Here is a 110,381-nt window from a genome sequence, read left to right on the forward strand (position 1 = left end):
CCTGAACGTGACCACGGAGACCGCCCGGCTGGCCAAGGTCGGGCCGATCAAGACCCAGAGCGAGGGGGTCTCCGTGCTGCTGCGCTCCCCGATGGCCGCGGTGCACGTGGTCACGCTGCTGGAGGAGATGCCGGTCCAGGAGACGGTCGACGCGATCGCCGAGCTGACCCAGTTGGGCTTCCCGGTCGGGCGGGTGATCGTCAACGGCGCCCGGCCGCCGGTGCCGGCCGGGCGTGAGGTGACCCAGGCCGAGCTGAAGCGGGGGCTGCTCGCCGCCGGGCTGCCGGCCGACCGGGCCACCGTGGCCGCCCTGACCGGTGAGGCGCGGGACCAGCAGATCCGGCGCGAGCTGGAGGACTCCCTCCGGACGGACCTGGCGGAGCTGGGGCTGCCCCTGACCGAGCTGCCGCTGCTCCCTGACGGGGTGGACCGGGCCGGGCTGGAGACGCTCGCGGAGCTCCTCGGCCGGGCGGATTGACTCACACCTGCCGTCGGCACGGGCGCACGGACACCACCGGCCCGATACGCTCGATTGGTGCCTTCCGAAGACGCGGCGCCACGGCTGGACGTCGACCAGATTCTCGCCGATCCCGGCGTGCGGATCGTCGTGTGCTGCGGCGCCGGCGGGGTGGGTAAGACGACCACGGCCGCCGCGCTCGCGCTGCGGGCGGCCGAGCGGCACGGCCGCCGCACGGTGGTGCTCACCATCGACCCGGCCCGCCGGCTGGCCCAGTCGCTCGGCCTGACCGAGCTGGACAACACCCCCCGCCAGGTCAAGGGGCTCGACGTCGAGGCCAGCGGCGGCGAGCTGCACGCCATGATGCTGGACATGAAGCGCACCTTCGACGACGTGGTGCTCCAGCACACCGATCCGGCGAATGCGGCGGAGATCTTCGCCAACCCCTTCTACCAGGCCATGAGCTCGACCTTCGCCGGCACGCAGGAGTACATGGCGATGGAGAAGCTGGGCCAGTTGCACGCCCGCGGCGAGTGGGACCTGATCGTGGTGGACACCCCGCCGTCCCGCTCGGCGCTGGACTTCCTGGACGCCCCGGCCCGGCTCTCCCGCTTCCTCGACGGGCGGATGCTGCGGCTGCTGCTGGTGCCGGCCCGCAGCGGGGGACGGAGCATGTTCAGTCTCGTCACCGCCAGCTTCGGGATGTTCTCGAAGGCGGTGCAGAAGGTGCTCGGCGCGCAACTGCTCACCGACCTGTCCGGCTTCGTCGCCGCGCTGGACTCGATGTTCGGCGGCTTCCGGCAGCGGGCGGAGCAGACGTACCGCGTCCTGCAGGCCCGGGAGACGGCGTTCCTGCTGGTCGCGGCGCCGGAGCCGGACGCGGTCCGGGAGGCGGCCTACTTCGCGGGCCGGCTGCGCGAGGAGCGGATGCCGCTGGCCGGCCTGGTGCTCAACCGGGTGCACCGCCCGGCGGTGCCCGACCTGGGCGCCGCGGAGAGCCTCGCCGCCGCGGGGCGGCTGGCGGAGCTGGGCGGCCACCCGGCCACCGTCGACGTGCTGCGGGCCCACGCCGCGCTGGCCCAGCAGGCGGTACGCGAGCAACAGGTGGCGGCCCGGTTCACCGAGGCGTTCCCGGCGGTGCCGGCGGTGTCGGTGACGGCGCAGCCCGCCGACGTGCACGACGTCGACGGGCTGCGGACGATCGGCGCGGCGATCAGCCGGCCGTGACCGGCGTCAGCCGGCGGCGGTCACCAGGACCTTGTCCTTACCGGACTTGTCCTTGGCGTTCTTCTTCATCGCGGCCTCGAACATCTTGCGCCAGCTCGTCACCTGCGGGTGCCGACGCAGCAGCGCCCGGCGTTCGCGTTCGGTCATGCCACCCCACACCCCGAACTCGATCCGGTTGTCGAGCGCGTCGGCCAGGCACTCGTACCGAACTGGGCAGCTCCGGCAGATCCTCTTCGCCACGTTCTGTTCGGCGCCCTGTACGAACAACGCGTCCGGGTCCCCGTTCTGACACGCCGCCAGTGACGGCCAGTCAGTGATCATGCCCATGTGTACACGTCCCCCCTTGCAGTACCTACCGACCTCGTGCGACCAGCCGTCGATCCCCCCGGTCGTCCGGCCCGTTCCTTCCCCAAGGAGGCACGGACGACGTGTGGCCCTGTCGCCGCCACCATCATGCTCTGTAGTCGCCTGATTACGCAACGTTGTCGGCAAAATCCATCATTCCGGACACTCCCGGCTTCCCGGGCCTTCGCCCGCCGCTTACCCGGCCCGAGTACGTGAAAACGCTGCGGGGGCTCCGCCGTTCGGTGGAGACTCGCGCCAGGTCACACGCAACCACGTACCGGGGGTCGTGCGTTTAGCACAACGAGGTCGGCGCGCGCAGGAAATGGGGAAAGAACGCCCCAGCGCCCCTCGTTCCCTACTCGCGTACCCTGTCGAGGTGACCTGGATGCGGAAACGTGACCACAATGTCTTCACCAACGCCGCATCGCTGCTTGTCTGTGGCCTGCTGGCCGGCGTGGTGGTCGCAGCGGCGGCCTTCCCCGCGGTGGCGATGTCCGGACTGGCCGCGAAGGCCGGGGCCGAGACCTTCGGCGCACTGCCGAAGGAGCTGACCGTGGCCCGCGCGCCACAGATCAGCTACCTGCTCGCAGCCGACGGCAAGACCCCGCTGGCGACCATGTACGACGAGAACCGGCGGGACGTGAAGCTGGCCGACATCGCGCCGGTCATGCAGAAGGCGATCGTCGCCGCCGAGGACCACGACTTCTACAAGCACAACGGCGTCGACCTCAACGGTGTCGCCCGCGCCTTCGTCAACAACCAGTCCGGCACCAACTCCCAGCAGGGCGCCTCGACGCTGACGATGCAGTACGTCCGGCTGGCCATCGCGTACTCGGCGACCCACCCGGCCGACGTGGTCGCCGCGACCGAGGACACCAGCGCCCGCAAGCTGCGCGAGATGCGCTACGCGATCCAGATGGACAAGGAGTACTCCAAGGACGAGATCCTGGAGCGCTACCTGAACATCGCCTCGTTCGGCAACGGCGCGTACGGCATCTACGCCGCCAGCCAGGTCTACTTCGGCAAGTCGCCGAGCAAGCTCAAGCTCGAGGAAGCCGCGATGCTGGCCGGCATGGTCAAGGCGCCGACCACCAACGACCCGACCACCCGCAGCGGCCGCCCGCTCGCCCTCGACCGGCGCAACTACGTCATCGACAACATGGTCAAGATCGGCGCCATCAACCAGCAGGAGGCGGACGCCGGCAAGGCGGCCCCGATGGTGGTCAAGGACAAGCGCACCCCGAACGGTTGCGTCTCCGCCAACGAGAAGGGCTGGGGCTTCTTCTGCGACTACTTCTACCGGTGGTGGATGCAGGAGGAGACGTTCGGCTCGACCACGTACGACCGGGAGCGGCGGCTGAAGAGCGGCGGCTACACCATCGTCACCACCCTCGACGCGCAGGCGCAGCGGGGTGCGGACAAGGCGGTGCGCAAGGCCAAGAAGGAGACCTCCAAGGAGGCCGCCATGGTCGCCGTGGTGGAGCCGGGCACCGGCCGGGTCCGGGCGCTCGCGGTGAACCGGGAATTCAAGCTCGACGACCCGAAGCACCCGAAGAACAAGATCTCCAGCGACCCGGCGAAGGCCAAGAAGAAGGTCCGGGGCAACTACCCGGCAACGGTCAACCCGCTGCTCACCGGCGGCCAGGGCATCACCGGCTACCAGGCGGGCTCGACCTTCAAGATCTTCACCATCGTGGCCGCCCTGGAGAAGGGCATCCCGCTCAGCTACACCATCAACGCCCAGCAGACGTTCAAGTCGGAATACATCATCAGCAGCAGCTCACCGGCCGCCTGCCCGGGCACGCACTTCTACTGCCCGAAGAACTCCGGCGGCAAGGCCGGCGGCGTGCAGAACATGTGGAGCGCGTTCGCCCAGTCGATCAACACCTACTTCGTCCCGCTGCAGCAGCAGGTCGGCGCGGAGAACGTGGTCGACGTGGCGAAGCGCCTCGGCATCCAGTTCCGGGCCACCAACGACGCCAAGTTCGCCGGCACCAAGGACTCGGCCCACCAGTGGGGCGCGTTCACCCTGGGCGTCTCGCAGACCACCCCGCTGGAGCTGGCCAACGCGTACGCGACCCTGGCCGCGGACGGCAAGTACTGCGAGCCGATCCCGGTGCAGTCGATCAAGGGGCCGGACGGCAAGGAGCTCGACATCGCCAAGCCGCGCTGCGAGAAGCGGGTCAGCACCGAGGTGGCCCGGGCCGCCGTGGACGCCGCCCGCTGCCCGGTCGGTGACAACTCCTCCACCAGCAAGTGCGGCGGCAGCCGTACCGCCCGCCAGGTGAAGACGATCGTCAACGCGCCGGTGGCCGGCAAGTCCGGCACCACCGACTCGGAGAAGACCGCCGCCCTGGTCGCGATGACCAAGCAGTACGCGGTCGCCGGCATCATGGCCGACCCGGACTGGCCGCAGACCAACGTCAAGATGAAGCACAACGAGCCCGACGGCATCAACCCGCCGGTCTGGGAGACGCTGCGGGACGCGATGAAGGGCAAGGAGCGGATCAACTTCGAGCCGCCCGGCAAGAAGATCTCCGAGGGTGACCAGCGCTCCATCCCGAGCGTCACCTGCCAGGACCTGAACACCGCCAAGTCCCGGATCAACGGCGCCGGCTTCGAGGCGGTCGTCTCGGACGTCAAGGTCCCGTCGAACTGCCCGGCGGGCACCGCCGCCGGCACCAGCCCGGACAACCGGACCATCAAGGGTGGTGTGGTCACCATCCAGGTGAGCAGCGGTGGCGGCACTCCGGGCACGCCCGGCACCGCGACCCCCGGCGGCCCGCTCCCGCCCGGTCCGGGACGCTCCCCCAAGCCGCGCGGCTGACGTAGGCACAAAGAACGGGCGGGCACCCTGCGAGGGTGCCCGCCCGTTTCGCGTACGTGGGTCAGAGGCCGAGCTGTCGGCGTACCTCGGCGGCCACCCGGCCCCCCTCGGCCTGGCCGGCCACCGCGGCCTGGGCCGCCTTCATGGCCGGGCCCATCTGCGCCTTGCCGGTGAAGCCGCCGGCGGCGAGTGCCCCCGCGACCAGCTCGGCCAGCTCGTCGTCGGAGAGCTGCTTGGGCAGGTAGCGGTCCAGCACCTCGCCCTCGGCGATCTCCTTGGCGGCCTGCTCGCCACGCCCGGCGTCGGCGAAGGCGGTGGCGGCCTCGCGCCGCTTCTTCGCCTCCTTGGTCAGCACCGCGAGCACCTCGTCGTCGGTGAGCTCGCGCTTGGCCTTGCCGGCGACCTCGGCGGTGCCGACGGCCGCGAGGGCCATCCGCAGGGTGGAGGTGGTCAGCTCGTCGCGCGCCTTGAGAGCGGCGCGCATGTCGGCGGTGAGGCGGTCCTTCAGCGTGCTCATGGACGGTCAAACTACCCTGAACGCCATGCGAAAGCGCACACTATTCCGCCTTGCCGCCGGAACCGTCGCCGTGGGCACGGCCACCCTGGCGTACGCGTCGCTCGTCGAGCGCAACATGTTCACCCTGCGGCGGTACGACGTGCCGGTGCTGCCAGCCGACGCGGAGCCGCTGCGCGTGCTGCACCTGTCGGACCTGCACATGATGCCCGACCAGGCACGCAAACAGCAGTGGGTGGCGTCGTTGGCCGCCCTCGACCCGGATCTGGTGGTGGTCACCGGCGACAACATGGCCCACCCCGACGCCGTCCCCGGGGTGCTGCGGGCCCTGCAGCCGCTGCTGGACTTCCCGGGCGCGTTCGTCTTCGGCTCGAACGACTACACCGGGCCGGTCTGGAAGAACCCGTTCACCTACTTCCTGCCGAACCGGGAGTACGCCGAGGGCGTCGAGCTGCCCCACGAGGAACTGCGTGACGTGCTCACCGGGGCCGGCTGGGCGGACCTCAACAACGCCCGGACGTCGGTGAAGGCCGGGGGCCGACTGGTGGAGCTGGTCGGCGTGGACGACCCGCACGTCGAGCGGGACGACTACGAGGCCGTCGCCGGGCCGGTCTCCGCCTCGGCCGACCTCGCGATCGCGCTCGCGCACTCCCCCGAGCCGGCGGTGCTGGACCGGATGGCCGCGGACGGCTTCGGCCTGCTGCTCGCCGGGCACACCCACGGCGGTCAGGTCTGCGTGCCGGGCTACGGGGCGCTGGTGACCAACTGCGGGCTGCCCCGGTCGATGGCGCGCGGGCTGCACCGCTGGCCCGGATCGGACTCCTGGCTGCACGTTTCCGCCGGCCTGGGCACCCACCCCACCGCCCCGGTGCGGTTCGCCTGCCCGCCGGAGGCGAGTGTGCTGACGCTCATCCCCCGCTGACGGATGCCCCCTTCCCGCCTGCTTCCTCCGGCGTGTCGCGCCGGGTGGGAGAAGGCTTCGGAGGCGCTTTGGAGCTGATGACGTAGACGACTCAGGGCGGCGCCCGGCTTCGGTCCTGTTCCCGGCGACGGGCCGTCGGGGGCGGGCCGGGTCGAGGGGGTACCGAGTTTGACCACCGGAGCGGGTGGGCTACTATTTGTCGGCACGCCTCGGGGTGTGGCGCAGCTTGGTAGCGCGCTTCGTTCGGGACGAAGAGGTCGTCGGTTCGAATCCGGCCACCCCGACCAGAGGTAACAGCAGGTCAAGGCCCCTCCACGGAGGGGTCTTGATTCATTTCTAGGAGTCATCGCTCCTTCGGAGGCAGCGAGAAGGCAGCAAACGACGCGAGCACCCTGCGATCCCGGTCACGCGTTGAGTGCGTGTAGCGGTCCAGAGTCGTGGACGTCTGCTCGTGACCCATAACCTTCGCCACGTCGTTGATCGGCACGCCGTCGGAGACGAGCCAGGTCGCGTACGAGTGCCGAAGATCGTGGAACCGGAGTCCGATGGGCAGGCCTGCTCGTTGCAGGGATGGCTTCCAGATGCGCGCCCGGAACGTGCCGCGCTTGAGCGGTTCGCCCGTCCGGGCGACGAAGATCAAGCCTTCTGCACCCGTCTCGAAGGACTGCCGGTGGTCGGTCAGCGCTTGGACGACGAACGGCGGAAGCGGCACGGTCCGCCTGCCAGCTCGTAACTTCGGGTACGGCTTGAGCGTCACATGCCCGGACACCTCCTCCACGACGCGCACCACCCGGAGGGCGCCCGCGGCCAGGTCTACGGCATCCCAGCGGAGCCCGACGCACTCGCCCCAGCGGAGACCGGTGCCGGCGGCAACGGCGACCAGAGCCCGGTACCGATCCGGGACTGCGGGCAGGAGCTTGCCGAACAGCTCCGAGCGGGCGATGACCAGCTCGTCAGTGTCCATGCGGCGGCGGGGTGGCAGCCGGACGCCCTCGCAGGGGTTGAACCCGATGAGCCGGTCCCGCACCGCCGATCGAAGGACTCCAGAGGTGAGGCGGTGGCACCCGCGAACGGTGGCAGGCGACAGCCGCTCCCCCAGCTTGGTCACCCACTCCTGAACGGCCGAGTGCTCAATCTTCGCCAGCGGCACCGTCCCCCACCGTGGCAGAACATGGTGCGCATGATCGACGCATCACGCGCAGCGGTCGCCTTCTCGTCGTTGCGGTTACTCAGCCAGCGCTCCCCGTAGTCCGCGAAGCGGAGCCGCCCGGCGTCAGGGGCGACGTACGTTCCCCGGTTCAGCGCCCGACTGACAGTGTGGGTTCGATTCCCCGTCACCCGCTTCACGCTCGAAGGACCAGTCCGGATAGATAGGTGGCGGTCTGGCATTCTATGCGGATGCGACAGGTCACCGTGCTCGGCAGTTCTGGTGCCTTTCCCGAGCCGGGCCGTGCCTGTAGCGGTTTCGCCGTGGACTGGGACGGCTACCGCTTGGTGCTTGACCTGGGCTACGCCACGCTGCCGCGGTTGCTCGGGCACTGGCCAGATGGTGCAGTGGACGCTGTCGTCATCACTCATGAGCATCCTGACCACTGCATTGATCTGCACGGGCTGTTCCGGATGCGGTTTTATGGTGAGCCTGGGAAACCACGGCTGCCGTTGTACTGCCCGGCAGGCGTGCTCGACCGGATCAGCGGCCTAGAGCCCGACGTCGACCTACATGCAGTCTTCGACATGCACCTGCTGCCCGGCAGCTACAGGGTCGGTCCGTTCGACCTCACCGGGCTGTCGCTCCCGCACTACGTGCCCAACGCAGGCATCCGTATACAGGCCGACGGGATAGCCTTGGCCTACTCTGGGGACACCGGCCCGACCCCCGCGCTGGCCGAACTGGGCCGTGACGCTGACCTGTTCATCGTCGAGGCCACCGACCGCGACGGCGAGACCAGCCGCCCCACACGCAATCTACTGACCTCCACCGAGGCCGGTCTCTGGGCGCGTCGGGCGGGTGCCCGCCGACTGATGCTCACCCACTTTTGGCCAGGCAATGACCGGGCAGCCGCAGTAGCCGCCGCGCAGGTGGAGTTCGACGGTGCTGTGCTGGCGGCCGAAGAAGACCTCACCCTCGCACTTGGGACACCAGATCGCTGACCGCCCCTCGTCACGGCGTGCCCGAGTGGCCATTGCGTGCCCGTGCAGCGGTGAGCGAAGGGGAACCGCGGGGAGGAGCCGGTCGACTAGGACTTGCCTACTAGCCGGAAAGCAGTGAGGAGGTAGCGAACCCGCTGACAGTTTTAGGGCAAGGACCGTCAGCGCCGATGCCGTAGCCGCACTGATCAGCACCAGACAGCATTGGACGGCAATGCGCGACGCGCCGCAGCCGCGTTCGGGACGAAGAGGTCGTCGGTTCGAATCCGGCCACCCCGACCAGAGGTAAGTGAAGGTCAAGGCCCCTCCACCGAGGGCCTTGATTCGTTTCCGGCGGTCACTGCTCCTCCGAAGGCAGCGAACGACGCGAGCACCCTGCGATCCCGGTCACGAGTCGAGTGCCTGCAGCGGCGCGGGTGGGGCCGAGGAGTGCGTCGACGCGGCTGATGAACTGTCGGACGGCGGGCCGCCGGCGGTGGGGCCAGTTGGGCTTGCAGGTTGCGTAGGTAGCGGGCGGCTCGGGCCGACCGCAGCCGCGAGGTCAGAGCCAACGCTTCCGCGCCGATGGCACAGGCCCGTTCCGGTTCCTTCTGCTTTGCTTGCACGGTGGCGAGCAGGGCGAGGTTGAAGGCCTTGCCGCGTACGTAGTGCTCGAGGGCCTGCGCGCGGAACGGCAGTGGCGGATCGAGGCTCAGTTGCCCGCGCCACATCCCCGCCATGTCACAGATGCGCCGTGCCGTGTGTCAGTGCAGTGAGGAACTCAAGACACCGGCATCCGCACAACGAGGAGCACACCTGATGTCCACCACCCACGTCGTCGTCACCCTCCTGGCCGCCGCCATGGTCGGCTTCTCGGCCGCCTCCGTCTTCCTCCGCGCCCAGTGGGTCGTGCAGCCGCTGGCGGACTACGGCGTACCCCGCTCGTGGTGGCCCTGGCTGGGCACGGCCAAGGCCACCGGGGCGGCGGGGCTGGTGGCCGGCCTGTTCGTGCCGGTCGTCGGCGTCCTGGCCGGGGTCGGCCTGGTGCTGTACTTCGCCGGGGCCGTCGTCACCGTGGTCCGGGCGCGCTCGTACTCGCACATCCCGTTCCCGCTGCTGTACGCGGCGCCGGTGGTCGGGTCCCTGGCGCTGGTGTTCGCCGCCTGAGCAGCGTGGACGGCCCCGGACGGTGCGGTCGCGTGTGCGACCCACCGTCCGGGGCGTCGACGGTTCAGTTGACCTTTACCGGTGCCGAGCGCAGCTCGTTGTCGTACGGGAGGGCGTCCCGCGCGTCGACCAACTCGGCAACCACCCGGAACGAGACCTTGCCGATCGCCAGGTCGTCGGCCGTGACGGTGTAGTCGATGTCGAAGCGGGTGGTCTTCCCCGTACCCGTACCCGTGGCCGGGACCGGGCGGGTGGACGACCCGACGGAGGCGTAGCCGGTGGGACCGCTCCGCTCGAGGTCGACCCGGACGGTCTCGTCGTACCGGGTGTTCTGGACCTGGACGGTGACTCCGATGGTCTGCCCCACCCGCGCCGTCGACGGCACGTTCAGCTTGACGACGGCGACGTCGTGGGTGCGGACCGGCACCACGTGGGTGACCGACGCGGTGCGCCCGTCGAGTGTCCGCACGGAGAGCCGGACGGTCCAGTCGCCGTCGCCGGGAAACCGGTGGACCGGGTACGCCTCGGTCGACGTCGTCCCGTCGCCGAAGTCCCACGCGAAGGAGGCGATGCCGGCGCCGGCCGGGTCGTAGGCGGAGCTGCTGAGGCTGACCTGGTCGTACGAGCTGAGGTCGCTCGGGTAGTGGTAGAACTCGACCGTCGGGTCGGGCGCCACGTCGAGCTGGAAGGTGTGCGAGGCGCTGCCGTCCGAGCCGACCTGGAACAGGTACGTCCTGCCGGCCTGGGCAACGAAGGTCAGCGGGCGGTAGTCGTAGAGGCGCGTGCACCCCACCCGGGAGAGCGCGGTCAGCGAGGAACCCGTGTAGGCGGCGATGCCGGCATAGCCCGGGTTCGTCCGGGCCGTGACCGAGCCGGTGGTCGTCGGCGTGTACGCGTACCAGGCCGTGTAGGTGGAGGTGACGCAGGACGTGGGCTCCCCGGCCTCGGCGGTCGCGCCGGCGTAGTTCTGGGTGTTCGCGTACGGCAGCCTGCCGACCGTGATCGCGTCGGCGAAGTCGTCGTTCGCGGGTGCCGCGACCTGGTCGAGTGAGAACCGGAGCGAGCCGCCCGTGGTGTCGCCGTAGCCGCCGGTGCCGACCATGAAGTGGTACGTCGTGCCGGCGGCGACCGCGAAGCGGATCCGGGACCGCTGGCTGCCGTTGTCGTCGTTGCAGGCCACCCGCGTGAGCGACCCCTGCTCACCGGTCCAGGCCGAGAGCACCGTGTAGTAGTCGCTGCCGAACGTGTGGGCCTCGACGCGGCCGTCCACGGTCGGGGTGAAACTGAACCAGACGGACCCCTTGTTGGCACAACCGGTCGGGTCGGTCGGGTCCGACGTGGCGTCGGTGGTGTCGATGGTGGTGGTGAAGGGAACGTTCTCCACCGTCACCGCGGCGGAGAAGTCGTCGTTCGTCGGTGCGGCGTAGGCGGCGGTCTGCCCCGCGACGAGCAGGGTGACCACCCCCGTGAACGCGACGGCGAGCCGGGCGACACTGCGTCTGACCACTGAGATCCTCCTGGGCCCCGTATCCCACATGGATGTTGACCGCCCGACCGTACGACGTCGGGCGCAGCGGCATAGTTAAATGAACCACTGGTTTTGGTTAAGGGACTGCGTGGGTGGTGCCGGAGTCCGCAGAGTCGGCCGTTCGGGCTGGTCGGCACGGGCTCGACCGGGCCGCCGCGAGCGGTGGTGGCGAGGGCGGATCGCCGGCCCGGCGCCCGCTGCCCCGACCGGACGGGCGAACGCCCCCGGGCCGGAGAGTCCGCTGACGGAGCCTTCGGCAGGGGCTTCCGAGCTGTTCAACGGCGGTCATGTCGGTGGTCGACCGTCCGCAGTTGATCGAATCGCCTGGCATTGTTGACGGCATGACCGCGCTGATCCGACCCCGTCTGACCGATTGGACCTTCGTCGTACCCGCGCTGGCGGTCGTGCTGCTCGCCCTCACCTGGGGGCGCGACGTCTCCGGGATCACGGTCGCGGTGGTGGCCGCCTTCCTGGCCGGCGCGGTGCTCGCGGCCGTCCACCACGCCGAGGTGGTCGCACACAAGGTCGGCGAACCGTACGGCTCGCTGGTGCTCGCCGTGGCGGTCACCGTCATCGAGGTCGCGCTGATCGTCACCCTGATGATCAGCGGCGGGGAAAAGACCCAGTCGCTGGCCCGGGACACCGTCTTCGCCGCCGTCATGATCACCTGTAACGGCATACTCGGGTTGTCCCTGCTGATCGGGGCGCTCCGCCGCCGGGTGGCGGTGTTCAACCCGGAGGGCACCGGCGGGGCGCTGGCCACCGTGGCCACCCTCGCCACCCTGAGCATGGTGGTGCCGAACTTCACCACCGCCCGGCCCGGGCCCCAGTTCTCCCCCGCCCAGCTGACCTTCGCCGCGGTGGCGTCGCTCGCCCTCTACCTGCTCTTCGTCATGGTGCAGACCGGCCGGCACCGCGACTACTTCCTCCCCGTCACCAGCGACGGCAGCGTCGTGGACGCCGACGGCGACGGGCACGCCGACCCGCCGTCGACGCGTACCGCGCTGGCCAGTCTCGGCCTGCTGATCATCTCACTGGTCGCCGTGGTCGGCCTGGCGAAGACCGTCTCCCCCGCCATCGAGGCGGGCGTCGCCGCCGCGAACCTCCCGCCGGCCTTCGTGGGCGTGGTCATCGCGCTGCTCGTGCTGCTTCCCGAGACCCTCGCCGCGGCCCGAGCCGCCCGGCGCGACCGGGTGCAGATCAGCCTGAACCTCGCCCTCGGCTCCGCGATGGCCAGCATCGGCCTCACCATCCCGGCGATAGCGGTCGCCACGATCTGGCTGGAGGGGCCGCTGCTGCTCGGCCTCGGCGGCACGCAGATGACCCTGCTGGCGCTGACCGCGGTGACCGGCGTGCTCACCGTCGTCCCCGGTCGGGCGACCGTGCTCCAGGGCGGGGTGCACCTGGTGCTGCTCGCGGCGTTCGTCTTCCTCGCCGCCAGCCCCTGACCGAGGGTCACCGCCCGGACGGTGACCCTCGGCGGGTCAGGGAGCCGCCGACACGGTGGTGGCGCCCCCGGCCGAGACGACGCGGATCTCGGTGACGGTGGCCGGCAGCAGGGCCGCGTCCCGACCGGCGTCGATCCACGGGCCGGAGCCGGCCCGCCAGCCGAGCGCCGCGCCCTCGGCGGCCACCAGCACGCCCTGTCCCCCGCCTAGACAACGTGGAGGGCCCCGAGGTTCACCGGGCTCCGGAGATCGGTGCCGGAACGGCGCAGCGGCCGCGCCCCGGACGGAAGACCGGGGGCGCGGCCGCTGCGGACCGGCGGTGACCGTCAGGCCGGGGCGATGAAGTATCCCGACTGGTCGACCACGGTCCCGGTCGAGCCCTTGCTGTTGTTGAGGACCTCGATCCGGCCGGTGTAGTCGGCCTTCACCAGGGCCGCGTTCGAGGCGGTCTCCCCCGCGACGAAGTTGACGTTCGACGCGGTCGGCGGCTGCTCACGAGCCGGGTACCCGGTCAGCACCCCGGCGGCCGTGGGGGCGGTCACCGTCAGGTTGAGCACGGCGGCCGTCGGCCTCGGGCAGATCGCGCACTGCCCCTGGAAGGCCGCCACGAACCTGGCCTTCTCGTACGCGCTCAGGGGCGCGACCTGCGGGCGGTTCTCCCAGCCGTAGCCGTTGCGGGTGTCGGCCACCCGGTACGGCCCGACCGGCACGAAGAGCTGGTCCGCCCCGGAGGTGGCGGAGCCGAAGTAGCCTGCCAGATCCGCCACCACGTGGGTCGTGCCCGAGCTGGCGTTGCGGATCAGCACCCGGCCGGCGGTGACCGGCACCATCACCAGGTTGGGGATGGTCTGGCCGGTCACGAAGTTCAGGCTCGACGCCACCGGTACGGGCGAGCCGTCCGGGTAGACGGTGAGCACGCCGTTCGCGGTCGGCCGGGTGACCGTCACGTTGAGCACCACCGCGGTGGCGTCGGCCGGCAGCCGGCCGGAGAGGTCCAGCCGGAGCTGGCTGTTGGCGGCGATCGGTGTGCCCGCCCCGGTGCGGGTGTCCAGCACCCGGGTCGGGGCGAGCGGCTTCAGCCCGGAGCCCTGCCGACCGTAGAAGCCCTGCAGGTCGGCGACGAGGTGCACCGTGCCGCTACCGGTGTTGCGGATCCGGATCTTCCCGTTGCTCATCGGCACGGTGACCAGGTTCGGCACCGTCTCCTTGGCGACGTAGTTGACGTTCGAGGACGTCGGCAGCTTCGTGCCGTCCGGGTAGACGGTGATGAAACCCGCGGCGGTCGGCCGGGTGACCGTCACGTTGAGCACCAGTGCGGTGATGTCCGTGGCCGGCACCCCGGCGACGCTCGGCACGGAGAGCACGATCTCCGAGTTCGCCGGCACCGGGGTGGTGGTGGCGACACCCGTGGCCGACCGGGTGTCCAGCACCCGGGTCGGCGCCACCGGCGTGTAGAGCGCGCCGAGGATCGTGCAGGCCTGGTACGCGCCGGTGTCGATCGTCGTACGGAAGCCGTCAAGGCTGCTGTACGTCTGCACGCAGCCGGCCCCGGCACGACGGAACGAGTGGTCCTGCGTGGTGGCGCTGGTCACCCGCCAGTACCGCTCGCCGTCGAAGCGGTACGCGATCGTCGACCCACCCTGCCGGGTGGGCCACATGTACAGCGGCCCCGCGTTGGCGGTGACCGTCAGCGGGCCGGCGCCGGCCCGGTGCCTGATGCCGGTCTCGAAGTTGCGCAGCCCGCCCTGGGCCTCGACCGCGCCACGGTCGACGTACCGGGAGCCGGTGCCGGTGTTGGCCACGTCCGGGTTGTCGGCCCGCGCGTTACCGAAGAAGTCCGTCGCGGCGACACCCGGCGCGGTGTCGTCGGCGGAGTCGACCGCCGGCGACTGCGGACTGACCGTCCAGTGCGGACGGACGCTGTGGGCCGCCCCGAGGACCAGCAGCGGGTCGGCGGTGACATCGTGCCCGGCCTGCCCGGTCGCCTGCCGGAACGCGGCCAGGTCGACGTAGCTCTCGCCGCCCCAGGAGTAGAGGGCGCCGCCCGTGACCGGGTCGATCAGGTTGTGGTCGACGACGGTGCCCTCCGTCGCGTCCCCGGCCACGGAGATCGCCGTGGCGTTCCCGGGGATGCTGCACGCCGCGCGGCTCTGGTTGGTGCGGACGATGTTGTTCCGGACGCTCACGCCGGTCGATGCCCCGATCACGTCGACGCCGGTGCGGCAGTTCGTCACGACGGTGTTGTTGGTGACCACGGCGCCCGGGGCGTCGCTGACCCGCACGCCGCCGTAAGAGAGCTCGTTGTTGACCACCACCGCGCCGGTGACCCCGGCCTCGACGGCGACGCTGGGCAGGTGGCCGGGCAGGTTGGCCAGGAAGTTCCTGCTGACCGTGACGTCGGCCGACGCGCCGGTCACGCGGACGGTGCCGGCGGCGCGGCTGGCGACCCCGTCGAGGCTGTCCACCGTGACCCGGGTGGCCCCGTCGACCAGCACCAGGGGCTGCTCGGAATACCCGACGAGACGGAAGCCCTCGACCCGGACGTCGTGCACCCCGGCCAGGGTGACGACCGGACCGGTGAGCACTCCGCTGACGGTGTTGCCGACCCGGACGGTGCCGCCCGGGCCGTTGACCGCGCGAATCGTGATCGGCGCGGTCTCGGTGCCGGACCGGTCGACCGTGACCGCCTCCGGGTAGTCGCCCGGCTGCACCAGCACCGTCTGGCCGGGCTGGGCGGCGGCCACCGCCGCCGAGATCGTGCAGTAGGGCGCGTCCATGCTGCCGCCCCCACCCGCTGCGCAGTCCTTGTTGCTCACGTACAGCTCGCTCGCCGCCGCCTCGGTGACCGGCGTCGGCGCCGCGACCGCCGCGACCGCCGCCGGGGCCACCAGGCCCGCACCACCCACCAGGGGTACGACCGCGAGGCGCGCCCATGCGCGAATGTCCATCAACCATCCCCGTGAAAGTCGATCATGTGGTGCGCCGAGAATATCGCGATGCCCGCCGATGTGAGCAGCGCGGATCGGTCGATGCCCCCGGCCCGTTCGGCCGAACCGGTCAGTCGTGCCGTTCGGTGCGCTCGATCTCGGTGAACGCCGCGCCCAGGTAGCCCTCCACCGGCCGGCCCGTCACCGCGAGCAGGTCGGCGACGAGCAGTGGAGCGTGCCGGGCGATCGCCGCCGGGACGGGCGGGGCGTCGTCCTCGCCCGGGTCGTACACGCCGAGCGCACCGGCCAGCAGGACGAGCACCACGTGCGGGTCGACGTCGGGGCGCCACGGAGCGGCCGCCCGGACGCACCGCTCCAGCACCTGCCGGACGTCGTCGCCGTCCAGCCCGTCCGGGTGGGTCTCCTCCAGCAGCAGCCGCACCACCGCGCCGAGCACCAGACCGGAGCGCTCGGTGCCGACCAGCCGCGCGGTCGCCACCTCGTACGCCTCGCCGTCGCGAGCCCTGGCCGCCTCGACCGCGTCGGTGGCGGCGCCGGCGATCTCGCGGGCCGGTGCGGGCAGGTGTCGCCAGGTCACGCTCACCGGGCCAGCATGGCAGAGCCGACCGACAACGCCCGCCGACGTGGCTTCGATCACGCCGCAGGCGGGGGGCGGCAAAATCCTGTCGCGGCCTGTCGGCCCCGGCGGACAGAATCGCGGGCATGCTGCGCCGATCCCTCCCCCGCCGTCCGGAAGCCCGACGCATCCTGCTCGGCACCCTGCTGTCGGCGATCGGGCGCGGCCTCACCCTGCCGTTCCTGTTCATCTACCTGACCGACGTGCGCGGCCTCTCCGACCCGCGCGCCGGCCTGGTCATCGGCTGGTACGGCGCGGTCACCCTGGCGCTCTCCCCGCTGGGCGGGACGCTGATCGACCGGTTCGGCGCCCGCCGGGTGGTGCTGCCGGCGCTGCTGATCGAGGCGATCGGCACCGGGTCGCTGGCCGTGGTCGACTCGACCGCCTCCGCGTTCGGGGTGGCCACCGTGATCGCGATCGGCGGCTCGGCGATCTGGTCCGGGCAGAACACCATCCTGGCCTCGCTCACCGCCGACGACGAGCGGCAACGGGTGTACGGCCTGAACTTCGCCCTGCTCAACCTCGGCATCGGCGTGGGCGGTCTGACGTCGGGTGCCATCGTGGACGTCGCCCGCCCGGCGACCTTCCAGCTGATCTACCTGCTCGACTCGCTCAGCTACCTGACGCCGGCGATCATCCTGCTCACCCTGCCGCACGTCGGGCACCGGCTCGCCGCCGGTCCGGCCGGCGCGAAGACGGCCGGCGGGGGTTACCTGACCGTGCTGCGGGACCGCCCGTTCCGCCGCCTGGTCATCTTCGGCCTGGTCCTCACCACCTGCGGGTACGCCCAGATCGAGGTGGGTTTCACCGCGTACGCGGTCCGGGTGGCCGAGGTGACCCCGCGGGTGGTCGCCTGGGCGCTGGCCGGCAACACCGTGATGATCGTGCTGTCCCAACTGCTGGTGATCCGGCGGATGGAGGGGCGTAGCCGTACCGGCGGGCTGGCGCTGGTGGGCGCGGTCTTCGCGACCGCCTGGCTGGTCCTCGGCGCGGCCGGCCTGCTGAGCACGGGCAACGCGCTGGCCGCGGCGCTGGGCGTGGTGGCCTGCGCGGCGATCTTCGGGTTCGGCGAGACGATGCTGTCGCCGGTGATGCCGGCGCTGACCAACGCGCTCGCCACCGACGAACTGCGCGGCCGGTACAACGCGATGAGTTCGATGATCTTCGGGATCAGCGGGGTGATCGGCCCGGTCACCGCCGGCCCGCTGATCGGCGCCGCCGACGGCAAGGTCTGGGTCGCCGTCGTGGTGGGTGGCTGCCTGGCCGCCTCACTGATCGCCCTCTCCCTGCGCCCCCTGCTCACCGCGATCCAGGACGGCCGCACCCCCACCCCCACCCCCACCCCTACGCCCGTCGCCGCCTGATCCGCCGGGCGCCGGCGGGGCCGGGAACCGACGAACGGGGACGGGCCCCGGAGCGGATGCTCCAGGGCCCGTTCGCGGGTGGGTCCTGCCGTCAGGCGGCGGGGACCTCGGCGGTGGTGCGGATCCGGTCCAGGGCCGGCGCGGAGACCGGCGAGGACGCGGTCAGGTACGCCACGAACGCGTCCAGGTCGATCATGCCGGTGACCTGGTTCGTGCCGCCCTTGAGGACGCTGAACCCGTCGCCGCCGCCAGCCAGGAAGTTGTTCACCGTGACCCGGTAGGTGGCACCGTCGGTGACCGCCACGCCGCCGAGGGTGAGGCTGCCCCGGACGACCCGGGTGCCGGCGCACGGGTCGGTGGTGGTGCCGGTGGTGCCGTTCACGTCGACGGTGTAGTGGACCGACGAGGACGGGTAGAGCGTCCGGCCGACCACGAACTGCTGCTCCAGCATGCAGTAGAGCTGCGCCCCGGTGAGGTCGAGCGTCACCAGGTTGTTGGCGAACGGCTGGACCGTGAACGCCTCCTCGTAGGTGACCAGGCCGGCGTCGAGGTCGGCGCGGACACCGCCGGGGTTCATGAACGCGCCGAGCGCGCCCTGCTCGTCGTCGGTCGCGGCGTACTGCGCGTCGGCGATCACGTTGCCGAGTGGGGACTCACCCTTGGCCGTACCGAAGAGGGTCTCCTGGACGCGGTCGAGCTTCTCGTTGGTCTTGCCGACGACCTTGGTGGCGACCGGGCCGAGCGCCGCCTTGTAGTGGGTGATCAGATCGGTCTGCGCCCGGCTCCTGTCGACGTCCCGGGTGACCACGACGTTGTTGGCCTTGGCGGTGAGCACGTCGCCGGTCTGCCGGTCGATCTTCAGGTCGATGTCGGTGACCAGGCGGCCGAAGGAGCTGGCGCTGGTGACCAACTTGCCGTTGATCTCGCAGTTGTACGCCTGGTGGGTGTGCCCGCTGACCACCACGTCGATGGACGGGTCCATCCCGTTGGCGATGTCGACGATCGGGCCGGTGAAGCCCTTGCAGTCGTTGATGCCGCCGGTCGCGTCCTGCTGGCCGCCCTCGTGCAGCAGCACGACGATGGTCTCCACGCCCTGGGCGCGCAGGATGCGGGCGTACTTGTTGGCGGTCTCCGCCTCGTCGCTGAAGGTGAGGCCGGCGACGCCCTCCTGGGAGACGATCTGCGGGGTGCCCTCCAGGGTCATCCCGATGAAGCCGACCTTGACGCCGTCGACCTTCTTGACCGCGTACGGCGGCAGCAGCGGCTGGCCGGTGGCGGTCTTGAACGCGTTCGCGGAGAGGTACTTGAAACCGGCGCCCGCGTACGGGGTGCCGTCCGCGCAGCCGTCGACCGGGTGGCAGCCGCCGTTCTGGATACGCAGCAGCTCGTTGGCGCCCTCGTCGAACTCGTGGTTGCCGACGCTGGCGAAGTCCAGCCCGGCCATGGTGAGCGCCTCGATGGTCGGCTCGTCGTGGAAGGCGGCGGAGAGCAGCGGAGAGGCGCCGATCAGGTCGCCGGCCGCGACCGTGATGGTGCGCTCCCGCTCCTCCTCGGTGGCGCCGCGCAGCTTGGCGAGCTGGGTGGCGAGGTACTCCGCGCCGCCGGCGAACTGGCCGGCGATGGTGCCGCTGGAGCCGGTCGGCGGTTCGAGGTTGCCGTGGAAGTCGTTGAGGGCGAGCAGCTTGACGTCGACCGGCTTGGGACCGGCCTCAGCCTGGCTCGGTTGGACGGCGACCGTGCTCAGCGCGGCCGCGGCGAGTGCGGTCAGGCCGATGGCGGCCCGACGCATCCCGGGGACGGACATGGAACTCCTCGTGAGGTTCGGCGTTGACGTCGCACGGGCGATGGTTCGCCCGGCCACCCTGATTCGTGCCGTGACAGGGGTAGATCGCGAATGGCGGCGGTCGGGGGTCGCCGCTGCGTCGGGAGACAGCTTCTCATCTCCGCCCATCGCCGGTCGACTGGGGAAGTCGAACAGACCTGCGGATACGCGAGGTGGCCTGGCCTGGACGTTCGGACCATTCCGACATGACGGGTAGGTGAAAACGGCCCGGCGATCCGGCGTCGGATTCCCGTCGGTGGCGCCGACCAGGCGGCCCGGGAGCGGGACGGCAGCGCCGGCGAGGGCGACCGCGGGGTCAGAAGCCGCAGGTCTGGCCGGCGGCGTGGCTGACCTGCACGGTGTGGGTGACGCAGCCGCCGTGGTCGACCGCGTGCAGCAGGAACGCGGTCGGCTCGTCGACCCAGCCGATCTCGTCGTCGGCGCGCATGGTCAACGACGCCTGCCGCCAGGTGCTCGGCGCGACGGTGAGCACGGTGCCGGCGTACGCGGTGGTCACCGGGCGGTGCAGGTGGCCGGCGGCGACGCGTACCACGTGGGGGTGTCGGCGGACGACCTCGGCGAGCGCGTCACCGTCGGCGAGCCGGATGGCGTCGGCGGCCGGGACGCCGACGGCGACCGGCGGGTGGTGCACGCAGACCACGGCGGGCACGTCCGGGCGGCCGGCCAGCACCCCGTCGAGCCAGCCGAGCTGGTCGTCGCCGAGCCGGCCACCGCCCTGGCCGGGGGCCAGCGAGTCCAGCACCACGACGGTCACGTCCGGATGGTCGACGTGGTAGTACGCGGAGAAGCCGCCACCCAGGTACGGGGTGCCGCCGAAGGCGTCCAGCAGCGACTCCCGGTCGTCGTGGTTGCCGGCGACCAGGTGCACCGGCAGCGGATACCGGCCGATCACCTCGCGCAGCGCCGCGTACTCATCGGGGCGGCCCTGGTCGACCAGGTCGCCGGTGATCACCACGCAGTCCGGGCGGGGGCGCAGCGCCAGTACCCGGCCGAGCGCGCGGTGCAGGCCGGCGGCGGGCGCGGCGGCGAGCACGCCGGTGGTCACGTGCGGGTCACTCAGCTGGGCGATGAGCATGGCTCCTCCACTGCGACCGGGACCCTCACGCTAACCCCGGCACGCCCCCGGCGCGGCCCCGTCGCGCAGCCCAACAGGCCCTGTCCACAGCCTGTGGATGGCACATGTGTACGAACAGCAGATGATCTTTACGTGGGCGGAGCGCCACCGGCTGAGTACGCTTGATCGCAGCCCCGGCGCCGACCGGGCCCCTCCCCCACCTGGAAGAACGTGGATCACGAGCGAGTCGTCCGCGACGTCACGGTCCGCCTGCCGATGGCGTCGACCGCCGTCGAGGCGTGCCAGTGGACGGTGACCGCGCTCGCCCGGTACGCCCCCGCGACGATCTCCGTCCTGCTCCAGGTCCACGACCGGCTGCGCTGTATCGCCGCCACCGGTTCGTGGCAGGTCTTCTCCACCGTGCCGCCCAAGTCCGGCATCGTCGGCCGGGTCTACGCCTCCGGCGAGGGGGCCACGGTGCCCGACGTCGCCGCCGACCCGGACTACCTCCCGCTGCGCCCCGACGTCACCGCCGAGATCTGCGTACCGGTACTCGACCCGGCGGGCCGCCCGATCGGGGTGCTCGACCTCCAGTGGAGCGGGCCGGCCGAGCTGGGGCCGTGGCGGCAGACCGCCGACCGGCTGGCCGGCCGGCTCGGCGCGCGGATCGTGGCGCTCGGGGGGCCGCCGGCCGAGAGCCGAAGCGAGAAGCTGCTGCGGCACGCCACCGCCCTGACGTCCGCCCCCACCGAGTGGGACCTGATGGGTACTGCGCTCACCGCGGCCCGGGACGTCTCCACCCTCTCCGCCGCCGTGCTGGTGTTCGCCGGCCAGCCCGGCCCCCGGCTCGGCGCCCCGACCGGCGCGTCCGGCGAGTTGGAGTCCCGCATCCGGGCCGAGCTGACCGAGGCCGGCGCCGGGCCGCTCGGCCGGATGGTGGCCCGCGCCCACCGGCACGGCACCGCGTACACCCTCGGCGAGGCGGGACACCCGCCGACCGACGAGTACGAGCCGCTGGCCCGGGCGGGGGCGCGCACCCTGGTGTCGGTGCCGGTCGGCCCGCCCGACTCCGGCGGGGTGCTGCTGGTCGCCGACGAGCGGCTGCTGCGGCCGGACCCGACCACGGTCAACCTGATCGAGCTGCTGGCCGGGCAGGCCTGGGGGGCGCTGGACCGGCTGCGTACCCTGGCCCGGCTCCGCGAGCAGGCCAACTCCGACCCGCTCACCGGGCTGCGGCACACCGGGCCGTTCGGCCAGCGGATCAGGGCGGCCACGCCGGGGCGTACCGCCCTGCTCGCCATCGACGTGGACGGGTTCAAGGAGGTCAACGACACGTACGGCCACCAGGCCGGTGACCGGCTGCTGGTCGGGTTGGCCCGGGCGCTGGAGGGGGCGCTGCGCCAGGGCGACGAGCTGTACCGGGTCGGCGGCGACGAGTTCGTCGCGGTGATCGAGGTGAGCCGCCCCGAGGAGGCGGTCCGGATCGCCGAACGGCTGACCGAGGCGGCCCGGCGTACCGGCCGCACCATCAGCGTCGGCGTGGCCCTCCCCCAACCCGGCGAGTCCGCCGAGCTAACCCTCCGCCGAGCCGACCAGGCCCTCTACGCCGTCAAGCGCCAGGGCCGCGACGCCGTCCGCCTAGCCACCCCCTGACACCCCCCACTTCCCCCACCCCCACCCCCGTCCCCGCCCCCATCCCCGCGATCTTGCACTTTCGGCCCCCGCTTTGCACGCTTTGTCCCGTTTACCCTGGACCCAAACTGCAAGATCGGCGCGGGGTGGGCGGGGCGGGCGGGGTGGGCGGGGTGGGGTGGGGTGGGCGGGGTGGGGCGGGGGTGGGGGGTTAGGGGTGGGTTAGTTGTTCGGCGAGGAGTTCGGCGATCTGGGCGGTGTTCAGGGCGGCGCCCTTGCGGAGGTTGTCGCCGGTGACGAAGAGGTCGAGGGCGCGTGGGTCGTCCAGGGCGCGACGGATCCGGCCGACCCAGGAGGGGTCGGTGCCGACCGCGTCGATCGGCATCGGGAACTCGCCGGCGGCGGGGTCGTCGACCAGGATCACGCCGGGGGCGTTGCGCAGCGCCTCCCGGGCGCCCTCGGCGTCCACCTCGGTGGCGAAGACCGCGTGCACCGCCACCGAGTGGCCGGTCACCACCGGCACCCGTACGCAGGTCGCGGAGACCTTGAGGTCGGGCAGGCCGAGGATCTTGCGCGACTCGTTGCGGATCTTCATCTCCTCGGACGACCAGCCCAGGTCGGCGAGGGATCCGGCCCACGGCACCACGTTGAGCGCCAGCGGCGCGGGGAACGGGCCGAGGTCGTCGCCGACCGCCTGGCGCACGTCGCCGGGGCGGGAGCCGAGCACCCGGTCCCCGGCGATCTTGCCGAGCTGGAGGTGCAGCGCGTCCACGCCGGCCTGACCCGCCCCCGACACCGCCTGGTACGAGGCGAGCACCAGTTCACGCAGCCCATACTCGCGGTGCAGCGGGGCGATCGCCACGATCATGGCGAGAGTCGTGCAGTTGGCGTTCGCGATGATCCCCTTGGGCCGGTTGCGGACCTGCTCGGGGTTGATCTCCGGGACCACCAGCGGCACGTCCCGGTCCATCCGGAACGCGCCGGAGTTGTCGACCACGATCGCCCCGCGGCCCACCGCGACCGGCGCCCACTCGGCGGAGACCTCGTCCGGTACGTCGAACAGGGCGACGTCGACGCCGTCGAACGCCTCCGGGGTGAGCGCCGCGACGGTCAGCTCCTCGCCCCGGCAGCGCACCTTCCGCCCGATCGAGCGCTCCGAGGCGAGCAGCCGGATCTCACCCCAGACGTTGCGCCGGGAGGAGAGCAGCTCGCACATCACGGCCCCGACGGCGCCGGTCGCCCCGACGACGGCGAGCGTGGGCTGCGCCGACACGGGCGCTACCGTCCCGTCCCCGCGTAGACCACGGCCTCGGAGTCGCCGCCCAGGTCGAACGCCTCGTGGATGGCGCGGACCGCCTTGTCCAGGTCGGTGTCCCGGCAGACCACGGAGACCCGGATCTCCGAGGTGGAGATCATCTCGATGTTGACCCCGGCCGCGCCGAGCGCGGCGAAGAAGCCGGCCGCGACACCGGGGTGCGACCGCATGCCGGCGCCGATCAGCGACACCTTGCCGACGTGGTCGTCGTAGAGCAGGCCCCGGAACTTGACCGCTTCCTGGATCTTGCTGAGCGCGGCCATGGCGGTGGGTCCGTCGGTCTTGGGCAACGTGAACGAGATGTCCGTGCGGCCGGTGCCCTCGGTGGAGACGTTCTGCACGATCATGTCGATGTTGATCTCGGCGCCGGCCACGGTGTCGAAGATGCTGGCGGCGGCGCCCGGCTCGTCCGGCACGCCGACGATCGTGATCTTGGCTTCACTGCGGTCGTGGGCGACCCCGGTGATCAGTGCCTGTTCCACGGGAAGGTCCTCCATCGATCCGGTGACCATGGTGCCGGTGTTGGTCGAGTATGACGAACGGACGCGGATCGGCAACCCCGCGCGCCGCGCGTACTCCACGCTGCGCAGGTGCAGCACCTTGGCGCCGCAGGCGGCCAGCTCCAGCATCTCCTCATAGGTGATCCGCTTGATGTGCCGGGCGTTCGGCACGATCCGCGGGTCGGCGCTGAAGATGCCGTCCACGTCGGTGTAGATCTCGCAGACGTCCGCGTGCAGCGCGGCGGCGAGCGCCACGGCGGTGGTGTCCGAGCCGCCCCGGCCCAGCGTGGTGACGTCCTTGGTGTCCTGCGAGACGCCCTGGAAGCCGGCGACGATCACCACCGCGCCCTCGTCGAGCGCGCCCTTGAGCCGGCCCGGGGTGACGTCGATGATCCGCGCCCGGCCGTGCACCGAGGTGGTGATCACACCGGCCTGGGAGCCGGTGAACGAGCGGGCCTCGTACCCCAGGTTGTGGATGGCCATGGCGAGCAGCGCCATGGAGATCCGCTCCCCGGCGGTGAGCAGCATGTCCAGCTCGCGGCCCGGCGGCAGCGGGCTGACCTGGTTGGCCAGGTCGAGCAGCTCGTCGGTGGTGTCGCCCATCGCGGAGACCACCACCACCACGTCGTCGCCGGCCTTGCGGGCGGCGACGATGCGCTCGGCCACCCGCTTGATGCGCTCGGCGTTGGCGACGGAGGACCCGCCGTACTTCTGCACCACGAGTGCCACGACGGTGCACTCCCTCCCAGCGACGACCCTGAGCGTGCCGACGCCGCCGGGTCAGGTGGTCCGGCGGCGCGTGTCAGACCTTCTCAGCGTATCGGTCGGTACGCGAGGACGGGTCGGGTGATCCCAGCATCCGGCGGAAGCCACCGGTCCACGACCTGCCCACGGAGGTCGCCCGGCGCCCGCCGACACGCCGGCCCGGCCGTCGGCCCGGCGGGTCCGTGGGCGGCGGGCACGCGGCGCAGAATGACCCGGTGCATGCTCATCTGCGCGCGACGCGCCGGACGACCGGCGCCCTGGCCCTGCTCCTCCCGGCGCTCCTCGCCGCCTGCACCGCCGGCCAGCCGGCCACGCCACCCACCGCCACGACCTCCGACCCCGCGCCGGCGGAGGTGGACGCGGCCCGGGACGAGCTGGCCGCGCTGGCGGCGGCGGCGCGGGATCGCCACCTCACCGCCCGCTACACCCTGACCGGGACCGACGGGCCGACCCGGGACGTCACCGTGACCAGCGCGGAGGACGGCACCTGGCGGGTCGACGTCCCGGCGGGCGCGCTCGGCGGCACCGCCGACGTCTCGCTCGCCACCACCACCGACGGGCTCTTCCAGTGCGGCCTCCCGTCGGCCGGGCGCCCCCAGGCGGCGAGCTGTGTACGCCTCGGCGACCGGGGCGACACCGTGCCGCGCCAACTGGACCCCCGGGTGCAGCACCCGTTCACCGACTGGCTGGAGGTGCTCACCGACCGGCGGACCCCGCTCGCGGTCTCCCCGGCCACCGCGCCGCCGGGCGTGGCCGGAAGCTGCTACGCGGTGGAGACCACCTCCGCCTCGCTCAACCCGCCGCTGGACGTCGGGATCTACTGCTACCAGCCGGACGGGACGCCCACCTACGTCCGGGCCGCCCTCGGCACGCTCACCCTGGCCGGGCCGCCCGGTCCGGCGCCGGCCACCGCGCCGCTGGCCGGGCCCGTGGTGGTCGCCGAGCCGCTGGGCCTGGACGCGCCCTCGCCGAGCGACAGCCCGAGCGCGGGAACGCCGTGAGCCGGCGTGGCGTTACGGGTGCGCTTGCCCACATTTGTCCCACCCGGCGAGGCGGGTGAATCGCCCATACGGCACGCTCTTGGCATGGTCGACCTCACCCCGCTGCTCGCCTTCCGCTGGAGTCCCCGGGCCTTCGACCCGGCCGCCGAGCTGACCGGGGACGAGGCGTCCTCGCTGCTGGAGGCCGCCCGCTGGGCTCCCTCGGCGGGCAACGCCCAGCCCTGGCGGTTCGCCCTCGGGCACCGCCACGACGAGACCTGGAAGCGGACCCTGGTCAGCCTCCCGGAACCCGACCAGCGCTGGGCGCGGCACGCCGCCGCCCTGGTGGTGGGCGCGCACGCCGGCCTCGACCCGGAGCGGGCCGCGTACGACCTGGGGCAGGCGATGGCCCACCTCACCGTGCAGGCCACCGCGCTCGGCCTGCACGTGCACCAGCTCACCCGCTTCGACCGCGCCGCGCTCTGCGCCGACCTTGACCTGCCGCCAGCCGTACGCCCGCTGGTGGTGGCCGCCGTGGGACAGCTCGGCGACCCGTTCGACCTTCCCGAGGAGCTGCGACACCGGGAGACCGGGCTGCGCCGCCGGCACCCGGTGCACGCCCTGCTGCTGCGCTGACGCACCCGGCTCCACCCGCCCCTGCCCGCCCCGCCCGGCGGTCACGCTCCGCAACCGTCCGGGAGGCACAACTGCCGTGAGCGTGATACCTGACAGGCATCGAAATACCTCTGAGGTATCGCGCTCATTCGCATGATGCTTACCGGCACGCCGGGCCTCGACAGCCCGGCGGACGACGGTCACCCTCCCCGGCTCGCCCGGAGCAGCACCGCCCCCGCCTCGGTGCCCCGGTAGCGGACATGACGGCCCTGCCGGACCCGGGAGACCAGCCCGGCGGCGTGCAGGGCGGCCAGGTGCTGGGAGACGTTCCCGGCCGACATCCCGGTCCGCCGGGCCAGGTCGGTGGTGGTGGCCGGGTTTTCGAGCAGGTGGAGCAGCGCCGCCCGGCCCGACCCGATCACCCGCGCCAGCGGGTCGCCGGGTGGCGCCGGGACCGCCTCCCAGAGGGTGGCCACCGCCCGCACCGGGTACGTCCCGCCGGGCGGCGAATCCTCCAGCAGGTTCCACAGCACCCGGCGGTCGGTGAAGACGCCCGGGTTGAGCGCCAGACCGCGCCCCCCCAGGTCGAAGTCGAGCCGCCACGGGTCGTCGCTCACCACCCGGTCACCCGCCCACCGCAGGCTCGGGTGCAGGTGGTCGAAGAACCGGCCGGCCCCGTGCTCGGCGAGCGTGCCGGCCCGGTGCGCGATGTCCGCGTCCAACAGCGCCCGCATCCGGGGCCAGTCCGGCGCGACCGCCTCGTCGTGCCACACCCGCAGTGCGGTGACGAGTTGCGGCAGCAGGCCGCGCGGATCGTCGCGCAGGGCCGCGCCGAAGGGGCTCAGCGGACACGACGGCGTGGTGGCCAGCAGGTCCCGGACCACCACGTCGGACGGGGTCGCGGCGATCTGGTCGAGCTGCTCGTCGAATTCCACGTCGGGGCGGGTGGGCGGCGGGGTGAGGAAGTCCGGCAACCAGCGGCGCGGGCGGGTCAGCTCGGTCAGCGGGCGGACCCGGACGGCCACCTCCGGCCGGCGGAGCACCCGCCGGGCCCGGTCGATCCATGGCAGGTGCACGGCGTGCCGGACCGGGTCCTCGAGAGCCCAGAAGCTGGAGACCGTCTCCCAGACCGGGGACACCGCGAACCGCACCCCGGCGACGTCCGCGGTCTCGAACCGCAGCTGCGACATCCTCCACCCCCCGTCGAGAATTCGGCTCAGCCTAAAAGGCTCGACCCGCCCGCGGGGGGCGCGGTTTGCTCGACGGTCATGGGGATCAGGGACACGATGCGCACCGCCGTCCGGCACGTCGTACCGCCGGCCGGGCTGACCCGCGCCCTGGCCGTGCAGGCCATGGTGTACGCCGTCGGCAGCGGCCTCTTCCACGCCGGCAGCGCGGTCTTCTTCACCCGGGCGCTGGGGCTCAGCCCGACCCAGGTGGGGCTCGGGTTGTCGCTGGCCGCCGGGGTGTCCCTGATCGGCACGGTCCCGCTCGGCACGCTCACCGACCGGTACGGCCCGCAGCGGGTCTGGGTGGTCTGCCTGCTGCTCGACGCGGCGCTCTTCTCGACGTACCCGTTCGTGGGCGGCTTCGCCGGGTTCCTCGCCGTGGTGGTCGCCCTGGGCGTGGTGGACGCCGCCGCCGGGGTCGCCCGGCAGGTCTACTCGATCAACGTGCTCCGGCCCGAGGAGCGGGTGACCGCGCTGGCCTACCAGCGCTCGGCGCTGAACGTCGGGTTCGGGCTCGGCGCGGTGATCAGCGGCCTGGTGCTGGCCGTCGACACGATCGCGGCGTACCGGGGGATGGTCTGGTTCATCGCGACGGTGATGCTGGTCACGGCGGTCTTCGTCCACCGGCTGCCCCGGCTCCCCGAGGTGGCCCGGCCGACCGAGCCGATGAGCCGGCTGGCGGTGCTCCGCGACCGGCCGTTCATGGCGGTGTCGCTGCTGTCCGGGCTGCTCACCGCGCACCAGACGCTCTACCTGACGGTCATGCCGCTCTGGGTGCTCAGCCACACCGACGCCCCGAAGACGGTGATCGCCGCGCTGGTGCTGCTGAACACGATCCTCGTCGTGCTGCTGCAGGTACGCGCCAGCCGGGGCGCCGACACGGTCGCCGGAGCGGGCCGGGCCACCCGCCGGGGGGCCCTGCTGATCGCGCTGTTCTGCCTGGTCCTGCCGATCTCCGGGCTGACCCGGGGAACGCTCACCATCGTCGTGCTGGTGGCCGCCGCGGCGGTGCTGACCGTCGCCGAACTGATCGAGTCGGCGGGCGCCTGGGGGCTCACCAGCACCCTGCCGCCCGCCGCGCAGCGCGGCGCGTACGTCGGGGCGTTCCGGCTCGGCAGCCAGCTCCAGTTCCTGGCCGGCCCGGCCGGGCTGACCGCGCTCGGCGTCACCACCGGCGGCTGGGGCTGGTTCCCGATGGCCGCGCTCTTCGCGCTCGCCGCGCTGGCCGCGGCGCCCCTGGTGGCCTGGGCCGAACGGACGCCGCGCCTCGGCGAGGCCGCTCCGGAGCCGGCGGAGGCGGCCGTGACTCCGGTCCCATAGTCCGGACCTGCCTTCCCACCCCTCGTCTCACCACGTAGGGTGACCCTGTCATGTGGCAGGCGTACCTCCTCCTTGGTCGCCGCGACGAGGCCTGACCGGCCGGCACCTCGTCGCGGAGTCGAACCGCGCCGTCCAGCACATCCGAACTTCCCATCGGCACCGTCCGGGCACCGTCGCCCGGCAGCTCGCCGACACCTTCCGATTGCTGACGCCCGACATGACCCACGGGAGCACTCTCCATGGCTCAACCCGCCGCTGACCCCGAGACCGATCCGATCGGCCGGCAGCGTCCCAGCCGGATGCCGTTCCAGCGCTACCAGCCCTACCAGCAGCAGTTCCGGATCGACCTGCCGGACCGCGCCTGGCCGACCCGGCACGTCGAGGTCGCGCCCCGCTGGTGCGCGGTCGACCTGCGCGACGGCAACCAGGCCCTGATCGACCCGATGTCCCCCGAGCGCAAGCGCCGGATGTTCCAGCTGCTGGTGCAGATGGGCTACAAGGAGATCGAGGTCGGCTTCCCCTCGGCCAGCCAGACCGACTTCGACTTCGTCCGGCAGCTGATCGAGCAGGACCTGATCCCCGAGGACGTCACCATCCAGGTGCTCACCCAGTGCCGGGAGCACCTGATCGACCGGACGTTCGAGTCGCTGCGCGGCGCCCGCCGGGCGATCGTGCACTTCTACAACTCCACCTCGACGCTCCAACGCCGGGTGGTCTTCGGGCTGGACCGCGACGGCATCACCGACATCGCCACCACCGGCGCCCGGCTCTGCCAGAAGTACGCGGAGATCCACACCCCGGACACCGACATCCACTACGAGTACTCGCCGGAGTCGTACACGGGCACCGAGCTGGAGTACGCGCTGGAGGTCTGCGCCAAGGTCATCGAGGCGGTCGACCCGACCCCGGACCGCAAGCTGATCGTCAACCTGCCGGCCACGGTCGAGATGGCCATGCCGAACATCTACGCCGACTCGATCGAGTGGATGCACCGGCACCTGCCCCGGCGGGACAGCCTGGTGCTGAGCCTGCACCCGCACAACGACCGGGGCACCGGGGTGGCCGCCGCCGAGCTGGGCCTGCTGGCCGGCGCCGACCGGATCGAGGGCTGCCTGTTCGGCAACGGCGAGCGGACCGGCAACGTGGACCTGGTGACGCTGGGCCTGAACCTCTTCTCCCAGGGCATCGACCCGATGATCGACTTCTCGAACATCGACGAGGTCAGGCGGGCCGTCGAGTACTGCAACCAGCTGCCGGTGCACGAGCGCCACCCGTACGCGGGCGACCTGGTCTACACCGCCTTCTCCGGCTCGCACCAGGACGCGATCAAGAAGGGCTTCGACGCCCTCGCCACGGACGCGGCGGCCGCCGGGGTGCCGGTCGACCAGCACGCCTGGGCGGTGCCGTACCTGCCGATCGACCCGAAGGACCTGGGCCGCACCTACGAGGCGGTCATCCGGGTCAACTCGCAGTCCGGCAAGGGCGGCGTCGCGTACATCATGAAGACCGAGCACCAGCTCGACCTGCCGCGCCGGCTCCAGATCGAGTTCTCCGGGGTGGTCCAGCAGGTCACCGACCACGACGGCGGCGAGGTCGGCCCGGGCACCATGTGGGAGATCTTCGCGCAGCACTACCTGGTCGACCACCAGACCGACCCGGCCCTCACGCTGGCCGGCTACACGATCGGCACCACCGAGGGCAAGGTGGAGATCGAGGCCCAGGTGGAGCTCGGCGGGGAGCGTCGCGCGCTCGCCGCGGTCGGCAACGGCCCGATCGACGCGTACGTCAACGCGCTCCAGGCGGTGGGCGTGGCGGTACGCGTGCTCGACTACCACGAGCACGCGCTCTCCTCCGGCGGTGACGCCCAGGCCGCCGCGTACGTCGAGTGCGACGTCGACGGCCGTACGGTCTGGGGCGTGGGGATGGACGCCAACATCGTCACCGCCTCGGTGAAGGCGGTCACCAGCGCGGTCAACCGCGCCCGTAGCTGAGCGGCACAGGGTAGGGCCCGGCTCCGGCCGGGCCCTACCGCTCGGGCGGGGTGGACACGGGCAGCGAGGGGCAGGGCTGCGACGGCGGGGCCGACCGCGGTGGCCGGTGCACGAGCAGGCCGGCCGTCGCCGCGCCGGCCAGCAGCAGCCCGGCGCACCAGGCCAGCGCGCCCCGGTACGCGTGGGTCAGCGCGCCCTTCTGCTCGTACCCGGTGCCGGAGAGGCCGACCAGCAGCGGCAGCGCGGCCACCGCGAGCAGCCCGCCCACCCGGGACGCGGCGTTGTTGAAGCCGCTCGCCACCCCGGCGAACCGGTCCGCGACGGCGGCCAGCACCGAGGCGGTCAGCGGCGCCACCACCAGGGTCAGCCCCAGCCCGAACAGGGCCACCCCGGGCAGCACGTCCACCCAGTACGACGCGCCCGGGCCGACCCGGCGCAGCAGCAGCAGGCCCACGGCGGCGACGACCGGGCCGACGGTCAGCGGCAGCCGGGGCCCGATCCGCGCCGACAGCGCGCCGGCCCGGGCCGAGCCGAGCAGCAGCAGCACGGTCATCGGGATGGTGGCCAGCCCGGTACGCAGCGCCGACCAGCCGACAACGTTCTGGAGGTAGACGGCGAGGAAGAAGACGAAGCCGCCGAGCGCCGCGTAGACCACCACGGTGAAGAGATTGAGCACCGAGAAGAGCCGGCTGGTGAACAGCCCGGTGGGGAGCATCGCGGCGTCGCCCCGGCGCCGTTCCCACAGCACGAAGACCACCACGCCCAGAACCCCGACCAGCGCGGACAGCAGCACCGGGAGCGAGCGGACGCCGCGGGCCGGGGCGTCGATCAGGGCGTACGTGACGCCGGCCAGGCCGAGTGCGCCGAGCAGTGCCCCCGTCACGTCGAACCGCTTCCCCCCGCTGCGGGAGGCCTCCTCGTCGCGACTCTCCGGCACCCAGCGCAGCGCGGCCAGGATCACCCCGACCCCCAGCGGCACGTTGATGAAGAAGATCCACCGCCAGGAGAGCGCGTCGATCAGCCAGCCGCCGAGCAAGGGGCCGAGCGCGGTGGCCACCCCGGAGAGCCCGGACCAGGCGCCGATGGCCCGGCCCCGGTCGTCGGGATGGAAGCTGGCCTGGATCACCGAGAGCGAGCCGGGGGTGAGCAGCGCCCCGCCCGCGCCCTGGAGGAACCGGGCGGCGACCAGCCAGCCGGTGCCCTGGGCCAGGCCGCAGAGGACGGAGGCGCCGGCGAACCAGACCACCCCGAGCAGGAAGACCCGGCGCCGGCCGAAGCGGTCCCCGAGCGCCCCGCCCAGCAGCACGAACGCGGCCAGCGTCAGCAGGTAGCCGTTGACCGTCCACTGGAGACCGGCGACGGTCGCGTGGAGCTCGGCGCCGAGCCGGGGCAGGGCCACGTTGACCACCGTGCTGTCCAGGAAGACCATCCCGGACGCGAGGATCGCCGCCAGCAGGGTGCCCCGACCGGCGCCGCTGCGGATCCGGAGCGCGTGCGCGGGTGCGGTCATGGGTACCAATGTGCCCGCGTCGCGTGGGAGATTCCACGAAAACGCCGAAACAGCGCCCCGGGTACTGTGCGGGATCGCCGGGAGCCCGCAAGCTGGAGAGGTGTCGTCTGTGCGTACCAGATCAGGAGCCGGTGGGACGGCGGCCGCCGCGCTCGCCGCGGTGCTCGCCCTCGGGGTGGGCGGTTGCGACGTCTCGCTCGACGAGCCGGAGGCGTCGCCGAGCGGCGCCGGCAACGTGGGTGAGCAACTGGCCGAGCTGACCGTGGCCAAGGCGGGCTCGATGCGGGGCTACAGCCGGGAGCGTTTCCCGCACTGGCGGAACACCGGCAAGAACTGCGACGTCCGGGACAGCGTGCTCAAGCGCGACGGGGAGGACATCCGCCTCTCCGGCTGCAACGTGGTCGCCGGCCACTGGGAGAGCGTCTACGACGGGCGCACCTTCACCGATCCCTCCGACGTGGACATCGACCACACCGTGCCGCTGGCCAACGCGTGGCGTTCCGGGGCGAACGGGTGGGACGATGCCAAGCGCGGCGACTTCGCCAACGATCTGACCCGACCGCAGCTGATCGCGGTTTCCGCGAGCTCCAATCGGGCAAAGGGTGACCAGGATCCGTCGCAGTGGAAACCGGCGAACCGGTCGTACTGGTGCAAGTACGCCGAGGATTGGGTGACGGTGAAGCATCACTGGCGGCTGACGGTGACCAGCGACGAGAAGGCCGCTCTCAGCGACATGTTGAAGGGTTGCACATGGGCGAACAAGCCGTGACCGGCGCGGGGGCGGCCCCCACGCCGGAGCAGACGCCGGACGCCGGCGGGGAGGACGCGGCCGCCGCCACCGGCAGCGGCGGGGACGGCACGGCGGCCGCCACCGCCGGGATGACCGCCGACGGCCACCCGGCGGCGCCCGCCGCCGTGCCGGGGGCCGGGATGAGCGCCGACGCCGGCGGCACCGGGGCACCCCGGGAACTGACCGCGGACCTGGTCGCCGGGCCCGGCGGGGTGATGACCGACGAGGTCGGCGTGGTCACCGGCGAGCTGACCCTGAAGACCCGGTACGCCGACGGCCAGGTCACCCTCTCCGTGCAGTACAAGGACGCCGACGAGTGGTACGCGGTGACCGGCGGGAAGGCCACGCTGGCCGACCCGGCTGGCCTGGACGCCGTACACGCCGTCGCGGTCGCCCTGCTCCACCGCCCGGAGGGCTGAGACACGCCGAGGCCCCCTTCCCGCTCGGGGAAGGGGGCCTCGGCGTGGGCTCACAGCGTCGGGATCAGCTCACCGGGGCCGCCCGGCGCCCCACCGTCGTCCGGCCGGACCAGCTCCGGCTCGACCTCGTGCGGCCGGATCCGCCCGGCCGCGATCTCCTCGGCATAGTGGCAGGCGACCTTGTGCCCGCCGACCACCTCGCGCAGCGCCGGCCGTTCCTCGGCGCAGCGGGTCGGCTGCGCCCACGGGCACCGGGTGTGGAAGCGGCACCCGGACGGCGGGTTGGTCGGCGAGGGCAGGTCGCCGGCGAGCAGGATCCGCTCCCGGCGGTCCTCCACCAGCGGGTCCGGCACCGGCACCGCCGACATCAGCGCCTTCGTGTACGGGTGCATCGGCTCCCGGTAGAGGTCGTCGCTGGACGCCTCCTCCACCAGGCCACCCAGGTACATCACGCCCACCGTGTCGGCGATGTGCCGGACCACCGCCAGGTCGTGCGCGATGATCAGGTACGTCAGGCCGCGCTCGTTCTGCAGGTCCTCCAGCAGGTTGAGCACCTGCGCCTGGATGGACACGTCGAGCGCCGACACCGGCTCGTCCGCGACGATCAGCTCCGGGTTGAGCACCAGCGCCCGGGCGATGCCGATCCGCTGCCGCTGGCCGCCGGAGAACTCGTGCGGGTACTTGCTCAGCGCCGACGCGGGCAGGCCGACGGCCTCCAGGGTCTCCCGCAGCCGCCGGCTCGTCTCCGCCTTGTCGTCGGCCAGACCGTGCGCCTTGAGCCCCTCGACCAGCAGCGACTCCACCGACTGGCGGGGGTCCAGGCTGGACAGCGGGTCCTGGAAGATCATCTGCATCCGGCGGCGGGCCAGGCGCATCTTCTCGCCCTTGAGCTGGCGGACGTCGGTGCCGTCGAAGACGATCTCGCCGTCGGTCGGCTCGACCAGCCGCAGCAGGCCCCGCCCCAGCGTCGACTTGCCGCAGCCCGACTCGCCGACCAGCCCGTACGTCTCACCCGCCTTGATGGAGAGCGAGACGCCGTCGACGGCGTAGACGTACCCGACGGTGCGATCGAAGAGCAGGCCGCTCTTGATCGGGAAGTGGACCTTGAGGTCACGCAGTTCGACCAGTGGTCCGGTCCGCTCGGTCACGGCACCGCCACCTCCTCGGAAACGGGGTTGTTGCAGCGAAGGTCGCCGCCGGTGGCGGTGGGCTCCAGCGGGGGCGAACCCTCCAGGCAGGCGTCCACGACGTTGTCGCAGCGGGGCGCGAAGGCGCACCCCTCCACCCACGGGATGTTGTCGGCCACCGAGCCGCGGATGGCGTGCAGCCGCTCGCCGCGCGGCGAGTCCAGCCGCGGCACCGAGCTGAGCAGCCCGTGGGTGTACGGGTGCCGCGCCCGGGCGAACAGCTCGTGCCGGGCTGCCCGCTCCACCACCTTGCCGCCGTAGAGCACGTTGACCGTGTCGCAGAGGCCGGCGACCACGCCCAGGTCGTGCGTGATCATGATCAGCGCGGTGCCGGTCTCGTCGACCAGTTGCTTGAGCAGGGTGAGGATCTGCGCCTGGATGGTCACGTCCAGCGCGGTGGTCGGCTCGTCCGCGATCAGCAGCCTCGGCTTGCAGGCCAGCGCGATGGCGATCAGCGCGCGCTGCCGCATGCCGCCGGAGATCTGGTGCGGGTATTCGGAGAGCCGGCGCTCCGGGTCCGGGATGCCGACCGCGTCGAGCAGTTCCCGGGCCTCCCGCAGCGCCTTCTTCCGGTCCATCCCCTGGTGCCGCTCCAGCACCTCGGCCACCTGGACGCCGATCGGGATCACCGGGTTCAGCGAGGAGAGCGGGTCCTGGAAGATCATGCCGATGTCCCGGCCGCGCCGGTCCCGCATGTCGTCCGGGCGGAGCTTGAGCAGGTCGGTGCCGTCGAAGAGCACCTCGCCGCTGACCTTGTTGCCCCGCTTGGGCAGCAGGCCCATGATGGCGAGGCTGGTCACGCTCTTGCCGCAGCCGGACTCGCCGACCAGGCCGACGGTCTGCCCCGGCTCCACGCTGAAGCTCACCTTGTCGACGGCGGTGAACGGCCGCTCGCCCCGCCGCTGGAACACCACGCTCAGGTCGCGTACGTCGAGCAGGCTCATCGGGTCACTTCCTCTCGGTGCTGGCCTTTCGCGCGCGACTGCGGGGCTCGCAAGCTCACTCCTCGCGCTCGCCGCCGGCATTCGCCGGCCGTGCTGGTCCGTCGCACCGCCGTCACCGCCGGTTCTTCGGGTCGATCGCCTCGCGCATCGCCTCACCGAGCAGGGTGAAGCCGAGCGCGACCACGATGATCGCGAGCGCCGGGTAGTAGGCCAGCTCGGGGCGGACCTCGAAGTAGCGGACGCCGTCGTTGCCGAGCATCAGACCCCACTCGGCGCGGTTGATGTCCGGGTCACCGAGGCCCAGGAAGGAAAGCGCGGCGGCGTCCAGGATCGCCACCGCGAAGGTGAGCGTGGCCTGCACGATCACCGCGGTCAGCGAGTTGGGCAGCATGTGCCGGAGCACGATGTTGCGCTCCTTGACGCCGAGCGCCCGGGCGGCGAGCACGTGGTCGCTCTCCCGCTGGGCGAGCATCGACCCGCGCAGCAGCCGGGCGAAGATCGGCACGCTGACGATGGCCACCGCGAAGATGACCGTCCACTGGCTGGACTTGCTGACCATGGCGACCAGGGTGATCGCCAGCAGCAGGCTGGGCAGCGCCAGCATCACGTCGGTGAGTCGCATCAGGACGACGTCGACCCAGCCGCCGAGGGCGCCCGCGATCGCGCCGAGCAGGACGCCGATGGTGAGACCGATCAGGGTGGCGAGGACGCCGACGAAGAGGGTCTGCCGGCTGCCGTGGATCAGGCGGGACAGGAAGTCGCGGCCCAGCGGGTCGGAGCCGAACGGGTGCTCCGCGCTGGCGCCCGGGATGCTGTCGACGGTGAGGTTCTTGGTCAGCTCGTCGAAACGCTGCACCGGGTCGTGCGGGGCGATCAACGGGGCGAAGATCGCCACCAGGACGAACAGCCCGACGATGGTCGCGCCGACGATGGCCACCGGGTTGCGCCGGAGCCGGCGCAGCGCGTCGCGGAGGAGGCTGACGCCGCCCTGGTCGGCGCTGGCCCGGGCCAGCTCGTCCAGCCGCGCCTTCTTCCGTTCGCCGAGCCGGCCGATGCTCCGCTCGCTCACGCCGCCGGGACGCTCGTCGCCGGCACGGGGAGCCGGTGCCGGGCCGGCCTGGGTGGTCGGATCGGTCATCGGACACGCACCCTCGGGTCGATGAAGGCGTAGGAGAGGTCGACCAGGAGGTTGACCACCACGAAGACCAGCGCGGCCAGCAGGATGATCGCCTGAAGCACCGGGTAGTCCCGGCCACCGCTGATCGAGTCGACGATCAGCGTGCCGATGCCACCCCAGTTGTAGACCTTCTCGGTGAGCACGGCGCCGGAGAGCAGCGCACCGGTCTGCAGGCCGATGATGGTGACCACCGGCAGCAGCGCGTTGCGCAGGATGTGCCGGCCCCGGATGGTGCGGTGCCGCAGGCCCTTGGCCTCGGCGGTGCGCACGTAGTCCTCGTTGAGCACGTCGAGCACGCTGGCCCGGGTGATCCGGACGATCACCGCGAGCGGGATGGTGGCCAGCGTGACCGCCGGCAGGATCAGGTGCCAGAGCGCGTCGGCGCTGGCGTCGAACTCGCGGGTGAGCAGGCCGTCGAGGACGAAGAACCCGGTGACGTTCGTGTTGTCCAGGCCGGTGGTGAGCCGCCCGGAGGGCGGGAACCAGTGGATGTTCTGGGTGAAGACGTCCTTGAGCAGGTAGCCCAGGAAGAAGATCGGAATCGAGATGCCGAGCAGGGTGCCGGCGATGGTCAGGTTGTCCAGCGAGCGACCGCGCCAGCGGGCGGCGAGGTAGCCGAGCGGAACACCCAGGCCCACCGCGATGATCATCGCGGCGAGGCCCAGCTCGATGGTGGCGGGGAAGGCGCGGCCGATCACCTCGGTGACCGGGTCACCGCTCCGGATCGAGTTGCCGAAGTCGCCGGTGAGGACCCGCCGCATGAACTTGCCGTACTGCACCAGGATCGGCTGGTCGTAGCCGAGCGCCTTGGTCAGCAGGGCGCGGGTCTCGGGGGTGGCCCGCTCGCCGAGCAGCGCCTCGACGGGGCCGCCGGGCAGGTTCCGCAACCAGATGAAGATCAGCGCCGACAGCGCTATCAGCGTCACCGCCAGCTGCAGCAGGCGGCGGACTATGACTCGCAACATCTCTCACACACCAGACTCTCGATGTTCGCGGAATCGGCCCGGGCCGGGATGAAGCCCCGACCCGGGCCGATTCACGCCTACGGCGTCAGCCGACGTACGTCACTTGGTGACGCTGACCGTGTTGAACCGCTCGTCGGTCAGCGGGCTGGCGACCAGGCCCTGGACGTCCTTGGTGACGACGATGGCCGGCGGGGCGTGCCAGATCGGCACGGCCGGCAGCCACTTGGCGGCGATGTCCCGGTTGACCTGCTCCCAGGCCGCCTTCTTGCCCGCCTCGTCGACGGTCCCGTCGGCCTTGGTGATGGCGTCGAACATCTCGGTCATCGCCTGGTCACCGAACTCGACCTTGCCCCGCCCGAAGAACGTCCCGACGAAGTTGCCCGGGTCGTTGTAGTCGCCGGTCCAGCCGAGGATGTGCAGGTCGTGCTTGCCGAACGTCTGCACGTCGTCCTTGAAGCCACCGTTCCACGGGCGCGGCACGCCGGTGACCTTGATGCCCACGGCCTGGAGGTCGTTGGCCAGGACGGTGAAGATCTCCTGCGGGTTCGGCATGTACGGCCGGGAGACGTCCGGCGGGTAGTAGAAGTTCAGCGTCAGGTTCTCGGCGCCGGCCTCCTTGAGCAGCTGCTTGGCCTTCTCCGGGTTGTGGTCGTACTTCTGCACGTCCGGGGCGTAGCCGAGCACGGTGTCCGGCAGGAACTGGTCGGCGACCTTCGCGCCGCCCGGGCCCTTGGTCTGCACGAGCTGCTGGCGGTTGAGCGCGTAGGCGATCGCCTGGCGCACCCGCAGGTCCTTCAGCTTCGGGTTCTTCTGGTTGAGGCCCAGGTAGAGGATGTTGAAGGCCGGGCGGTTGATGACCTGGAAACCTTCGCTCTCCAGCGCCTTGCGGTCGGCCGGGGCCGGGAAGTCGATGCCCTGGACGGTGCCCGCCCGCAGCTCCTGCTTACGGGTGTTCTCGTCCTTGATCACCTTGATGATCAGCTTGTCGACCTTGGCCTTGTCACCGAAGTAGTCCGGGTTCCGGTTCAGGGTGATCTCGCCCTTGGCCTTGTCCCAGCCGCCGAAGGTGAACGGGCCGGTGCCGACCGGGTTGGTGGTGGCGAAGGCGCTGTACTCGAAGGAGTCGCCGTTCTGCTTCACCGTGTCGGCGTCGTACTTCTTCAGCGCGTCGGGGCTCGCGATCGACAGCGAGGTCAGCGCGAAGGCGCCGGGGAACGCACCCTTGTACTTGTTGAGGGTGAGGACCGCGGTGGAGTCGTCCTTCGCCTCGCACTTGTTGTAGACCGGCTCGCCGGCGCCCTCGACCTCGTTCTTCGCGAACCCGCCGAACACGTCCATGTAGTAGATCATGTTCGCCTGGGCCGCTGCGCCCTTCATGTTGTACCAGCGGTCGAAGTTGTAGCAGACCGCGGCGGCGTTGAACGCCGAGCCGTCGTGGAACTTCACGCCCTGGCGCAGCTTGAAGGTCCAGACCTTGCCGTCGGGGTCGTGCTCCCAGCTCTCCGCCAGGCCGCCCTGAAGGTCGGCGGTGCCCGGCTTGTGAGTGATCAGGGTGTCGAACATCTGCCGAACCGGCCGGAACGACTCACCGTCATCGTTGAAGATCGGATCGAAGTTCTTCGGGTCGCCGGCACCCGCGAAGATGAAGGTGCCGCCCGTCTTGGCCTCGCCACTGTCGTTGCTGCGGTCGCTCTCCGCACAGCCGGCCGCGCCGACCGCCAGGGCTGCAACGGCCGCGAGGGTCACGCCCGTTCTGAGCCTTCTCGCCTGCATCTCTCACCTCTGTCATCCGCGTGACCAACCCGGTTCATGGCTCGGTCCGTGAGCGGGAGGCTATGACAGGACACACAGAAGCGGAACGGCCGTTAGGCAATCGCTATCAAGCCGACACCAAGCCGTCGGGTCTGACACGACCGGATCTCGCGACAAACGGGACTGTCACAGCACAGACCGCCCCCGCCGGGGCCGTCCGGGGGCGGGCGGAGGTTCGCGGAAACGACCCGGCCGCCGCTGCGCCGGGCAGCGACGGCCGGGGTACGACCGGGTCGGGCTCAGACGGCGCGGCGCCCCTCGAACGCCCGGCCGAGGGTGATCTCGTCGGCGTACTCCAGGTCGCCACCGACCGGCAGGCCACTGGCCAGCCGGGTGACCGCGATGCCCATCGGCTTGACCATCAGCGCCAGGTACGTCGCGGTCGCCTCGCCCTCGGTGTTCGGGTCGGTGGCCAGGATCAGCTCCCGGACCGCCCCGCCGCCGAGCCGGGTCATCAGCTCGCGGATACGCAGGTTGTCCGGCCCGATGCCCTCCAGCGGGTTGATCGCTCCGCCGAGCACGTGGTAGCGGCCCCGGAACTCACCGGTCCGCTCGATGGCCACCACGTCCTTGGGCTCCTCGACCACGCAGAGCACCTCGTCGGTGCGGCGCGGGTCGCGGCAGATCCGGCACTGCTCGGACTCGGCCACGTTGTAGCAGGTGGTGCAGAACCGGACCAGCTCCTTGACCTTGCGCAGCGCACCGGCCAACCGGTTGACGTCGGCCGGGTCCGCCGACAGGACGTGGAACGCGATCCGCTGGGCGCTCTTCGGGCCCACGCCCGGCAGCCGCCCCAGCTCGTCGATCAGGTCCTGGATGGCACCTTCGTACATCGGCCGGCTCAGAACCCGGGCAGGCCGAGGCCGCCCATGCCGCCGGTGACCGGGCCCATCTTCTTCTCGGTCAGCTCCTTGGCCGCCTCGGCGGCGTTGTGCAGGGCCGCGACGACCAGGTCCTCCAGGGTCTCGACGTCCTCCGGGTCGACCGCCTTCGGGTCGATCCTGATCGACTTGATCTCACCGGCGCCGGAGACGGTCGCGGTGACCAGGCCGCCGCCGGCGGTGCCGGTCAGCTCGGCCTCGGCCAGCTCGGCCTGCGCCTTGGCGATCTGCTGCTGCATCTTCTGCGCCTGCTTCAGCATCTGCTGCATGTTCGGCTGTCCACCTGGGCGCACGGATGGCTCCTTCTCGCACTCGTCTGCTCGACCGCGCCCAGCCTAGTCGGGCGGCGGGACAGGTCCTCGGCGGCCGGCGCGCGGTCAGCGCGCGTCGACCTCGTCGATCTTCTCGGCGCCGAACGCCTCCCGGAGCAGCTGCACCGCCTGCTCCTCGCTGGACTGCCGGGCGGTCCGCTCGTCGATCACCTCGTCCAGCGGCTCGTCGCCCGGGTCGAACCCCTCGTAGGCCGGGGTCGCCGCCGGCTGGGTGCGCCCACCGCCGCGCACCGGCCCGTCGTAGTCCGGGTCGTACGGCGGCTCGCCGGCCCAGTCGGCGTCCGCGGTCTTCCGCGCCGCCTGGGCGGGACGCGCCACCTTGCCGGCCCCGGCCGCGGCCGCCCGCGCCGCCGCGATCGCGCTGCTCACCGGCCCGCCACCGGTCGCCGCCGGTGCGGCCGGCGGCGCCGACTGCGGTCCGGCCGGTTTCGGTACGGCGGGAGCGGCGGTCGCGGTGGCCGTCGCCCCACCCGGACGGGCCGGTTCCGGCCAGTCGTCGCCGCCCGCGGTGGCGGTCGCGGCGCCACCCGGCCGGGCCGGCTCGGGCCAGTCCTCGTCATCGTCGGAGTCGTCCGGGGCGTTCGCGCCGGTTCCGGCGCCACCAGCCGCTCGGCCGGTCGCGCCGCTGCCCGAACGACCCGCGCCGCCCGCCGGGCCGCCTGCGCCGCCCGCCGGACCGCCGGCTGCTCCACCGCCGGACGAACCCGCCGGGCCGCCCGAACCCAGGCCGTCGGCGGCACCGGACGCGCCGCGCGGGCCCACGCCGTTCGGACCCGTGCCGTTCGGACCGGCCGGACCGCCCGGGCCCACGCCGTTGGCCGCGCCGGACGGGCCGCCCGAACCCGTGCCGGTGGCGCCGGCGGAGGTCGGGGAGGCGGATGCGGGGGCCGGCGCGGGGGCCGGTCGGGTCGGGGTCGCCGCCCGGCTCGGGCCACCGAGCGTGGCCGCGCCACGCTCGCCAGCCACCTCGCAGCGGATCTGCCAGCGGCTGCCGAACTCCTCGTAGAGCGCGTCGGACAGCACCGAGATGTGGTTGCCCATCATCTGGGCGAGGACCGGCGACTTGACGGTCAACACCAGGGTGTCGGCGTCCACGTCGCGGACCACGGCGTCGCGCATCAGCGCCGCCGCCGGCTTCTTGATCCGGTTGACCTTGGCGACGATGTCCGGCCAGGCGCGGCGTACCGCGACCGCGTCCAGCGCGCCCGGGGAGCTGCTGCCCGGCCGGGGCGGCTCGGGGGTGGCCGGGTCGGGCATCACCGCCTCCGGCGGCACCCGCCGGGGCGGGGCCGGCGGGGTGACCGGGGCCGCCGCCGGGCCGGCCGCCGGAACGGGGACGTCCCGCGACTCCACGGCAGGGGTCGGCACGCTCGGGGCGGCGGGGGCGGGCTCGGGGCGTACCTGGGGAGCGGGGGTGACCGGCGCGGGGCCGGCGGCGGCCGGCGGCAGCTCGACGGCACCCAGGGTGAGCCGGCGCTCCATCCGCTCCAGGCGCTGGAGCAGGCCGCCGGTGGAGTCGTCGGCACCGGGCAGCATCATCCGGGCGCAGATCAGCTCCAGCAACAGCCGGGGCGCGGTGGTGCCGCGCATGTCGACCAGGCCGTTGTGCACGATGTCGGCGCAGCGGGAGAGGGTACCGGGGCCGAGCCGCTGGGCCTGGGCGGCCATCCGCTCGATCTGGTCGGTCGGGCCGTCGATCAGGCCCTTGGCGGCGGCGTCGGGCACCTGCTGGAGCACGATCAGGTCGCGCAGGCGTTCCAGCAGGTCGGAGGCGAACCGACGCGGGTCGTGCCCGGCCTCGGCCACCCGGTCGACGGTGGCGTACGCGGCCGCGCCGTCCCCGGCGGCCAGCGCGTCGCACATCTCGTCGATCAGCGCGGAGTCGGTGACGCCGAGCAGCGCGGCGGCCCGGGCGTAGGTGACCCCCTCCGGGCCGGCGCCAGCGATGAGCTGGTCGAGCACGGAGAGGCTGTCCCGGGCGCTGCCGCCGCCGGCGCGCACGACGAGGGGGAAGACCGCCGGCTCGACGGCGACGCCCTCCGCCTCGCAGAGCTGCTCCAGGTACGGCCGGAGCACCTTCGGCGGGATCAGCCGGAACGGGTAGTGGTGGGTCCGCGACTTGATCGTGCCGAGGACCTTCTCCGGCTCGGTGGTGGCGAAGATGAACTTGACGTACTCCGGCGGCTCCTCGACCAGCTTGAGCAGGGCGTTGAAGCCGGCCGACGAGACCATGTGCGCCTCGTCGATGACGTAGATCTTGAAGCGACTCCGGGCCGGCGCGAAGATCGCCTTCTCGCGCAGCTCGCGGGCGTCGTCGACACCGCCGTGGCTGGCCGCGTCGATCTCCAGCACGTCGATCGAGCCACCGTCGGTGGCCAGCTCACGGCAGGAGACGCAGGTGCCGCACGGCTCCGGGGTGGGGCCCTGCTCGCAGTTGAGCGAGCGGGCCAGGATCCGGGCGCTGGAGGTCTTGCCGCAGCCCCGGGGGCCGGAGAAGAGGTAGGCGTGGTTGAGCCGCCCGCTACGCAGCGCCTGCGACAGCGGCTCGGTGACGTGCTCCTGACCGATGACCTCGGCGAAGGTGCGCGGCCGGTACTTGCGGTAAAGGGCCAGTGCCACCCGTACCGCCTCCTCTCGACCGAGCCATTCTGCGCCGGTCGGGCGCGGGTGACCACCCACCACCCCGTGACCTGACCCGCAGGTACGGTACCGGCGCCCGGAGACAAAAAGGCCTCCCGTGCACCCGGCAGAGCTCGCTTATCCTTGCTGCCTTCCGGCCCTGGGGAGGTTCACGAGATACCGCCGCACGGGAGGTGACACCCAGCCTACCCGAAGCTGGGTGGATCTTCAGGGGGTGGTGGGGTGGCCGGCGCGCCGGGGACCTGTAAGCTGTCCGACGGAGGATTCGCCTAGAGGCCTAGGGCGCACGCTTGGAAAGCGTGTTGGGTTTACACCCTCACGAGTTCGAATCTCGTATCCTCCGCCAGGAACAATCGAATAGGTACGCAGGTCAGGCCCGGTTTCCGAACCGGGCCTGATGATCTTTAGGGGACTGGTAGGGGCCAACCCGCTGACTGTCGGGGCGCACCAGACGCAGGCGCAATGACCGGCCACCGTCGAGCCGGTGGCGCACGCCGGCCACGTACCCCCGCGCCTCAGCCTTGCGCCTCACTTCGTCCAGCTCCGCCTGGTGCTGCTCCACCAAGTTCTGCCGCTCTGCCTGGGCCGCCGCCGCAGCCTCGGCCGCGCCCTGTTGCCACGCCCGCTCGATGGCTCGCTCGCTTCGCACATCGGCCGCCTCCATGTCCCGCGCCATCATCTCGACAACCTCGCCGTAGTGGCGCATCTCGGCGCGCACCGTCCTCACCTCCCGCCGCCGTTCGTCATCGGACGCGTGGCTGCGCCAGCCCACCACCCCGACCGCCGCCATCGCGACCAGTAGCGCCGTCGCGATGGTGTGCTCGTGTCCGGTCACCCACAGCACCGCGGCGGCGGTGAGCGCGACGGCTGTGGCCAGGAGATAAACGTGCCCCTCACTGATGGAGCATCCGGGGGTCGACGGTGACGGCTGATGGGGCACGGCTCCTCATTCCTTAAGGGAGACTTAAGCGCCTGATGGAACACCAGTTCGAGCCCTCAGCGAAAGACCTTCTTATACACAGGAGAATGACGCGCTGTGATCCACTGGCGGCCGGCAATCCCCCGTGATATGCGCCAACCCAGCGTAAGGACCGAAGGCCGCAGGGTCCCTGTCGATCACCGACCGTGGGTCACGTGGCCTGGCTACCCCACTACGGAACGCAGTAGCCGTGTCGGCAGATCTCGCACATGCCGCCAGGAATCGCTACCTTCGCGTTCCGTCACGAACCCGCCCCGGCCCGTCACTCCACTGTCAGGGGCACGGTGTAGGCCAGCTCCGGCAACCGACGCGCCCACCTGGGGGGCAATCAGGTGGGCTGAAAGACAACTCGGTACCGGTGCGCCGGATACAGGTCCTGAAGACCGTCCAGGTGGGCCACGATCAACAGCGGCACGCCTTCCGGCACCTCGTACTCCTCGCGCTCTCGGGGCGTCGGGTTGCGGGCCGACACCTGGTCGCCCGGCTCCAGCACCACCAGCTCCGGCTCCACCGGCTCCCGCACGACCACACCGTAGCCCCGCACCGACACCGCCAGGCCCTCATTGCGCAACTGCTGCAGGGCGGCTCTCGCGGTCTTGGTGGCCACGCCGTACGTCTGACTCAGCGTCGCCTCCGACGGCAGCCGCGCACCCGCACTCAGCTGCCCCGACGTGATCCGCCCGCGCAGGATCTCGGCCAGCTCCGCGTAGCCGACCGGGCCGCGCCCCGGATAGATCACGCCCGCAGGCTAGATGCCCACCCGATCATGCGAGGTGAGCTAGCTGGGTAGCCCAATCTCGCCCAGCACGGGCGCATCACCGCCGATCGGCGGTACCGTGGGGTACACGTTGTACCCGACCCGGCGAGGTGCCCCATGGTCGACCAGCAGCCACCCACTTCCGGCCAGCGCGTGCAGCGGCTCCGCATCGCCGTCGGCCTCTCCCAGAAGCACCTCGCGGGACTGTCCGGCCTGTCGCCGACCACCGTCAAGTTCATCGAGAACGGCCGCCGCAGCTTGACCTTGCGCGCCGCGCAGCAGCTCGCCCCGCACCTCGGCGTGCACGACCTCGCCGACCTGTTCGGACCGACCGTGACGCTGTCCCTCGACGGCCGCCCCAGCCACCCCGCCGTCGACGACGTCCGCCGCGCGCTGACCGCCTGGCACATCACCGTCGCCGGCGAACCCGAACGGCCCGACTACCTGCGCGGCGCCGTCGACTCCGCCTGGCAGACCTGGCACACCAGCCGGCACCAGCGCACCGAGGCCGGCCTGGTCCTGCCCGGCCTGCTCGACGCCACCCAGCGCGCCGCCCGGCTGCACACCGGCGACGACCGGCGCACCTCCCTCGCCCTGCTGGCGCAGGCCTACCACCTCGCACAGGCGTATCTGGCGTGGCACGGCGACCGGGAGCTGTGCTGGCTCACCGTCGACCGCGGCATGGCGGCCGCCCTGGACGCCGACGACCCGCTCGCGATCGCGCAGTCCTGCTGGTACGCGGCGCACCTGCTCCGCGCGGTCGGCCGCAGCGAGGAGGCCCTGGCCCGGCTGGCCGAGGCGCGCGCCCTGATCGAGCCCCACGTCGCCGACGGCGGCACCGAGTGGGCGGAGATGCTGGCAGACCTGCACCTGTGCATGGCGCTGACCCGGGCCCGCACCGGGGACCAGGGGGCGTGGTCGGACTGGGATGCCGCCCGGCAGGTCGTCGAGCGGGCGCTGCCGGCCGGGTACGTGGGGCTGCGGACCCGGGTGTCTCGGCCGCTGGTCGACGTGTACGCGGTGATGTGCGCGGTGGACCTGGGCGACCCCGACGAGGCGCAGCGCCGCGCCCACGCCCTGGACCCGGCGTCCATCCCGTCAACGGAGCGCCGCGGCCGCCACTACGTGGAGCTGGCCCGCTCGGCCGACCTCGCCGGCGCGCGGGAGGCGACGCTGCACCTGCTAACCCGGGCCGAGGCGACGTCGCCGGAGACGGTGCGGTACTCGCCGGCGGCGCAGGACATGGCGGGCCGGCTGGCGCGGGAGGCGCCGGCGGCGATCCGGGGTGAGGCGGCCGACCTGGCCCGGCGGATCAGCGCACCGCAGGGGTAGAGGTACACCCCGTCACCGGGTACGCCACGTACCCATAGTGAGCTAGCCAGCTACCTACGGTGATCCGTGTTGGTGGTGGTGGGGAGTCGTCGGCGTACGACGACCGTTCGCCCCGCCGCCACCAGCCCGGACGCGGGCCCGCCGCACCCCCCGTTGCGGCGGGCCCGCCCCCACCGAGGGAGGGCGGACGCGTGGCGATCAGCGAGCTCTTGCGGAAACTGACGGGCCGACCAGACCCCGTACCGCCGGGCACCGGGCAGCAAATCCAGGCCGCGGCGCAGACCGAGGCCCGCGCCCGGCTGCTCGCCCAGGCCCGCCGCCGCAACACCGCCGAGTACCGCTACGACCGGCCCGCCCGGTGACCGCCCGGCCCGCCCGGGCGGCCCGCGCCGTCGCAGTGCTCGACGACCGGGTCGACGGCGACCCGCACCAGCCCGACAGGCCCGGATGGGACTGCCGCTGCTGCGAGCAGCCCTGGCCATGCGCCCCCGCGAAGGTGCGGCTCGGCGAGGCGTACGCCGCTGACCGGCTCGGCCTGGCCATCTACATGGGCGGCCTCTACGAGCAGGCGCTCACCGAACTGCGGACGTGTCCCTGCGGCGACGTCTTCACGCGATTCGTCGCATGGACCCGCTGAGCCCCCCTGCGGTCCCGGGGGCCCGGTGCCTGGGCTGCGCCGACTCGATCCTCCGGCTGCCGCACATGTGCGCCGGCCAGCGGGAGCTCGTGCCGTACGGCGGCCGGTGCACCTGCACCGAAACGGCCTGCCGTGACCGACAGGCGGGCCCGCGTGCGGCTCGCCGGGCGGCGCGCGAGGCCACAGGGACCGACGAAGGCCTGCGGACGACGGTGAAGAACCGGATCTGACCTGCTCCGACAACGACAGAACGCCCCCGCCGGCCGAAGCCGGGCGGGGGCGTTCTGGCTGGCAACAGGTTGGTGTGTTGATTCATGGAGCAGAGTGCCCTAGTATTTCGGCATGACCGACACGCTGGACCCGCTGTCCCAGCTCGGGACCCGACTGGCCGCGGCCCGCCACCTGGCCCCCGTGGCTCGGTACCAGGAGCTGCGCGGCCTGGCCGTCGACATCAAGAGCGCGATCGCGGCCGAGCAGGACGCCGCGATCGCCGAGGCAGCCGCCACGTCCAGCTACGACCAGGTGGCGGCGGCGGCGGACATCTCCAGCAGCGAAGTCAACCGGCGCATCACGGCGCACCGCCGGCGCACCGGCGCGCCGCCACGACGCGGCCGGCGCCCGCGCGCCACCACCTAACGCACCACCGCCCGACAAAGTTCGGGCCCGGACGCGGTGATCCTACCCACCGGCCGGGCCCTTGATCAGGAAGCGAGTCCTGACCCATGCCCATCATGGCTGACGTGCGCCCCTGCGCGCACACCACCCCGACCCGACGGCGTCTCGTCGCCGGCTACGTCGGCCCCGCATCCGGTCTGCGCACCGCGCTGCTCTCCGGCGCCGCCATCCGCACGCAGCCCGCCGGGGGTTCCCGGTGAGCCAGCACGTCAAGGCCGCACTGCTGGCCACCAAGGGCCTCGGCAAGAACGAACGCGCCGTCGCCGTGGCGATCGCGGCCCACATGAACAAGGCCGGCGATGCCTGGCCCAGCGTGGCCACCATCGCCGAGTACGCCGACTGCTCCGAGCGCACCGTCCAGCGGGCCATCGCCAAGCTGATCAACCTCGGCCGGCTCGCCTGGCGTCGGGTCGCCGACATCCCCACCCGCGTCTACCGGCTCGTCCTCGACGCCGTCCAGAGGGTGACGTCCACGGCCCCGGGGGTGACAAACGGCGGTGCCGGGGTGCCAGATTCGGCCGCCGGGGGTGACAGCCAGGGTGGCACCCGAAGTGGCGAAGAGGGTTTGAAGGAGAAGCCGCGCGGAGCGCGGGACTGGCGTCGCTGGATCCCGAAAACCAAGAACACCGGCCGGCCGCCGTACCCGGAGCGCCGCGGTGCCGCCCTCCCGCCGCCACCCGGCGGTGACCGATGCCAGCGGCCCGGCCACGTCGGCCAGCCCGCCGGCCGGTGCATCCCCTGCCTCAGCGAGCAGCTTGGCGGTGCGCGATGACCCTGCCCACCTGGCTTATCGAGGTCATCGACGCCGCCCAGCCGTACGCCCAGCACATCGCGGTCGGCGCCGGCGCGGTCGGCGCGCTCCTGGCCCTGATCCTGCTCTGGCGGTTCGTGCGCCGCGGACACGCCCACGTCAAGCTCGGCCGGGTCGCCGTCACCCTCGCCACCCTGTTCGCGATGGAGGGCATGTACGAGGTTGCGCACGGGCCCCTCGGCCTCAACGTCGCCGGCAGCCTGATGTTCTGCGCGACCTTCGAGGTGGTGATGCTGCATCAGGGCAGCCTCGCCGCCCACAAGCTCGCGGCGCACTACGGCGGCGGCCCCGCTCCGGACATCAGCCGGCACATGCGGTTCGTCTGGCTGGTCGCCGGGGCATCCGGCGTGATCGCGTCCACCGCGTCGGACTCCGTCACCGAGGTTGTGCTGCGGCTCGCCACCCCGCCGCTCGCGGCCGGCATCTGGTACATGAGCCTCTACGCCGATCGGGTGCCTGCCGAGCGGCAGCCGTCGGCGTGGATCTGGACGCCGCAGCGCATCGGCGTGCGCCTCGGCCTGCTCAAGCCGGGCGCTGTCGACGACCTGGGCGAGGTCTTTCGGCAGCGGCGCATCGCCGCGCTCGTCGACGCTGGCATGGAGCTGCAGGCGGCGCGACTGCGTCAGGGTGAGCCGGCCGCCCCGTCCCGGTGGCGCATCCGCCGCCAGCGTGATCCGCTCGCCGCCGCGCACCGGCGCATCCAGCGGCTCACCAAGACCGCGTCGGCCCAAGACGTGGCCGACGCGAGGGTGCAACTGCGCCGGGTCCTCACCGTCGAGCACGAGCTGTTCAGGGACGACTCACAGCCGACTCAGCGGGAACGCGAGCTGATGGACGAGCTGCGCCTGGTGGTGCGGCAGGCCAGCGACCGGGTCCGCGCCGAGCACGCCGCCGCGTTCGCGCCGGCCGCCGTCCCTGGCTCGATGCCGAGCCGCCGCGAGCCGCTGGTGGAGCTGGGTGGAATCCGGATGCCGGCGCACGTCGCGGCGCGGATCGACTCACCGGCTCAGCGTGAGCCGCGCCGTGAGTCGCTGCCGGCGCGGGCTACGGTTCGCCGCACGGTGACCGAGCCAGTTGGTGAGCCGGATCCGAGCGCCGGCAACGCCCGGCTCGCCGAGGCGCACGCGCGACTCACCGAGCGGCTCGGCCGTGAGCCGTCCGGCGCCAAACTGGGCGCGGAGGCGGGGGTCAGCAAGGCCACCGCGAACAGGTGGAAGAGCGGCCGAACCAGATGAGCAGGTCCTGATCCCGGACAGCACGAATGGCCCCACCATCCGCCGTCTGGGCGGTGGGGCCATTCGTTGACCGGCGTCGCTACGGTGCGGGCATGAACTTCGGCTTCCGCCTCCCCGGCCCGTTCCGAGGCCCTGACCCCGGACGTCCCGAAGCGCCCCCGCCGGCCTGAGCCAGCGGGGGCGCGTTGCGTACGGCGAGGGCGCAGGCAACTGCAGGTCGCGCTAGGAGACGCGGCGTCGGAACTGAACGACGGCGCCCGGCGGACGGTCCTCATTGTCGGGCTGCTTGGGCTCGGGCGATGGGGCAATCGACCGCAGGACGGTGGGGTGGATGGCAAGCGCCTCAGCCGCGGGAACGTACGGTCGCGCACCGAAGCGGCGTGACAGCAACGCCCACAGCAGTTGGGGCTCCTCGTGTCCAACACTCACAGGCTCGGCCTTGCGCCACCCGCGCGAGGACAACTGGACGAAGAGCGACCGCTTACGCGTGTCTCCGATCGCCTCCACCGCGTACGCGCGCATGATCAGAGCTTGGATCGACACCCCCCACGTCGCCTTCAGCCTGGCGTACTCGGTCAGTGAGAGCCGTTCGGAGAACAGCTCTCGTGCCCGGTGGTACGGCACGAGCAGGGCGGCCGCGAACCGGTTCGCTTCGTCCTCGGCGATGTTGTCCGGCAGCCGCGGCCTGAACGTGTGAAGCACGAGGTGTCCGAGCTCGTGGGCGAGGGTGAACCTGTCCCGGTCGCCCTGTCTGCCCGGGAAGTAGCCAATGAGGGCGGTAGCGCCGAGCCCAGCCCAGTAGGACACCCCGAAGTGGCCTGTTGCCGGTTGCTCCTCCCCGTCGACGTCCGTGAGTGCCATTGGCGCGACGGCGACGCCGCCACGCTCCAGCGCCCGTGTCAGGTGCGGGATTGGTGCGCCTGGGGCGATTCGTAGCGCCTCTCGCGTAGCTCCCGCAAAGTGTTCGATGTCGCTGTTGGTGACCTCGTCCCCGACTGCGTAGGGCAGCGCCGGTGTTGGGTATTTCTCGGCCGTGATGATGTCGTCGGCGACCCGGTAGCTCTCGCCGTAAAACGTGTGCACTCGACGGGTGGTGACTCTGCTTGCTGAGGCCAGTTTGCGGAACCGGAGTGAGTCGAGCGGAACCGTGGACGGGCGTGCCTGGAAGAAGCTCATCGGTGTGCCCGTCGCCTCTGCGATCGCCCTCAGGCCGTCCTCGGTCGCCTCCCGTTCGCCGGTTTCGGCGTGCGAGATCCACGACTGACTGACCCCGGATGCCTTGGCCAGCTGCTCTTGTGTGAAGCCGAGCAAGTCTCGAAGGGTTCGTAGACGTTCACCCGGCGCCGGTGCCAGCACCGCGGGCACCTCCTTCTTCCCGTTCGTCGGGAATTCGCAGTTCTAGGCCCTTGTCCGTCGGATCGAACCGAAGCTTGGCAAGATCCTCGGCGGTGTCCGGCAGGATAAAGTCCAGGTCGGTCTTGGCTCGGGAGCCCCAGTTCCAGTCTCCGATGGGGCGGACCACCCGGAAGACCGGAACGCCAGCATCGGCCGGAATACGCCATATGATCAGAAGTTTGTCGTTCTTCGGCCCGAACATGGGGTCCATGTCGACCAGGGGCGGGTTTAGGTAGTATGCCTTGCGCTGTCCGTTGTGCCCCGGTGGAGGCACGTCCTCCTCGGTCGGACCGTGGAGGATGCGAATCTTGTAGCTCTCGTCGGTCAGCCAGAGTTCCCCGTTTCGGGCGTGCTTACCAGATAGCTTCCAGGGGCCGAGGTTCCGGCCGCCGAGCTTGTAGTGGGCGAAGGCGCGGGTCGCGTGCGTGGCCAGCCAGGCATAGTTGGAGTCGCCGTCGAACTCCGGTAACCGCTTCTTGCGAATCTGGTCAGCCTCGACGAACACGTCTGGCAGGGGTTCACATAGAGGGGCGAGGGCCTGGGTGACGCGCTCTACGTCATCCTTAAACATGGCCGTGATTTTATTACAGAGATTCTTAACAAGGTCAACCCCGACACCCTGAAGTTGCCCCGGACAGCACGAAGCGGCCCCGCCCCCTCACCGGGGGCGGGGCCGCTGCACGATGGTCGGCGCTGCCCCGGGACGTCACCGGCAGCACCGCGCGGATGATCCTACTCGGACCGGACTGCTGCCACCGGCGCGGACGCCAGCCACGGCAGGAAGCGCCTCATCCATGTATCGACGCCCGGCAGGGCTAGGACACGGGTGATGGCACCGGCAACGACGATGGCCTGCGCCACCGCCGGCACGGTGTCGACACCGGCGGTCGCGGCGGCAACCGGCAGCAGCGACAGCGCGCCCACGGCGGCGGCGGCGACGGTGCGGACGGTGGCACGCCACGGGTAGCGGACCTGGGTCGGAGTTGTGATCGGGGCAGGGGCGGGGGTTGGCGTCATGATGAGCCTCCTCAGACTCTTGTAGCGTCACATAGGGCCTGTGAGCAGCACAGATGGCAGTCACCGCATGAGCGCGCCGATCTGAAAATCCGGCTCAGTCGGCCGTGGAACTGGCGGGCTGCTGTAGGCCGGCGAGCTGTGTCTTGAGGTCGCCGATCTGGGCGGTCAGTGCCGTGATCGTCGCGTCCTTGCCGGCCAGCTGGATGCGCAGTTGGTCCCGCTCGGTCTGGGTGGCGCGCAGCTCGGCGGACAGGTGCTGCTCGGTCAGCTCCAGCTGCGCGATCCGTGACTCCAGCTCGACGATGCGCAGCCGTAGCCGCTCCGCCTCGGCCGACGTCGCGGCCAGGGACCGCCGCGCGTCCTGCAGCGCCGTCTTGACCTGCCCGAGTTCGGCACGAAGGTCCTGGGTGAGCTGCTGGTAGATGTCCTGGCGGATCCGGTCTTCCTCCGCCTGCAGATGCTCGGCCGCGGCCTCGGCCTGTTTGGCCTGCGCCTCGGCCAGCCGGTGCTGGGCTGCCGCCTGCGCCTCGGCCAGCCGTTGCTGGGCGGCACGGGTCTGTCGGCTGAGCAGGTGTGCCACGACCGTGCCGGTCAGGCCGGCGCCGACCACCCCCGCCGCGCTGACCAGGGCAACGACGACGCCGGTCTCCACGGCTCAGATTCGGCCGCTGTTCAGCCGGCGCTGGACAGCCTTGACGACGGCGGACACGGGCACGGACATGACGCCGTCGGTGTCGGTGGCCAGGTAGCGCTGCAGCGCGCGGACGGTCTCGTACGGGCGGCCGTCCTGCCGGATGCCGACCCCGTCGACGGCCAGGCCGGCGCGGATCTTCGCGTTGAGGTGCCGCTGCACCGCCTTGACCAGGGCGCTCGGCTCGGTGATCCGGCCGTCGACGGGGGTGCCCATGATCTGCTGCCAGCGGGTGATGGTCTTCGGGCCGAGCTGCCCGTCGACCACCAGCTGGCCCGGCGTCGCCGGCGGCCGCGGCGCGGGTGCCGGCTCGTCGACGGGCATCCCGGCGCGCACCCAGGCGTACAGCTCGTCGCCCGGGCAGGCGGTGGAGCCGACGTCGCGGTGCCCGTTGCGGGTCAGCGGACGGCCGGCGCGGCGGCACGCCTCGTCGTACAGCCACCGGATCGCCCGGCGAACGGCCGGCGACGCGTCGACCACGCCGGACCGGTCCCGCCCGATGAAGCAGACGCCGATCGACTCGGTGTTGTAGCCGGCGGCGTGCGCGCCGACGACGTCCCAGCCGCGGCCCTCGTAGATCCGGCCGTCGTCGTCGACGAGGAAGTTGTACCCGATGTCGCTCCAGCCCCTGCTGTCCATGTGGTAGGCCTGGATGATCTTCGGGGTCTGGTCCGGGCTCGCCGCGCTGTAGTGCACGACGAACCGACGCCGCCGCGACGCCGCGACGGTGTCGACGCTGCGGGGCTGGCGGGCACCCCACTGCGTACGGCTGACGATCTGCATGACTGCGCCTCCCAGGGCATACGAGAACGGCCACCCCACGGGTGGCCGGATGGACGGGCTTGCGGTGACAGCCCACACTGGACTGCGTGAATACGACGAGAACGAGAATGTTCGGCGTGGGCCTGGTGGCGCTCGCGGCGGCCGGCGTCATCGGGGGCGTGACCGCCCTATCCCTCACCGACGGCGGGGAGCCGGCCCGTCAGGACCTGCGTACCGTGTCCGACGAGACTGCCGCCACGCCGACCGCGGCGACCGTGGCGGAGACCGCGACCGCCCCGCAGCAGACCACCGCCGCCGGCACTACGGTGGCGGACAGCCCCACCACAGGGAGTCAGAGCGTGACCGACCCGACGCCGGCCGAGCCGGCCGTGACCACCGCGCCGAAGCCGGAGGCCACCAGCACGAAGGGCACGAGCAGCAGCGGGAGCACGACGATGACCGAGCCGGACCCGACGCCCAGCGAGCCGCAGCCGGCCCCGACGGTGCCGCAGAACGACCCGAAGGACGGCCTGCCCCCACCCGCGCCGCGCTGCACAGACCCCAGCGGGCTGGAAATCCCCTGCCCACCCAAGAGCTGACTACAAGGCACGAGACGACTCCAACCCGAGGATCGACAGCGGTCGCACCCCGATCGTGCCCGTACCGGCGGTGCGCCGGGCCTGCACCGACAGCACCTGGATGGCGGAGTAGTTGCCCAGCACGCTCGACGGCAGCGCGAACGGGCCGACGTTGACGTACGCGTACGCCCCGGCGTTCACGGGCAGCGTCGGCCCGACCCCGATGCCATCTACAGCCATCCGCACCTCACCGGTCGTCGAGCTGTCGCTGGAGCGGATCAGCACGTACGCGTACAGCACCGGATGCTGTAGGACTGCCGCGCCGACATGCAGGTCCGCGAACCCCGTCGAGGTGGCGACGGCCGTGGGGACCGACACCTCGCCGACTTGGATCGGAATGTATGGGCGGGCCAGCCCGCGCCCCGACGCGGCGTCGTCGGTGACGATGTAGTTGCCGGACACGTCGTACATGCCGACGAACCCGTAGTCGGAGCCGACGCCGGTGCCGGACACCTCCAGCGCCGGGTAGCCGCCGGCCCGCCGGAGGATGAACCCGCGCTTCCCGTTACCGAGGTCGCCGATCTGGCCGATGATGTTGCCGGCGGCGTCGATGACAGTGATGTCGCCGCCGTCAACGGTGACCGACCCGCCGCCCTCGATGGCGATGTCACCGCCGTCCAGGACGGTGATGTCGCCGCCCTTGACGCGCAGGCCGCCGGCGCCGATCGTCGCCGCTTCCAGCCGCCGGCCGGCCTGCAACTCCCGCACCAGCCCCTCCAGCGCGGTGAGCCGGCGACTGATCCAGTCGGTTCCGGCGGGACTCTGGTCTGAGGGGATCACGAGATCACGTCCTCTCCAGGGGTGAGCAGGATCGGGGCCACGATGCCGGTCTGCGGATCGAGGTCCCAGCCGATAGCCCGGGCGACGCCGCGGAGCCCTTGCGGGTGGCGGTGGCCGGTCAGGTCGTGGCCGATGTCGTCGCCGGTGTTCCAGTCGATGCCGAGGCGCGGGTAGGCGTCCGCGCGGGCGGTGATGGTCAGGGTGCGGGCGCCGCGGGCCATGTAGCGCAGCGCCTGCTGGGCGTGCGCGTCGAGCGTCGCGACGTCGGTGACGCTTGAGGAGGGGCTGAACCGGTGCTCGTATCGTGGCCAGCCGGCGGCCAGCAGCGCCTCATCGCGGGCGGGCGCCGACTGCGGCCGGGACTCGCCCTCACCCGAGCTGGTGGCGACGATGTGGTTGGCGCCCTTGCCGGATGAGTAGTCCGCCCGGTAGCGGTAGCGGGCCTCGCTCGCCCCGATCGACGACACCACGGCGCTCGCGCTGCCGGTGGCGAACACGGCGTTCGGGGTGCTGCTGGTGTATCCGATCCGCTTGCGGACCCGCAGGATCTTGGTGACCGCCGTCTGGGTGGCGTCGGACCAGTCCACAGCCACTGTCCACTCTGGCCCGTCGATCACTCCCATGAGCTCCCGTAGCCGCGAGTAGACGGTGGCGTCGTCCTGGTCGCGGTAGGTGCGGTCGCGCAGGGTGCCGGTGTCGGGGGCATCAACCACGAACCCGATGCCTTCGATGTTGGCGTCGTCGACCAGTGACCCGGCGATGAGTGCCTCGTCGGCCTGGACGAACTCGTGGTCGCGGACGTACCGGCGGTCGAGGTATCCCTCGAGGGATACGCAGGCGAGATCGACGGTGGCCTCGGTGCCGCCTTCCTGGGGCAGCACGATCCCGGCCCAGACCGGCACGTCGTTCAGCACCGCGACGATCATCGACCGGCCTGGCTCGGTGGCAGCCTCCCACCCGCGCGGCGGTGCACCATGCCCGCCCAGGGCGATGGGCAGATTGAACGCCGCGGAGGTGTAGGCGGCGAGCCGGTGCCCGATCGCGCCGGACGGGACCAGGTCCGGCAGTTCCTCCACGATCCGGCCGGTGACCAGGTCACAGCCGAGCCAGGTGACGACAGTCATCCCACCCTCGTGAGGGTCAGGAAGGCGTTGTTCGCCGTCAGTTGCGTGGCGGTGGTGCTGCTTGTCGCCTGCGCCCACCTCAGCGTTACGCTGCCCGCTGTGCCGCTGGTGACCAGCACGGCCCGCTCTTCCACGTTCGTGGCGGCCCCGGCCCCGACCAGCCCGTAGGTCAGCTCCGTGGCGGACCCGTTGATGCGACGGGTCACGGTCAGGTTGTCCCGGTCGGTGGCGCTCGGCGCCGGGCCGTCTGTGGCCCGGTTCATGAATGCGCCGGCCGGCACGGACCAGGCCACCTTCAGGTCACCGGCCGCCGCGCCGTCGACACCGAGCACGCACTCCATCAGATAGATGGCGTTAGCCTGTGCCGGCAGGGTCAGGTGGGGGTCGTCTGCGACGGCCGTCTGCGATGTCCGGGCCGTCGTCGACGGCTTGTAGACGAACAGCGGCGTAGCTTCCCACCAGCGGCCGTTGCCGTGGTACACCTCCTCACGGTCCACGTCGAGCCGGAACACCCGCATGCCCGGGTGCGCGGCCAGGGCGTCTCGCTCGGCCTCGCTGCGCACCGGCAGCGTCCCACCCGAGGCGACCGTGAACGGCCGCCGGTCGGTCACCGCGGCCGCCCCGCCCCCCGAACGCGGCACGTCGAACATCGCCAGCCGGAACGCCCCAGCATCCACACCGGGCTCCGCCGGCGTTGGGCCGGCTACGCCAACCTTGTACTCGGTGCGGGCCAGCCGCAGCCCCGACAGATCTTCGTCGTGGTCGTAGACCCGCAGCTGGATGATGTCCTTGCGCGGGTTGGTCGCGTCGGCGGCGGCGAGGGTGTGCGTCTCGGCGACCGGGATGGCCACCCAGTAGGGGCCCTGCGGGCTGGTCAGGCCCGGGTCGATGCACGCCACCCCGGGCTGCACGGTGATCGTCGACCCGGCGAGCGACACCTGCAGCTGCGTGCCGCCCGGCCGGACACCCTGCCGGGCACCCAGGGTGCGGCCCCCGTACATCAAGGCCAGGGCCATCGCCTGGCGCATTTCGTTCGCGCTGTAGGCGGGCGCACCACCGCTCGCGTTGATCCACAAAGGGTCAGCCATGCCATGCCTCCATCAGTGCCATGCGTCGCGCCAGGACACGGTCAGCCGCGCGTCCGGGTCGTAGCTGGGTGAGTCGAACGCGACCTCCCACGCGCCGGTCGGCAGGACGGGCCAGCCGGCGCCCTCGGCCGTGGTGAGCCCGCGGCGGGATGCGGTGCCGTTGAGGTAGACGGTCCTGCTGGCGGTGTCGATGTCCAGCCACTGCCCGGCGGTCAGGGTCAGCCACACCCGCACGATCGCCGTGCCGTCCGGGGTCAGCACCGACACCCGCGGCTCGACCACGGGCCCGTTGACCCGCAGGGTCAGCCCGGTGGTCTTCGTGCCAGCATTGCTGATCATCTGGCGACCGGAGGTCACCGTGGCGTCGATGGTGACCGGGACGGTCAGCGGCAGCGTCAGCCCGCCGGTGGTGGACGGCAGCCCGAGCACCACCTGGTGCTCGGCACCCGAGTACACGGTGGGGTCGAGGGCGATGAATGCCGTGTTGGTGTAGCCGTGCCCGTCGAGGTGGCGGGACTGCGGCTCGACCATCCGCGGCCGCCCGAACATCACGTACTCGACCCCGCCGATGCAGAAGGTCAGCGGCAGGTCCTGGTGTGACGGGGCGAACGCGGCGAGCAGCTGCTGGTGCAGGCGCATCCACTCGGCCTGGCCGGACGCGTGCACGATCAGTCGCATCGGGATGGCGATCTGCTCGGCCCACTCGGCGCCGGACCAGGAGCCGTCTGCCCACGGCCGTTCGCCGCCCTGATTGGCCCGCACGTTGCGGCTCATCGGGTTGAACAGGGTGGCCCACCGGTAGGGGGTGCCGGGTCCGACGACCAGGTCCCGCAGCTGCGCCTGCCCTTCCTGCAGGGGCATCAGTGCGCTCCGGCCAGTGCGAGTTCGTCCATCACCTGCGACAGGCTGAACCGGTCGGTGTAGCCGCGCACCTCTACCTTCTCGATGGTCGTGCCGGCCCGATCGCCGAGTGCCTCGCGGACGGCCGCGACGATCATCGCGGCGAGGGTGGACAGCGGCGCCACGACCTCGTCCTGCCCGCCCTCGGCGATCTGCGCGAGGATGCCGCCCGGGCGGGCCCGCGCCACGCCACCGTCGGCGAGGCGGGGGATGTCCGGGATGATGTCGTCGACGTGGAAGCCCTTCCCGCCGATGCCGGGTACCCAGTCGGGCACCCGGATGTCGATCCAGAAGTCCAGCCGGTTCCAGGCGTCGATCAGCTTGTTGATGCCGCCCTTCGCGGTCGCGACCACCCCGTCGAACATGCCGCGGGCCGCGGACGAGATCCGGCCCGGCAAGCCCTTGACGAAGCTCACGATGGAGGTGAACCGGTCGACGACGAAGTCCTTGACGCCGCCGATCCAGCCACGCACCCGATCAAAGATCAACTTCCAGCCGTTGAAGGAGTTCTGGACCTGTTGCCACAGCCACTTCGCCACGTTCATGACCAGGGTGAAGTACGGCTTGACGATGTTCTGGTACCACCAGGTGATGATCGACGCGACCCACCGGACGGCGACGACGATCCCGTCGAACGCAGGCTTGAGGGCCTTCTCCCACATCCACTTGCCGGCGTCCGCGACCATGCGCAGCGCCGCCTGGACGATGTTGCGGAACGTCTCCGAGTTCCGGTAGGCGAGCACCACCGCGGCGACCAGGGCGACGATGGCGAGGATGATCAACCCGATCGGGTTGGCGGTCAGCGCGGCGTTGAGCAGCCACTGCCCGACCGCCCACGTCTTGGTGGCGACGTTCGCGGCGATCGCGGCCGCGCGGCTGGCGACCGTCGCGGTGACGTTGCGCAGCTTGGCCAGGATCCCGCCGTTGGTGGCCGCGGTCTCGGCGGCTGCGGCGCCGGTCGCCGCCCGGGTGGCCCCGGTGTTGGCGGTCAGCGCCGCGGTGTGCGCGGTGAGCGCGGAGCGCAGCCCGAACGTGGCGGCTGCCTCGGCCGCGCGGATCGGTAGCGACGCCACGGCGGCGATGTTCGCGCCGGTCTGCGCGACCCGGGAGGCGACCCACAGGCCGATCAGGACCGGCAGCGCGTCGGCGAGCAGGTCGACGTGGTCGGCGAGGAACCCGACGATCTCATCGGTCAGGATGAACGCGTCGTGGACGCTGCCGCCTTCCTTCGCGGCGTCGGCCAGCACCGGGCCGAGCTTGGCGGCGTTGTCGACCAGGTCCGGCAGGGTCTGGATCAGGGAGGTGCCGACGTCGCGGATCGTGGTGAGGACGGTGGAGATCCGCTCCTGCCCTTCGGCGGAGTTGAGGAACTCGCGCAGGCGGCGGGTGCCGGCTTCGAGGCCGGCGAGCATGTCCCCGCCGGCGTCGGCGCCGCCGCCGCGCAGGATCGCCACGACGATGCCGACCACGTTGGCGCCGATCGCGCCGAGCTGCCGCAGTGCCTCCAGGCCGCCGCGTAGCCACTGCTCCAGCTGGCCTGACTCGCGGGCCGCGGCCACCCACCGCTCGAAGCGCTCCGCCAGGTTCAGTACGCCGCCGCCGAGTTCGGGCAGCACGGTGGAGCCGACCGCGCCGATGCTGATCAGCGCGGACACGAACGGGGCGACCGCCTGGGCGAGCCGGTCCCCGGCGACCGCGGCGTTGCCGAGGGTGGTGTCGACGTCCCGCACCGACTGGGCGGACTGGGCGACCCCGAGGGACTCGCGGATCGCCCGGTTCCACGCGTCGCCGAACTGGCCGAGCCGGTTGGTGGCCACCGGCAGGTAGGTGCGCGACAGCGAGTCGACCTGCCCGGCGACGCCCGCCCACACCCGCTGCTGCACGTGGCGCTGCACGTCCTGCCACGCCGGGGCGATCCGCCGCAGCGTGTCGACGAGGGACCGCGCGGAGGGGGCGAGCTTCGCGTACGCCTCCTGTTGCTTGGAGATCGCGCCGGCAGCCTTGGTGGCGGCCTCCTGCTCGGCGTCGGCGGCGTCCTTGCGGGCCTGCTCCACGCCGTGGGCCGCGTCGGCTTGCCGCTGCAGCGCGTCCTGGACCTGGCGGCTGCCCTCGACGCCGACCCGCGCGGCCTGCTGCTGCTCGGCGGCGAGCTCGGCGTGCCGGGCGGTGGCCTCCCGCGCCGCGTGCTGCTGCTCCCGCAGCGCCAGCTCGGCCTCGCGGACCCGGTCGGCGGCGCCTGCCTCACCCTTGGCCGCTGCGGCCCGCGCCTCGGCGAGTTCCCGCTCGGCCTGCTCGACGTTGAGCTTGGCCCGCTCCTCGGCCAGCGCGGCACCCTCGACGTCCCCGGCGAGGGCGGCGATCCGCTCGGCCTCCTCCCGGCGGGCATCGTTGAGGTCGCGGGTGGCGCGGGTCAGGTCCCGCTGGGCGTCGGCGATGCGCCGCTGCCCCGCCTCGTAGGCGCGCATCGCCGCCCGGGCGGCGGCCGCCCCACCGCCGCCGCTGCCGCCGGCGGAGTCGGACAGCGCGTCGGTCAGGTGCGCGGTGGCCATCGCCAGGACCCCGACGGACACGGCGGCCGCGGCCATCGCCGCCGGCAGCGCCAGGACCGACCCACCGGCCCGGGACACCGCGGCCGCCAGGGCGAAGGCCTGCGCCCCCGCGTACGCCAGGCCGCCACCGAACGCGACCACCCCGCCGACCGCGAACGCGGCCTGCAGGATGGTGCGGATCCGGTTGGCGCCGCGCTCGACGCCGCCGGCGAAGTTCCGGCCGGACCGCTCACCGGAGCGGGTCGCGGTCGCCTCCAGCCGCGACAGCACCCCCTCCAGCCGCGACACCACCCGCTGCAGGCTGCTGGTCAGCTCGCGTTCGGTCTGCCCGCCGAACCCGCCGGTGTCGGGGCGGACCCGGATCAGCCCCTCTCCGATGACTCGTGCCACCCCGGATCACCCCCCTCTTTTTGTTGGTTACTGGACGGCGGCCGCGAACGCGGCCACCTCAGCGCGGCGCCGCTGCGCCCGTGACGCCGCCGCTTCCCCGGCCTCGCCGGTGTCGCCGGCGGGCTCGGTGAGGGCCTCACCGAGCGGGTCGTGGCTGCCGCCCAGCGCGGACAGCATCTGCCCGCGGGCCATCCACTCGTCACACAGGCCCTGCAGCAGCGGCAGCGCCGCCCGTGGGCTCATCCGAAGGAGGTCACACCCCGGGTCTGGGCTGAATGCCAGCCCGCGAACTCCTCCGGTGTCATCGCGGCGAAGTCCGGCGGCGTCGGGGTCGGCTGCAGCACCACCCCCCGCTGCGGCCCAGACAGCGAGACGTGCTTCGACCCAGCCCCAGTGGTCAACGGCCCACTCGCAGACGGAGAGGGCCGTGACGTAGGGCGGTCGGTGAGGTCCTCCACGATCCCTTCCATGACGTCGTTGAGGACGTCCTGGTCGATCGCGTGCTCCCGGACGAAGGTGCGGAACCGCTCGTACTCCTCCAGGCCGAGCGCGCCGGAGAAGAAGTCCGCCAGGGCGGAGACGGCGGACGGGTCGACGGTCTTGACCCCACGCTTGGTGAGCTTGAGCAGCTCGCACAGGTCGAGCAGCTGCATCTCACCCATGACCCGGAACGTCTCCCCGTCGAGGGTGAACGACGGGAAGACGTCGAGCAGCCGCCCGACCATCTGCCCGCGGCTCAGCTCGGCCGCCGGCACATCCTCGCCGGGGTCGGCCGGCGGCGGCGCGGACTCGATCAGCGCCAGGGCCTGGCGTGCCCGCACCGTGCTGGTGCCCACCCAGGCGAGCAGGCCGGTCGGGTCGTCGACCGGCGGGGCCGCGGCGGCGGCGCGCCGCGACGCCGAGGTGTACTCCCTACTCATCGGCGTCACGCCCGTGCCGGCGCGGCGAGGATCGCCTTGAACGGCAGGGTGCCCGCGTCGGGCTTGGCGAGAAGGAACTCGGTGCCGAGCTTGGCGGCCTCGCTGCCCTTCTTACGCTCCAGCTCGACGTTGCCGCCCTGCAGGCACTCGCGCCACACCCACCGCTCGGTGCCGTCCTCGGCCTCGAAGCCGAGCATCACCCGCACCTCCTCGCCCGGGGCGTGCGGCTCGAAGGTCACGATCCCGTCGCCGACGGTGATGGTGCCGCCGTTCATCGCGATCTTGAGGTTGCCGGCGGTCAGCTGCAGCAGCGCGAACGCCACCTTGAGGTTACGGCCGTTGACCGCCACGTGGATCGGGTCGATCTCCTCGGCCGGCACCACCGTGCCCGTCTCGATCTCGTACGAGAACTTGCTGCCCTCGACGGTGTAGCCCATCTCCGACCACGCCGCGTCCCACGGCGTGATCAGGTCGGCCGGCTCCGGCGAGCCGAGCGGGGCGAGCCGAAGCATCCCCGGCCCCAGCGCCAGCTGGCCCTTGTGTCGTTGCGGCATCGCGCAACTCCTCTCTCACAGGTACACGTAGCGGTCCAGCGCGGCTTGCATGAAGTGCCGCGCTGGCAGGTCCTTGGTGCCGCCGTCGTGGAACGACATGTAGAAGTGGTCCTGGTCCCACGACACGTCCGTGTGCGGGCCGCCCGGGCCGACGCCCGGCCACGCGTCGATCGACGCCGCCCCTTCGCCGGTGCGATGCGGCGCCAGCGACCCGGCCAGCCGGGCGATCCCGCGTCCGGCCTCCCGGGTGGCCTCGGACGCCTCGACGCTGTCGCCGAGGCGCTGCACTTCGACCGGGTCGACCCAGACCCGGACCAGCTCGACCGGCACCGGCGGCTACTCCCCGTCGCGCGGCGGCCGGACCCCGTGCTCCCAGCCGTTGCGGGCCACGTTGCCGACCGGCACCCGGTCGCCGGGCAGGTGCGCCCGCGCCCCACCCGGCACGTACAGCGCCTCGGTGGCGATGACGTGCGCGGCGCCGGGCAGCTGCGCGGCCGCGGCCGCGCGGGCGGCTTCCAGGGCGGCCTGCGCGTCGACCACCCGCTGTGCCGCCTGGTCGTGCTCGTCGCCCGGCGGCGGGGTCTGCGTGGTGAGGACAGCCGGCCCGGCGTGGGGGTGCTCCAGCACACAGTTCGGGTGCGTGCAGCCCGGCTCGGTGCTCACCGGGCCCTCCGGGACCGTGTCGCCGGCGGGCGCCGCGTCGGCCTCGGTTGGCTTGTGTCGGGCCATCACGCACCGACCTTCCACGCGCCGAAGGACAGCCCGACCTCCGTCGAGTAGGTCAGGGAGACCAGGCCAGCCGCGTCGCCGAACACGTCGGCCGGCCACGGGCCGCGCACCGCGTACCCGCCGGCCGGGACGACGATGTCCAGGTCCGCGATCGCCAGCCCGCGCACGGTGCCCGGCGTCGCCACCGTCACGGTGATCGGCGCACCGGAGGTGTTCTCCCAGAACAGCCACACGTCGCGGCCGGCGGTGACCTTGTCCCCGCCCGAGCTGGCCGCGTTCGGGGACAGGTCGCTGACGTTCGCGCCGCGGCCGATCACCCCCACACCCACTGTCGCCACAGGATCCTCCCTTGGATCAGTCGAGGTAGTACTGGCAGGTCGCCTGGCAGGCCAGGATCGACGTCACCGCGTCGTCGTCGACGTAGTAGTCGGCGCTGCCGCTGGACATCTGCAGGTACGTGTATCCGCCGGCCAGCTCCGGCCGCTCGGCGAGCAGCGTCTCGATGACCCCACCGATCTCCGTGGCCCGGGCGTCGGTCTCCTCGACCTGCGCGCCCGGCCGCCGCACCCGCACGTACAGGCCGATCGTGGCGGTCTCCAGCCACAACTCGGCGCGCCCGTCGTGCCCCGCTGAGGTGCGGGTGAAGCGCACCCCGCCCCCGTAGACGCACTCAGCCTCCGGGTTGCGTCCCGGCCAGGCGTAGGCCATCTGCAGACCGGCCAGGGGCAGGCCCCGCCCGGTCTGCGCGTCCAGCCGGTCGAACAGCGCCTTCTTACAGCGCAGCGCCTCCGTGGTGGTCATCGGCGGCCGCCGTGGAAGATCGACCCGTACTGCGGGTCGTAGTCGATGCTGCGGCTGGCCGGCGCGGCCCGGCCGCCCGGGCCGCTGCTGTCCGACACCCGCCGGGAATAGCGGCCGTAGGCGGCGTCGACCTCCGGGATACCGGTGCGGTACGCATCGGGCAGGCTCAGCCGGTACGTGCCCGCCTCCGCGATCGTGAAGGACACCGCCCGGTCCGGGATCTGCCGCTTGTCGAAGTTGAGCCGGTCCCGGAAGCGGGTCAGCGCGGCGCGGACCAGGTCGGCCGGGGCGGCGTCGGCGCCGTACTCGTACTCCAGGACCACGTTGCCGTCGCCGGCGGTCCACACCCCGTCGTCGGTGCGGCGCAGCGTGCCATCCGGGCGGACCGCGAGCGCGGCCAGCTGCGCGCCGGTCAGCGGCACCGGGGTCTGCCCCGGCCGGGCGGCGATCGACGCAGTCCGCACCGTGCGGACGCCGCGCATCAGGGTGCCGGCCCGCCACAGGTCACCGCCGGTGGGCAGGACCAGGTCGACGATGCCAGTGCCGTCCAGAACCACGCGCCGGTAGCGGGGCACCCACGCCTGGTCGCAGATCCACTCGCACTCCTGCTCGACCTCGGTCCGGGCCCGCAGCAGGTCCGCCGTCGGGTACTTGTCCGTGTTCTGCAGCGTCTCGTCGGAGTCGCGGCCCTGCCGCAGGGTGAACAGGAACCCGCCGACGATCTCCACCAGGTCCCGCTCGATCAGCAGCGTGCCGCCGACGGTGCCCGACCAGGTGACGTCGATCAGGCCCAGCTGCGTCTGCGCCGGCATCGTGAACTCGTAGCCGCCGCCGGCGGCGGCCGCCGTGGCGGTGCCGGTGAAGACCAGATCGCCGTCAGGGTCGGTGCCGGTGACCGTCACTGCCCCGTCGACGGTGGCCGGTTCCTCGGCGGGGCCGGCGAACGCGTGGGTCAGCGTCGCCGCGGCGGTGCCGGCGACGCGGGTCAGGGCGCCCATCAGGCGATCCGGACCGAGCCCTCGACGGTCCCGGCGACGACCTCCACGTAGATGCCCCTGTGGGCGCGGATCCCGCCGGGGTAGAAGGCCTGCGCGGATCCGTTGGCGGGCAGCTCGACGACGTCGAGCAGGGCGCCGGATGCGGCTGCCGGGTTGTCCCAGATCCGCACCGTCGCGGCGGCCGCGGTGCCCGCGGTCTCCCGCAGCGTGTAGCCCTGGTACGTCGCGGGACTGGCCGAGACGGCCTGGTTGGCGCCGGTCAACGCGGACGCGGTCGCGGGCATGCTCATTGCCTCATCACCTCTTCAGCCGTGGCGGTGGTCTGTGGCACAGTGCGTGGGCCGGGTCCCGTCCCCCCGTACGGGACCCGGCCCTACCGTGACCGTCAGGCGTTAGCGCCGCGGTAGAAACCGCGGTGCTCCAGCGGGGTACCGCTGTAGGTGTGGCGGATCTTGTACGTGTACTTGTCCGCGTTGAACATGCTGCCGGTGTTCGCGTCGGCCTGCGTGAACAGCTCCGGCCGCTCCCGGCCCTGGTAGAAGCCGACCTCGATCGTCGGGCACATGTTCGGGTCGGCCACCAGGAACCAGTCGTTGACGTCGGCCACGTAGTCCAGGACCTCGTAGTCCAGGCCGCGGTGCATGTTCGGCACGGTGGCATCACTCCCGGCGGTGATCGCCACGGCCGAGGTGCACAGCTGGAACGCGAGCTCCTCCAAGGCGCTGGGCACGACCAGCGTCTTCGGGGTCAGGGACAGGATGTTGGCGGCGTTGCCGTAGGCGGCCTGCTTGCGCATCTTCGCCCGGGCCGCCGACAACGTCCCGGGGCCCAGCAGGGCCGGGTTGTCGGTGTTGTTGTGCCCAGCCGCGAACAGCGCGACGGTGTCGTAGGAGCAGACCACGTTCGTGGCCAGGATGTCCCAGACGAACCGGTACAGCGTGATGGCCGCCGCGAGACCGAGCAGCCGGGGGATGTTGCGCACCGCGCCGATGTCGTCGTTGGCGATGGTTTCGAGGGTGAGGTCCTCGGTGCCACCACGCTTGATCACCGCGTAGAGCGCTTCTTCGTCGGTGGGGCTGGTCAGCGGCAGGTAGCTCGCGCCCTCGGCGACGACCGGCAGGGTGCCGTACCCGCCGATGCGGGTGCGCTTCTGCTGGCGGAAGTCCGAGACCGGCACCACGTCCGAGACGACCTTGCGCCAGCTCTGCAGCGACGGCTGGTCGTACAGCTTGATCATCCGCCGGGTGATGGAGTCGCCGAGGACCTCCGCCCAGCTGCCCGACGTCAGGGACTCGGTGCCGCGCGCCGCCCCGGCCAGGTCGGAGTCGAAGCCGCTACCGAAGCACTCCCGGAGGATCTTGCGGTTGACGTCCTCGCCCCAGGCCTGCGGCCGGTACCCGGTGACGTCCGCCCAGGCCTCCCGGAAGGACCGGTAGCCCTTGTGGTAGTCGCCGTCGAAGAACGCGTCCAGGGCGGCCGACTTCTTCTCGCGGGACTCCTTGGTGACCGTCGCGCCGCCGAGGGTCGGCGCGCCGACCAGACCGGCGCGCTCGACGATGGCCAGGCCGCCCTTGATCGCGGCGATCTGCGCGTCGACGGCGCTCTCGGTGACCTGGTCGGGCAGGGTGGCGGTCACCGACTCGACCACGGCGATCGGCAGGCCGGCGCCCTCGACCTTGGTGCGGATCATCAGCTGGCCGAGGAACGAGGTCTTCGGGGTGGTGGCTTCCAGGGTGCGCTGCGTGCTCTCCGTCGCCCCTGCGGTGGTTGCGGTGCCGCCGCCGGCCTCGCCGGTGGCAGCCGTACCCGCGCCGGTGTCGCCGGGCGGGGCAGCCTTGCTCAGGCCGGCCGCGGCGAGCTGCTCGTCGCTGGCGTCCTTGAGCGCGGCGAGCACGGCAGCCGTGTCCAGTGGTGCGGTCACGTGAGACTCCTTGCTCTCTCCGTCGGGCGCCCTGCCCGCCGGCTGGTTGTCGGTGGTGTCGATGCCGCCGGCCACCATGCGGGTGGCCCGGCCCCCAGCGGCCGGATCGGCGACGATGTCGGCGGAGAAGACCCGCACGATCGCGGTGGCCTCCTCCACCCGGGTCCCGCCCTCGGTAGTCGGCGGCGCCCAGGTGGCCAGCACGTCGTGGGAGATCCCGACGAGCGGCTCCAGTCCCGCCTCCTGCGCCTGCAGGGCCGCGTCGAGAGCCTGCGCGGCGTGCGTGGCGCCAGGCAGCAGATGCAGGTCGGCGTAGAGGCCGTCGGCCTCCACGGTCACGTCGCGGTAGGAGCCGACCAGCCCGGTGATCGTCGAGCTGCGCAGCTCTTCCTCGGTGCGGTGGTGGTCGTAGGCCTTCGCGCCCTCGTACAGGCGGGCGGCCGCGGCCAGCACCGGCTGCGGGTAGCGGCGCTTGTTGCGGGACTCGCCGGCCTGGATGATCCGGACGCGGAAGATCCGGCCGCCGGCGGGGTCGACGCCCTTGGCTTCGATCACGCGGCCGGGCACCCGGTCGGTGCTCTCCGTCGTCACGCTGGTCTCCTTCCTCGAGTCCGCCGCCGCGGCGGCGAGCGGCACCGCCGTCCAGTCCGGGCCCCGGGTCCAGGTGAGCGCGTCGAACGCGACCGGGGTTGGCGGCACGGGCGGCGGCGGGGTGTCGCCGGCGGCGAGGTAGGTCAGGGTCATGTGCGGGGTGTAGCCCCGCTCGCCGTCGACGGGCAGCCCGGCGGTGGCCAGTCGGGCCACCAGGTCGTGGCGGAGCTCGGCCAGGCCGGGCACGTCCACCGGCGCCCACACCGGCACGCCGTCCTCGCCGGGCGGGAACTGCCCGATGCCGCCGAGCTGGCCGGCCAGCGGCGGGTGGACGGCGGCGACCTGGCCGACGATGTCGGCGACCTGCGCCCGCTGCTCGTCGGTCAGCGTCTTGCCGAGGTAGGCGAGGGTGACGTGCAGCTCGCCGGCCGGCAGCCCCCCGGGCACCGCCAGGGCGGCGGCGACATCGTCGGGGATGTCGAGGCACACCATGCACGACACGGCCGGCACCGGCGCGGTCGCCTCGGTGGTCCGCCGCGGCTGCGGGGCCGCTGGCGGTGGTGCGTGTTCGACCTCGCGGACCCGGTCCGGCTGGCCGTCCGCCGCGCAGACCAGGCACCGCTGCGGTCCCAGGGTGTGCACCGGCGGGGCCGGGTCGGGCTCGTCGACCATCAGCTGTCGGAGTCCGCGGCCTTGATGAGCTTGTCCAGCTCGGCGAGCAGCCCGGTCCGCGGCCGTTCCCGGCCCTGCTCGGCCGACGCCGCGGTGCGGGCCCGGTCGACGTCGCCGCCCACCCAGGCGAGCACGTCGGCGGCGTTGCCATCCGGCACGGCAGCCGGCGGCGTGTCCGACCCGTCGGGGTCCGCCGGCGGCGGGGTCTGGGGAGCAGGCGGCGCGCCGGCGGGGTCGAGGATGTCGCCGGTGGCCACGATCGTGCCGCGCTGGTTGACCAGGGTGCGCTGACCGTCGTGGGTGGTGATGGCGTACCCGCCGTCGACGCGGTCCACCGCGAGGATCTCGCGGCGCTTCATACCGAGGGCCTGCGCGGCCTCGTCACGGGTCAGGGACATGACAACCTCCAGGGGGTTACACAATGGGTGGGGTGCCGCCCGGATGGGCGTCGTCGACGGCCTGGGCGACGTCGTCAGGGTTGGCGTCCGGCGAGTCCAGCTCGGCGGTGTACGGGATGCCCATGTAGTCCTCCCACGCCTTGCGCGCGGCGATCCGCGCCGCCTCGGCGGTGAGCACCCGGCTCTTGACGAGCTTCTCCAGACCGGTGGAGAGGTTGAGCAGGATCTTGGCCGTGAACTCCGCGTCTGAAGCGGAGATCGACGGGCCGGTGACGGTGACCGACTGCGACGCCGGGATCGGGTACTCCCGGCCCGTACGCGGGTCCCGCGCGGTCACCAGCTGCGGCAGCCGGCGGGCGGCCACCGCCTGGTCCACGGCGTACCGGCACAGCTCGGTCTGGTAGGACAGCCACAGCCTTTGCACCCCGCCGACGCGGCGGCGCACCGGCTCGGCCATCGTCAGCGCCGTGGCTCGGTTCGCGCCGTCCGGCTCGGCCAGCCATGTCTTCGCCAGCCCCGCGCCGCCGGCGACGAGGGTGAGCACGTTCTTGCTGGCGATGGAGTCCTCTTCCGCGCGAGTCTCCGCGGTCTTCGACTCCCACGTCACCTTCTCGTTGTGGACCTCGACCGACCCGGACGGCGGTACGTGCGTCCCGCCCCGCGCGGCCACGAACTTGTCGACGTCTTCCTGGCTGCCGTCGATGGTGACGTCCCAGACCAGGTAGCGGGCCAGGGCGGTGCGGTCGATCAGGTTGGAGATCACCTGGTCGTAGGAGTCGAGGTGGTCCAGGACCGGCGACAGGAACGGGTCGCCGCGCACGTCGTCGAGCAGCGCCATCCAGGACCGCCACCACATGACCTCGCCATCCCGCAGCGCGGTCAGGTCGTTCACGCCGGCGACGGTGAGCGTGGTGCCGTCGCCGGCGCCGTCGCCGAGGACGAGCTCGGCCGGCCAGAGCGGGTTCCCCCCGGCCAGGCGGACGTCGCTGATCTGCGACACCGGCAGCGGTCGGATCCGCGTCACGCCGGACATGCGGCCGACGAGCAACTGCAGCGCCGTCTCACCCATGAGCAGGTGATCGCGCAGCATCCGGTCCTGCAGAGCGCCCAGCTGCACGCGGGGGTCGTTCCAGAACTGGTCGACCACCACAGCGACATCCGGGTTGGTCGCCTGGTAGGAGACACCGGAGTCGCCGACGCAGAACGCGGTGTACGTGTCGATGATGGCCCGGGCCATCGGGTTGGACCGGTACGCGGCCACGGAGTAGATCCGGGCCTTCTCGATGGTCCACCACGGCACCTCCCGGTGCCCGCCGGTCCCCGCCCGCCGCCAGCCCCGCTCTCCGTCCACGCCATCACCGCCGTACGCGGCGCCGGCCGCGCCGGTGGCGATCACCTGCTGCGGCGTCGCCTCCACCGTCCGCGGCGCGGCCGGGGCCGGGGCGGGGAACAGCCAGGACCTCACGCCGACCTCGAAGGCCGGGGCGCCGCGTCGTCGCTGGCGAGCGCCGGCGCCGACCCGGCCCGGGCGTGGGTGTTCGCAACCCAGGACAGCGCGATCGCCACCACCGAACCGACCAGCATGGACCACCACCAGTCGCCGGCGAGAGCACCGATGGCGACGGCCAGGCCGAGCAGCCCGGCAACGCCGAGCGCGTTGGACACCAGCGTCGGAGCATGCACGGTCGGAAGCGTCACGGTGATACGCATCGGCCCTCCTCAGATCGTCAGCCGCCCGGCAGGGCGGTACATGTCGCCGGTCGGCGGCGGGGTGCTGGCTGCGGCCGCCACGGCGATCTGCGCCCGGGTGGCCAGGTCCTGGAAGCGCAGCAGCGCGGCGAGTGCGAGGGACGCGCCGACGAGCGGAGAGATGTCCGCCGAGGCGATCTTGCGGCCCCACGCCCAGAGCCCGTCGCCGATCGGGCGGCTGGCGGCGCCGTCGATCGCGACGGTGAGTTCCGGTTGGTCGAGGTGCACCAGCTGGCCCTGCCGGACGGTGTCGGTGAAGTCGCCGCACGCGGCCCCGTACTGGGGGACGGTGGGGATCCACAGGTGGCCCCGCTCCCAGTCCTCCTTGCGTTCCTTCATCCGGGGGATGCCCGCGCGGTCCATCGGCAGGACCAGCGTCGCCGCCGGCGACTTCTCATCGAGCGTCCAGGCGACCGGCCGCAGCTTGGCGTGCCATTTCTCGATGCTTTCCCGCAGCCAGCCGGTGCCCTCGCCGTACTCGAGTACCACGATCCGCGGCAGGCCGAGCGGATCGAAACCAGCGCCGACGATGACGGCGTGGTCGCGCTTGGGGGTGATGTCGATCGCGATCGCGACGACGTCAGTGCCGACGCTCTCCGCGTCGCCGAGCAGCTCCCACTCCTCCGGGGTGGGCACGTTCGGGTCCCGGTCGACCTCCCCGTCCTCGCGGGCGATGTTCAGGTACGCCCGGTCGAACTCCGCCAGGTCGGCGGCCATCGACTCCAGCTCGGCGAAGACCGCGTCCTCGGTGATGGTGTGTCGCCACTCGGTGGAGCAGCGGCAGACGCCGCGGACCGGGGCCGGGCACAGCGCCGGCATGCACGTCCGCCAGACGGCCGGGTCGGTGCGGTCCATGCCCGGCAGCGCGCACCAGTCCAGGAACGCGATCTTGCTCTGCCGGCCCTGCTCGACGGCGGCGCGGCCGCGGGCGCGCATCGCGTTGAACGGCACGGACCGGCTGGTGCCGGCCGTGGACAGCCGCCACTTCTGCGCGTTCAGGCGGGTGATCATCGCCGGGCCGGTGGCCTGGTCCAGGCGGTAGTCGACCTGCCCGAAGTACTCGTCGAGCAGCGCCAGGTCGAGGACCTTGCCGTGGCCGGACAGCTCCCGGTTGGTGGTCAGGGTGTGGATCGAGCGGGTCTTGCCCCAGAGGATGGCCTCGCGGCCGTTGGCCTTACGGACCCGGTACTTGCCCCGGAACGCCTTGGCCGATTCCAAGGCTGGAAGGTGCTCGTCCTCCCACTTCTCTCGGGCGGCGGTGCCGGTCTGCGCGCCGTAGAGGATCCGCTGCCGTGTCCACGCGTTGCCCCGGTGCACCGCGACCGACAGGACGGTGGTGGTCTTGCCCGACTGCCTCGGCACCGTGAGGTCCACACCCCGGTACGCCAGCAGGCCGGTGTCGAGGTCGATCTCCAGGCCGATGTCGGCGGTGTACCGCTGCCATGGCATGTACGGCGAGCCGAGGGCCTTGGAGACCTTCGCCGCTTTCCCGCCGAGGGTCGGGCGGTCGAAGTTGCGGCGGGTGCCCCAGCGGGGCAGGCAGGTCAGCCCGTAGACCTCCCGGACCTTCTCGGCGTACGCCTGGTCAATCGGGGGAGCCGAGATCGTCAAGGTCGTCGTCCTCGTCGTCCGGATCCGGGGCCGCGCGCCGCCCGGTCAGGACCTGCTCCACCGCCGAGCGCAACTCCCGGGTCAGCCGCGGCAGCTCCTTGATCCCGTCGCCGCGCAGCCCGTCGATCTCGGCGGCCAGCCGGATCGCCGTCTTCGTCAGCGTGTCCTCCAACGGCCCCAGATCGCCGAGCTTGGCGACGTCGCCGCGGAGCGTGGCTTCGAGCTGGCCGGCCTCGCCGCCGCAGCTCGGGCACACCGGCGCGTCGACCTGGCCCTCGCCGACCAGCACCGCCGCCTGGTCGCCGAGCAACTCCAACGGCGTGACCTCGAGCGCGCCAGCGAGCGCCAGCAGCTCCTCCAGCGTCAGGCCACGGCGGCCGCGCTCGAGGAAGCCGACCACGTTCGCGGTGAACGACTCCGGCGCCCCGTACTCCCGGGCCCGCGCGGCGAGCTCGTCGCGGCCGAGGCCGGCCCGGTCCCGCAGATCCCGGATCCGATCACGTATCACCGCGTTGATCGCGGACCCGATCACACGGGTCTGATCTTGCGTCACCTTGACCATTTCCGCAGGTCACAGCCCTTCGGGGAGAAAAAAAGGGGGCTGGCCTCCCTGGGGCCTCCCGGCGATCGTCGCCACGGACTTCACCCCCCGGGGGGCGTCCAGGTGCATCACATGACGCACCTGGCGTCACCACTCGTGGGTCATCCGCGGCTGCCTGGGCGGCCGGTCGCCGCGGACCTGGTTGCACCGCTGACCACACGTCGGGCACGGGCACGACGTGCCATGCGCGGGCTTGTGATAGCGGCGGTCGTCGGGGTCCAGGCCCAGCTGCAGCAGCACCTTGCGCGGCGGGTCATGGTCCAACTCGTAGGCGCCCTCGTGGCCACACAGCCAGCACCTGGTGGACTTGCTGCGCAGGTCCACCTTGGCCGCTCTGTGCCGCCTGCCCTTGCGCCCCGCTGACCGGGCGACCACCAGCTACCCACCTACACGTACGCCCCGCACAGAGGCGGGGCGGTCGGCCGCGCCACGGGCAGACTCCAGGCGCTGCACACATGGTGATATGCCGACACTGATCTTGTCAAACACCTGTTCGGGTCACCCCACCACGCGTCGCCCCGAACGTCCTCGCCTCGGCCTCCACCAGCTGCTCGCCGACGTACCCGTAGACGTCCCGCCGGCGCACCGGCGGGTCGACGTGCGGGAAGCCGTCCGGGTGCGACTGGCAGCGCGGGCAGGCTTGCGGGCCCGCGCCGGCGACGTGGCCGGCGCGGCGGGACCGCAGCACCCACTGGTTGATCAGCTTCCGGTCGACGCGCAGCTGCGCCACCGCGTACGAGGTCGTCCACCACTGCACGCCGTCGACCACCACCACACCGCTCATGCCCGCCGCCGCTCCGCCCAGCCGCCGTGCCCGGCCGACGTCGTAGCGACACGGGGTCGCGGGGAGCCCTGCTCGGTGAGCCGCTGCGCGATCGCCACCGCGGTGGCCAGCCCGTGCTGGCCGTCCAACTCGCCGCGGGTCCACACGTGCGCCAGGCCCGGGCGGCGGTCGCGGCGCAGGCAGCCGCAGCCCTCGCCGGTGCACAGGCAGGGCCGGCGCACGCAGCGGACCGTCCACCGGCTCTTGTCGCGGCCCTCGTGGTGTAGCTGCAGCGACCGGTGCCGGCACGCCGGGCAGCGGTGCGCGAGGGGCTGCACCGCCTCGGCAACGACGCCGGCGGCGGCCCGGGCGGTGTCACCGGCGGCGGTCAGCACGCGGTGGATGTGGGTCAGCAGGTGCGCGTCGCGGTGCTCGTGTAGCTCGTCGACGACGCCGGCTCGCCACACCTCCCCGCCGGCGGTGGCCACCCACGGACGGCCGGGCCCCCCGGCGGTGAGCCAGTCCAGCACGTCCGCCACGGCGTCGACGGCGCCGGTGCGGCGGCCGACGTAGGAGCTGGCCCGGTAGGAGGCCACGCGATCCGCCAGGCCGGTCACGGCGCGGTGCACAGCGGCCTGGGCGTCGACGACGTCCAGCCGCGCGGCCGCGGCCGACGGCGCGAGCGCGGTCATCCCCCGCGCCAGGTTCCACGCCCGGTACGCACGATCGCTGCGCCCACGGGCCTCCAGGACCTCGGCCTGCTGCTCATCGACCGCCCGCCCTGGGCGCCGCTCCGGGCCAGGCGTCACGAGCAGCCCCAACCAAGTCCAGGACTCTCGCAGCCGCTCGACGGCCGCATGCACGTCGGCGATGCCCGTCGGCACCTTCGCTGCGGTCATGGCTGTTCCTCCCGGGAGTGTGGATCCGGACTTGGTGCAGCGGGTACGGCACCGGGTGGCCAGACGTAGTCAGGTTCAGGCGGGGCCGGGCGGGAGCGCCGGTGGTAGATGTCGGGGTGCTCTGGGCTGCGGGCCGGCTGGTTCGACCAGGGGGTCCGGGGAGCTGGTGGGGGCGCTATCGACTCGGGTTCCCCGCCCCGACCCAGCCCGGACCCTTGCGGCCGCTGATTGGTCATCGGCGCGGTCGTGGTCAGCGCCGGCGTTGGATGCACTGGTGGCGTCAGATCGACGTTCTGATCGCGTTCCGGTTCGGTGATCCGTTCATCAGTGCGGTCGACGGCCGGGTTTTGATGGTGATCGTGATCTGACGTCGATTCGTCGGTGATCGGCGCGTGATCGGTGGGCAGGTCCCGCAGCACCTGATCGCGGGCCCGCAGCCGTGCGGCCTGTTCCGGGGTGGGCACCGGCAGCAGCACCATGTCCGCCTCGTGTGGCAGCCTGTGGCCCTTGTGCTCGTTGCAGCGCTTGCACGAGAGCACCATGTTCTCGGCGTCCGGGCCGGCCGGCTGGTCCGGGTCGACGTGGTCGTAGTGGATCCGCTTGCGGGGGTCCTTGGCCCGTCCGGACTTGGGCGACAGCGGCCCGGAAGCGCAGTAGCGGCAACAGCCGCCGTCGCGGGTGTAGACCAAGGCCTTGAGTCGGGCGTCGCGCAGGTCCGCCTTCTGCGCCCGGTTGCGGTTGTACTCCCGGCGGTTCGGGTTGCGCTTGGAGAAGGCGTGGATCCGGTACGCGTAGCCGGTGATCCAGTGCTCGCCGAGGCACTCGCACTGGTCGCCTGGACGGTGTAGCAGCGGCGGCTGATCGAGGACGCCGCCGGTGAGCAGCCCGAGCAGCTTCTTCCGGCCGCGGCACTGCTGCAGGGCCATCCGCTCGGTCAGGTAGCCGTCCGACATCACCTGCGCCGATGTCGACTTCAGCCGGCAGTACGCCGCCTGGAGCGCGTCGACCAGGTCCGCGGCCCCGTCAGCGAGGACCTCCCACACCGGGTCGACGGCGAAGGTGTCAGATTCCAGCCAATACGGCATCAGCACACCCACCTAAAGATCAACATCTATGGCTTTCCCGGTATGGCGAAGCGCGGCCACCCGATAGGTGGCCGCGCCGAGCGGCGAGCTGAGGGACGAGCGGCGGCGGTGGGCGCCTACGGGGACGGTGGGTCGGGTACGGGCCGGTCGGTGCGCTCAGCCACGGTCGCCACCCCCGACCGAGTCCTTCCCGGTCATCACCTGGTCGTAGATCGCCAGCGCCCAGGCGGCGTCACCGAGTGCGGTGTGGCGTAGCTCCGGCGCGCAGGTGACGCCGAGCCGGTCCGCGAGGTCGCCGGTGCGCCACGCCGGCGTCGGGATCTCGACGGTGTCCAGGTCGGGCGGCGGCACCTGGCAGGTGCCGCACTGCGGGGAGCCGTTGTGGGCGTCGGCCAGCCACTCGACCGAGGTGTTGTAGCCGTCGCGGGTGCCAGCCAGGTAGCCGGCCGTGAGCGCGGCGACGTCGACCAGGTGGTGGTGCCAGGTCGGGGCGTGCCCGTGCGCGCGGAGAAATCGCGCCATGAAGCCGGCGTCGAACGCCGGGTTCGCGCCGACGATGGTGGCACCGTCGAGGATCTGCGCGAGCCAGCGTGCGACCGCCCGGCGGGGCACCCCTCCCAGCTCCGTAACAGGCCCCCAGCCGCCCATGCCTGCCTTGCCGGGCGGAGCCTCGACCACCCAGGTAACCGGACCGGTGTCCGAGCCGAGGACCTTGCTGGGCGGCTGGTCACGGTCGCCGACGTACGGGGTGGCGCGCTCGTAGTAGCGGCCGATACGCAGCGCGGCCGGCTCGGCCGCGGCGAGGTTCGGGCGGAGCATGATCTGCCACCGGCCGTTGTAGCGGGGGTCGCGGTGGTCGCGGACGACCGCGCCGATCTCCCAGATGTGGTGGCGGTCCGGGTCCAGCCCGGTGGTCTCCAGGTCCAAGGCCACGATGGTGGTCATGTCACCTCGTTGGGTCGGTGGTGTGCCCGGCGCCGGCGGCGTCCGGGGTGCTTGTGGCGGTGGTCGCGGCCGGTGCTGGCTTGCAGGCGGGGCAGCGGGAGCCGGGCAGGCCCCACACGGGCCGGTAGCAGCCGACGCAGGCCACGTACTCGTAGCCGGCTGGCGGCGACGGCTCGTCCGTGACCGCCGCGGTGGCGGGGGCGTCGCCGGCGAGCGCTGCGTCGACCAGCGCGCGGCCCTTGCGGGCCCGGGCCTCGGCCTCCGCCGAGGTCCGGGGCTGCCGGGCGGCCAGGTCCGCCTCCCAGGCCGGCCGGCCGCGCCGGCGCGGGGCGCTCACAGGTTCGGTCCCGGCGGATCGTCTGCCGGCTCGGCCGCGGCGTCGGCCGGCTGCTCGCGGGCCTCGGCGAGGACCCGCTCGCCGACGCCGGTCAGCTTCCACCGGCGGGTGACGTTGTCGTCGCCGCCGTCCAGCTCGACCAGCCGCATCTTGATCAGCGTGGCCAGCCGCTGCGTGGCCCGCTTGTACGCGCCGGTGACCACGGGGTCCTTCTCGAAGTCCGGCGGCCGGGCCCGGGGGCTGCGGTGCACCCGGCCGTCGTCGACGGCGGCGAGCAGCTTCACCTGCTCCAGGTCGAGGGAGATCTCCATCAGTGCTCCGATCGTGCGGGGGCGGTCACGCGGCCGCCGTGGTGGTCGAGCCGCCGTCGAGCACCACCAGGTGCCCACGGCGACGTGCGGTCTCGGTAGGCGGCGGCGCTGCGGGGACGGCCAAGGCCTGATCGACCGCGTGCGGCGGTATCGCCGGCGGCAGCGGCGGCGGGCCGAAACGCTCCAGCACCAGGGCGAGGACCAGTTCGTCCTTCGTCACGGCCCATCACCCCGGCCCCGGCCCGAGCCGTTCGGAGCACGCCGCGCAGTCCCGGGCCTTGTAGCGGTACGGGGTGCCCGTGCGGGTCGCGGTGACGGTGGCGCCGCAGAGGTGCGGGTACCGCTCGGCGCGGGACACCGGCCGACCGAGCACTGCGCTGGCCACCGCCCACAGACCCGGCCGGATCATCGCTGCGGCCCCTGCTCTGCGGACAGGTCGGTGGCTGCCATGCGGCGCAGCAGCAGCAGCGTCCGATCCGCGGTGCCCGGGTCGATCGCGGTCCTGTAGGTCAGGCCGTGCGCCTGCGGGTCGATCTCGCCGCGCCAGTAGGTGGCCCGCAGCTTCAGGTCGTGTGGGTTGGGTTGGGCGTACGAGCCGGGCGAGGTGGTCATGCGGTAGACGCGGCGCAGGTGCCACAGCTCGGCGGGCATCCAGGTGACCACCACCCCGGACAGGGCCGCCCGCACCTGCTCCTCGATGGCGTTCGGGGCGAGCGCCCCGGCCGGGACCGCCTTCACCCGCGTGCCGGCGAGCCGGATCGTCGCGTCGATCAGGCGCCTGCCGGTTGCGTCGACCGCGTCCACGACCAGGGCGACCGGGGCCGGGTTCTGCCGGCCGGACGGCGCGGGCGGCCGGAGCACCTCGTCGACGCGCACCACCACCGAAGGCGACCGTTGCGGGTCGAGCACCTCGGCCGCCCACCGGGCGTGCAGCGCCCGCAGGTCGGCGGCCTTGCGGAGAGCATCCTGCAGGCGAGCGATGCGCGCGCACGCCGGACACAGCCGGGCCACCGTCGCTGGCACCGTGGGACCGTCCGAGGGCCTGACGTCGACCGCCGTGACCGGGCGGTCCGGGTGCGCCCCGCAGCCCTCACACACCCGGATGGTGCCCGCGGTGGGGCGGGCGCGGGCGCGGGCGGCTTCCAGCTGCGCGGCGGTCGCCAGCGACGGCAGCGACTCGGGCAGCGCGTACAGCTCGACGAACTCCTTCTTGCCGCGCCAGTTCGCGACGTCGGCGTACGCCCGGACCGGCCCGCCCGGCACCCGGGGGAAGTCCAGATCCGCCAGCTGCGTCTTGCTGAACAGCCCGGACGGCACCCGCCGCCAGCCCTCGTACACCGGTAGGTCAGCCACGGTCGCCGCCGCGCAGGGCTGCCCGCCGCACTTCGCGGGCGGTACGCCGGCGGGCGCCGGCCTCCGTCCACGCGTAGCCGTGACGCGTCCGGGCGGCGGCGGCGATGACACCCCAGTGCCAGCGGCGCCGCCACCACGGCCGGGCCTTGATCAGTCGCGGCTGGAAGTCGTAGACGTGCGTCTCCGGCAGGGCGGCCAGCGTGACCGCCTCGGGCTCGGCCGGCTGGGCGGGCAGGGGAGGACGAGCATCCAGCGCGGCCGCCGGCGGCGCGGGCAGCGTTGCGTTCCAGAGCTTGGCGGCGGCCACGAAGCTGTCCTTGAGGGCGCGGGCTTCGTCCTCGCTGAGGCTCGTCGACCTGGCCGTGAACAGCGCGGTGGGACGGGCCGGCACCGCGGGCAGGCGGCCCAGCCGCTCGGGCTGACCGGGCCGGTACTCGGGATAGGTGGCGTAGCCGGGCCGGGCCGCCGCGGCGGCGCGCAGCTCGGCGTCGGTCAGTCGGTCACCCATCGCGGCGCACCTCCAGGTCGACGCGGTCGCCGATGAGCAGCCGGTCACCGAGGTCGTTGACCGAGCATTCGAACCGGCCGGCGTACACCGGACCGGCGACGGCGCCCAGGCCCTGCTCGGCGAGGCGGTTGACGGGACAGTCGAAGAGGTTCGGTCGGCAGCTGAGCGGGTGCTTGATGGTCCAGCCGTCCACGCTGATGTCGATGATGTGGCGGGGGTCGTCGTCGGCGGGGGCGAGCCGGCCGGCGGCGGCAAGCGCGTCGAGCGCGCCGCGGATGCCGTGCTCGTCGCAGCAGTCCTCTTCAGCCACGTCCCGGGCGTGCGGGCACACCTCAGGCACCGGGTGCACCAGCTCGTGAGCGGTCCACGCCTTGACGAAGGCGTCGTAGGCCAGCTGCACGTCGGCGTCGGTGTACGGCAGACCCGTCACCGGTACTCCTCTCGGTCTGTCTCGCCGAGGATCGCGGCGTCGCGGGCTTGCGCGGCGGCGGCGAGTGCTGGCGAGATGCGGCTCTTCGGTGCTGGTGGTGGCGCGGCCGGGGTGTGGTTGGCGTCGCCGGCCTCCCCGACGCGCAGGCATTTGCGGCAGGTGAGCCGCTGGCGGTGGTCCCGGCCGATGTCGGGGTCCGGGTCCCACTGCGGGCAGATCCGCCGTGCCGGCTTGCTGACGGTCATCGGAGGTCGTCCTCGCCGTCCTGGTCGTCGTCGAGGAGGTCCGGGCCGGTCTGGCCGGGGCCGCCCCGCCCGGACAGGCCGGGCAGGGCGACCGGGGCAGCGGCAGCGCGGGCCTTGGCCTTGCGCTTGCGCCAGCAGCCGGCGCCGATCCGGCGGGCCCGCGACGCCGCGGTCGTCACCGGTGTGCGGTAGTCCAGACACAGCACCTTCGGCTGCTCGTCCGTGGTCGCGGTACGCACGGTGGTGGTCACCACGACGACGTCACCCCCGTCCACACGGCGGAGACCCGCCCGTCGGGGTACGCGGCCGCGACGGTGGCGATGTCCACGCCGACCGAGACCGGCATGTGCGGGCGACAGGCGTGGTGCGCGGCGGCGAACTCGGCCGACCTGGCGGCGATGTACTCGGCGAAGCGTGGGTTCACCAGCGGCCGGTCCGGCGGGCCCGCCGCTGACGGCGCCGGCGGCGCGGGGGCGACCGCCATGACCCGCACCAGGTGGTCGTGACGGTCGGACCGCAGGATCAGCACGATCCACACCAGCAGTCCCGCGCACAGCGCGGAGAGCAGCACCGCGGCCGCCGCCGCCGCCAAGTCGTACTGGGCGGGGGTCAGGGCGGTCACTGCTCGGCTCCCTGGGTGTCGTCGGGGTGGGTGAGGTCGCCGCGCAGCTCGGCGAGCACCTCGTCACGGGAGGCCGGCGGCTCGACCGGCTCGGCGGCCAGGGCGAGGACGTCCGCCGGGTCGATGCGGCCGGTCAGCTCGTCGACGGGCGCGGGCAGCGCGACGTCGGGGTCCTGCCACCGGCTGGGGTTGAGCCGGAGCCGGGTGGCCGGGTGGAGCGGGTTGTAGTCGGCGCTGACCGGGTCGGCGATCTGCCGGCGGCCGGTGGCGTCCCGGGTGTCGGCCGGGTCGGGCCGGTGGTGGCCGACCCGGGCCGTGGCGGTGAGGCTCACGCGACACCCCGAAGGGCCGGGTCGACCAGCGGGGCCAGGCCGAGCAGGTGCGGCGGGATCGTCACGACCCCGTCGATCGCGGTGTACGCGTCCGGGTGCGGGTCGTCGACGGTCAGCGTCAGCGTCAGCGTCAGCGTCTGGGCGGGGAACACCGGGGCGTCGACGCGGGGCGCGCCGGGGAGCTGCGGCGGGTTGGGCCAGGGCGACGTCACCGGGCACCTCCGGCGGGGAACAGACCGACGACGTGCTCCACGTCGGCGTCGTTGAGCTGGTCCCGGCCGATCCAGTAGCCGAGGAGGATGCGGGCCTGCCGGCGGGTGACCACCCCGAACGCGGCGACCGCCTGGTGGGCGCTGTCGCGGACGTGGGCGACGGCGATGCGCGTCTCGAACTCGGCGTCGACCAGGTGGCGGGCGGTGTCGGCGACGTGGCCGGTGAGGCCGGCCCAGTGCTGGGCGATCGCGGCCAGGTCATCGGTGGTGGCGGTGGTGAGGGTGGCGCGCAGGGTGGTGAGGAAGACGTCCTCGACGTCCTCGACGGTCGGGGCGGTCACCGGGTGCCGCCCTCGGCGAGCTGCGCGCGCAGGGCGTCCAGCTCGGCGCGCATCGCCGCCTTCTCCGCGTCCTCCGGCTCGGGGACGTAGGTGTAGACGCAGACTTTCACGCCTCCGACCAGGGGGTCGGCCCGGTACTGGTCGCGTCGCCGGCCGCCATCGGCGCCGATGGCGGCCGTGGTGCCGAAGGCGGCGGCGAGGGCGTCGACCAGCGGCACCATCCGCTCGGCGTCGCCCTCCATGACGCTGCCCAGGATGGCGAGGTTGACGCTCGCGGGTCGGGTGTCGGTCCCGGCGAGGGTGGCGATCCGGTCGGCGACCTGGCGCAGGTCGGCGGCGAGGGACAGCCAGCAGTCCGCGGCGACCTGCGCCGGGTTGGCGGGCAAGGCGCTGCTGCTGCTCTGCGGTACGGTCTGGTACATCTGGACTCCTTGCTTGACGGTTGGTTGTCCGGGTGGGAGGCCCCGCTGCAACGGGGCCTCGTTTCTTGCGTTCCGGGTGGCTGGCCGGAGGCTGATGTCGCGGCTGGCCACCCGGGGTCTGGTGGGGTCAGCAGGGGCGCGGTCGCGGCCACGGCGGCGGCGGGGGCGGCGGCTTCGGATTCGGCAGGGTGACTCCCATGGCTTCCTCCTCTCACTGATCGATCGGGGTGGCGGCCAGCAGTTCGAGCTGCTGGCCGAGGCGTAGCGGCGTGAAAACCTGACCGCTACGTCCGGCTGCTGGCCCGGTTGGCCTTGTGGTCGCGCCGGCGCCGCTGACGCGGGGTCAGCTCCGGCGACCCGGTCTGCCGGCGGTAGCGGTCCTCGCGCTGCTCGCGCGACAGCGGCGACGCCGTGACGCCCCTGGCGCCGGCGCTCGACGCGGCCGCCTCCAGGCGGATGCGCTCGGCCATCTGCTTGCCGAGGACGCTCAGGTTGAGGTTGAACCCCGGCCCGGACGGGGGGCCGCCGGTGTCAGGTCCGGTCATGCTGCAACTCCTTTGGATTGGCCGACTTCGGCGCGCTTCGCCGCGACCTCGTCGGGGGTGGGGACATGTGCGGGCTTCACCGCGCGGCTGGCCAGGATCGCGGCGGCGTCTTCGTGGGTGAAGCGGATCTCGTTGGCGATGCGGTGGTGCGGGAACATCCGGGCAGAGACGCCTCTGCGGAGCCAGTCCTCGCCGGTCTTCCACAGCGCGGCCAGCTCGGCGAAGGTGAACACCTCCAGGCCGTGGCTCATGCGGCGCCCTCGGTCGGGACCTCGAAGTACTCGTCGAGCGAAACCTGGAGGCCTCGGCGTGCGAGCTCGTCGCTGTGCTGCCGGAAGACGGAGATCGTCTGGCTCATGAACTTCTCGCCCACCGACTCGCCGGCAAGCGCCCGCTTCAGGGTCTTGATGTCCATCTCCAGCAGGTGCGCCTGCTGTGACTCGCGCTGTCGGCCGAGCGCCAGCATTGCCAGCGAGAACGGAACCAGGCGCACTCGCACCCGGGCGGGCGTTTCCGGCTGGCGTGGTACGCGCTTCCGGGAGTGTGTTTCCTGTTTCACGTTTGGGACCGTACGCCGGAAGCGCGCGCCCGGCAACTCAGCCGTTCGGCCCACTTGGCCGGAAACGCATTCCCGGATAGATTTCCCAGCATGGCCCAGAGAGGATTGAAGGCACGCGCTCGACTCAGAGCGATTGCCCGTGTCAGCGGTGGTAGACGCGACCCGCGACGCACCTACGTGCTACGGCCTGCCGTGAATGCAGGTCCGGGAATACATTCCCGATACGATGGCCTTATGGTCGGCGAGGTCGATGTCAACGAGTGGGCCAAGGTCGTCAGAGAGCTCCTCGACTCCGAGACCAGAGGCAAGAAGGCGCCGTTCGCGCGAGCAGTCGGCGTAGACGTGCGCACGGTCTCCAACTGGTTGGACCGGGCGGTCGCGGTGCGCGAGGCGAACGTCCGCAGGGTCGCCGAGACGTTCGAGCTAAACCCGGTCGAGTTGCTCGTGCGAGTGGGCGTTCTCCAGCCCGCCGACCTGCCCTACCGGCCCACCGACGAAGAGATCGACGAAGAGCAGCGCGCAGTCCTGGAGTCGGACCTCGACGACGAAACAAAGGCGGAGGTCCTCCAGCAACTGGAGGAGATGCGCGCCGCCGACGAGCGGCTGATCGTGGAGCAGCGCGAGCGCGACAAGCAGCGCCGGATGCGGGAGCTGACCTACCGCATCGAGCAGGCGCGCCGCAGCGCGTAGCACCAACCCTTCCCATCGCCGCCGGCCCGGCCGCGGCTCATTCACCCATGCCCTGGGGAGATTCCATGTGGGTCGAGAAGAACGGCCGCAGCTACCGAATCCGCGAGCTCATCGCTGGTGAGAAGATCACGTTGGCCAGCGGATACGAGACGAAGTCGGCCGCCCAGAACGCGATGACGATCATGAAGGCGGACGCCCTACGCGGGGACGCCCTGGTGCCGCGCGGCGGCGAGCTGACCCTCGCCGAGTGGGTGGCCACCTGGTGGCCGGCCTACAAGCGGGCGCTGAAGGCCACCAGCCAGCCGAGCATCGAAGGCGTGATCAACCGGTACATCCTGTCGATGCTCGGACACCTGCGCCTGGGCGAGCTGTCCGATCAGCCGCTCATCGTGCAGCGGTGGACCAACGACCTGCTCGACGGGCGGACCAAGGTCAAGAAGCCTCGGCCGCTGGCGTCGAAGACCGTCCGGAACGCTCACGGCCAGCTCTACGTCATCATGGCCGCCGCGATCACCCACAAGTACATCCGCCACAACCCGTGCGAGCACACGCTGCTGCCGGAGGAGGACGACGACCGGGACGAGATGCTCTTCTTGACGCCCGAGGAGGCCGATCGGCTCGTCGAGGCGGTGCCGGAGCACTGGCGGCCCCTGATCCTGCTTTTCCTCGCGACCGGGCTACGTTGGTCCGAGGCGATGGGGCTGCGGAGGCGGGACATCGACTTGGTGCGCGGCCGGTTGCACGTCCGGCTCCAGACAGTCGAGGTGAGCGGTCGGCCGGTCGACCAGACGCCAAAGACGAAGCGCGGGAAGCGGTACGTGTCGTTCCCGAAGGACATCGGCGAGATGCTGCGCCCGCTGCTGGACGGGAAGAAGCCGGACGACCGCGTCTTCACCGGCCCGCAGGGCGGCATGATCCGGCGCAAGGAGTTCTACGAGATCTGGTGGCTCGTACGCAAGACCGCCGGCTTCCCCGGACTGCGTTTGCACGACCTGAGGCACACCCACGTGGCGTGGCTGATCGCGGCCAACGTGCCGCTGTCGGCGATCTCCAGGCGGATCGGCCACAAGGACATCGGGTTCACCGATGAGCGGTACGGTCACCTTCTGCCGGAGGTCGACGAGGGTGTGGTGGCGGCAGTGGAGGCAGCCATGAGCAAGATCGACTTTAGGGGAAACGTAGGGGAACCCGCCCCCGCCGGACCCCCGTCAGCCCCCGTCGACCCCGCCGAAACCCCTGGTCAGGAGGGGTGACAAGCCCCTGACCTGGGGCGATAAACAAGTTCGAATCTCGTATCCTCCGCTCTCTTGAGCAGGAAAAACGACAGGGCCGGCCCCACCGGGGACCGGCCCTGAGTCGTCTCTACGGTCGCTCTCGCCTCTTGTCGTCTCGACCGCCCGGTTCGGGCCGGTCGGCCGGCGGGCCTCCCCGCCGCGTTCCGCTTCCTGGCGGAAGAGCCATGTCGCCCGCCCTGTCGCCCGCTCTGCCGTCCGCACCGCTCTCGACGCACCGCTGGTTGCCGTGCTGCCGGCCTCCGCCGTGAACTCGTTTCCGTCGGGGTGGCAATAACAGGGCGGAGACCCACTTCCCGTGGAAGGTCGTCAATGAACCGAGCGAGACAAGACCCGATCCCCGTCGACGCGGCGGACGACGCGGCGGTCATCAAGCAGTCAGTACGCGAGCCGGAACGATTCGGGATCATCTTCGACCGGCACGCGGCGCACATCCACCGATACCTGGCCCGGCGGCTGAACGCGGAACTTGCCGACGACCTGGTGGGCGAGACCTTCCTGACCGCGTTCGACAGCCGCAAACGGTACGACCTGACCAGGCAGGACGCCCGGCCGTGGTTGTACGGCATCGCGACCAACCTGAGCAGGCGGCATCATCGCGCCGAGCTGTCCGCGTACCGCCTTCGTCACGCTCTCGGCCCCGAACCGACCGGCCCGAGCCACGCCGATCAGGTTGCGGACGACGTGACCGCGCAGGCGTTGCGGTCGGTGCTGACCACTGCGCTGTCCGAGCTGTCCGACGGCGACCGGGACGTCCTGCTGCTGATCGCCTGGGAGCAACTCAGCTACGACGAGGTCGCCGCGGCGCTCGCCATTCCGATCGGCACCGTCCGATCCCGCCTGCACCGGGCCCGACAACAGGTCCAGAAGTCGATCGGTCACACCAACCCCAGCAACATCGCAGAGGAGAAGGTACGCCATGGATGACATCCAACTGATCCAGGAACTCGGTCAGGAGACCCCGCTGCCGACCAGCGACCGGCTCGCCCAGGCCCGCGACCGGTTGGCGAGTGCGATGGCGGCGCCACCCAGCACCGACGTACGGACCGTCCGGCCGGCACGCCGCCGGTCCACGTGGCGGCTCGCCTGGACCGGATTCGCCGCGACCGCCAGCGCCGCGCTCGCCGTCGCGGTGTACGTACTGGCTCCTGACCAGGTCGGCGGCGAGGTACCCGCGGCCAATGCCGAAGCCGCCCAGGTGCTGCACCAGGCCGCGGCGGCGGCGCTGCGGGTCCCGGATGTGGAGCCACGTGCCAACCAGTTCGTCTACGTGAAGTCACAGTCGGGCGGCGAGATCCGGCAGATCTGGCGCTCGGTCGATGGGACGCGGGACGGGCTCCTGCTCGACCAGGTCGGTGGCCGCACCGAGCAGATTCCCCTCCCTGGCTGCCGCAACGGCCGCCGGGCGGTAGAGAAGGGCGGCCAGGTGGACCCGACGCGGACCGAACCGTGCGTACCGGAACCCGCCTACATCCAGGATCTGCCGACCGATGCCGATGCCCTGTCCGCCTACCTGACGGCGCACAGCGGCGCCGCGCCCGGCGACACCAACGCCCTCGGCAAGTACATCCTGACCTTGGTCGACGAGTCCTACCTACGACCGAATGCACGCGCCGCGCTCTTCGACGTCGTGGCGGGTATGCCCAACCTCACCGTGGTCGAGAACGCCACCGACGGGAGCGGACGACCCGGTATCGGGATCGGCTGGTCGTCCGACGGGAAGTCGGGTCAACTCGTTTTCGACGCCAACACCCACGCCTTCCTCGGCATGCCGGAATCAGCCATCCTGACCGTCGACATCGTCGACAGAGTCGGCACGCAGAACTGACCCACGAACCGTGAAGGGCCGGCCCCGCACGGGGCCGGCCCTTCGTCGTACGGCGGGGAGGGTCACCCGCGCGGGCGGGCCCAGGAGACGAAGCGGTCGGTCAGGCCGGCCGGGGACAGGGCGTGGTCGAGGCCGGCGAGTTGATCGGCGGCCTCGGCCTGGAGGGTCGCCAGGTAGACGGTCAGCGCGACCCGATCATGGCGGTACTCGGCGAGCAGCCGCAGCTTCGCCGCCGAACAGGGCCAGGCGATGCCGCACGCCTGGCAGCGCCAGGTCGGTCGGGTGGGTACGTGCTCCCGGTGGCGGGTCACCGCGCCGGCACCTCGACGACGCCGGCCCGGTCGACGCGGACGAACGCGAAGCGCTCACCGGTGCGGAGCGTGCCGTCCGGGTTCACCTCGTGGCCGCGTAACTCGGCCCACTGCGCTCCCTCGAACGGGCCGACGCTCAGCACCTCGGTGATCCGCAGGGTCAGCGGCCCCGCACCGAAGCGATACGCGTCGGCGGGGACGCGGATCGTCGCGCCGACGGTCAGGCTCATCCGTGACTCCTTCGCGGTGGAGGGGGCCGCCCCGCCTCCCCGCCGGGGCGGCCCCGTGACTGACGCCGACCGCCGGGCTCCCTCGCCTCCACCGGCCGCGCCGTCCTGTGAGACCACCCTTGCGCGCGTCACCAGACAGATACACCGCGTAACGATATGTTCGGCAGATATTCGAGACATCCGATGGAGGGGCCGTGAACGACGCGCTGCGGGTGGCACTGAGCGACACCGGGCACACGACCGAATCCCTCGCCGAGCAAGTCGGCGTCGACCCGAAGACCGTCGCGCGGTGGCTGACCGAGGGCCGCATCCCGCATGCTCGGCACCGCCTCGCGGCAGCGGAGGCCCTCCGCCGGGACATCTCGGACATATGGCCGGACACTTCGAGACGTCGGGACCCGATCTGGTTCCGCCCCTGGCAGGAGATCGAGCGCGAAGCAGTGTCGCTGCGGTCGTATCAGTCAGTCGTGTTGCCCGGCCTTCTTCAGACCGAGGCGTACGCCCGCGCGGTGCTGGCCGGCGGCGGCCTGCTCGCCCGCAATGACATCGAGCGGCATCTGGCGGCCCGGCTCGCCCGCCAGGGCATCCTCAACCGGGACGAGCCTCCGCAGTTGACGGCCGTCATCGACGAAGCGATCCTCCGCCGGCCGGTCGGGGGTCGGACGACCATGCACGAGCAACTGCAGGCCCTCGTCACGACGTGCACGGAGCCGCACGTCCGGGTCCACGTCGTGCCGTCCACCGTCGGTGCCTACGCGGGTCTCAACGGGCCGTTCGTGATCGCGAACAGCCACGACCACCGGGTTGCCGGCTACCTCGACAACCAGCTCCAGGGGCAAGTGGTTAGCGACCTTGAGGACATCGCGGCCATGATGGCAGCGTGGGAGAACGTGCGCGGCGAGGCGCTGTCCCACTGGCAGTCTGTCGACCTCATCACGGAAGTGGCGGAGACATGGAGCTGAACGGCGCGCGGTGGCGCAAGAGCAGTCGCAGCAGCGGCAACGGTGGCGACTGCGTCGAGGTGGCCGACAACCTGCCCGGCATCGTCGGCGTACGGGACTCGAAGGACCCGACCGGGCCGGCGCTCGTGTTCGCGCCGGCGGCCTGGCGCGTGTTCGTCGCCCGGGTCGCACGCTGGAACGTTGGCAGCTGAGCACGTCGACACGCCGGGGCGGCTGCAGCTGAGCCGCCAACGATCACGGGCTGGATGGGAAGCGATTGCGGCACGGGCGGTGCCGTGGGCGACCAGCACGGCACCAACCCAGTGTGTATCAGACCAAACCTGGATGAGATGCCTCTGTGGTCAGGGCAGTGCGGCCTCCAGCACGCCGTCGGTGATGCGCGTGGGCAGCACCTGCTGGTCGGTGCTGGCGGGGCCGTGCACGACCTCGCCGTCCTTCAGTTGGAAGGTGCTGCCGTGCCAGGGGCAGACGACGCAGGGCTGCCCGTCGACCTGGATCACCTTGCCCTGTCCGAGCGGCCCACTCTGGTGGGCGCAGCGGTCCAGCATGACGGTGATGTCGGTGCCGTCGCGATAGACCACCACCGGCACGTTGTCGACCCGCCGGGTCAGCAGTTGGCCCTCGGGCAGCGAGTCGACCTCGGCCACCCGACGCCACCCGTACTCGACCCGGTGCATGTCCGGGGCGCCCTGGTTGACCTGCGCGGTCTGCTTGTAGACGAGGTGGCCGCCGAGGTAGCCACCGGCGCTCACCGCCGCCAGGCCGAACAACCCGAGCGTACGGCCGAGCCCGTGCCGCCCGCGCAACCGCGCGGCGAGCGAGCCCGCGTAGAGAGCCACCGCCAGGGTGTTCGTGGCGGCATGCACCAGGCCGACCCGCCGTTCCTCCTGCCAGAGCCACGACCAGTCGTTGATGCCGGTCAGCGCGGCGGGCAGCGCGCTCGCCGTGCCGACCGCCACCAGGGTCGTGGCGGCCCGCTCCTGCCCGGGCGTCCGCCCGGGCATCAGGTCGAGGACGGCGCTGCTGATCCACGCGCCCATCGGTACCTGCACCAGCGCCGGGTGCAGCGGATGACCCAGCCACACCCCGTGCAGGGCATCCTTGACCCGTTGCGGCCGCAGCAGCGACCAGACCCTGGGCTGGAGCCGGTCCCCCACCCGATCCAGCGCGGATGCCCGCTCCAGCTTCTTCATCAGCCCGGCACGCATGGCGCCGCCCTTACCCCGCCATTGGGCCCTGAAACCCCAGCGCCCGCTGCCGGAGGGCCCGTTGTTCCTTACAACGTGCCCAGTCTCAACGGTACGGTGCGGAGATCCGGCGACGGGCGGCCGATCCGTCGTACACATGTTCCATCCACAGCCTGTGGATGGCGAGGGGATCCGATGAGTTACCAGCTCAGCGCGGTCGTGGCGGACGTCGAGCTGCTTCGGGAGCAGACCGCCGACCTGGATCACGCCGTCCTCGCCGCGCTCCGGCAGGACTTCGCGCTGCTGCCGGTCACCCCGCAGCTGGTCGAGGAGCTGACCGGATCGCTGCCCGACTTCTCGGTCGCCGAACGCGATCCGGAGCAGCCGTTCCACCTGGTGCTCTCGGCAGCCCTGGTCGAGGTGCTGGCACGCTGGTCGCGGCAGGGCCCGGTGGCGTACCTGGAGGCGGAGTTCGGCGGCGGCCTCGGCTACCAGTCGGCGGTGGTGTGGCTGGGTGGCGAGACGAGCTGGGGACCGCGCGTCGACCGGCTCCTCGACGGGCCACGGGCGGATTGGCCGCTCAACGTGGCGCTCGCCCGACTCGGGGCGGAGCCCGGCGCGTGGATCGACCCCTTCGCCGAGTTGGGCCTGCACCTCGAGCGGCACACCGACGGCTGGCTGGCGCACGGGCGGCGGGGCCTGTCCGCCGACTACTGGGACGACCTGGCCGAGGAGTGGGAATACCGGCAATCTGCCGACGAACAGCAACCTGAACGCCCCGGTCCCGTTGGGGACTGGGGGATTCCATGAAACTGCGACAATTCGTATTCATTGCCACGCTGATGACGGCTGCCTCGATCTCGGGGAGCGGTGTCCGTCCACTCGGGCCGGACGTGCCGGCCCGACCGGTCGGCGACACGGCGGTGGTCGGCCTCAGCGGCCTGGACGAGATCGAGTTCGGCGACACCGAGCAGGAGCTGACCCGCCGCGGAGTGCTGCGCGCCGAGGGCGACGCCTGCGGGCCGACGCTGGCGGGACACGGGGCGACCAGCCCCATCTTCGTAGACGACCGGCTGGTCCTGCTCTGGCTGGACGACCCGATGAGCACCCCGGAGGGGATCACCGTCGGCACACCGGTCAGCGAGGTGCTGGCCAGCTACCCGTTGGCGACCCGACTGGACGCTCCACAGCGGACGTACCGGTTCGACGGGCTGTTCGCCCGCGACGGCGACCGGGCGTACCTCTTCCTGCACGACGGCACCGCCGTGCGGGAGATCATCGCCGGGTACGCCGACTGGGCCCGCCGCCTCTTCGACGAGGGCTACGGCCCCTGCTGAACCAGCGCGGTTTGGACGCGAGGCTGATTGTCCATGGTCGGCCTCCGTGGAATCATCTTCTCGCCGCGCAGATGACGTGGCATCTTCACGGGGGAGTTGATGTGAGGACAACCCTGTCCGCCTACCCGGAGAAGCGGACCAGCAGAGGATTTCCACGGCTCGCGCTGGCCGCCGCGGCCGTGCTGACCGTCCCAGCGTTCCTGGTCGGGCCGTCCGCCGCAGCTACCAGCGGGACGACGCCGGCCGCGGCCACCACCAGTTCGTCCACGGCGAGCGCACCCACCGGGGCCGTGTCCCCGGCATCGTCACCGACCGCTACCACCCGGGCGTCGTCGCTTACCGCGCCGGCCCTCGCCGCATCCCCGTCGCCGGCCAGGTCCGGGACCGCAGGGCTGACGACGGAGCAGACCCGGACCCGGTCGGCCACCATCACCCCGGCGCAGCGGCCTCCCCGCTCCTTCTGCGGTGGCAAGCTGGCCTTCGGCACGGTCGAGAGCTGCGGGTTGATCATCGGCCAGGCGCAGGACACCTGGACGTTCACCACGACCGCCGACTCGGACGTTCTGTACGTCCAGGTGGTGGAGGTGGCGGGTGCCAGCCTCGCCGTCCGGGTGAACCACCAGGACGGCTGGAAGGCCTGTGAGCTCGACCCCTACCGCGAGTACCTCAACCAGTGCCGGCTCGGCCCTGCCGGTGCCTACACGGTCACGGTGACGACCGAGAGCGGCAGCGGGAAGGGGGCCTACACCCTCTCGATCGAGTCGAGGCGGACGCCGTCGGCGTGCGGGCAACTGCCGGAGGACGTCTTCTCCTGGGCCTCGGCGGGAGCCAGCGGCACCCTCCCGGCCGGGTTGGCTGCCCGCTGCTTCACGTTCGCCCAGCCCACTGGCAGCAAGCTGTTCATTGCCGAGCCGCACGCGCGTGATCTGACCGGTTTTCGGGTGGACATCCTGGACGCACGGCAGTGGCACCTCTGCCAGACCGGTTACGACGCCTCCGACTGCACGCTGAGCAACCCCGGGCCGTACCGGGTCTTCATTCAGCAGATCGACGGCAAGGGGGCGCCCTACACCATCCGGCTGCCGCGCATCTCCCAGGCGGTCGGCTGTTCGGCGCTGTCGCCGGCCGGCGACCCTGGCACGGCCACCGGGCAGGGCCGGCTGGAGCCGAACCAGAGGGTCTGCCACTCGTTCTCCACCACCACGGCCGGCCACGTCGACATCCGCGTCGACCAGCAGTCCATCACGTGGAAGCTGTACGACGACACCGGCCGGTACATCTGCAACGAGTCCTCCGTCGAGTACTGCGTCCTGCCCGCCGCCGGGCCGTACACGCTGCTGCTGTGGGGCGGGAACCACTACAAGGCGGTGGACTACCAGGTGGCGGTGACCGGCCCGACCACGTGAGTGAGGTGGGTCGGCCCGGCGGGGCCGGCCCACCGATCAGGCCGTACACGCGGAAACGCCCGGCTGGTCCATCAGGACCGACCGGGCGTTTTTCGTTGGCGGTGGCGGAGGGATTTGAACCCTCGGAGGGCGTAAACCCTCACACGCTTTCGAGGCGTGCTCCTTAGGCCGCTCGGACACGCCACCGCCGACGAGGGTACAGGACCGTGGGTCTGGATGCCGAACCGGTATCCCCGCAGCCAACCTGGCAGGATCTTTGCCATGAGTACGCACATCGGCGCGAAGCCGGGAGAGATCGCCGAGCGGGTCCTGATGCCGGGCGACCCGCTGCGGGCCAAGTGGATCGCGGAGACCTACCTCGAGGATGCCACGTGCTACTCGACGGTCCGGGGCATGCTGGGCTTCACCGGCCGCTGGAACGGCGTCGAGGTGTCCGTCCAGGGTTCCGGCATGGGCATGCCGTCCGCCTCCATCTACGCCCACGAGTTGGTCAACGATTACGGCGTGAAGACCCTGATCCGGGTCGGCTCCTGCGGCGCCCTCACCGAGGACCTCCAACTGCGCGACGTCGTCGCCGCGATCGGGTCGTCGACCGACTCGAACATGAACCGGATGCGGTTCGACGGGCTGATCGACTACGCCCCGGTCGCCGACTTCGGGCTGCTGCGTACCTCGGTCGAGGTGGCCGAGCGGCGCGGCATCACCATGCACGTCGGGCCGATCCTGGCGGCGGACGCCTTCTACACCGACCGGCCGGACCTCTACGACGCGCTGGCCGACTACGGCGTGCTGGCGGTCGAGATGGAGTCGGCGGCGCTCTACACGATCGCCGCCCGGTTCAAGGCGCGGGCGCTGACCATCCTGACCGTCAGCGACCACATCAAGACCGGCGAGAAGACCACCTCCGCCGAGCGCGAGCAGACCTTCAGCCAGATGGTCGAGATCGCCCTGGACACGGCCATCGCCTGATCCCCTCCTTCCCGGCCCCGCCCCGTCATCCCCCGGATGGCGGGGCGGCGTCGTGTCCGGGAGTGACCACCGTCACCCACCGAAACAATACGACCGGTCGTGCTTTTTGATTAGCCTCTCCCCATGACAGTCGACGGACGCGTCGCGCGGGGCGACCGGACCCGCCGCGCCGCGCTGGACGCCGCGGTGGTGCTGGCCACCGAGGTCGGCCTGCACGGGCTCTCCCTCGCACAGCTGGCCGACACGCTCGGGGTGAGCAAGTCCGGGCTGTTCGCGCACTGGCGGTCCAAGGAGGCGCTCCAGCTCGCCACCGTCGACCGGGCGGTGGAGCAGTGGCAGGAGCGGATCATCGACCCGGCCCGTCGCGCCCCCCGGGGCGTACGGCGGATCTGGGCGCTGCACCAGGCCCGGATCGACTTCTACGCCGCCCGGGTGCTCCCCGGCGGCTGCTTCTTCGCCAGCACCGACTTCGAGTACAACGCCCGCCCCGGCCCGATCCGGGACCGGCTCGCCGAGGTGTTCGGCCGCTGGACCGCGTACCTCGAACACCTCGTCCGGGAGGCGGTCACCGCCGGCGAACTCCCCGCCGACGTGGACGTGCCGCAGCTGGCGTACGAGATCGACGCGCTCGGCATCACCGCCGCCATGCGGTCCCGGCTGCTGGACCCCGACACCGCCTACCGGCACGCCCGCCAGGGCCTGCTGAACCGCCTGCGGGCCTTGTGCCCCGATCCGACCCTGCTACCGGAAGGCCTCTCATGAGCCACGCCATCGCCGACCAGCCCGCCGTCGAGTTCGGTCACGTCGAACACGTCGACGTGTACTTCGACGACCTCGACGCCTTCGGCATCCTGCACAACGCCCGGTACGCGGTGCTGCTGGAGCGGGCCCTGACCGCCTACTGGGCCGAGCGGGGCGTCTCCTTCCAGGGCGGGCAGCGCAGCGCACCGGACACGTTCCACGCGGTACGCGAGTTCAGCATCACCTACCGGGCCCCGATCGCCGCCACCGGGCCGGTGGCGGTGCACTTCTGGCTCGAACACTTCGGCACCAGCAGCGCCGAGTACGCGTACCGGTTCCGCTCGGTCGACGGCGGCACCGTGCACGCCGAGGGCCGGCGGGCGATCGTCCGGCTCGACCCGGCGACCCTGCGGCCCACCCCGTGGACCGAGACCGCCCGCGCGGTGGCCGCGACCCTGCTCCGCCCCGCAACGACACCGGCCTGAGCGACCGGCGGGCCGAACAAGCCGGCCGGTGGTCAGCGGAAGAAGGCGCGCAGCAGCGCGGCGCTCTCCGGTTCCAGGACACCGCCGTAGACCTCGGGGCGGTGGTTGAGCCGGCGGTCGCGCAGCACGTCCCAGAGTGAGCCGGCCGCCCCGGTCTTGGGTTCCCAGGCGCCGAAGACCACGGTCGACACCCGGGCCAGGACCAGCGCGCCCGCGCACATCGTGCAGGGTTCCAGGGTCACCACCAGCGTGCAGCCGTCGAGCCGCCAGCGGCCCAACCGCTCGGCGGCCCGACGCAGCGCCAGCACCTCGGCGTGGGCGGTCGGGTCCCCGGTCAGCTCGCGCTCGTTGCGTCCGATCGACAGCTCGACCCCGTCCGGCCCGTAGAGCACGGCGCCGACCGGGATGTCGTCGGCCCCGCCCGCGCCGTCGGGGCCCGGGGCGGGCGTGTCCGGGCCGGTGACCGCCACCTCCAGCGCCCGGCGCATCCACAGGTCGTGCCGCTGCCGGCGGCCCGCCCCGCCCGGGTCGGCCAGCCCCTCGTGCGCGCCGGGCCCGACCCGGCCCACGGACCCGGGGGTCGGCTGCCCCGGCCGTACGGTCTCCAGCGCCGGGTCGGTCGAGTCGGCCGGCTCGGCGGCCCCTGCCAGCGGCGAACCGCCGCCCGGGAGGGCGACCCCGTCGGCGTCCGGCGGGTCAGACCTCACGCAGCTCCTCGACCACGTCGACGCACCCGAGCACCTGGCACACCTCGGCCGTGACGTCGGCCGGGAGCATCCCCTCGTGGCTGCTGAGCCGCAGCAGCCGCTGGGCGGAGATGCCCAGGTCGGCGAGGATGTCCGCGTCGCCGACCGGGTCGGCCTCCGGGTCGACCACCGGCTGCTCGCTCTCCTCGTCCCCGGCGGCGGCCGGGCGGGGCTCCTCGCTCTCGTCCAGCCCGGTGACCGAGGTCTTCAGGTCGCCGACCAGCAGCGCGCCCAGCCGGGACTCCTCCGCGTACGCCGAGTCGGAGCCGAAGACCCGCAGGTCCTCCCCCTCGTCCAGGCGCAGGATCACCAGGTAGGCGTCGTCCGCCTCGACGAAGAGCAGCGACAGCTCGGCGTCGGGCTCGACGTCGCGCAGCCGGTCGGCGACGTCGTCGATGTCGGAGGCGCCCCGTAGGTTCACCTCGGCGGCGCTCCAGCCGCCCTCCTCGCGCACCACGGCGGCAGCGAAGTACGACACGATCCCCCCAAATGCCTCGGCACAGCACGCCGACTCGTTACGCGTGCACGTTAACCGGTCGGGTCGGCAGGCGACCGGTCAACGCCCCGAAGGGCCGGTCAATCCTGAAAAGTCGGTCAGCCTGCGACGCGACGCCGGGTGGCGATCAGCTGTCGCAACCGCTCGGTGCGCTCCCGCTGCGGCTTGTCCCGCTGTCGTACCGCGCGGGCCCCCGCCAGCTCGGCGAGAATCTGCAGGCGGCGACGGCTGCGATCGGGGTCGAGCCGCGGGGTGGTCCAGGCCATACCGGAAAGCGTCCCCAGTTACAGCGAGTACGTCAAGATGGCGTTCGAAGCGGAGCCGACCAATTACCGAACGTCACCACATCGGCCAGTCCGCGCTGGTCGCCCAGCGCACGACCACGATCGCGAACGCGATGCTCCAACCACCCGCTGTGACGATCGCCACTCCGGCGGCCACCCCCCGGTCGCCGTACCGGACGAGCGCGAGGGCGGCCAGCCAGGCCAGCCCGCCGGCGATCACGGTCCACCACGCGTAGCCGGGGACGTCCCGGCCGAGGAGGCCGAAGAGCACCAGCCAGGTGGCGGCGAGCGCGCCGCCGGCGGCGACCCCGCTGCCGGTCACCGGGTGGGGCTCGCGCCAGGTCGGTCGGCGGGGCGGCCCGGAGGGGAAGAGACCCGAGGGGGTACGCGTCATGAACTGCCCGGCGGCCGGCCCGGCCGGGTACGTGGGCTGATCGTCCATCGCCGTCACTGCTCCCGTCCACGGACCCCGGCGCTCCGGGGGACCTTCCCACCGTATCCGTCTGCCAGGATGTCCGGATGTCGTCGCGATCGACCGGCCGCCGCGCGCGTCCGGCGTACCCGGTTCTGCTGTTGCTCGCGCCGGCGTTGCTCGCCGGCTGCGCGCCCGGCGACCGGCCGGCCGCGGCGCCGAGCACGGTCTGGGGCTCTCCGTCCGCGGTCGCCGCCGCGAACCAGCCGACGCCGTCCACGACCGCGCCCTCCGCGAGCCCGGCCGGGCCGTCGCCCTCGCCGTCGCGCGCGCCGCTGCGGCGGGTCTTCCCGGTGCCCGCCGACGACGTCGCCTACCACCCGACGCACTCGACCTATCCGGGCACGGATATCTTCGCCGACTGCGGGGAGCCGGTCGTGGCGGTGACCGACGGGACGATCCTGGAGGTGAGCCGGGTGGACCGCTTCGACCGGCGCGGGCCGTTGGGGCCGTACAACGGCGGGCTGTCGGTGTCGCTGCTCGGTGACGACGGGGTGCGGTACTACGGCTCGCACCTGAGCGTGATCAGCGCCGGCGTCGACGCCGGGGTGCGGGTACGGGCGGGGCAGCAGCTCGGCAAGGTCGGGCGGACCGGCAACGCGAACAACGTCTGCCACCTCCACTTCGGCCTGTCGCCGAAGTGCACCGGCCACGACGACTGGTGGATCCGGCGGGGCGTGGTCTGGCCGGCGAAGTACCTGGATTCGTGGCGCAAGCGCGGCAACCGTTCGCCGGCCGCCGAGGTGACCACCTGGGAGCGCGAACACGGCTGCCCGACGGCCCCGCGCACCACCACCGGCGCCGGCTGACCGGAGCACCCGGCGGCCCGGCAACGGGTGCGTCAGCCGACTGACACATTGACGAAAGTCTTGGCAATCGTTAACGTCCGCATGAGAGAGCGCTCTCTCTGGTAATAAATCTCCCGATTCCGACGAACCGCGACGCCGTCCCCCTGATCCGGCGCGCGTTGGAGGAACGATGAACCCTCCCGTCCCACACCGCCGCACCCCGTGGGTGCTCGCCACCACCACCGCCCTGGCCGTCGTCGTCGCCGGCCTCGCCCTCACCGCCACGGCCCCCGCCGAAGCCGCCACCGTCGGCGCCGGCAGCTACACCACCGACCGGGTCGGCCCCCTGCCCAGCGGCTGCGGCGACCTGTCCACCAACCCCCGGCAGTTCGTCACCGCCAACGCGCCGGCCGGCCCCGTCCCCACCAACGACTGGTGGTCGTCGCTGCTCTACAAGAGGACCAACTGCGCGTACAGCGAGCCGCTGCACGCGCACCCCGTCTCCTACCAGCCGTTCGGCGACGGGCTCGGCTTCTCCGCCACCTCCACCCCCACCATCACCGGCACCGCGACCGGGGTGGGGGAGTACAAGTACGCGTACGCCGAGGACATCCGGGTCGGCGTCACCGCACTCGGCGCGCCGGTGGTCAAGGTCGACGACTGGACGGACTGGACGGTCAGCCCGTACTGGAGCGACGGCACCCGCACCCTGCGGGCCACCATCGGGCACGGCCTGCCGTTCACGTACTTCCGCACCAGCGGCGGCGAGGCGCTGATCAACGCCACCGGCGGCAGCCCGACGGTCTGGTCCTCCAGCGGCGGCACCATCGGGTTCAACGTCAGGGGCCACGACTACGTCGCCTACGCCCCCACCGGCGCCAGCTGGACGGTCTCCGGCGGGCGGATCACCTCCAACCTCGCCGGCAGGGACTACTTCTCCGTCGCCCTGCTGCCCACCACGCCGAGCACCGACGCCGCCACCCGCGCCGCCCTCGCCACCAGCTACGGCCGGTACGCCCACGCGCACGTCACCGGCACCCGGGTGTCGTACTCCTACGACCAGGCCAGCAGCCGGGTCACCACCACGTACGCCTTCACCACCACGCCCCGGGAGGGCACCGCCACCCAGACCGTGGTGAGCCTCTACCCGCACCAGTGGAAGGCCCTGACCGGCGCCACCCCGATCGGCCAGAGCTACCCCTCCCCGCGCGGCCGGATGAAGGTGCTCACCGGCGTCAGCGAGTTCCGCACCGCCATGACCTACCACGGGGTACTACCGGAACTGCCCGCCGTCGGCACCGGCGCCGGCGCCGACCTGGCCCAGCTCAAGGACCAGCTCGCGGCCGTCCGGGGCAACCCGATGGACCTGCGCGGCGGCGACACCTACTGGAACGGCAAGGGCCTCGGGCGGGCCGCCCGGATCGCCGAGATCGCCGACCTGGTCGGTGACACGGAGACCCGTACCGCCGCGCTGAACGCCATCCGGGCCACCCTCAACGACTGGTTCACCGCCACGGCCGGCAAGACCTCCCGCGTCTTCTACTACGACCGGAACTGGGGGACCCTGATCGGCTACCCCGCCTCGTACGGGTCCGACCAGGAGCTCAACGACCACCACTTCCACTACGGCTACTTCATCGCCGCCGCCGCGACGCTGGCCAAGTTCGACCCGACGTGGGCCACCACCGCGCAGTACGGCGGCATGGTCGACCTGCTCATCCGGGACGCCAACAACTACAGCCGCGCCGACACCCGCTTCCCGTACCTGCGGGACTTCGACATCTACGCCGGGCACGACTGGGCCTCCGGGCACGGCTCGTTCAACGCCGGCAACAACCAGGAGTCGTCGTCCGAGGGGATGAACTTCGCCAACGCGCTCATCCAGTGGGGACAGGCCACCGGCAACACCGCCGTACGGGATGCCGGCGTCTTCATCCACACCACCCAGGCCGCGGCGATCCAGGAGTACTGGTTCGACGTCGACGACGAGAACTTCCCAGCCGGGTTCGGGCACTCGACGGCCGGCATGGTCTGGGGCGACGGCGCCGCGTACGCCACCTGGTTCAGCGCCGACCCGGAGATGATCCAGGGCATCAACATGCTGCCGGTCACCGGCGGCCACCTCTACCTGGGCCACCGCCCGGCCTACACCAGGACCAACTACGCCGAACTCGTCCGCAACAACGGCGGGGAACCCACGGTCTGGCAGGACATCCTCTGGGAGTTCCTGGCCCTCGGCGACCCGGACGCGGCGCTGACGAAGCTGCGCGCCAACCCCGGCTACACCCCGGAGGAGGGGGAGAGCCGCGCCCACACGTTCCACTGGATCCGCAACCTCGCGGCACTGGGTCAGGTGGACACCGGCGTCACCGCGAACCACCCGCTGGCCGCCGTCTTCACCCGCAACGGCGCCCGCACCTACGTAGCCAGCAACATCACCGCCGCGCCGCTCACGGTCACCTGGTCCGACGGCACCCAACTCACGATCGCGGCCGGCGGGACGGCGACCACCGGGGCGTACACCTGGAGCGGGGGCGACGCGAACGGCGGCGCGAGCCCGACGCCGCCCCCCACCACGCCGCCGCCGGCCGGCTCGCCGACGCGGTACCTGCTCCCCGGCGGCGGCCTGGGAGCAGCCAGCGGCGCGACGACCACCACGGTGGCCAGCGCCGGCGGCACCAACCACGACGGCACGCCGACCAACCCGGTGGTCTTCACCGCGACCGGCCTGACCATGACCTACTCCGGTGGGCAGACCGCGTTCGACCTGTTCCTCGACGCCGGCCAGGCCGTCGGCAACGGGGTGCAGGCACGGATCTCCTACGACCTGACCGGTGACGGGAGCTTCGACCGGGTGGAGACGTACCGCTACTTCGCCACCGACCCGGTCCCCGGCTACGAGCACTACATGCAGAACGCCGGGCTGCTCTCCGCGACCGGCACCCCGGGCAACCTGTCCAACGGCACCGTGAAGGTGGAGGTCTGGTCGGCCATCGGCACGAACCCGACCACCCTCGGCATCGGCGACCGCTCGTTCGTCACGCTGCCGTACGCCTGATCCGCGGTACCACCACCAGCCCGCGCCGCCGGTCGTACCCCCGACCGGCGGCGCGGGCGCGTAGTTTGCAGGTCATGAGCGCCCGGGACCCCCTCGCCGACCTGCGCCGGATCGCGTTCCTGCTGGAACGGGCCAACGAGGCCACCTACCGGGTCCGGGCGTTCCGGTCGGCGGCGAAGGCCCTCGCCGGACTGCCGGCGAAGGAGGTCGCCGAGCGGGCCCGCACCGGGAAGCTCACCGAGCTGGCCGGGGTCGGCGACGTCACCGCCCGCTGCGTCGCCGAGTCGCTGGCCGGCGAGGAGCCGGTCTACCTGCGCCGGCTGGTCGCCACCGAGGGCACCGACCTGGACGCCGCGGCCACCGAGCTGCGGACGGCGCTGCGCGGCGACTGCCACACCCACTCCGACTGGTCCGACGGCGGGTCGCCGATCGAGGAGATGGCGCTCGCGGCGGTCGAGCTGGGTCACGAGTACGTGGTGCTGACCGACCACTCGCCCCGGCTCAAGGTGGCCCGGGGCCTCACCGCGGACCGGCTGCGCAAGCAGCTCGACCACGTCGCGGCGGTGAACGAGGCGCTGCCCGAGGGTTTCCGCATCCTCACCGGCGTCGAGGTGGACATCCTCGCCGACGGCTCGCTCGACCAGTCCGACGAGCTGCTGGCCCGGCTGGACGTGGTGGTCGGCTCCGTGCACAGCGGGTTGACCGACGAGCGGGCGAAGATGACCCGGCGGATGCTGGCCGCGATCGCCAACCCGCACCTGGACATCCTCGGCCACTGCACGGGGCGGATGGTGTCGTCCCGCCCGGCCGGGGTGCAGGGTCCGGGGGACCGGGCGCACCGGCCGCGTACCCGGGGCGAGAGCGACTTCGACGCGGACGCGGTCTTCGCCGCGTGCGCCGAGCGCGGCGTGGCCGTCGAGATCAACTCCCGACCGGAACGGCAGGACCCGCCGAAGCGGCTGATCCGCCGGGCCCTGGAGGCCGGCTGCCGGTTCGCCGTCAACACCGACGCGCACGCGCCGGGGCAGCTGGACTGGCAGCGGTTCGGCTGCGAACGGGCCGCGCTCTGCGGCGTCCCCGCCGACCGGGTGGTCAACACCTGGCCCGCGGACCGCCTGCTCGAGTGGGCCCGGACCCGGCGCTGACCCACCCGGGCGGCACCGGGCGGACGCGCCGGGAGGTCAGCGGGCGGCGGGCTGCGCGGCGGGCACGGCGGGTGCGCCGGCCGTCGCGCGCGGGCGGCGCCGGCCGACCAGGCCCTGCGCCACCGCGACGCCGAGCAGCACGACCAGCGCGCCGACCGGCTGGTGCCAGTTCATCCGCTCGCCGAGCACCACCGCGCCGATCAGCACCGCGAAGATCGGGATCAGGTAGGTCACCGTGGCGGCGGTGCTCGCGCCCGCCACCCGGATGTTGCGCATGTTGATCACAAAGGCCAGTCCGGTGCCGAGCGCGCCGAGGACGAGCACGCTGCCCAGCACCGGCGCCGACAGGTCGGTCGGCACGGGCGGCGCCCCGGCCACCAGCGGCCCGACCACCGCGAGCTGCGCCGCCGCCATCAGCAGTTGCGCCGCGGAGAGCGACAGCCCGGAGTACGCGCTGCCGGCGATGAACTTCTTCTGGTACGGGATGGCCACGCCGTAGCAGGCCGCCGCGCCGAGGCACATCAGCTGGCCGGTGAAGTGCGATCCACCGACGCCCTCCCAGACGCCGAGCACCACCAGCACCCCGAGGAAGCCCAGCCCGAGCCCGACCGCCCGGCGCGCGGTCAACCGCTCGGTGCGGAAGACCAGCACCGCCAGCGGCAGCACGATCAGCGGGGTGGTGGCGTTCCAGATGCCGGCGAGCATCGACTCGACGCGCTGCTCGCCGTAGCCGAAGAGGGTGAACGGGAGCGCCACCCCGAACGCGGCGACCACCACCAGGTGCGCCCAGACCCGAGGCTCGCGGGGCAGCCGGTCGCGGAGCACGGCGAGCACCACCAGCAGGGTGAGCGCGCCGGTGGCCACCCGGTAGAGGGTGAGATGCAGCGGGTGCAGCTCCGCGATGCCGACCTTGATGAACAGGAAGCTCGCCCCCCAGATCGCGGCGAGCGCCAGGAAGCCCGGCAGCCAGCTACGCAGCGGCGCCCGGTCAGGAGTGATGTGGGTGGTCACCCCTGACACTCTGCCGCAGCGGTACGACGATGTCCCGCGAAAATCGGACGCCGTGTCGCGCACCACAGCAACCGCCATACAGTGGAGGCGTTGACCAGTCGAGGAGGTGCGCAACCGATGGCGATGCCGGAGAGGTTCGACCCGCTCTACGACTTCGACGGGGTCTGGACGACGGGCCTGGCCGACCGATACCTCCCGCCGCGCGACCTGCCGGACGCGCGCTTCGAGTGCATCGACGGAAGGCTGGTCATGACTCCCGCGGAAGCCGGCGCGAACAGCTTCGGTGAGATAAAGCTCGCCCGACTCCTGGGGCCTGCGGCGGAGGCCGCCGACCTCTACGTCTACGGCCAGATCAACCTGACCTTCAATCCGCGCAGTTGGATCCAGCCCGACGTCACCGTCCTGCACACCGTCCCCAAGACGGACGACGAGGACCGCTGGGTCCCGGTGCGGTACTGCACGATGGCGATCGAATTCGTCTCCCCGGCCAGCCGACAGCAGGACTTCCTGGACAAGCCGCGCCGTTGCGCCGAGGCCGGGGTGCCGTACTTCATGCGCGTCGAGATCGTCCGTCGGCTGCGGCACGTCTCCGTGGAACTCTTCTCGCTCGACGACTGGAGCGCGTACGCCACCGTGGCGAAGGCGCAGGGCGGGCGCCGGCTCCGGGCGGACGTACCGTTCCCGATCGACTTCGACCCGGCGGAGCTGCTGCCGTAGTCGACAGCTGCGGCGGGCACTACGTCCGCGCCGCGCGGGCGGTCGGCGGGCAGCGACTGCGCGCCCGGGCGCCGTTCCCGATCGACGTCGACCCCGCGCGGCTGCTGCCCGGACATGCCAAACACGCTCGACATCCCGGCGGGCCGGTCACGTAGGGTCGCAGCGTGGGACGAATCGATGACCTCGCCAACCGCTACGTGGCCGACTGGGCCCCGCTGAGCCCGACCGGCGCCACCTACGTCGGCATCGCCGGCTACGACGACCAGCTGGACGACCTCTCGCCCGCCGGCTACGCGGCCCGGGCCGAGCTGACCCGGCGCACCCTGGCCGACCTCGACGTGACCGAGCCCGAGTCGGAGACCGAGCGGACGGCGAAGGAGGCCATGCAGGAACGCCTCGGCCTGGACCTCGCCCGGTACGACGCGGGCGAGGTGACCAGCGAGGTCAACGTGATCGCCAGCGGGCTGCACGAGATCCGCATGGTCTTCGACCTGATGCCGACCGAGGGTGAGGCCGCCCAGGCCGACATCGCCGCCCGGCTCAACCGGTTCGCCGCGACGCTGGAGGGCTACAAGACCACCCTGCGCGAGGCGGCCGCCGCCGGCCGGATCAGCTCGAAGGTGCAGCTGGTCGAGGTGGCCAAGCAGTGCGACGTCTGGACCGACCCCGACGGCGACAACTTCTTCCACGGCCTGGTGGAGCGGCTCGGCACGGACGGCACCCTCGGCGCCGAGCTGCGCCGGGGCGCGGCGTCCGCCACCGCCGCCACCGCCGGGTTCGGTCAGTTCCTCCGCACCGAGCTGGCCCCGCACGGGCGGGACAAGCAGGCCGCCGGCCGGGAGCGGTACGAGCTGGCCTCCCAGTACTTCCTCGGCGCGAAGGTCGACCTCGACGAGACGTACGCCTGGGGTTTCGCGGAGCTGGCCCGGCTGGAAGCCGAGATGCGAGTGGTTGCCGGGCGCATCGCGGGTCCCGGTGCCACTGTCGATGATGCCGTGACTGCGCTCGACGCCGACCCGGCCCGGACGATCCAGGGCAAGGAGGCGTTCCGGGACTGGATGCAGGCGCTGGCCGACAAGGCCATCAGCGAGCTGCACGGCACCCACTTCGACATCCCGGAGCAGGTCCGCCGGATCGAGTGCTGCCTGGCGCCGACCAGCGACGGGGCGATCTACTACACCGGGCCGAGCGAGGACTTCTCCCGCCCGGGGCGGATGTGGTGGGCGGTGCCGCAGGGCATCACCGACTTCTCCACCTGGCGCGAGGTGACCACGGTCTACCACGAGGGCGTGCCGGGCCACCACCTTCAGGTGGCGCAGACCGCCGTCCGGGCCGAGCTGCTCAACCGCTGGCAGCGGCTGCTCTGCTGGGTCTCCGGGCACGGCGAGGGCTGGGCGCTCTACTCCGAGCGGCTGATGGACGACCTGGGCTACCTGGATGATCCGGGCGACAAGCTCGGCATGCTCGACGGGCAGGCGTTCCGCGCGGCCCGGGTGATCGTCGACATCGGCATGCACCTGGAGCTGGAGATCCCGAAGGACAATCCGTTCGGCTTCCACCCGGGCGAGCGCTGGACGCCGGAGCTGGGTTGGGAGTTCATGCGGGCGCACTGCCGGGTGCCGGACGAGAACCTGCGCTTCGAGCTCAACCGTTACCTGGGCTGGCCGGGGCAGGCGCCGTCGTACAAGGTGGGTGAGCGGATCTGGCTCCAGGCCCGCGAGGAGGCGAAGGCCCGCAAGGGCGCCGACTTCGACCTCAAGGAGTTCCACCGGCAGGCGCTCGACCTCGGCGCGCTGGGGCTCGACCCGCTGCGCAAGGCGCTGGCCCGCCTCTGAGTGCTCGGACCGGGGGCGGGACGGTGCCGACGCGAAGGGGCGGGTCGAAGAATCGACCCGCCCCTTCGGGATGCCGCTGTCGCGTCAGTGCTTCTCAGGCTCGTCCGACCCGGCACGCTGGGTCGGCACCGTCGGCTCCTCGTCCGCGCGCCAGTTCGTCGACGCGGGCGGGATCTCGTCGCTCAGCAGGCCGCCCTCGTGGCCCACGGCCGGCTGCTCGGCGGTCGGCCGCTCCCGCTCCACGACCGGCTCCTCGTGCCGGGTGGGCGCGTCGACCGGAGCGGGCACCGGCGGGTCCACGCGGTGCCGCGCCTCGCCGGCCGCGGCGACCGCGCCCCGGCGCGCCACCAGCAGGCCGCCGATCATCAGCACCAGGCCCAGCGCGGCCAGGCCGACCGGCACGTGGACGCCGAGCAGCTGGAGGCTGTCCCGACTCTTCTTGGCCCGGTTGGCCGAGGCGGTGATGGTCGCGTCGTTGTAGGCGAAGTCCGCGTCCAGCAGTGTGGTCGGCGTGCCGAGGTTCGGGGTGAGGATCTTCTTCTGCACCTCGCGCACCTTGATGTACGACCCGGTCACCGGGTCCACCCAGACCGTGCGCTGGTTGCTGTAGACGAGCTTGGCGTCGGTCGCGCCCGGCGCGAACGTGGCCAGCAGCGGGGTGAGCCGGCTCGCGTCGAGGGTCAGCGGCTCGTCGGTGATGACCTGCTCGAACCGGTACGTCTCGATGCCCTTGATGGTCTCCGTACCGGAGAACTTCGCGTCGCGGACCTGGCGCAGGTCGCGGTCGAAGATCTGGTAGTCCCGCTTCTCGGTGTGGAACGGGAACTTGTAGATCTGGCCGGCGAACTGGATCCCCGTGTCGCGCTGGCCGGTGTCGTCGAGCCACTGGCCCTGCCACTTCAGCGCCTCGCCGGAGACCCGGTCCAGGGCGAGCTGCGCGCCGTACGCGCTGACCAGCTCCTTGTTGTCGGCGCGGTCCACGGTCTGGCCGACCTGCCACACCACGGCCTTGCCGTCGAGGTCGCCGCCGAGCTTCGCGGTCTCGTCGCGCAGCTGGTTGACCAGGACGGTGGATCTGAGGTCGCCGTCGTTGACCTTGATGACCCCGTTGCTGATCTGGAGGAACTTCGCGTTGCTGGCTTCCGCCACCGACGTCGAAGCCTTCAGGTCGTACGGAAGCTTGGTCAGCGCGGGGGCCACGACGAACACCAGCCCGGCGGCCAGCGCCAGGAGCAGTACGCCGACCCCGAACAGCACGGCACCGATGGCGCGGTGCTTCATGTTTCCTCCCTGGCGGAGCTCAATTTCGTCGTTGTCGATCGGTGAGATGGCCGCGAGGTTACTACCTGGTCACATCTGGCCGCGACCCCCGGTCAGTCCTACTTGCTCCACCTGCCCGGCACCGTCCGGCTGCGCACCGGCCCGACGTAGCACGAGCAGGAAATTCCACGAGCCGATTTCCCGCACCCCGGGAATTCGGACGATCCACCGGCCCCACCAGGGGTGGTAGCGGGGCAGCGCGTCCAGCACCTCGACCTCCGGGTTGCCCCGGGCCCAGCGCAGCGCGTCGACGATGGAGACCGGGAAGAGCGTCTCCCGGAACCGGTTCTTGGGCGGACGGCCGTTGCGCCGCTCATACCGCCGCCGGGCCCGCTGCCCGCCCAGGTAGTGCCAGGGCGCGGTCTCGTGCCCGCCCCATGGCGAGAGCCACGGGGTGAACGAGACGAAGAGGACGCCCCCGGGCTTCGTCACCCGGGCCATCTCGTCCAGCATCCGGGTCGGCTCCGGGACGTGTTCGAGCACATTGGACGAGAAGCAGACGTCGACGCCGCCGCTGCGCACCGGCAGCGCGATGCCGCTGCCGCGCAGCATCCCGGCCGAGGACTCCGCCGCGGAGAAGTCCCCGACGTCCGGGTCGAGGCCCACGTAGCGGGCGCCGGCGGCCCGGAACGCCTGCGCGAAGTAGCCCGGGCCGCCGCCCACGTCGAGCACCGTCCGCCCGGCCAGCCCGGTGTAGCCGGAGACCTGGCGTACCGAGTCGTCGGCCAGCAGGCCGTAGAAGTGGTCCGGATCGGTCTGCTCCACCAGGAAGGCCCGGAACAGGGCAACCGAGCGGCCCAACGTGGCGAACCGGCGGCGGGCCGCCCGTCCCTGTCCAACGGTCATCGCACTACCGTCCCGTCCTCGTCCTCACCGGCGGTCGGCCGGTCACCGTCCGCCGGAGCTGTCGCGCCGGCCTCGTCATCCCCCGTCGCCGGCCCGGGACCGTCGGTCGCCGGGACCGCGCCGGGGACCGGGACCACCGCCGCGACCACCGCGCCGATCGCCACCAGCATCGCCGCCTGCACCCACGTCCCGTACGCCCACTCCTGGCCGTGCCCGCGCAGCCGGCCGGCGACCGCGACCACCGTGGCCACGGTCAGGCCGCCGAAGACCACCACCGGCAGCGCCCGGCGGGCGAGCTGGCGCAGCAGCATCGCCGCGAGCACGATCGCCACCGGCAGCACCCCGCCGAGCGCGGCGAGCAGCACCACCAGCAGCGCCCCGACGAACCAGGGCGCGCTCTCGGCGGGCAGCGGCGGCCCGCCCTCCGGCCGCCGCCGCACCGGCCAGGCGGCGAGCACCAGCACGCCGAGCGCGATCAGCGCGCCCACGGCCAGCCCGCCCCGGTAGGCGCGGTCGGGGGCGAACTCCAGCCGCACCTCGCCGCCGGCCCCCGCCGGCAGCACCCAGGCCTGCTGCCACCCGTCGACCCGGGTGGCCGGCAACGCCCGTCCGTCCAGGGTGGCCGTCCACCCGGCGTTCGCGTTCTCGGGTACGACCAGCAGCGCGCTCTCCCCGCCGGCGACCCGTACCCGGCGCTCGGTCGGCGCCCAGTCGAGCACCGCCACGTCGCGGTGCCGGGGCGCGGCGGCCGACCCGGCGGTGGGCCGCAGCGTCGCGTCCCGCACCAGGTAGCCGCGCGACGGGGAGGTCACCAACCGGTGCCCGCCGGCGGGCAGGTCCATCACCGCGCCGGTCTCCCCGCAGAGGGTGACCGGCATCGGCCGCCCGGCGACGACGTCGCCGAGGGTGCCGGTGACCGCGGTGTCGTAACGGAAGCCGTCGAGTTCCACGGCCGGGCCGGTGCCGCACGGCGCGGCGATCCGGGTGCCGGCGGGCAGCGGCCGAATCGCCAGCCCCGGGATCTCCACCTCGGCGATGCCGACGGTCGCGGTCCACCCGTTGCCGCGCCGGTCCGCCACCCGGTCGGTGGCCTCCCGTACGACGATCTCGACCCGGTCGGTACGCACCGCGGCGAAGCGGACCAGGCCGTCCGCGCCGACCGGCACGAGCTGGGTACGGCCACCGGCGACCACCTCGACCCGGGTGGGCAGGGAACCCGCCGGCAGGTCGGCCGGGCGCAGCCGCAGCCGGTCGAGCCGCCGCTTCCCCTGCCACTTCAGCGTGAGGGTGGGCCGCAGGTCGCCGGTGCCGGCCAGCCAGGCGGTGCCCGGGTCCCCGTCGACCGCCGCGTACGGGGCCACGGACGGGTCGCCGGCCAGGTACGACGAGGCGCCGGCGGTGACCGGCGCCCCGGCCGGCGTCACCGCGCCACCCGGACGGGCCACCGCGGTGACCGTCAGCCGGTAGGTGCCCGCGGTGGTGCTGCGGAACACCCGGTCCACGCCGAGCGGTTCCTCACCGACCCGGGCCAGGAAGCGGTCGCAGCGCACCACGGTGCCGGCCGGCCGGACGCCCGCCGTGGTCTGCGCGACCGGCACCGCGTCGGCACCGGCCGATTCCCCGTCGGAGCCGGCGGGCGTCGCGCCGGAGCCGGGCGCTGCGGCCGGGAAGCAGGCGGGCCGGTCCCCCGCGCCCCGGCTGAACGACCAGGAGACCGGGCCGGTGCCGGTGGCCGGCAGGTCGGTCGGCACCCGCAGCGCCCGGTGGGCCGTGACGTCGGGGACGCTGAACTCCCGGATGCCCACCCCGCCGTCGAGCCGGTTGCCGGCCACCGCCAGCACCGTGATCCGGATCGTGCTGGTGGTGCCGGGCAGGGTGTAGTACGGCTGTGCGCCCAGCCCCTCGGCGACGTCGTGGTCGACCGAGCCCCGGTCGGTGCTGATCCGGAACCGGGTAACCGGCCAGCCGACCCCGAGGTCGTCGACGAACGCCAGCGAGACCTGCTGGACCTCGCGCGGGGTGTCCAGGTCCAGCTGGAGCCACTGCCCCACCGGCCCGGTCAGCGGCGCCGAGCGCCAGGACGTGTCGGGATCGCCGTCGACGGCGGCGAACGGCAGGTGCGACGGGTCGGCCGGGGCCAGGTTGTCCACGAAGCTGGCCGCCGTGGAGGCGCTGACCTCACGCAGCCCCTGGTAGGTGGCGACGGTCTGGTGCCGGCGGCCACCGAAGGGCAGCAGGTCGAGGGCCACCCGGCCCTGCCGGCCCGACTCCGCCGCCGTCATCGTCTGGCTGAGGTTGTCCCGTACCCGGCCGATGTCCCGTTCCCGGCGGCGCAGGCCGTCGGTGACGATCCACCGGTCGCCGGTGGCGCCCACGTCGGCGTCGGGGCGGTCGCCGGCCAGCACCACCGGGCGGTCCCGCTCCACCAGGCCCTGCTCCAGCAGGGGCAGCAGCGACTCCGGGCCGCCGCTGACCGTGGGCACGTCCGCGGTGAGCACCGCCGAGGCGGCCGGCACCGGGCGGTCCACCTGGTACACCTCGACGGCGGGCAGCGGGCCGGCGTCGTCGTCGACCGGGCTGCCGGCGGCCCGGCCGACCGCGTCGGTGCTGCCGAAGGTGGCCACCCGGGTGATCCCGGGCGACCCGGCCAGCGCCCGGCGCAGCACCGCCACCGGCGGGGCGTCCACCTGCGTACGGTCGATGTCGTTGCGCAGCAGCAGGTGGCGGAAGCCGGAGCGGGCCAGGAAGTCGGCCAGCCCGGCCGAGCCGTGCCCGCCGGCCAGCACCGTCTCGACGGTGTCCATCATCCGGGTGTTGCCGACCGAGCCGAGCGGGATCTGATGACGCACCGCCCAGGGCGCCCCGGCCAGGGACTGCAACGGCTCGTCGACGGTGCGCCCCCAGTCGTACTGGCCGAAGCCGGAGCCGGGCACCACCAGCGTGCGGGCCAGCGCGTCCCGGTCGGCGAGCCAGGTGGCCGCGGCCCGCCAGTGCGGCGGCAGGTCCGACCAGCCAGGGCCGGGGCGCAGCAACCCCGTCCAGGCCGGCACGGCCGCGCCCAGGACCAGGGCGAATACCGGTACGAACACCACCGGGCGCAGCCGCAGGCCGGGCCGGCGGCGCCGGGCGGCGGTGTGCAGCCGGGCGACCCAGGCGTCGACGCCGTGCGCGAAGCCGAGCATCAGCGGCAGCCGCAGCACCGGTTCCAGCTTGTGCACGTTGCGGAACGGCGCCAGCGGGCCGTCCAGCAGGGCGCGGACCTGCTCGGAGAGCGGGCTGTCCAGGCTGCCGACGTAGCCCATGGTGAGCAGGGTCAGCCCGGCCAGGAAGCCGAGCACCAGGAACCGCCGTTCGGGCAGCAGGTTGCCGGCCAGCCCGGCCAGGCCGACCAGCGCCACCACGGCGGTGAGCGCCATCAGCGCCGGATGGTCGATCAGCAGCCAGCCCGCCGGCCACCACGGGTCGCCCTGGACGATGTACGCCACCCACTGGTTGGTGCCGCGTACCGCCTCGAACAGCGAGGCGACCGCGGTGGTCGTGGTGGACGACTCGATGTAGTCCAGGAACGGCAGGCTGTACTGGCCGAGCAGCAGCAGCGGCACGATCCACCAGAGGCAGAC

The 110,381-nt window shown here is 72.4% G+C and carries 119 protein-coding genes, 3 tRNA genes, 1 other RNA gene and 2 pseudogenes (2 of these 125 only partly in view); 42 read left to right on the forward strand and 83 right to left on the reverse strand.

The genetic code is table 11. From position 1 onward, the window contains the following. Both AB0I41_RS04700 and AB0I41_RS04705 read left to right on the forward strand, forming a co-directional pair. On the forward strand, positions 1-478 hold the final stretch of the coding sequence (locus AB0I41_RS04700) for an ArsA-related P-loop ATPase (RefSeq protein WP_357101838.1). Its footprint begins 500 nt before the window's first position; the window shows 478 of its 978 coding nt (coding positions 501-978); its start codon lies off the left edge, out of view; its stop codon occupies positions 476-478. Positions 479-532: 54 nt separating this feature from the next. Next, positions 533-1,684: an ArsA-related P-loop ATPase gene (locus AB0I41_RS04705; protein ID WP_357101840.1), complete on the forward strand. Its 1,152-nt coding sequence runs from the start codon at positions 533-535 to the stop codon at positions 1,682-1,684. 6 nt (positions 1,685-1,690) lie between these two features. On the opposite strand, the gene AB0I41_RS04710 is transcribed toward AB0I41_RS04705, so the two are convergent. Next, positions 1,691-2,011 carry a WhiB family transcriptional regulator gene (locus AB0I41_RS04710; RefSeq protein WP_357101843.1) on the reverse strand — a complete coding sequence of 107 codons (321 nt, stop codon included), beginning with the start codon at positions 2,009-2,011 and terminating at the stop codon, positions 1,691-1,693. A gap of 403 nt (positions 2,012-2,414) precedes the next feature. On the opposite strand from AB0I41_RS04710, the gene AB0I41_RS04715 reads away from it, so the two are divergent. Continuing rightward, positions 2,415-4,856, forward strand: a complete 2,442-nt coding sequence (locus AB0I41_RS04715; RefSeq protein ID WP_357101845.1) for a transglycosylase domain-containing protein — start codon at positions 2,415-2,417, stop codon at positions 4,854-4,856. A gap of 61 nt (positions 4,857-4,917) precedes the next feature. Here the strand turns inward: AB0I41_RS04715 and AB0I41_RS04720 are convergent, their stop codons facing one another. Next, positions 4,918-5,373, reverse strand: coding sequence for a GatB/YqeY domain-containing protein (locus tag AB0I41_RS04720; RefSeq protein WP_357101847.1), 456 nt, complete (start codon positions 5,371-5,373; stop codon positions 4,918-4,920). Between the two features lie 25 nt (positions 5,374-5,398). Here AB0I41_RS04720 and AB0I41_RS04725 point away from each other — a divergent pair, with 25 nt between their 5' ends. Continuing rightward, entirely contained in the window at positions 5,399-6,292 is an 894-nt protein-coding gene (locus AB0I41_RS04725) for a metallophosphoesterase (RefSeq protein WP_357101849.1), read from the forward strand. 210 nt (positions 6,293-6,502) lie between these two features. Beyond that, positions 6,503-6,579: transfer RNA gene (locus AB0I41_RS04730), tRNA-Pro, on the forward strand. 56 nt (positions 6,580-6,635) lie between these two features. Here the strand turns inward: AB0I41_RS04730 and AB0I41_RS04735 are convergent. After that, positions 6,636-7,442: a site-specific integrase gene (locus tag AB0I41_RS04735; protein ID WP_357101851.1), complete on the reverse strand. Its 807-nt coding sequence runs from the start codon at positions 7,440-7,442 to the stop codon at positions 6,636-6,638. Between the two features lie 248 nt (positions 7,443-7,690). On the opposite strand from AB0I41_RS04735, the gene AB0I41_RS04740 reads away from it, so the two are divergent. Then, complete coding sequence (locus AB0I41_RS04740; RefSeq protein WP_357101853.1) at positions 7,691-8,443, forward strand: MBL fold metallo-hydrolase; 753 nt, start codon at positions 7,691-7,693, stop codon at positions 8,441-8,443. Positions 8,444-8,852: 409 nt separating this feature from the next. Here the strand turns inward: AB0I41_RS04740 and AB0I41_RS04745 are convergent. Continuing rightward, positions 8,853-9,111 (reverse strand): annotated as a pseudogene (locus AB0I41_RS04745) (XRE family transcriptional regulator); the annotation flags it as partial. A gap of 127 nt (positions 9,112-9,238) precedes the next feature. Here AB0I41_RS04745 and AB0I41_RS04750 point away from each other — a divergent pair. Continuing rightward, positions 9,239-9,586, forward strand: a complete 348-nt coding sequence (locus AB0I41_RS04750; RefSeq protein WP_357101855.1) for a DoxX family protein — start codon at positions 9,239-9,241, stop codon at positions 9,584-9,586. A gap of 64 nt (positions 9,587-9,650) precedes the next feature. On the opposite strand, the gene AB0I41_RS04755 is transcribed toward AB0I41_RS04750, so the two are convergent. Next, positions 9,651-11,093, reverse strand: a complete 1,443-nt coding sequence (locus AB0I41_RS04755; RefSeq protein ID WP_357101857.1) for a PKD domain-containing protein — start codon at positions 11,091-11,093, stop codon at positions 9,651-9,653. Between the two features lie 362 nt (positions 11,094-11,455). On the opposite strand from AB0I41_RS04755, the gene AB0I41_RS04760 reads away from it, so the two are divergent. Further along, on the forward strand, positions 11,456-12,562 hold the full coding sequence (locus AB0I41_RS04760) for an ionic transporter y4hA (protein WP_357101859.1): 1,107 nt from the start codon (positions 11,456-11,458) through the stop codon (positions 12,560-12,562). Between the two features lie 36 nt (positions 12,563-12,598). Here AB0I41_RS04760 and AB0I41_RS04765 read toward each other — a convergent pair whose 3' ends face one another. The 3 genes from AB0I41_RS04765 to AB0I41_RS04775 all read right to left on the reverse strand — a co-directional run bounded on the left by AB0I41_RS04765 (position 12,599) and on the right by AB0I41_RS04775 (position 16,093). Then, positions 12,599-12,754, reverse strand: a complete 156-nt coding sequence (locus AB0I41_RS04765; protein ID WP_357101861.1) for a hypothetical protein — start codon at positions 12,752-12,754, stop codon at positions 12,599-12,601. A 134-nt stretch (positions 12,755-12,888) separates the two neighbouring features. Further along, positions 12,889-15,510, reverse strand: a complete 2,622-nt coding sequence (locus AB0I41_RS04770; RefSeq protein WP_357101864.1) for a right-handed parallel beta-helix repeat-containing protein — start codon at positions 15,508-15,510, stop codon at positions 12,889-12,891. A 109-nt stretch (positions 15,511-15,619) separates the two neighbouring features. Further along, positions 15,620-16,093, reverse strand: coding sequence for a hypothetical protein (locus AB0I41_RS04775; RefSeq protein ID WP_357101865.1), 474 nt, complete (start codon positions 16,091-16,093; stop codon positions 15,620-15,622). A gap of 119 nt (positions 16,094-16,212) precedes the next feature. Here AB0I41_RS04775 and AB0I41_RS04780 point away from each other — a divergent pair, with 119 nt between their 5' ends. Continuing rightward, positions 16,213-17,490 (forward strand): MFS transporter, encoded by a 1,278-nt coding sequence (locus AB0I41_RS04780; RefSeq protein WP_357101867.1) that lies wholly within the window; start codon positions 16,213-16,215, stop codon positions 17,488-17,490. Positions 17,491-17,581: 91 nt separating this feature from the next. On the opposite strand, the gene AB0I41_RS04785 is transcribed toward AB0I41_RS04780, so the two are convergent. Continuing rightward, complete coding sequence (locus AB0I41_RS04785; RefSeq protein ID WP_357101869.1) at positions 17,582-19,294, reverse strand: bifunctional metallophosphatase/5'-nucleotidase; 1,713 nt, start codon at positions 19,292-19,294, stop codon at positions 17,582-17,584. A 334-nt stretch (positions 19,295-19,628) separates the two neighbouring features. Beyond that, entirely contained in the window at positions 19,629-20,408 is a 780-nt protein-coding gene (locus tag AB0I41_RS04790) for a phosphodiesterase (RefSeq protein WP_357101871.1), read from the reverse strand. Positions 20,409-20,618: 210 nt separating this feature from the next. Between AB0I41_RS04790 and AB0I41_RS04795 the strand changes: the two genes are divergently transcribed. After that, a complete protein-coding gene (locus AB0I41_RS04795) occupies positions 20,619-22,040 on the forward strand; it encodes a diguanylate cyclase (RefSeq protein ID WP_357101873.1) in 1,422 nt (473 codons plus the stop codon). Between the two features lie 190 nt (positions 22,041-22,230). Here AB0I41_RS04795 and AB0I41_RS04800 read toward each other — a convergent pair whose 3' ends face one another. Beyond that, the gene (locus tag AB0I41_RS04800) at positions 22,231-23,292 is read right to left on the reverse strand and encodes an aspartate-semialdehyde dehydrogenase (RefSeq protein WP_357101875.1); all 1,062 of its coding nucleotides are present in this window, start codon (positions 23,290-23,292) and stop codon (positions 22,231-22,233) included. Between the two features lie 5 nt (positions 23,293-23,297). After that, positions 23,298-24,563: an aspartate kinase gene (locus AB0I41_RS04805; protein ID WP_357101878.1), complete on the reverse strand. Its 1,266-nt coding sequence runs from the start codon at positions 24,561-24,563 to the stop codon at positions 23,298-23,300. A 251-nt stretch (positions 24,564-24,814) separates the two neighbouring features. Here AB0I41_RS04805 and AB0I41_RS04810 point away from each other — a divergent pair, with 251 nt between their 5' ends. After that, complete coding sequence (locus tag AB0I41_RS04810) at positions 24,815-25,600, forward strand: hypothetical protein (RefSeq protein ID WP_357101880.1); 786 nt, start codon at positions 24,815-24,817, stop codon at positions 25,598-25,600. A gap of 84 nt (positions 25,601-25,684) precedes the next feature. Further along, complete coding sequence (locus AB0I41_RS04815; protein WP_357101882.1) at positions 25,685-26,215, forward strand: nitroreductase family protein; 531 nt, start codon at positions 25,685-25,687, stop codon at positions 26,213-26,215. 179 nt (positions 26,216-26,394) lie between these two features. Here the strand turns inward: AB0I41_RS04815 and AB0I41_RS04820 are convergent, their stop codons facing one another. Continuing rightward, positions 26,395-27,384: an ArsR family transcriptional regulator gene (locus AB0I41_RS04820; RefSeq protein WP_357101884.1), complete on the reverse strand. Its 990-nt coding sequence runs from the start codon at positions 27,382-27,384 to the stop codon at positions 26,395-26,397. A 78-nt stretch (positions 27,385-27,462) separates the two neighbouring features. Between AB0I41_RS04820 and AB0I41_RS04825 the strand changes: the two genes are divergently transcribed. Further along, positions 27,463-28,743: an MFS transporter gene (locus AB0I41_RS04825; RefSeq protein ID WP_357101886.1), complete on the forward strand. Its 1,281-nt coding sequence runs from the start codon at positions 27,463-27,465 to the stop codon at positions 28,741-28,743. Positions 28,744-28,982: 239 nt separating this feature from the next. Then, positions 28,983-30,734, forward strand: a complete 1,752-nt coding sequence (gene leuA / locus AB0I41_RS04830; RefSeq protein ID WP_357101888.1) for a 2-isopropylmalate synthase — start codon at positions 28,983-28,985, stop codon at positions 30,732-30,734. Between the two features lie 34 nt (positions 30,735-30,768). Here the strand turns inward: leuA and AB0I41_RS04835 are convergent, their stop codons facing one another. Continuing rightward, a complete protein-coding gene (locus AB0I41_RS04835) occupies positions 30,769-32,244 on the reverse strand; it encodes an MFS transporter (protein ID WP_357101890.1) in 1,476 nt (491 codons plus the stop codon). Between the two features lie 109 nt (positions 32,245-32,353). Between AB0I41_RS04835 and AB0I41_RS04840 the strand changes: the two genes are divergently transcribed. Beyond that, complete coding sequence (locus tag AB0I41_RS04840) at positions 32,354-33,013, forward strand: HNH endonuclease family protein (RefSeq protein ID WP_357101892.1); 660 nt, start codon at positions 32,354-32,356, stop codon at positions 33,011-33,013. Beyond that, a complete protein-coding gene (locus tag AB0I41_RS04845; protein ID WP_357101894.1) occupies positions 32,995-33,453 on the forward strand; it encodes a hypothetical protein in 459 nt (152 codons plus the stop codon). The genes AB0I41_RS04840 and AB0I41_RS04845 overlap by 19 nt, the downstream gene beginning before the upstream one ends. Before the next feature lie 50 nt (positions 33,454-33,503). On the opposite strand, the gene AB0I41_RS04850 is transcribed toward AB0I41_RS04845, so the two are convergent. The 9 genes from AB0I41_RS04850 to ffs all read right to left on the reverse strand — a co-directional run bounded on the left by AB0I41_RS04850 (position 33,504) and on the right by ffs (position 43,567). After that, complete coding sequence (locus AB0I41_RS04850; RefSeq protein WP_357101896.1) at positions 33,504-34,601, reverse strand: oligopeptide/dipeptide ABC transporter ATP-binding protein; 1,098 nt, start codon at positions 34,599-34,601, stop codon at positions 33,504-33,506. After that, positions 34,598-35,584, reverse strand: coding sequence for an ABC transporter ATP-binding protein (locus AB0I41_RS04855; protein ID WP_357101898.1), 987 nt, complete (start codon positions 35,582-35,584; stop codon positions 34,598-34,600). The genes AB0I41_RS04850 and AB0I41_RS04855 overlap by 4 nt, the downstream gene beginning before the upstream one ends. Positions 35,585-35,696: 112 nt before the next feature. Continuing rightward, positions 35,697-36,722 carry an ABC transporter permease gene (locus tag AB0I41_RS04860; protein WP_357101900.1) on the reverse strand — a complete coding sequence of 342 codons (1,026 nt, stop codon included), beginning with the start codon at positions 36,720-36,722 and terminating at the stop codon, positions 35,697-35,699. Next, positions 36,719-37,726, reverse strand: coding sequence for an ABC transporter permease (locus AB0I41_RS04865; protein WP_357101903.1), 1,008 nt, complete (start codon positions 37,724-37,726; stop codon positions 36,719-36,721). Before AB0I41_RS04865 ends, AB0I41_RS04860 begins: the two co-directional genes overlap by 4 nt. 99 nt (positions 37,727-37,825) lie before the next feature. Further along, complete coding sequence (locus AB0I41_RS04870; RefSeq protein WP_357101905.1) at positions 37,826-39,499, reverse strand: ABC transporter substrate-binding protein; 1,674 nt, start codon at positions 39,497-39,499, stop codon at positions 37,826-37,828. 278 nt (positions 39,500-39,777) lie between these two features. Then, a complete protein-coding gene (recR, locus tag AB0I41_RS04875; RefSeq protein WP_151462313.1) occupies positions 39,778-40,371 on the reverse strand; it encodes a recombination mediator RecR in 594 nt (197 codons plus the stop codon). 8 nt (positions 40,372-40,379) lie between these two features. Beyond that, positions 40,380-40,688, reverse strand: a complete 309-nt coding sequence (locus AB0I41_RS04880) for a YbaB/EbfC family nucleoid-associated protein (RefSeq protein ID WP_357101907.1) — start codon at positions 40,686-40,688, stop codon at positions 40,380-40,382. Between the two features lie 108 nt (positions 40,689-40,796). Further along, positions 40,797-43,370 (reverse strand): DNA polymerase III subunit gamma and tau, encoded by a 2,574-nt coding sequence (locus tag AB0I41_RS04885; RefSeq protein WP_357101909.1) that lies wholly within the window; start codon positions 43,368-43,370, stop codon positions 40,797-40,799. Between the two features lie 107 nt (positions 43,371-43,477). Further along, an RNA gene (gene ffs, locus AB0I41_RS04890) (signal recognition particle sRNA small type) lies at positions 43,478-43,567 on the reverse strand. 82 nt (positions 43,568-43,649) lie between these two features. Here ffs and AB0I41_RS04895 point away from each other — a divergent pair. Then, positions 43,650-43,737, forward strand: a tRNA-Ser gene (locus tag AB0I41_RS04895). Between the two features lie 24 nt (positions 43,738-43,761). Here the strand turns inward: AB0I41_RS04895 and AB0I41_RS04900 are convergent. Together AB0I41_RS04900 and AB0I41_RS04905 are read right to left on the reverse strand one after the other, a co-directional pair. Further along, a complete protein-coding gene (locus tag AB0I41_RS04900; protein ID WP_357101911.1) occupies positions 43,762-44,331 on the reverse strand; it encodes a hypothetical protein in 570 nt (189 codons plus the stop codon). 367 nt (positions 44,332-44,698) lie between these two features. Further along, positions 44,699-45,109, reverse strand: a complete 411-nt coding sequence (locus AB0I41_RS04905; RefSeq protein ID WP_357101913.1) for a winged helix-turn-helix domain-containing protein — start codon at positions 45,107-45,109, stop codon at positions 44,699-44,701. Between the two features lie 135 nt (positions 45,110-45,244). Here AB0I41_RS04905 and AB0I41_RS04910 point away from each other — a divergent pair, with 135 nt between their 5' ends. The 7 genes from AB0I41_RS04910 (at position 45,245) to AB0I41_RS04940 (ending at position 49,817) form a co-directional block, all read left to right on the forward strand. Next, positions 45,245-46,459 (forward strand): helix-turn-helix transcriptional regulator, encoded by a 1,215-nt coding sequence (locus tag AB0I41_RS04910; protein ID WP_357101915.1) that lies wholly within the window; start codon positions 45,245-45,247, stop codon positions 46,457-46,459. Between the two features lie 191 nt (positions 46,460-46,650). Beyond that, positions 46,651-46,821: a hypothetical protein gene (locus tag AB0I41_RS04915; protein WP_357101917.1), complete on the forward strand. Its 171-nt coding sequence runs from the start codon at positions 46,651-46,653 to the stop codon at positions 46,819-46,821. Further along, a complete protein-coding gene (locus AB0I41_RS04920; RefSeq protein WP_357101919.1) occupies positions 46,818-47,096 on the forward strand; it encodes a hypothetical protein in 279 nt (92 codons plus the stop codon). The genes AB0I41_RS04915 and AB0I41_RS04920 overlap by 4 nt, the downstream gene beginning before the upstream one ends. A gap of 342 nt (positions 47,097-47,438) precedes the next feature. After that, a complete protein-coding gene (locus tag AB0I41_RS04925; RefSeq protein ID WP_357101920.1) occupies positions 47,439-47,732 on the forward strand; it encodes a hypothetical protein in 294 nt (97 codons plus the stop codon). A 95-nt stretch (positions 47,733-47,827) separates the two neighbouring features. Beyond that, a complete protein-coding gene (locus tag AB0I41_RS04930) occupies positions 47,828-47,971 on the forward strand; it encodes a hypothetical protein (protein WP_357101922.1) in 144 nt (47 codons plus the stop codon). After that, positions 47,968-48,543 carry a helix-turn-helix domain-containing protein gene (locus tag AB0I41_RS04935; protein ID WP_357101924.1) on the forward strand — a complete coding sequence of 192 codons (576 nt, stop codon included), beginning with the start codon at positions 47,968-47,970 and terminating at the stop codon, positions 48,541-48,543. Before AB0I41_RS04930 ends, AB0I41_RS04935 begins: the two co-directional genes overlap by 4 nt. After that, positions 48,540-49,817 (forward strand): hypothetical protein, encoded by a 1,278-nt coding sequence (locus AB0I41_RS04940; protein WP_357101926.1) that lies wholly within the window; start codon positions 48,540-48,542, stop codon positions 49,815-49,817. The genes AB0I41_RS04935 and AB0I41_RS04940 overlap by 4 nt, the downstream gene beginning before the upstream one ends. A 222-nt stretch (positions 49,818-50,039) precedes the next feature. Here AB0I41_RS04940 and AB0I41_RS04945 read toward each other — a convergent pair whose 3' ends face one another. The 5 genes from AB0I41_RS04945 to AB0I41_RS04965 form a co-directional block, all read right to left on the reverse strand. Then, the gene (locus AB0I41_RS04945; RefSeq protein ID WP_357101928.1) at positions 50,040-51,173 is read right to left on the reverse strand and encodes an ImmA/IrrE family metallo-endopeptidase; all 1,134 of its coding nucleotides are present in this window, start codon (positions 51,171-51,173) and stop codon (positions 50,040-50,042) included. Beyond that, positions 51,151-51,783 (reverse strand): hypothetical protein, encoded by a 633-nt coding sequence (locus AB0I41_RS04950; protein ID WP_357101930.1) that lies wholly within the window; start codon positions 51,781-51,783, stop codon positions 51,151-51,153. The genes AB0I41_RS04945 and AB0I41_RS04950 overlap by 23 nt, the downstream gene beginning before the upstream one ends. A 161-nt stretch (positions 51,784-51,944) precedes the next feature. Then, positions 51,945-52,229 carry a hypothetical protein gene (locus AB0I41_RS04955; protein ID WP_357101932.1) on the reverse strand — a complete coding sequence of 95 codons (285 nt, stop codon included), beginning with the start codon at positions 52,227-52,229 and terminating at the stop codon, positions 51,945-51,947. A gap of 94 nt (positions 52,230-52,323) precedes the next feature. Continuing rightward, the gene (locus AB0I41_RS04960) at positions 52,324-52,881 is read right to left on the reverse strand and encodes a hypothetical protein (protein ID WP_357101934.1); all 558 of its coding nucleotides are present in this window, start codon (positions 52,879-52,881) and stop codon (positions 52,324-52,326) included. 3 nt (positions 52,882-52,884) lie between these two features. Then, the gene (locus AB0I41_RS04965; protein WP_357101936.1) at positions 52,885-53,703 is read right to left on the reverse strand and encodes an N-acetylmuramoyl-L-alanine amidase; all 819 of its coding nucleotides are present in this window, start codon (positions 53,701-53,703) and stop codon (positions 52,885-52,887) included. Between the two features lie 86 nt (positions 53,704-53,789). Between AB0I41_RS04965 and AB0I41_RS04970 the strand changes: the two genes are divergently transcribed. After that, on the forward strand, positions 53,790-54,281 hold the full coding sequence (locus AB0I41_RS04970) for a hypothetical protein (protein ID WP_357101938.1): 492 nt from the start codon (positions 53,790-53,792) through the stop codon (positions 54,279-54,281). Here AB0I41_RS04970 and AB0I41_RS04975 read toward each other — a convergent pair whose 3' ends face one another. From AB0I41_RS04975 to AB0I41_RS05175, 41 genes are all read right to left on the reverse strand, one after another. Continuing rightward, on the reverse strand, positions 54,282-55,100 hold the full coding sequence (locus AB0I41_RS04975) for a hypothetical protein (protein WP_357101940.1): 819 nt from the start codon (positions 55,098-55,100) through the stop codon (positions 54,282-54,284). Beyond that, on the reverse strand, positions 55,097-56,224 hold the full coding sequence (locus AB0I41_RS04980; protein ID WP_357101942.1) for a hypothetical protein: 1,128 nt from the start codon (positions 56,222-56,224) through the stop codon (positions 55,097-55,099). The genes AB0I41_RS04975 and AB0I41_RS04980 overlap by 4 nt, the downstream gene beginning before the upstream one ends. Beyond that, positions 56,221-57,312, reverse strand: coding sequence for a hypothetical protein (locus tag AB0I41_RS04985; protein ID WP_357101944.1), 1,092 nt, complete (start codon positions 57,310-57,312; stop codon positions 56,221-56,223). Before AB0I41_RS04985 ends, AB0I41_RS04980 begins: the two co-directional genes overlap by 4 nt. A gap of 12 nt (positions 57,313-57,324) precedes the next feature. Then, positions 57,325-58,173, reverse strand: a complete 849-nt coding sequence (locus tag AB0I41_RS04990) for a hypothetical protein (protein WP_357101946.1) — start codon at positions 58,171-58,173, stop codon at positions 57,325-57,327. After that, positions 58,173-61,151 carry a hypothetical protein gene (locus AB0I41_RS04995; RefSeq protein ID WP_357101948.1) on the reverse strand — a complete coding sequence of 993 codons (2,979 nt, stop codon included), beginning with the start codon at positions 61,149-61,151 and terminating at the stop codon, positions 58,173-58,175. Before AB0I41_RS04995 ends, AB0I41_RS04990 begins: the two co-directional genes overlap by 1 nt. A gap of 27 nt (positions 61,152-61,178) precedes the next feature. Beyond that, a complete protein-coding gene (locus AB0I41_RS05000) occupies positions 61,179-61,394 on the reverse strand; it encodes a hypothetical protein (RefSeq protein WP_357101950.1) in 216 nt (71 codons plus the stop codon). Next, entirely contained in the window at positions 61,391-62,071 is a 681-nt protein-coding gene (locus tag AB0I41_RS05005; RefSeq protein WP_357101952.1) for a hypothetical protein, read from the reverse strand. The genes AB0I41_RS05000 and AB0I41_RS05005 overlap by 4 nt, the downstream gene beginning before the upstream one ends. Before the next feature lie 5 nt (positions 62,072-62,076). After that, entirely contained in the window at positions 62,077-62,625 is a 549-nt protein-coding gene (locus AB0I41_RS05010; RefSeq protein WP_357101954.1) for a hypothetical protein, read from the reverse strand. Positions 62,626-62,640: 15 nt separating this feature from the next. Beyond that, positions 62,641-62,955, reverse strand: coding sequence for a hypothetical protein (locus AB0I41_RS05015; RefSeq protein ID WP_357101956.1), 315 nt, complete (start codon positions 62,953-62,955; stop codon positions 62,641-62,643). A 6-nt stretch (positions 62,956-62,961) separates the two neighbouring features. Continuing rightward, positions 62,962-63,354: a hypothetical protein gene (locus tag AB0I41_RS05020; RefSeq protein ID WP_357101958.1), complete on the reverse strand. Its 393-nt coding sequence runs from the start codon at positions 63,352-63,354 to the stop codon at positions 62,962-62,964. After that, positions 63,354-63,692 carry a hypothetical protein gene (locus AB0I41_RS05025; RefSeq protein WP_357101960.1) on the reverse strand — a complete coding sequence of 113 codons (339 nt, stop codon included), beginning with the start codon at positions 63,690-63,692 and terminating at the stop codon, positions 63,354-63,356. Before AB0I41_RS05025 ends, AB0I41_RS05020 begins: the two co-directional genes overlap by 1 nt. A 16-nt stretch (positions 63,693-63,708) precedes the next feature. Next, on the reverse strand, positions 63,709-64,155 hold the full coding sequence (locus AB0I41_RS05030) for a hypothetical protein (RefSeq protein ID WP_357101962.1): 447 nt from the start codon (positions 64,153-64,155) through the stop codon (positions 63,709-63,711). Then, the gene (locus AB0I41_RS05035) at positions 64,152-65,153 is read right to left on the reverse strand and encodes a hypothetical protein (protein ID WP_357101964.1); all 1,002 of its coding nucleotides are present in this window, start codon (positions 65,151-65,153) and stop codon (positions 64,152-64,154) included. Before AB0I41_RS05035 ends, AB0I41_RS05030 begins: the two co-directional genes overlap by 4 nt. Continuing rightward, positions 65,153-65,443 carry a hypothetical protein gene (locus AB0I41_RS05040; protein WP_357101966.1) on the reverse strand — a complete coding sequence of 97 codons (291 nt, stop codon included), beginning with the start codon at positions 65,441-65,443 and terminating at the stop codon, positions 65,153-65,155. Before AB0I41_RS05040 ends, AB0I41_RS05035 begins: the two co-directional genes overlap by 1 nt. Positions 65,444-65,538: 95 nt before the next feature. After that, a complete protein-coding gene (locus AB0I41_RS05045; RefSeq protein WP_357101968.1) occupies positions 65,539-68,337 on the reverse strand; it encodes a 2'-5' RNA ligase family protein in 2,799 nt (932 codons plus the stop codon). Beyond that, positions 68,337-68,735, reverse strand: a complete 399-nt coding sequence (locus AB0I41_RS05050) for a hypothetical protein (protein WP_357101970.1) — start codon at positions 68,733-68,735, stop codon at positions 68,337-68,339. The genes AB0I41_RS05045 and AB0I41_RS05050 overlap by 1 nt, the downstream gene beginning before the upstream one ends. 16 nt (positions 68,736-68,751) lie before the next feature. Then, positions 68,752-70,200: a hypothetical protein gene (locus AB0I41_RS05055; protein ID WP_357101972.1), complete on the reverse strand. Its 1,449-nt coding sequence runs from the start codon at positions 70,198-70,200 to the stop codon at positions 68,752-68,754. Further along, on the reverse strand, positions 70,197-70,445 hold the full coding sequence (locus tag AB0I41_RS05060; protein WP_357101974.1) for a hypothetical protein: 249 nt from the start codon (positions 70,443-70,445) through the stop codon (positions 70,197-70,199). The genes AB0I41_RS05055 and AB0I41_RS05060 overlap by 4 nt, the downstream gene beginning before the upstream one ends. Positions 70,446-70,454: 9 nt before the next feature. Further along, complete coding sequence (locus tag AB0I41_RS05065; protein WP_357101976.1) at positions 70,455-72,095, reverse strand: hypothetical protein; 1,641 nt, start codon at positions 72,093-72,095, stop codon at positions 70,455-70,457. Beyond that, on the reverse strand, positions 72,070-72,627 hold the full coding sequence (locus AB0I41_RS05070; RefSeq protein ID WP_357101978.1) for a helix-turn-helix domain-containing protein: 558 nt from the start codon (positions 72,625-72,627) through the stop codon (positions 72,070-72,072). The genes AB0I41_RS05065 and AB0I41_RS05070 overlap by 26 nt, the downstream gene beginning before the upstream one ends. Positions 72,628-73,177: 550 nt before the next feature. Beyond that, positions 73,178-73,480: a hypothetical protein gene (locus tag AB0I41_RS05075; protein ID WP_357101980.1), complete on the reverse strand. Its 303-nt coding sequence runs from the start codon at positions 73,478-73,480 to the stop codon at positions 73,178-73,180. After that, complete coding sequence (locus AB0I41_RS05080) at positions 73,477-74,358, reverse strand: hypothetical protein (protein WP_357101982.1); 882 nt, start codon at positions 74,356-74,358, stop codon at positions 73,477-73,479. Before AB0I41_RS05080 ends, AB0I41_RS05075 begins: the two co-directional genes overlap by 4 nt. Then, on the reverse strand, positions 74,355-75,443 hold the full coding sequence (locus tag AB0I41_RS05085; RefSeq protein ID WP_357101984.1) for an HNH endonuclease: 1,089 nt from the start codon (positions 75,441-75,443) through the stop codon (positions 74,355-74,357). The genes AB0I41_RS05080 and AB0I41_RS05085 overlap by 4 nt, the downstream gene beginning before the upstream one ends. Positions 75,444-75,599: 156 nt before the next feature. After that, on the reverse strand, positions 75,600-76,388 hold the full coding sequence (locus AB0I41_RS05090) for a hypothetical protein (protein WP_357101986.1): 789 nt from the start codon (positions 76,386-76,388) through the stop codon (positions 75,600-75,602). Between the two features lies 1 nt (position 76,389). Then, positions 76,390-76,725, reverse strand: coding sequence for a hypothetical protein (locus AB0I41_RS05095; RefSeq protein ID WP_357101988.1), 336 nt, complete (start codon positions 76,723-76,725; stop codon positions 76,390-76,392). Continuing rightward, positions 76,722-77,036 (reverse strand): hypothetical protein, encoded by a 315-nt coding sequence (locus tag AB0I41_RS05100; protein ID WP_357101990.1) that lies wholly within the window; start codon positions 77,034-77,036, stop codon positions 76,722-76,724. The genes AB0I41_RS05095 and AB0I41_RS05100 overlap by 4 nt, the downstream gene beginning before the upstream one ends. A 25-nt stretch (positions 77,037-77,061) precedes the next feature. Next, positions 77,062-77,256: a hypothetical protein gene (locus AB0I41_RS05105; protein WP_357101992.1), complete on the reverse strand. Its 195-nt coding sequence runs from the start codon at positions 77,254-77,256 to the stop codon at positions 77,062-77,064. 6 nt (positions 77,257-77,262) lie between these two features. After that, the gene (locus AB0I41_RS05110) at positions 77,263-77,445 is read right to left on the reverse strand and encodes a hypothetical protein (RefSeq protein ID WP_357101994.1); all 183 of its coding nucleotides are present in this window, start codon (positions 77,443-77,445) and stop codon (positions 77,263-77,265) included. After that, a complete protein-coding gene (locus tag AB0I41_RS05115; RefSeq protein ID WP_357101996.1) occupies positions 77,442-78,389 on the reverse strand; it encodes a hypothetical protein in 948 nt (315 codons plus the stop codon). Before AB0I41_RS05115 ends, AB0I41_RS05110 begins: the two co-directional genes overlap by 4 nt. After that, complete coding sequence (locus AB0I41_RS05120; RefSeq protein WP_357101998.1) at positions 78,382-78,897, reverse strand: hypothetical protein; 516 nt, start codon at positions 78,895-78,897, stop codon at positions 78,382-78,384. Before AB0I41_RS05120 ends, AB0I41_RS05115 begins: the two co-directional genes overlap by 8 nt. Continuing rightward, positions 78,890-79,327 carry a hypothetical protein gene (locus tag AB0I41_RS05125; protein ID WP_357102000.1) on the reverse strand — a complete coding sequence of 146 codons (438 nt, stop codon included), beginning with the start codon at positions 79,325-79,327 and terminating at the stop codon, positions 78,890-78,892. The genes AB0I41_RS05120 and AB0I41_RS05125 overlap by 8 nt, the downstream gene beginning before the upstream one ends. Beyond that, complete coding sequence (locus AB0I41_RS05130) at positions 79,324-79,572, reverse strand: hypothetical protein (RefSeq protein WP_357102002.1); 249 nt, start codon at positions 79,570-79,572, stop codon at positions 79,324-79,326. The genes AB0I41_RS05125 and AB0I41_RS05130 overlap by 4 nt, the downstream gene beginning before the upstream one ends. Then, positions 79,569-79,826: a hypothetical protein gene (locus tag AB0I41_RS05135; protein ID WP_357102004.1), complete on the reverse strand. Its 258-nt coding sequence runs from the start codon at positions 79,824-79,826 to the stop codon at positions 79,569-79,571. The genes AB0I41_RS05130 and AB0I41_RS05135 overlap by 4 nt, the downstream gene beginning before the upstream one ends. Further along, positions 79,820-80,194 carry a hypothetical protein gene (locus AB0I41_RS05140; protein ID WP_357102006.1) on the reverse strand — a complete coding sequence of 125 codons (375 nt, stop codon included), beginning with the start codon at positions 80,192-80,194 and terminating at the stop codon, positions 79,820-79,822. The genes AB0I41_RS05135 and AB0I41_RS05140 overlap by 7 nt, the downstream gene beginning before the upstream one ends. Next, entirely contained in the window at positions 80,191-80,526 is a 336-nt protein-coding gene (locus AB0I41_RS05145) for a hypothetical protein (protein WP_357102008.1), read from the reverse strand. Before AB0I41_RS05145 ends, AB0I41_RS05140 begins: the two co-directional genes overlap by 4 nt. Beyond that, positions 80,523-80,738, reverse strand: a complete 216-nt coding sequence (locus AB0I41_RS05150; RefSeq protein WP_357102010.1) for a hypothetical protein — start codon at positions 80,736-80,738, stop codon at positions 80,523-80,525. Before AB0I41_RS05150 ends, AB0I41_RS05145 begins: the two co-directional genes overlap by 4 nt. Then, positions 80,735-81,079: a hypothetical protein gene (locus tag AB0I41_RS05155; protein WP_357102012.1), complete on the reverse strand. Its 345-nt coding sequence runs from the start codon at positions 81,077-81,079 to the stop codon at positions 80,735-80,737. The genes AB0I41_RS05150 and AB0I41_RS05155 overlap by 4 nt, the downstream gene beginning before the upstream one ends. Then, positions 81,076-81,501 carry a hypothetical protein gene (locus tag AB0I41_RS05160; protein WP_357102014.1) on the reverse strand — a complete coding sequence of 142 codons (426 nt, stop codon included), beginning with the start codon at positions 81,499-81,501 and terminating at the stop codon, positions 81,076-81,078. Before AB0I41_RS05160 ends, AB0I41_RS05155 begins: the two co-directional genes overlap by 4 nt. A gap of 284 nt (positions 81,502-81,785) precedes the next feature. Beyond that, positions 81,786-82,046: a hypothetical protein gene (locus AB0I41_RS05165; protein ID WP_357102016.1), complete on the reverse strand. Its 261-nt coding sequence runs from the start codon at positions 82,044-82,046 to the stop codon at positions 81,786-81,788. Beyond that, positions 82,043-82,297 (reverse strand): hypothetical protein, encoded by a 255-nt coding sequence (locus AB0I41_RS05170; protein ID WP_357102018.1) that lies wholly within the window; start codon positions 82,295-82,297, stop codon positions 82,043-82,045. The genes AB0I41_RS05165 and AB0I41_RS05170 overlap by 4 nt, the downstream gene beginning before the upstream one ends. Further along, entirely contained in the window at positions 82,294-82,605 is a 312-nt protein-coding gene (locus tag AB0I41_RS05175; RefSeq protein WP_357102020.1) for a hypothetical protein, read from the reverse strand. The genes AB0I41_RS05170 and AB0I41_RS05175 overlap by 4 nt, the downstream gene beginning before the upstream one ends. 234 nt (positions 82,606-82,839) lie before the next feature. On the opposite strand from AB0I41_RS05175, the gene AB0I41_RS05180 reads away from it, so the two are divergent. The 4 genes from AB0I41_RS05180 (at position 82,840) to AB0I41_RS05195 (ending at position 86,415) form a co-directional block, all read left to right on the forward strand. Beyond that, on the forward strand, positions 82,840-83,295 hold the full coding sequence (locus tag AB0I41_RS05180) for a hypothetical protein (RefSeq protein WP_357102022.1): 456 nt from the start codon (positions 82,840-82,842) through the stop codon (positions 83,293-83,295). Positions 83,296-83,360: 65 nt separating this feature from the next. Further along, a complete protein-coding gene (locus AB0I41_RS05185; protein WP_357102024.1) occupies positions 83,361-84,548 on the forward strand; it encodes a tyrosine-type recombinase/integrase in 1,188 nt (395 codons plus the stop codon). Positions 84,549-84,899: 351 nt separating this feature from the next. Next, positions 84,900-85,514, forward strand: a complete 615-nt coding sequence (locus AB0I41_RS05190) for an RNA polymerase sigma factor (RefSeq protein ID WP_357102026.1) — start codon at positions 84,900-84,902, stop codon at positions 85,512-85,514. Next, entirely contained in the window at positions 85,507-86,415 is a 909-nt protein-coding gene (locus AB0I41_RS05195) for a CU044_5270 family protein (RefSeq protein ID WP_357102028.1), read from the forward strand. Before AB0I41_RS05190 ends, AB0I41_RS05195 begins: the two co-directional genes overlap by 8 nt. 62 nt (positions 86,416-86,477) lie before the next feature. On the opposite strand, the gene AB0I41_RS05200 is transcribed toward AB0I41_RS05195, so the two are convergent. Both AB0I41_RS05200 and AB0I41_RS05205 read right to left on the reverse strand, forming a co-directional pair. Beyond that, positions 86,478-86,726 (reverse strand): flavin reductase, encoded by a 249-nt coding sequence (locus tag AB0I41_RS05200; RefSeq protein ID WP_357102030.1) that lies wholly within the window; start codon positions 86,724-86,726, stop codon positions 86,478-86,480. Then, positions 86,723-86,956, reverse strand: coding sequence for a hypothetical protein (locus tag AB0I41_RS05205; protein WP_357102032.1), 234 nt, complete (start codon positions 86,954-86,956; stop codon positions 86,723-86,725). The genes AB0I41_RS05200 and AB0I41_RS05205 overlap by 4 nt, the downstream gene beginning before the upstream one ends. 194 nt (positions 86,957-87,150) lie before the next feature. On the opposite strand from AB0I41_RS05205, the gene AB0I41_RS05210 reads away from it, so the two are divergent. Both AB0I41_RS05210 and AB0I41_RS05215 read left to right on the forward strand, forming a co-directional pair. Further along, positions 87,151-87,918 (forward strand): helix-turn-helix transcriptional regulator, encoded by a 768-nt coding sequence (locus tag AB0I41_RS05210; protein ID WP_357102034.1) that lies wholly within the window; start codon positions 87,151-87,153, stop codon positions 87,916-87,918. After that, on the forward strand, positions 87,909-88,109 hold the full coding sequence (locus AB0I41_RS05215; protein ID WP_357102036.1) for a DUF397 domain-containing protein: 201 nt from the start codon (positions 87,909-87,911) through the stop codon (positions 88,107-88,109). The genes AB0I41_RS05210 and AB0I41_RS05215 overlap by 10 nt, the downstream gene beginning before the upstream one ends. A gap of 150 nt (positions 88,110-88,259) precedes the next feature. On the opposite strand, the gene AB0I41_RS05220 is transcribed toward AB0I41_RS05215, so the two are convergent. Then, entirely contained in the window at positions 88,260-89,126 is an 867-nt protein-coding gene (locus tag AB0I41_RS05220; protein ID WP_357102038.1) for a Rieske 2Fe-2S domain-containing protein, read from the reverse strand. 174 nt (positions 89,127-89,300) lie between these two features. Between AB0I41_RS05220 and AB0I41_RS05225 the strand changes: the two genes are divergently transcribed. The 3 genes from AB0I41_RS05225 (at position 89,301) to AB0I41_RS05235 (ending at position 91,848) form a co-directional block, all read left to right on the forward strand. Beyond that, positions 89,301-89,915, forward strand: coding sequence for a hypothetical protein (locus AB0I41_RS05225; RefSeq protein ID WP_357102040.1), 615 nt, complete (start codon positions 89,301-89,303; stop codon positions 89,913-89,915). Then, positions 89,912-90,442 (forward strand): hypothetical protein, encoded by a 531-nt coding sequence (locus tag AB0I41_RS05230; protein WP_357102042.1) that lies wholly within the window; start codon positions 89,912-89,914, stop codon positions 90,440-90,442. The genes AB0I41_RS05225 and AB0I41_RS05230 overlap by 4 nt, the downstream gene beginning before the upstream one ends. A 101-nt stretch (positions 90,443-90,543) precedes the next feature. After that, positions 90,544-91,848 (forward strand): hypothetical protein, encoded by a 1,305-nt coding sequence (locus tag AB0I41_RS05235; RefSeq protein WP_357102044.1) that lies wholly within the window; start codon positions 90,544-90,546, stop codon positions 91,846-91,848. Positions 91,849-91,944: 96 nt separating this feature from the next. On the opposite strand, the gene AB0I41_RS05240 is transcribed toward AB0I41_RS05235, so the two are convergent. Then, positions 91,945-92,034 (reverse strand) — tRNA-Ser (locus tag AB0I41_RS05240). A 75-nt stretch (positions 92,035-92,109) separates the two neighbouring features. Here AB0I41_RS05240 and deoD point away from each other — a divergent pair. The 3 genes from deoD to AB0I41_RS05255 all read left to right on the forward strand — a co-directional run bounded on the left by deoD (position 92,110) and on the right by AB0I41_RS05255 (position 94,043). Beyond that, the gene (gene deoD, locus AB0I41_RS05245; RefSeq protein ID WP_357102046.1) at positions 92,110-92,817 is read left to right on the forward strand and encodes a purine-nucleoside phosphorylase; all 708 of its coding nucleotides are present in this window, start codon (positions 92,110-92,112) and stop codon (positions 92,815-92,817) included. A gap of 123 nt (positions 92,818-92,940) precedes the next feature. Next, positions 92,941-93,579 carry a TetR/AcrR family transcriptional regulator gene (locus AB0I41_RS05250; RefSeq protein WP_357102048.1) on the forward strand — a complete coding sequence of 213 codons (639 nt, stop codon included), beginning with the start codon at positions 92,941-92,943 and terminating at the stop codon, positions 93,577-93,579. Then, a complete protein-coding gene (locus AB0I41_RS05255; RefSeq protein WP_357102050.1) occupies positions 93,576-94,043 on the forward strand; it encodes a thioesterase family protein in 468 nt (155 codons plus the stop codon). The genes AB0I41_RS05250 and AB0I41_RS05255 overlap by 4 nt, the downstream gene beginning before the upstream one ends. A 32-nt stretch (positions 94,044-94,075) precedes the next feature. On the opposite strand, the gene AB0I41_RS05260 is transcribed toward AB0I41_RS05255, so the two are convergent. The 4 genes from AB0I41_RS05260 to AB0I41_RS05275 form a co-directional block, all read right to left on the reverse strand. Then, entirely contained in the window at positions 94,076-94,531 is a 456-nt protein-coding gene (locus AB0I41_RS05260) for a nucleoside deaminase (protein ID WP_357102105.1), read from the reverse strand. Positions 94,532-94,739: 208 nt separating this feature from the next. After that, on the reverse strand, positions 94,740-95,267 hold the full coding sequence (locus tag AB0I41_RS05265) for a tRNA adenosine deaminase-associated protein (protein ID WP_357102052.1): 528 nt from the start codon (positions 95,265-95,267) through the stop codon (positions 94,740-94,742). Between the two features lie 116 nt (positions 95,268-95,383). Then, positions 95,384-95,551, reverse strand: a complete 168-nt coding sequence (locus tag AB0I41_RS05270; protein ID WP_357102054.1) for a hypothetical protein — start codon at positions 95,549-95,551, stop codon at positions 95,384-95,386. Positions 95,552-95,624: 73 nt separating this feature from the next. Next, positions 95,625-96,011 carry a hypothetical protein gene (locus AB0I41_RS05275; RefSeq protein WP_357102056.1) on the reverse strand — a complete coding sequence of 129 codons (387 nt, stop codon included), beginning with the start codon at positions 96,009-96,011 and terminating at the stop codon, positions 95,625-95,627. Between the two features lie 77 nt (positions 96,012-96,088). Here AB0I41_RS05275 and AB0I41_RS05280 point away from each other — a divergent pair, with 77 nt between their 5' ends. The 3 genes from AB0I41_RS05280 (at position 96,089) to AB0I41_RS05290 (ending at position 101,032) form a co-directional block, all read left to right on the forward strand. After that, on the forward strand, positions 96,089-96,850 hold the full coding sequence (locus tag AB0I41_RS05280; protein WP_357102058.1) for a M23 family metallopeptidase: 762 nt from the start codon (positions 96,089-96,091) through the stop codon (positions 96,848-96,850). A 169-nt stretch (positions 96,851-97,019) separates the two neighbouring features. Continuing rightward, positions 97,020-99,887 carry a glycosyl hydrolase gene (locus AB0I41_RS05285; protein ID WP_357102060.1) on the forward strand — a complete coding sequence of 956 codons (2,868 nt, stop codon included), beginning with the start codon at positions 97,020-97,022 and terminating at the stop codon, positions 99,885-99,887. A 74-nt stretch (positions 99,888-99,961) separates the two neighbouring features. Further along, the gene (locus AB0I41_RS05290) at positions 99,962-101,032 is read left to right on the forward strand and encodes a PHP domain-containing protein (RefSeq protein ID WP_357102062.1); all 1,071 of its coding nucleotides are present in this window, start codon (positions 99,962-99,964) and stop codon (positions 101,030-101,032) included. On the opposite strand, the pseudogene AB0I41_RS05295 reads toward AB0I41_RS05290, so the two are convergent. Continuing rightward, a pseudogene (locus AB0I41_RS05295) lies at positions 100,915-102,043 on the reverse strand (DMT family transporter); the annotation flags it as partial. The gene AB0I41_RS05290 and the pseudogene AB0I41_RS05295 sit on opposite strands and share 118 nt — an antisense overlap. A gap of 117 nt (positions 102,044-102,160) precedes the next feature. On the opposite strand from AB0I41_RS05295, the gene AB0I41_RS05300 reads away from it, so the two are divergent. Next, positions 102,161-102,760 carry a Uma2 family endonuclease gene (locus AB0I41_RS05300; protein WP_357102064.1) on the forward strand — a complete coding sequence of 200 codons (600 nt, stop codon included), beginning with the start codon at positions 102,161-102,163 and terminating at the stop codon, positions 102,758-102,760. Positions 102,761-102,924: 164 nt separating this feature from the next. After that, on the forward strand, positions 102,925-104,595 hold the full coding sequence (locus AB0I41_RS05305; protein WP_357102067.1) for a DUF885 domain-containing protein: 1,671 nt from the start codon (positions 102,925-102,927) through the stop codon (positions 104,593-104,595). A gap of 84 nt (positions 104,596-104,679) precedes the next feature. Here the strand turns inward: AB0I41_RS05305 and AB0I41_RS05310 are convergent, their stop codons facing one another. The 3 genes from AB0I41_RS05310 to AB0I41_RS05320 all read right to left on the reverse strand — a co-directional run. Further along, entirely contained in the window at positions 104,680-105,876 is a 1,197-nt protein-coding gene (locus tag AB0I41_RS05310) for a DUF3068 domain-containing protein (protein WP_357102069.1), read from the reverse strand. Positions 105,877-105,945: 69 nt separating this feature from the next. Continuing rightward, positions 105,946-106,761, reverse strand: coding sequence for a class I SAM-dependent methyltransferase (locus AB0I41_RS05315; protein WP_357102071.1), 816 nt, complete (start codon positions 106,759-106,761; stop codon positions 105,946-105,948). Further along, positions 106,758-110,381 carry the 3' portion of an alpha-(1->3)-arabinofuranosyltransferase gene (locus tag AB0I41_RS05320; RefSeq protein ID WP_357102073.1) on the reverse strand. It continues 702 nt past the right edge of the window, so the window shows 3,624 of its 4,326 coding nt (coding positions 703-4,326); its start codon lies beyond the right edge, outside the window; it ends in the stop codon at positions 106,758-106,760. The genes AB0I41_RS05315 and AB0I41_RS05320 overlap by 4 nt, the downstream gene beginning before the upstream one ends.

The organism is Micromonospora sp. NPDC050200, from assembly GCF_040656135.1.
Lineage (GTDB): Bacteria > Actinomycetota > Actinomycetes > Mycobacteriales > Micromonosporaceae > Micromonospora.

Excerpts from the sequence above, each read along its gene's own strand:
- AB0I41_RS05290 (WP_357102062.1), top strand. The coding sequence starts at position 99,962 with ATGAGCGCCCGGGACCCCCTCGCCGACCTGCGCCGGATCGCGTTCCTG.
- AB0I41_RS05165 (WP_357102016.1), bottom strand. The coding sequence starts at position 82,046 with ATGACCGGACCTGACACCGGCGGCCCCCCGTCCGGGCCGGGGTTCAAC.
- AB0I41_RS05270 (WP_357102054.1), bottom strand. The coding sequence starts at position 95,551 with ATGGCCTGGACCACCCCGCGGCTCGACCCCGATCGCAGCCGTCGCCGC.
- AB0I41_RS04965 (WP_357101936.1), bottom strand. The coding sequence starts at position 53,703 with ATGCAGATCGTCAGCCGTACGCAGTGGGGTGCCCGCCAGCCCCGCAGC.
- AB0I41_RS04835 (WP_357101890.1), bottom strand. The coding sequence starts at position 32,244 with ATGACCGCACCCGCGCACGCGCTCCGGATCCGCAGCGGCGCCGGTCGG.
- AB0I41_RS04845 (WP_357101894.1), top strand. The coding sequence starts at position 32,995 with ATGGGCGAACAAGCCGTGACCGGCGCGGGGGCGGCCCCCACGCCGGAG.
- AB0I41_RS05130 (WP_357102002.1), bottom strand. The coding sequence starts at position 79,572 with ATGACCGTCAGCAAGCCGGCACGGCGGATCTGCCCGCAGTGGGACCCG.
- AB0I41_RS04985 (WP_357101944.1), bottom strand. The coding sequence starts at position 57,312 with ATGGCTGACCCTTTGTGGATCAACGCGAGCGGTGGTGCGCCCGCCTAC.
- AB0I41_RS05225 (WP_357102040.1), top strand. The coding sequence starts at position 89,301 with ATGAGTTACCAGCTCAGCGCGGTCGTGGCGGACGTCGAGCTGCTTCGG.
- AB0I41_RS05085 (WP_357101984.1), bottom strand. The coding sequence starts at position 75,443 with ATGCCGTATTGGCTGGAATCTGACACCTTCGCCGTCGACCCGGTGTGG.
- AB0I41_RS04790 (WP_357101871.1), bottom strand. The coding sequence starts at position 20,408 with ATGCTCATCGCCCAGCTGAGTGACCCGCACGTGACCACCGGCGTGCTC.
- AB0I41_RS05035 (WP_357101964.1), bottom strand. The coding sequence starts at position 65,153 with ATGGGCGCCCTGACCCGCGTCGCCGGCACCGCCGCGGCGACGCTGACC.
- AB0I41_RS04820 (WP_357101884.1), bottom strand. The coding sequence starts at position 27,384 with ATGTCGCAGCTGCGGTTCGAGACCGCGGACGTCGCCGGGGTGCGGTTC.
- AB0I41_RS05205 (WP_357102032.1), bottom strand. The coding sequence starts at position 86,956 with ATGAGCCTGACCGTCGGCGCGACGATCCGCGTCCCCGCCGACGCGTAT.
- AB0I41_RS04815 (WP_357101882.1), top strand. The coding sequence starts at position 25,685 with ATGGTCGACCTCACCCCGCTGCTCGCCTTCCGCTGGAGTCCCCGGGCC.
- AB0I41_RS04760 (WP_357101859.1), top strand. The coding sequence starts at position 11,456 with ATGACCGCGCTGATCCGACCCCGTCTGACCGATTGGACCTTCGTCGTA.
- AB0I41_RS05170 (WP_357102018.1), bottom strand. The coding sequence starts at position 82,297 with ATGAGCCACGGCCTGGAGGTGTTCACCTTCGCCGAGCTGGCCGCGCTG.
- AB0I41_RS05030 (WP_357101962.1), bottom strand. The coding sequence starts at position 64,155 with ATGACCACCACGGAGGCGCTGCGCTGTAAGAAGGCGCTGTTCGACCGG.
- AB0I41_RS05020 (WP_357101958.1), bottom strand. The coding sequence starts at position 63,354 with ATGGCCCGACACAAGCCAACCGAGGCCGACGCGGCGCCCGCCGGCGAC.
- deoD (WP_357102046.1), top strand. The coding sequence starts at position 92,110 with ATGAGTACGCACATCGGCGCGAAGCCGGGAGAGATCGCCGAGCGGGTC.
- AB0I41_RS05075 (WP_357101980.1), bottom strand. The coding sequence starts at position 73,480 with ATGAGCGGTGTGGTGGTGGTCGACGGCGTGCAGTGGTGGACGACCTCG.
- AB0I41_RS04930 (WP_357101922.1), top strand. The coding sequence starts at position 47,828 with ATGGCTGACGTGCGCCCCTGCGCGCACACCACCCCGACCCGACGGCGT.
- AB0I41_RS05180 (WP_357102022.1), top strand. The coding sequence starts at position 82,840 with ATGGTCGGCGAGGTCGATGTCAACGAGTGGGCCAAGGTCGTCAGAGAG.
- AB0I41_RS05195 (WP_357102028.1), top strand. The coding sequence starts at position 85,507 with ATGGATGACATCCAACTGATCCAGGAACTCGGTCAGGAGACCCCGCTG.
- AB0I41_RS05280 (WP_357102058.1), top strand. The coding sequence starts at position 96,089 with ATGTCGTCGCGATCGACCGGCCGCCGCGCGCGTCCGGCGTACCCGGTT.
- AB0I41_RS04870 (WP_357101905.1), bottom strand. The coding sequence starts at position 39,499 with ATGCAGGCGAGAAGGCTCAGAACGGGCGTGACCCTCGCGGCCGTTGCA.
- AB0I41_RS04770 (WP_357101864.1), bottom strand. The coding sequence starts at position 15,510 with ATGGACATTCGCGCATGGGCGCGCCTCGCGGTCGTACCCCTGGTGGGT.
- AB0I41_RS05110 (WP_357101994.1), bottom strand. The coding sequence starts at position 77,445 with ATGATCCGGCCGGGTCTGTGGGCGGTGGCCAGCGCAGTGCTCGGTCGG.
- AB0I41_RS04860 (WP_357101900.1), bottom strand. The coding sequence starts at position 36,722 with ATGACCGATCCGACCACCCAGGCCGGCCCGGCACCGGCTCCCCGTGCC.
- leuA (WP_357101888.1), top strand. The coding sequence starts at position 28,983 with ATGGCTCAACCCGCCGCTGACCCCGAGACCGATCCGATCGGCCGGCAG.
- AB0I41_RS05005 (WP_357101952.1), bottom strand. The coding sequence starts at position 62,071 with ATGAGTAGGGAGTACACCTCGGCGTCGCGGCGCGCCGCCGCCGCGGCC.
- AB0I41_RS04785 (WP_357101869.1), bottom strand. The coding sequence starts at position 19,294 with ATGTCCGTCCCCGGGATGCGTCGGGCCGCCATCGGCCTGACCGCACTC.
- AB0I41_RS05220 (WP_357102038.1), bottom strand. The coding sequence starts at position 89,126 with ATGCGTGCCGGGCTGATGAAGAAGCTGGAGCGGGCATCCGCGCTGGAT.
- AB0I41_RS04910 (WP_357101915.1), top strand. The coding sequence starts at position 45,245 with ATGGTCGACCAGCAGCCACCCACTTCCGGCCAGCGCGTGCAGCGGCTC.
- AB0I41_RS05315 (WP_357102071.1), bottom strand. The coding sequence starts at position 106,761 with ATGACCGTTGGACAGGGACGGGCGGCCCGCCGCCGGTTCGCCACGTTG.
- AB0I41_RS05250 (WP_357102048.1), top strand. The coding sequence starts at position 92,941 with ATGACAGTCGACGGACGCGTCGCGCGGGGCGACCGGACCCGCCGCGCC.
- AB0I41_RS05040 (WP_357101966.1), bottom strand. The coding sequence starts at position 65,443 with ATGAGCATGCCCGCGACCGCGTCCGCGTTGACCGGCGCCAACCAGGCC.
- AB0I41_RS04925 (WP_357101920.1), top strand. The coding sequence starts at position 47,439 with ATGACCGACACGCTGGACCCGCTGTCCCAGCTCGGGACCCGACTGGCC.
- AB0I41_RS04990 (WP_357101946.1), bottom strand. The coding sequence starts at position 58,173 with ATGCCCCTGCAGGAAGGGCAGGCGCAGCTGCGGGACCTGGTCGTCGGA.
- AB0I41_RS05215 (WP_357102036.1), top strand. The coding sequence starts at position 87,909 with ATGGAGCTGAACGGCGCGCGGTGGCGCAAGAGCAGTCGCAGCAGCGGC.
- AB0I41_RS05310 (WP_357102069.1), bottom strand. The coding sequence starts at position 105,876 with ATGAAGCACCGCGCCATCGGTGCCGTGCTGTTCGGGGTCGGCGTACTG.
- AB0I41_RS04865 (WP_357101903.1), bottom strand. The coding sequence starts at position 37,726 with ATGTTGCGAGTCATAGTCCGCCGCCTGCTGCAGCTGGCGGTGACGCTG.
- AB0I41_RS04825 (WP_357101886.1), top strand. The coding sequence starts at position 27,463 with ATGGGGATCAGGGACACGATGCGCACCGCCGTCCGGCACGTCGTACCG.
- AB0I41_RS04725 (WP_357101849.1), top strand. The coding sequence starts at position 5,399 with ATGCGAAAGCGCACACTATTCCGCCTTGCCGCCGGAACCGTCGCCGTG.
- AB0I41_RS04955 (WP_357101932.1), bottom strand. The coding sequence starts at position 52,229 with ATGACGCCAACCCCCGCCCCTGCCCCGATCACAACTCCGACCCAGGTC.
- AB0I41_RS05300 (WP_357102064.1), top strand. The coding sequence starts at position 102,161 with ATGGCGATGCCGGAGAGGTTCGACCCGCTCTACGACTTCGACGGGGTC.
- recR (WP_151462313.1), bottom strand. The coding sequence starts at position 40,371 with ATGTACGAAGGTGCCATCCAGGACCTGATCGACGAGCTGGGGCGGCTG.
- AB0I41_RS04880 (WP_357101907.1), bottom strand. The coding sequence starts at position 40,688 with ATGCAGCAGATGCTGAAGCAGGCGCAGAAGATGCAGCAGCAGATCGCC.
- AB0I41_RS04855 (WP_357101898.1), bottom strand. The coding sequence starts at position 35,584 with ATGAGCCTGCTCGACGTACGCGACCTGAGCGTGGTGTTCCAGCGGCGG.
- AB0I41_RS05090 (WP_357101986.1), bottom strand. The coding sequence starts at position 76,388 with ATGACCACCATCGTGGCCTTGGACCTGGAGACCACCGGGCTGGACCCG.
- AB0I41_RS05255 (WP_357102050.1), top strand. The coding sequence starts at position 93,576 with ATGAGCCACGCCATCGCCGACCAGCCCGCCGTCGAGTTCGGTCACGTC.
- AB0I41_RS05185 (WP_357102024.1), top strand. The coding sequence starts at position 83,361 with ATGTGGGTCGAGAAGAACGGCCGCAGCTACCGAATCCGCGAGCTCATC.
- AB0I41_RS04950 (WP_357101930.1), bottom strand. The coding sequence starts at position 51,783 with ATGTTTAAGGATGACGTAGAGCGCGTCACCCAGGCCCTCGCCCCTCTA.
- AB0I41_RS05160 (WP_357102014.1), bottom strand. The coding sequence starts at position 81,501 with ATGTACCAGACCGTACCGCAGAGCAGCAGCAGCGCCTTGCCCGCCAAC.
- AB0I41_RS05010 (WP_357101954.1), bottom strand. The coding sequence starts at position 62,625 with ATGCCGCAACGACACAAGGGCCAGCTGGCGCTGGGGCCGGGGATGCTT.
- AB0I41_RS05260 (WP_357102105.1), bottom strand. The coding sequence starts at position 94,531 with ATGCGCCGGGCGCTGGAGGTGGCGGTCACCGGCCCGGACACGCCCGCC.
- AB0I41_RS05080 (WP_357101982.1), bottom strand. The coding sequence starts at position 74,358 with ATGACCGCAGCGAAGGTGCCGACGGGCATCGCCGACGTGCATGCGGCC.
- AB0I41_RS04740 (WP_357101853.1), top strand. The coding sequence starts at position 7,691 with ATGCGACAGGTCACCGTGCTCGGCAGTTCTGGTGCCTTTCCCGAGCCG.
- AB0I41_RS05285 (WP_357102060.1), top strand. The coding sequence starts at position 97,020 with ATGAACCCTCCCGTCCCACACCGCCGCACCCCGTGGGTGCTCGCCACC.
- AB0I41_RS05060 (WP_357101974.1), bottom strand. The coding sequence starts at position 70,445 with ATGCGTATCACCGTGACGCTTCCGACCGTGCATGCTCCGACGCTGGTG.
- AB0I41_RS04715 (WP_357101845.1), top strand. The coding sequence starts at position 2,415 with ATGCGGAAACGTGACCACAATGTCTTCACCAACGCCGCATCGCTGCTT.
- AB0I41_RS05000 (WP_357101950.1), bottom strand. The coding sequence starts at position 61,394 with ATGAGCCCACGGGCGGCGCTGCCGCTGCTGCAGGGCCTGTGTGACGAG.
- AB0I41_RS05045 (WP_357101968.1), bottom strand. The coding sequence starts at position 68,337 with ATGGTCGACGAGCCCGACCCGGCCCCGCCGGTGCACACCCTGGGACCG.
- AB0I41_RS05050 (WP_357101970.1), bottom strand. The coding sequence starts at position 68,735 with ATGTCCCTGACCCGTGACGAGGCCGCGCAGGCCCTCGGTATGAAGCGC.
- AB0I41_RS04980 (WP_357101942.1), bottom strand. The coding sequence starts at position 56,224 with ATGACTGTCGTCACCTGGCTCGGCTGTGACCTGGTCACCGGCCGGATC.
- AB0I41_RS05100 (WP_357101990.1), bottom strand. The coding sequence starts at position 77,036 with ATGGAGATCTCCCTCGACCTGGAGCAGGTGAAGCTGCTCGCCGCCGTC.
- AB0I41_RS05120 (WP_357101998.1), bottom strand. The coding sequence starts at position 78,897 with ATGGGTGACCGACTGACCGACGCCGAGCTGCGCGCCGCCGCGGCGGCC.
- AB0I41_RS05190 (WP_357102026.1), top strand. The coding sequence starts at position 84,900 with ATGAACCGAGCGAGACAAGACCCGATCCCCGTCGACGCGGCGGACGAC.
- AB0I41_RS05230 (WP_357102042.1), top strand. The coding sequence starts at position 89,912 with ATGAAACTGCGACAATTCGTATTCATTGCCACGCTGATGACGGCTGCC.
- AB0I41_RS04720 (WP_357101847.1), bottom strand. The coding sequence starts at position 5,373 with ATGAGCACGCTGAAGGACCGCCTCACCGCCGACATGCGCGCCGCTCTC.
- AB0I41_RS04780 (WP_357101867.1), top strand. The coding sequence starts at position 16,213 with ATGCTGCGCCGATCCCTCCCCCGCCGTCCGGAAGCCCGACGCATCCTG.
- AB0I41_RS05275 (WP_357102056.1), bottom strand. The coding sequence starts at position 96,011 with ATGGACGATCAGCCCACGTACCCGGCCGGGCCGGCCGCCGGGCAGTTC.
- AB0I41_RS04710 (WP_357101843.1), bottom strand. The coding sequence starts at position 2,011 with ATGGGCATGATCACTGACTGGCCGTCACTGGCGGCGTGTCAGAACGGG.
- AB0I41_RS04940 (WP_357101926.1), top strand. The coding sequence starts at position 48,540 with ATGACCCTGCCCACCTGGCTTATCGAGGTCATCGACGCCGCCCAGCCG.
- AB0I41_RS04750 (WP_357101855.1), top strand. The coding sequence starts at position 9,239 with ATGTCCACCACCCACGTCGTCGTCACCCTCCTGGCCGCCGCCATGGTC.